Origin of the sequence: Roseicella aerolata, from assembly GCF_020523605.1 — a bacterium.
Taxonomy (GTDB): Bacteria; Pseudomonadota; Alphaproteobacteria; order Acetobacterales; family Acetobacteraceae; genus Paracraurococcus; species Paracraurococcus aerolatus.
The window spans coordinates 1-111,590 of the sequence record NZ_JAJAQI010000007.1 but is presented as its reverse complement, the minus strand read 5'-3'; the positions used below and the strand labels follow the sequence as shown (position 1 = coordinate 111,590).

The 111,590-nt window shown below is 72.7% G+C and carries 99 protein-coding genes (1 of these 99 running past the window's edge); 67 read left to right on the top strand and 32 right to left on the bottom strand.

Going from position 1 to position 111,590, the window contains the following annotated elements; translation table 11 throughout:
* The 8 genes from LHA35_RS06610 to lepA form a co-directional block, all read left to right on the top strand.
* Positions 1-335: the 3' end of a M16 family metallopeptidase gene (locus LHA35_RS06610; protein ID WP_226606052.1), read on the top strand. Its footprint begins 1,093 nt before the window's first position; only the last 335 of its 1,428 coding nucleotides appear in the window; its start codon lies off the left edge, out of view; it ends in the stop codon at positions 333-335.
* Positions 332-1,591 carry a M16 family metallopeptidase gene (locus LHA35_RS06600; protein WP_338050845.1) on the top strand — a complete coding sequence of 420 codons (1,260 nt, stop codon included), beginning with the start codon at positions 332-334 and terminating at the stop codon, positions 1,589-1,591. Before LHA35_RS06610 ends, LHA35_RS06600 begins: the two co-directional genes overlap by 4 nt.
* Positions 1,592-1,708: 117 nt before the next feature.
* A complete protein-coding gene (gene pgi / locus LHA35_RS06595; RefSeq protein WP_226606050.1) occupies positions 1,709-3,388 on the top strand; it encodes a glucose-6-phosphate isomerase in 1,680 nt (559 codons plus the stop codon).
* A gap of 40 nt (positions 3,389-3,428) precedes the next feature.
* A complete protein-coding gene (gene mutL, locus LHA35_RS06590; protein ID WP_226606048.1) occupies positions 3,429-5,279 on the top strand; it encodes a DNA mismatch repair endonuclease MutL in 1,851 nt (616 codons plus the stop codon).
* A 309-nt stretch (positions 5,280-5,588) separates the two neighbouring features.
* The gene (locus LHA35_RS06585) at positions 5,589-6,287 is read left to right on the top strand and encodes a biliverdin-producing heme oxygenase (protein ID WP_226606046.1); all 699 of its coding nucleotides are present in this window, start codon (positions 5,589-5,591) and stop codon (positions 6,285-6,287) included.
* 11 nt (positions 6,288-6,298) lie between these two features.
* The gene (locus LHA35_RS06580; protein WP_226606045.1) at positions 6,299-7,624 is read left to right on the top strand and encodes a peptidylprolyl isomerase; all 1,326 of its coding nucleotides are present in this window, start codon (positions 6,299-6,301) and stop codon (positions 7,622-7,624) included.
* Positions 7,621-8,463 (top strand): 16S rRNA (adenine(1518)-N(6)/adenine(1519)-N(6))-dimethyltransferase RsmA, encoded by an 843-nt coding sequence (gene rsmA / locus LHA35_RS06575; RefSeq protein WP_226606163.1) that lies wholly within the window; start codon positions 7,621-7,623, stop codon positions 8,461-8,463. The genes LHA35_RS06580 and rsmA overlap by 4 nt, the downstream gene beginning before the upstream one ends.
* 196 nt (positions 8,464-8,659) lie before the next feature.
* Positions 8,660-10,465: a translation elongation factor 4 gene (gene lepA, locus LHA35_RS06570; RefSeq protein WP_226606043.1), complete on the top strand. Its 1,806-nt coding sequence runs from the start codon at positions 8,660-8,662 to the stop codon at positions 10,463-10,465.
* Between the two features lie 227 nt (positions 10,466-10,692).
* Here the strand turns inward: lepA and LHA35_RS06565 are convergent, their stop codons facing one another.
* The gene (locus LHA35_RS06565) at positions 10,693-11,676 is read right to left on the bottom strand and encodes a Bug family tripartite tricarboxylate transporter substrate binding protein (protein ID WP_226606041.1); all 984 of its coding nucleotides are present in this window, start codon (positions 11,674-11,676) and stop codon (positions 10,693-10,695) included.
* Between the two features lie 186 nt (positions 11,677-11,862).
* Here LHA35_RS06565 and LHA35_RS06560 point away from each other — a divergent pair, with 186 nt between their 5' ends.
* Genes LHA35_RS06560 through LHA35_RS06545 form a run of 4 tightly spaced genes read left to right on the top strand, consistent with a single transcriptional unit; the run spans position 11,863 to position 14,851 of the window.
* On the top strand, positions 11,863-13,047 hold the full coding sequence (locus LHA35_RS06560; RefSeq protein WP_226606039.1) for a thiolase C-terminal domain-containing protein: 1,185 nt from the start codon (positions 11,863-11,865) through the stop codon (positions 13,045-13,047).
* Positions 13,044-13,493 carry a Zn-ribbon domain-containing OB-fold protein gene (locus LHA35_RS06555; protein WP_226606036.1) on the top strand — a complete coding sequence of 150 codons (450 nt, stop codon included), beginning with the start codon at positions 13,044-13,046 and terminating at the stop codon, positions 13,491-13,493. Before LHA35_RS06560 ends, LHA35_RS06555 begins: the two co-directional genes overlap by 4 nt.
* A gap of 12 nt (positions 13,494-13,505) precedes the next feature.
* Positions 13,506-13,961, top strand: a complete 456-nt coding sequence (locus LHA35_RS06550) for a MaoC family dehydratase (protein WP_226606033.1) — start codon at positions 13,506-13,508, stop codon at positions 13,959-13,961.
* A complete protein-coding gene (locus tag LHA35_RS06545; RefSeq protein ID WP_226606031.1) occupies positions 13,958-14,851 on the top strand; it encodes an HpcH/HpaI aldolase/citrate lyase family protein in 894 nt (297 codons plus the stop codon). The genes LHA35_RS06550 and LHA35_RS06545 overlap by 4 nt, the downstream gene beginning before the upstream one ends.
* Positions 14,852-15,053: 202 nt before the next feature.
* Here the strand turns inward: LHA35_RS06545 and LHA35_RS06540 are convergent, their stop codons facing one another.
* Positions 15,054-16,715 carry a thiamine pyrophosphate-binding protein gene (locus LHA35_RS06540; RefSeq protein WP_226606028.1) on the bottom strand — a complete coding sequence of 554 codons (1,662 nt, stop codon included), beginning with the start codon at positions 16,713-16,715 and terminating at the stop codon, positions 15,054-15,056.
* Between the two features lie 2 nt (positions 16,716-16,717).
* Complete coding sequence (locus tag LHA35_RS06535) at positions 16,718-17,353, bottom strand: SRPBCC family protein (RefSeq protein WP_226606027.1); 636 nt, start codon at positions 17,351-17,353, stop codon at positions 16,718-16,720.
* Positions 17,354-17,525: 172 nt separating this feature from the next.
* On the opposite strand from LHA35_RS06535, the gene LHA35_RS06530 reads away from it, so the two are divergent.
* The 5 genes from LHA35_RS06530 (at position 17,526) to LHA35_RS06510 (ending at position 22,521) form a co-directional block, all read left to right on the top strand.
* The gene (locus tag LHA35_RS06530; RefSeq protein WP_226606025.1) at positions 17,526-18,317 is read left to right on the top strand and encodes an SDR family NAD(P)-dependent oxidoreductase; all 792 of its coding nucleotides are present in this window, start codon (positions 17,526-17,528) and stop codon (positions 18,315-18,317) included.
* 60 nt (positions 18,318-18,377) lie between these two features.
* Complete coding sequence (locus LHA35_RS06525; RefSeq protein ID WP_226606023.1) at positions 18,378-19,577, top strand: CaiB/BaiF CoA transferase family protein; 1,200 nt, start codon at positions 18,378-18,380, stop codon at positions 19,575-19,577.
* 157 nt (positions 19,578-19,734) lie between these two features.
* On the top strand, positions 19,735-20,370 hold the full coding sequence (locus LHA35_RS06520; protein ID WP_226606022.1) for a glutathione S-transferase C-terminal domain-containing protein: 636 nt from the start codon (positions 19,735-19,737) through the stop codon (positions 20,368-20,370).
* 164 nt (positions 20,371-20,534) lie between these two features.
* Positions 20,535-21,692 (top strand): DegT/DnrJ/EryC1/StrS family aminotransferase, encoded by a 1,158-nt coding sequence (locus LHA35_RS06515; RefSeq protein ID WP_226606020.1) that lies wholly within the window; start codon positions 20,535-20,537, stop codon positions 21,690-21,692.
* A gap of 88 nt (positions 21,693-21,780) precedes the next feature.
* Positions 21,781-22,521 carry a DUF1194 domain-containing protein gene (locus LHA35_RS06510; RefSeq protein ID WP_226606019.1) on the top strand — a complete coding sequence of 247 codons (741 nt, stop codon included), beginning with the start codon at positions 21,781-21,783 and terminating at the stop codon, positions 22,519-22,521.
* A gap of 53 nt (positions 22,522-22,574) precedes the next feature.
* Here the strand turns inward: LHA35_RS06510 and LHA35_RS06505 are convergent, their stop codons facing one another.
* Positions 22,575-23,000: a DUF3775 domain-containing protein gene (locus LHA35_RS06505; protein ID WP_226606017.1), complete on the bottom strand. Its 426-nt coding sequence runs from the start codon at positions 22,998-23,000 to the stop codon at positions 22,575-22,577.
* 169 nt (positions 23,001-23,169) lie between these two features.
* Here LHA35_RS06505 and LHA35_RS06500 point away from each other — a divergent pair, with 169 nt between their 5' ends.
* Complete coding sequence (locus LHA35_RS06500) at positions 23,170-23,535, top strand: hypothetical protein (RefSeq protein WP_226606013.1); 366 nt, start codon at positions 23,170-23,172, stop codon at positions 23,533-23,535.
* 232 nt (positions 23,536-23,767) lie between these two features.
* On the opposite strand, the gene LHA35_RS06495 is transcribed toward LHA35_RS06500, so the two are convergent.
* The 3 genes from LHA35_RS06495 to LHA35_RS06485 all read right to left on the bottom strand — a co-directional run bounded on the left by LHA35_RS06495 (position 23,768) and on the right by LHA35_RS06485 (position 27,540).
* The gene (locus LHA35_RS06495) at positions 23,768-24,802 is read right to left on the bottom strand and encodes a WD40 repeat domain-containing protein (protein ID WP_226606010.1); all 1,035 of its coding nucleotides are present in this window, start codon (positions 24,800-24,802) and stop codon (positions 23,768-23,770) included.
* The gene (locus LHA35_RS06490) at positions 24,799-25,773 is read right to left on the bottom strand and encodes a CobW family GTP-binding protein (protein WP_226606009.1); all 975 of its coding nucleotides are present in this window, start codon (positions 25,771-25,773) and stop codon (positions 24,799-24,801) included. The genes LHA35_RS06495 and LHA35_RS06490 overlap by 4 nt, the downstream gene beginning before the upstream one ends.
* Before the next feature lie 435 nt (positions 25,774-26,208).
* On the bottom strand, positions 26,209-27,540 hold the full coding sequence (locus tag LHA35_RS06485) for an aminotransferase class III-fold pyridoxal phosphate-dependent enzyme (RefSeq protein ID WP_456316072.1): 1,332 nt from the start codon (positions 27,538-27,540) through the stop codon (positions 26,209-26,211).
* Positions 27,541-27,621: 81 nt separating this feature from the next.
* Here LHA35_RS06485 and LHA35_RS06480 point away from each other — a divergent pair, with 81 nt between their 5' ends.
* The 3 genes from LHA35_RS06480 to LHA35_RS06470 are packed head-to-tail and all read left to right on the top strand — an operon-like array spanning position 27,622 to position 29,579.
* The gene (locus LHA35_RS06480) at positions 27,622-28,146 is read left to right on the top strand and encodes a DUF29 domain-containing protein (protein WP_226606007.1); all 525 of its coding nucleotides are present in this window, start codon (positions 27,622-27,624) and stop codon (positions 28,144-28,146) included.
* Positions 28,139-28,810, top strand: a complete 672-nt coding sequence (locus tag LHA35_RS06475) for a glutathione S-transferase family protein (protein ID WP_226606005.1) — start codon at positions 28,139-28,141, stop codon at positions 28,808-28,810. The genes LHA35_RS06480 and LHA35_RS06475 overlap by 8 nt, the downstream gene beginning before the upstream one ends.
* Positions 28,811-28,820: 10 nt before the next feature.
* Positions 28,821-29,579, top strand: coding sequence for an FkbM family methyltransferase (locus LHA35_RS06470; protein WP_226606004.1), 759 nt, complete (start codon positions 28,821-28,823; stop codon positions 29,577-29,579).
* On the opposite strand, the gene LHA35_RS06465 is transcribed toward LHA35_RS06470, so the two are convergent.
* From LHA35_RS06465 to LHA35_RS06455, 3 genes are all read right to left on the bottom strand, one after another.
* Entirely contained in the window at positions 29,567-30,292 is a 726-nt protein-coding gene (locus LHA35_RS06465; RefSeq protein ID WP_226606002.1) for an aspartate/glutamate racemase family protein, read from the bottom strand. The two genes, LHA35_RS06470 and LHA35_RS06465, sit on opposite strands and share 13 nt — an antisense overlap.
* Before the next feature lie 97 nt (positions 30,293-30,389).
* Entirely contained in the window at positions 30,390-31,568 is a 1,179-nt protein-coding gene (locus LHA35_RS06460) for an enolase C-terminal domain-like protein (protein WP_226606000.1), read from the bottom strand.
* Positions 31,569-31,634: 66 nt separating this feature from the next.
* The gene (locus LHA35_RS06455; protein WP_226605998.1) at positions 31,635-32,807 is read right to left on the bottom strand and encodes a CaiB/BaiF CoA transferase family protein; all 1,173 of its coding nucleotides are present in this window, start codon (positions 32,805-32,807) and stop codon (positions 31,635-31,637) included.
* A gap of 137 nt (positions 32,808-32,944) precedes the next feature.
* Between LHA35_RS06455 and LHA35_RS06450 the strand changes: the two genes are divergently transcribed.
* From LHA35_RS06450 to LHA35_RS06440, 3 genes are all read left to right on the top strand, one after another.
* A complete protein-coding gene (locus LHA35_RS06450) occupies positions 32,945-33,721 on the top strand; it encodes an enoyl-CoA hydratase (RefSeq protein WP_226605995.1) in 777 nt (258 codons plus the stop codon).
* Positions 33,718-33,951, top strand: a complete 234-nt coding sequence (locus LHA35_RS06445) for a zinc ribbon domain-containing protein (protein WP_226605992.1) — start codon at positions 33,718-33,720, stop codon at positions 33,949-33,951. Before LHA35_RS06450 ends, LHA35_RS06445 begins: the two co-directional genes overlap by 4 nt.
* A gap of 79 nt (positions 33,952-34,030) precedes the next feature.
* Positions 34,031-35,017 (top strand): Bug family tripartite tricarboxylate transporter substrate binding protein, encoded by a 987-nt coding sequence (locus tag LHA35_RS06440; protein WP_226605990.1) that lies wholly within the window; start codon positions 34,031-34,033, stop codon positions 35,015-35,017.
* Between the two features lie 391 nt (positions 35,018-35,408).
* On the opposite strand, the gene LHA35_RS06430 is transcribed toward LHA35_RS06440, so the two are convergent.
* On the bottom strand, positions 35,409-37,451 hold the full coding sequence (locus LHA35_RS06430; RefSeq protein WP_226605987.1) for an alkyl/aryl-sulfatase: 2,043 nt from the start codon (positions 37,449-37,451) through the stop codon (positions 35,409-35,411).
* A 267-nt stretch (positions 37,452-37,718) separates the two neighbouring features.
* Here LHA35_RS06430 and LHA35_RS06425 point away from each other — a divergent pair, with 267 nt between their 5' ends.
* Entirely contained in the window at positions 37,719-38,459 is a 741-nt protein-coding gene (locus tag LHA35_RS06425; protein WP_226605985.1) for a transposase, read from the top strand.
* A gap of 74 nt (positions 38,460-38,533) precedes the next feature.
* On the opposite strand, the gene LHA35_RS06420 is transcribed toward LHA35_RS06425, so the two are convergent.
* Entirely contained in the window at positions 38,534-38,956 is a 423-nt protein-coding gene (locus LHA35_RS06420) for a helix-turn-helix domain-containing protein (RefSeq protein WP_226605983.1), read from the bottom strand.
* A 387-nt stretch (positions 38,957-39,343) separates the two neighbouring features.
* Here LHA35_RS06420 and LHA35_RS06415 point away from each other — a divergent pair, with 387 nt between their 5' ends.
* A complete protein-coding gene (locus LHA35_RS06415) occupies positions 39,344-40,183 on the top strand; it encodes a phosphatase PAP2 family protein (protein ID WP_226605982.1) in 840 nt (279 codons plus the stop codon).
* A 157-nt stretch (positions 40,184-40,340) separates the two neighbouring features.
* Here LHA35_RS06415 and LHA35_RS06410 read toward each other — a convergent pair whose 3' ends face one another.
* The 3 genes from LHA35_RS06410 to LHA35_RS06400 all read right to left on the bottom strand — a co-directional run bounded on the left by LHA35_RS06410 (position 40,341) and on the right by LHA35_RS06400 (position 44,026).
* Entirely contained in the window at positions 40,341-41,618 is a 1,278-nt protein-coding gene (locus tag LHA35_RS06410; RefSeq protein WP_226605980.1) for a solute carrier family 23 protein, read from the bottom strand.
* Between the two features lie 303 nt (positions 41,619-41,921).
* Entirely contained in the window at positions 41,922-43,310 is a 1,389-nt protein-coding gene (locus tag LHA35_RS06405) for an ATP-binding protein (RefSeq protein WP_226605978.1), read from the bottom strand.
* Positions 43,307-44,026 (bottom strand): response regulator, encoded by a 720-nt coding sequence (locus tag LHA35_RS06400; RefSeq protein WP_226605976.1) that lies wholly within the window; start codon positions 44,024-44,026, stop codon positions 43,307-43,309. The genes LHA35_RS06405 and LHA35_RS06400 overlap by 4 nt, the downstream gene beginning before the upstream one ends.
* 325 nt (positions 44,027-44,351) lie before the next feature.
* Here LHA35_RS06400 and LHA35_RS06395 point away from each other — a divergent pair, with 325 nt between their 5' ends.
* Positions 44,352-44,924: a DNA-3-methyladenine glycosylase family protein gene (locus tag LHA35_RS06395; protein WP_226605973.1), complete on the top strand. Its 573-nt coding sequence runs from the start codon at positions 44,352-44,354 to the stop codon at positions 44,922-44,924.
* A 243-nt stretch (positions 44,925-45,167) separates the two neighbouring features.
* Here LHA35_RS06395 and LHA35_RS06390 read toward each other — a convergent pair whose 3' ends face one another.
* Positions 45,168-48,179 carry a hybrid sensor histidine kinase/response regulator gene (locus tag LHA35_RS06390; protein ID WP_226605971.1) on the bottom strand — a complete coding sequence of 1,004 codons (3,012 nt, stop codon included), beginning with the start codon at positions 48,177-48,179 and terminating at the stop codon, positions 45,168-45,170.
* 211 nt (positions 48,180-48,390) lie between these two features.
* Positions 48,391-49,245 (bottom strand): response regulator, encoded by an 855-nt coding sequence (locus LHA35_RS06385; protein ID WP_226605969.1) that lies wholly within the window; start codon positions 49,243-49,245, stop codon positions 48,391-48,393.
* Between the two features lie 106 nt (positions 49,246-49,351).
* On the opposite strand from LHA35_RS06385, the gene LHA35_RS06380 reads away from it, so the two are divergent.
* The 6 genes from LHA35_RS06380 to LHA35_RS06355 all read left to right on the top strand — a co-directional run bounded on the left by LHA35_RS06380 (position 49,352) and on the right by LHA35_RS06355 (position 57,439).
* Positions 49,352-50,041 carry a sugar transferase gene (locus LHA35_RS06380; protein ID WP_226605967.1) on the top strand — a complete coding sequence of 230 codons (690 nt, stop codon included), beginning with the start codon at positions 49,352-49,354 and terminating at the stop codon, positions 50,039-50,041.
* Between the two features lie 162 nt (positions 50,042-50,203).
* Positions 50,204-52,393 (top strand): GumC family protein, encoded by a 2,190-nt coding sequence (locus LHA35_RS06375; protein ID WP_226605966.1) that lies wholly within the window; start codon positions 50,204-50,206, stop codon positions 52,391-52,393.
* Between the two features lie 62 nt (positions 52,394-52,455).
* The gene (locus LHA35_RS06370) at positions 52,456-54,006 is read left to right on the top strand and encodes a hypothetical protein (RefSeq protein ID WP_226605965.1); all 1,551 of its coding nucleotides are present in this window, start codon (positions 52,456-52,458) and stop codon (positions 54,004-54,006) included.
* The gene (locus LHA35_RS06365; RefSeq protein WP_226605964.1) at positions 54,003-54,734 is read left to right on the top strand and encodes a glycosyltransferase; all 732 of its coding nucleotides are present in this window, start codon (positions 54,003-54,005) and stop codon (positions 54,732-54,734) included. Before LHA35_RS06370 ends, LHA35_RS06365 begins: the two co-directional genes overlap by 4 nt.
* Positions 54,731-56,239: an oligosaccharide flippase family protein gene (locus tag LHA35_RS06360; RefSeq protein WP_226605963.1), complete on the top strand. Its 1,509-nt coding sequence runs from the start codon at positions 54,731-54,733 to the stop codon at positions 56,237-56,239. Before LHA35_RS06365 ends, LHA35_RS06360 begins: the two co-directional genes overlap by 4 nt.
* Positions 56,240-56,374: 135 nt before the next feature.
* Positions 56,375-57,439 (top strand): acyltransferase family protein, encoded by a 1,065-nt coding sequence (locus LHA35_RS06355; protein ID WP_226605961.1) that lies wholly within the window; start codon positions 56,375-56,377, stop codon positions 57,437-57,439.
* Positions 57,440-57,544: 105 nt separating this feature from the next.
* Here LHA35_RS06355 and LHA35_RS06350 read toward each other — a convergent pair whose 3' ends face one another.
* Positions 57,545-59,647: a WecB/TagA/CpsF family glycosyltransferase gene (locus tag LHA35_RS06350; RefSeq protein ID WP_226605960.1), complete on the bottom strand. Its 2,103-nt coding sequence runs from the start codon at positions 59,645-59,647 to the stop codon at positions 57,545-57,547.
* A gap of 723 nt (positions 59,648-60,370) precedes the next feature.
* Between LHA35_RS06350 and LHA35_RS06345 the strand changes: the two genes are divergently transcribed.
* The 4 genes from LHA35_RS06345 to LHA35_RS06325 all read left to right on the top strand — a co-directional run bounded on the left by LHA35_RS06345 (position 60,371) and on the right by LHA35_RS06325 (position 64,721).
* The gene (locus LHA35_RS06345; protein WP_226605959.1) at positions 60,371-61,255 is read left to right on the top strand and encodes a sulfurtransferase; all 885 of its coding nucleotides are present in this window, start codon (positions 60,371-60,373) and stop codon (positions 61,253-61,255) included.
* Positions 61,256-61,651: 396 nt separating this feature from the next.
* Positions 61,652-62,248, top strand: a complete 597-nt coding sequence (locus LHA35_RS28595) for an OsmC family protein (RefSeq protein WP_264185396.1) — start codon at positions 61,652-61,654, stop codon at positions 62,246-62,248.
* 47 nt (positions 62,249-62,295) lie between these two features.
* Complete coding sequence (locus LHA35_RS06330; RefSeq protein ID WP_226605958.1) at positions 62,296-63,534, top strand: NAD(P)-binding domain-containing protein; 1,239 nt, start codon at positions 62,296-62,298, stop codon at positions 63,532-63,534.
* A gap of 17 nt (positions 63,535-63,551) precedes the next feature.
* Positions 63,552-64,721 carry an NAD(P)/FAD-dependent oxidoreductase gene (locus LHA35_RS06325; RefSeq protein WP_226605957.1) on the top strand — a complete coding sequence of 390 codons (1,170 nt, stop codon included), beginning with the start codon at positions 63,552-63,554 and terminating at the stop codon, positions 64,719-64,721.
* A gap of 153 nt (positions 64,722-64,874) precedes the next feature.
* On the opposite strand, the gene LHA35_RS28880 is transcribed toward LHA35_RS06325, so the two are convergent.
* From LHA35_RS28880 to LHA35_RS06310, 3 genes are all read right to left on the bottom strand, one after another.
* Entirely contained in the window at positions 64,875-67,277 is a 2,403-nt protein-coding gene (locus tag LHA35_RS28880; protein WP_274707756.1) for a response regulator, read from the bottom strand.
* Positions 67,278-67,754: 477 nt separating this feature from the next.
* On the bottom strand, positions 67,755-69,764 hold the full coding sequence (locus tag LHA35_RS06315) for a hybrid sensor histidine kinase/response regulator (protein WP_226605956.1): 2,010 nt from the start codon (positions 69,762-69,764) through the stop codon (positions 67,755-67,757).
* Between the two features lie 123 nt (positions 69,765-69,887).
* Complete coding sequence (locus tag LHA35_RS06310; protein ID WP_226605955.1) at positions 69,888-71,528, bottom strand: flavin-containing monooxygenase; 1,641 nt, start codon at positions 71,526-71,528, stop codon at positions 69,888-69,890.
* Positions 71,529-71,745: 217 nt separating this feature from the next.
* On the opposite strand from LHA35_RS06310, the gene LHA35_RS06305 reads away from it, so the two are divergent.
* From LHA35_RS06305 to LHA35_RS06280, 6 genes are all read left to right on the top strand, one after another.
* Positions 71,746-72,939: an LLM class flavin-dependent oxidoreductase gene (locus tag LHA35_RS06305; protein ID WP_226605952.1), complete on the top strand. Its 1,194-nt coding sequence runs from the start codon at positions 71,746-71,748 to the stop codon at positions 72,937-72,939.
* Positions 72,936-74,132: a serine hydrolase domain-containing protein gene (locus LHA35_RS06300; RefSeq protein WP_226605949.1), complete on the top strand. Its 1,197-nt coding sequence runs from the start codon at positions 72,936-72,938 to the stop codon at positions 74,130-74,132. Before LHA35_RS06305 ends, LHA35_RS06300 begins: the two co-directional genes overlap by 4 nt.
* Positions 74,133-74,210: 78 nt before the next feature.
* A complete protein-coding gene (locus LHA35_RS06295) occupies positions 74,211-75,074 on the top strand; it encodes an MBL fold metallo-hydrolase (protein ID WP_226605947.1) in 864 nt (287 codons plus the stop codon).
* A gap of 20 nt (positions 75,075-75,094) precedes the next feature.
* Positions 75,095-76,252 carry a thiolase C-terminal domain-containing protein gene (locus LHA35_RS06290; RefSeq protein ID WP_226605945.1) on the top strand — a complete coding sequence of 386 codons (1,158 nt, stop codon included), beginning with the start codon at positions 75,095-75,097 and terminating at the stop codon, positions 76,250-76,252.
* Positions 76,253-76,268: 16 nt separating this feature from the next.
* Complete coding sequence (locus tag LHA35_RS06285) at positions 76,269-76,673, top strand: Zn-ribbon domain-containing OB-fold protein (RefSeq protein WP_226605941.1); 405 nt, start codon at positions 76,269-76,271, stop codon at positions 76,671-76,673.
* Positions 76,674-76,880: 207 nt separating this feature from the next.
* Positions 76,881-77,174, top strand: coding sequence for a GYD domain-containing protein (locus LHA35_RS06280; protein WP_226605938.1), 294 nt, complete (start codon positions 76,881-76,883; stop codon positions 77,172-77,174).
* A 227-nt stretch (positions 77,175-77,401) separates the two neighbouring features.
* Here LHA35_RS06280 and LHA35_RS06275 read toward each other — a convergent pair whose 3' ends face one another.
* From LHA35_RS06275 to LHA35_RS06265, 3 genes are all read right to left on the bottom strand, one after another.
* Positions 77,402-78,574 carry a serine hydrolase domain-containing protein gene (locus tag LHA35_RS06275; protein ID WP_226605934.1) on the bottom strand — a complete coding sequence of 391 codons (1,173 nt, stop codon included), beginning with the start codon at positions 78,572-78,574 and terminating at the stop codon, positions 77,402-77,404.
* A 238-nt stretch (positions 78,575-78,812) separates the two neighbouring features.
* Positions 78,813-79,304 (bottom strand): YdcF family protein, encoded by a 492-nt coding sequence (locus LHA35_RS06270; protein WP_226605932.1) that lies wholly within the window; start codon positions 79,302-79,304, stop codon positions 78,813-78,815.
* Positions 79,305-79,440: 136 nt separating this feature from the next.
* Positions 79,441-80,685, bottom strand: coding sequence for a class I SAM-dependent methyltransferase (locus LHA35_RS06265; RefSeq protein ID WP_226605929.1), 1,245 nt, complete (start codon positions 80,683-80,685; stop codon positions 79,441-79,443).
* A gap of 78 nt (positions 80,686-80,763) precedes the next feature.
* Here LHA35_RS06265 and LHA35_RS06260 point away from each other — a divergent pair, with 78 nt between their 5' ends.
* Complete coding sequence (locus LHA35_RS06260; protein WP_226605927.1) at positions 80,764-81,276, top strand: invasion associated locus B family protein; 513 nt, start codon at positions 80,764-80,766, stop codon at positions 81,274-81,276.
* Positions 81,273-82,460 (top strand): 23S rRNA (adenine(2503)-C(2))-methyltransferase RlmN, encoded by a 1,188-nt coding sequence (gene rlmN, locus LHA35_RS06255; RefSeq protein WP_226605925.1) that lies wholly within the window; start codon positions 81,273-81,275, stop codon positions 82,458-82,460. The genes LHA35_RS06260 and rlmN overlap by 4 nt, the downstream gene beginning before the upstream one ends.
* Before the next feature lie 197 nt (positions 82,461-82,657).
* On the opposite strand, the gene LHA35_RS06250 is transcribed toward rlmN, so the two are convergent.
* Both LHA35_RS06250 and LHA35_RS06245 read right to left on the bottom strand, forming a co-directional pair.
* Positions 82,658-83,617 (bottom strand): Bug family tripartite tricarboxylate transporter substrate binding protein, encoded by a 960-nt coding sequence (locus tag LHA35_RS06250; RefSeq protein ID WP_226605923.1) that lies wholly within the window; start codon positions 83,615-83,617, stop codon positions 82,658-82,660.
* A complete protein-coding gene (locus LHA35_RS06245) occupies positions 83,614-84,072 on the bottom strand; it encodes a MaoC family dehydratase (protein WP_226605922.1) in 459 nt (152 codons plus the stop codon). The genes LHA35_RS06250 and LHA35_RS06245 overlap by 4 nt, the downstream gene beginning before the upstream one ends.
* A gap of 203 nt (positions 84,073-84,275) precedes the next feature.
* On the opposite strand from LHA35_RS06245, the gene LHA35_RS06240 reads away from it, so the two are divergent.
* From LHA35_RS06240 to LHA35_RS06230, 3 genes are all read left to right on the top strand, one after another.
* The gene (locus tag LHA35_RS06240; protein ID WP_226605920.1) at positions 84,276-84,575 is read left to right on the top strand and encodes a SemiSWEET family sugar transporter; all 300 of its coding nucleotides are present in this window, start codon (positions 84,276-84,278) and stop codon (positions 84,573-84,575) included.
* A gap of 354 nt (positions 84,576-84,929) precedes the next feature.
* Positions 84,930-86,090: an MFS transporter gene (locus LHA35_RS06235; protein ID WP_226605918.1), complete on the top strand. Its 1,161-nt coding sequence runs from the start codon at positions 84,930-84,932 to the stop codon at positions 86,088-86,090.
* A 130-nt stretch (positions 86,091-86,220) separates the two neighbouring features.
* Positions 86,221-86,667 (top strand): MaoC family dehydratase, encoded by a 447-nt coding sequence (locus LHA35_RS06230; protein ID WP_226605916.1) that lies wholly within the window; start codon positions 86,221-86,223, stop codon positions 86,665-86,667.
* 733 nt (positions 86,668-87,400) lie between these two features.
* On the opposite strand, the gene LHA35_RS06225 is transcribed toward LHA35_RS06230, so the two are convergent.
* Positions 87,401-87,958, bottom strand: coding sequence for a hypothetical protein (locus LHA35_RS06225; protein WP_226605913.1), 558 nt, complete (start codon positions 87,956-87,958; stop codon positions 87,401-87,403).
* Positions 87,959-88,266: 308 nt separating this feature from the next.
* On the bottom strand, positions 88,267-88,830 hold the full coding sequence (locus LHA35_RS06220; RefSeq protein WP_226605909.1) for a TlpA family protein disulfide reductase: 564 nt from the start codon (positions 88,828-88,830) through the stop codon (positions 88,267-88,269).
* A 25-nt stretch (positions 88,831-88,855) separates the two neighbouring features.
* Here LHA35_RS06220 and argH point away from each other — a divergent pair, with 25 nt between their 5' ends.
* The gene (gene argH, locus LHA35_RS06215; RefSeq protein WP_226605906.1) at positions 88,856-90,250 is read left to right on the top strand and encodes an argininosuccinate lyase; all 1,395 of its coding nucleotides are present in this window, start codon (positions 88,856-88,858) and stop codon (positions 90,248-90,250) included.
* Positions 90,247-90,417, top strand: coding sequence for a hypothetical protein (locus LHA35_RS06210; protein ID WP_226605903.1), 171 nt, complete (start codon positions 90,247-90,249; stop codon positions 90,415-90,417). The genes argH and LHA35_RS06210 overlap by 4 nt, the downstream gene beginning before the upstream one ends.
* Before the next feature lie 12 nt (positions 90,418-90,429).
* Here LHA35_RS06210 and LHA35_RS06205 read toward each other — a convergent pair whose 3' ends face one another.
* Together LHA35_RS06205 and LHA35_RS06200 are read right to left on the bottom strand one after the other, a co-directional pair.
* Positions 90,430-91,878, bottom strand: coding sequence for a sigma-54-dependent transcriptional regulator (locus LHA35_RS06205; protein WP_226605901.1), 1,449 nt, complete (start codon positions 91,876-91,878; stop codon positions 90,430-90,432).
* Complete coding sequence (locus LHA35_RS06200) at positions 91,875-93,344, bottom strand: sensor histidine kinase (protein ID WP_226605900.1); 1,470 nt, start codon at positions 93,342-93,344, stop codon at positions 91,875-91,877. The genes LHA35_RS06205 and LHA35_RS06200 overlap by 4 nt, the downstream gene beginning before the upstream one ends.
* Before the next feature lie 283 nt (positions 93,345-93,627).
* Between LHA35_RS06200 and LHA35_RS06195 the strand changes: the two genes are divergently transcribed.
* The 14 genes from LHA35_RS06195 to LHA35_RS06130 all read left to right on the top strand — a co-directional run bounded on the left by LHA35_RS06195 (position 93,628) and on the right by LHA35_RS06130 (position 106,672).
* Entirely contained in the window at positions 93,628-94,593 is a 966-nt protein-coding gene (locus LHA35_RS06195; RefSeq protein WP_226605898.1) for a PRC-barrel domain-containing protein, read from the top strand.
* A 31-nt stretch (positions 94,594-94,624) separates the two neighbouring features.
* Entirely contained in the window at positions 94,625-95,080 is a 456-nt protein-coding gene (locus LHA35_RS06190) for a tripartite tricarboxylate transporter TctB family protein (protein WP_226605896.1), read from the top strand.
* On the top strand, positions 95,080-96,603 hold the full coding sequence (locus LHA35_RS06185) for a tripartite tricarboxylate transporter permease (RefSeq protein WP_226605893.1): 1,524 nt from the start codon (positions 95,080-95,082) through the stop codon (positions 96,601-96,603). Before LHA35_RS06190 ends, LHA35_RS06185 begins: the two co-directional genes overlap by 1 nt.
* A 308-nt stretch (positions 96,604-96,911) precedes the next feature.
* Positions 96,912-97,268: a hypothetical protein gene (locus LHA35_RS06180; protein WP_226605890.1), complete on the top strand. Its 357-nt coding sequence runs from the start codon at positions 96,912-96,914 to the stop codon at positions 97,266-97,268.
* 139 nt (positions 97,269-97,407) lie between these two features.
* The gene (locus LHA35_RS06175; protein ID WP_226605888.1) at positions 97,408-98,553 is read left to right on the top strand and encodes an AI-2E family transporter; all 1,146 of its coding nucleotides are present in this window, start codon (positions 97,408-97,410) and stop codon (positions 98,551-98,553) included.
* A gap of 307 nt (positions 98,554-98,860) precedes the next feature.
* On the top strand, positions 98,861-99,430 hold the full coding sequence (locus LHA35_RS06170) for an exopolysaccharide biosynthesis protein (RefSeq protein ID WP_226605885.1): 570 nt from the start codon (positions 98,861-98,863) through the stop codon (positions 99,428-99,430).
* A 149-nt stretch (positions 99,431-99,579) separates the two neighbouring features.
* A complete protein-coding gene (locus tag LHA35_RS06165) occupies positions 99,580-100,146 on the top strand; it encodes a Na+/H+ antiporter subunit E (protein WP_226605882.1) in 567 nt (188 codons plus the stop codon).
* The gene (locus tag LHA35_RS06160) at positions 100,146-100,427 is read left to right on the top strand and encodes a monovalent cation/H+ antiporter complex subunit F (protein ID WP_226605878.1); all 282 of its coding nucleotides are present in this window, start codon (positions 100,146-100,148) and stop codon (positions 100,425-100,427) included. Before LHA35_RS06165 ends, LHA35_RS06160 begins: the two co-directional genes overlap by 1 nt.
* Positions 100,424-100,717 carry a monovalent cation/H(+) antiporter subunit G gene (locus tag LHA35_RS06155; RefSeq protein ID WP_226605876.1) on the top strand — a complete coding sequence of 98 codons (294 nt, stop codon included), beginning with the start codon at positions 100,424-100,426 and terminating at the stop codon, positions 100,715-100,717. Before LHA35_RS06160 ends, LHA35_RS06155 begins: the two co-directional genes overlap by 4 nt.
* Positions 100,714-101,667 carry a hydrogenase subunit MbhD domain-containing protein gene (locus LHA35_RS06150; RefSeq protein ID WP_226605873.1) on the top strand — a complete coding sequence of 318 codons (954 nt, stop codon included), beginning with the start codon at positions 100,714-100,716 and terminating at the stop codon, positions 101,665-101,667. Before LHA35_RS06155 ends, LHA35_RS06150 begins: the two co-directional genes overlap by 4 nt.
* Positions 101,664-101,993: an NADH-quinone oxidoreductase subunit K gene (locus LHA35_RS06145; RefSeq protein WP_226605870.1), complete on the top strand. Its 330-nt coding sequence runs from the start codon at positions 101,664-101,666 to the stop codon at positions 101,991-101,993. Before LHA35_RS06150 ends, LHA35_RS06145 begins: the two co-directional genes overlap by 4 nt.
* Positions 101,986-103,488, top strand: a complete 1,503-nt coding sequence (locus LHA35_RS06140; protein WP_226605867.1) for a complex I subunit 5 family protein — start codon at positions 101,986-101,988, stop codon at positions 103,486-103,488. The genes LHA35_RS06145 and LHA35_RS06140 overlap by 8 nt, the downstream gene beginning before the upstream one ends.
* On the top strand, positions 103,485-104,969 hold the full coding sequence (locus LHA35_RS06135; RefSeq protein ID WP_226605864.1) for a complex I subunit 5 family protein: 1,485 nt from the start codon (positions 103,485-103,487) through the stop codon (positions 104,967-104,969). The genes LHA35_RS06140 and LHA35_RS06135 overlap by 4 nt, the downstream gene beginning before the upstream one ends.
* The gene (locus LHA35_RS06130; RefSeq protein WP_226605862.1) at positions 104,966-106,672 is read left to right on the top strand and encodes a proton-conducting transporter transmembrane domain-containing protein; all 1,707 of its coding nucleotides are present in this window, start codon (positions 104,966-104,968) and stop codon (positions 106,670-106,672) included. The genes LHA35_RS06135 and LHA35_RS06130 overlap by 4 nt, the downstream gene beginning before the upstream one ends.
* 223 nt (positions 106,673-106,895) lie before the next feature.
* Here LHA35_RS06130 and mtgA read toward each other — a convergent pair whose 3' ends face one another.
* Positions 106,896-107,600: a monofunctional biosynthetic peptidoglycan transglycosylase gene (mtgA, locus tag LHA35_RS06125; protein WP_338050844.1), complete on the bottom strand. Its 705-nt coding sequence runs from the start codon at positions 107,598-107,600 to the stop codon at positions 106,896-106,898.
* A 565-nt stretch (positions 107,601-108,165) separates the two neighbouring features.
* Between mtgA and LHA35_RS06120 the strand changes: the two genes are divergently transcribed.
* Positions 108,166-108,606 carry a hypothetical protein gene (locus tag LHA35_RS06120; protein WP_226605859.1) on the top strand — a complete coding sequence of 147 codons (441 nt, stop codon included), beginning with the start codon at positions 108,166-108,168 and terminating at the stop codon, positions 108,604-108,606.
* A 14-nt stretch (positions 108,607-108,620) separates the two neighbouring features.
* Here the strand turns inward: LHA35_RS06120 and LHA35_RS06115 are convergent, their stop codons facing one another.
* Positions 108,621-109,052 carry an Lrp/AsnC family transcriptional regulator gene (locus LHA35_RS06115; RefSeq protein ID WP_226605856.1) on the bottom strand — a complete coding sequence of 144 codons (432 nt, stop codon included), beginning with the start codon at positions 109,050-109,052 and terminating at the stop codon, positions 108,621-108,623.
* A gap of 151 nt (positions 109,053-109,203) precedes the next feature.
* On the opposite strand from LHA35_RS06115, the gene LHA35_RS06110 reads away from it, so the two are divergent.
* On the top strand, positions 109,204-110,091 hold the full coding sequence (locus LHA35_RS06110; RefSeq protein ID WP_226605854.1) for a dimethylarginine dimethylaminohydrolase family protein: 888 nt from the start codon (positions 109,204-109,206) through the stop codon (positions 110,089-110,091).
* Between the two features lie 19 nt (positions 110,092-110,110).
* On the top strand, positions 110,111-111,352 hold the full coding sequence (gene rocD / locus LHA35_RS06105) for an ornithine--oxo-acid transaminase (RefSeq protein WP_226605851.1): 1,242 nt from the start codon (positions 110,111-110,113) through the stop codon (positions 111,350-111,352).
* Positions 111,353-111,590: the final 238 nt, after the last annotated feature.

Genomic DNA, 111,590 nt, shown 5'->3' with positions numbered 1-111,590 from the left:
GCGTCGAGCCGGCGAGGCTGGAGGCGGCGGTGGACGAGGTGGTGGCCCGGCTGCTGCAGGATGGGCCGAGCGAGGCCGAGCTGGCCCGCTCCACCCGCCAGATCACCGCCGGCGCGGTGCTGGCGCTGGACGGCATCGGCGCGGCGCCGCGCATGCTGGGCTCGGCGCTCGCCTCGGGCCTGCCGCTCGAGCTGGTGGAGTTCTGGCCGCGGCACCTCCGCGCCGTGACCCTGCCGCAGGTGACGGAGGCGGCGCGCGCCGTGCTGGCCGAGGCGCCTGCCACCACCGGCTGGCTGCTGCCCGAAGGCACCCCGGCGCCGGAGCGCCGGACGTGAGCGGCTCCCAGGGTTTCTCCCTCCCGATCCAGGTCGTGGAGGCGCATGGCATCACCGCCTGGCTGGTCGAGGACCATGCCGTCCCGGTCGTCTCCCTCTCCTGGTCCTGGCGCGGCGGCGCCGCGCTCGACCCGCAGGGGGAGGAGGGGGCGGCCGCCATGGCCGCCGCCCTGCTGACCGAGGGCGCCGGGCCGCTGCGCGCGCCCGAATTCGCCGATGCGCTGCGCAACGAGGCGATCAGCCTCTCCTTCGGGGCGGATCGCGACAATTTCGAGGGCGGCTTCCGGGCCCTGGCCGATGCCCTGCCGGAGGCGCTGCGCCTCGCCCGCCTCGCCATGGTGGAGCCGCGGCTCGACCCGGAGGCGGTGGAGCGGGTGCGGGCACGCGCCGTCGCCACCGCGCGGCGGGCGCTGGAGACCCCGCGCGGCCAGGCCGGCCGCGCCTTCTGGGCCCAGGCTTTCCCCGACCACCCGGCCGGCCGCCCCTCGACCGGCACGGCGGAGAGCCTGTCGGCGCTGCCGCCGGCGGCGATCCGCGCCGCGATCGAGCGGCAGATCCGGCGGGAGGGGCTGCTGGTCGCCGCCGCCGGCGCCATCACGCCCGAGGCGCTGCGCACCCTGCTGGGCGAGGTCTTCACCGGGCTCCCGGCCGGCGCGCCGCCCAAGGCCCCGCCGCTGCCGCCCTTCCGCGCCTTCGGCCAGCAGGTGGTCCCCTTCGCCTCCCCGCAATCCGCGGTGGTCTTCGGGCAGGAGGGGCTTTCGGCCGAGGACCCGGACTGGGAGGCGACGCAGGTGGTGCTGCGCATCCTGGCCGGCGGCGGCTTCGCCTCCCGCCTCATGCAGTCGGTGCGGGAGCAGCGCGGCCTGGCCTATGGCATCGGCGCCGGGCTGGATGTGATGTTCCGCCGGGGGATCGTGGTGGGATCGGTGGCGACCGAGAATGCCCGTGTCGCCGAGACCCTCTCGGTCACCCGCGAGGAGTGGCGGCGCATGGCGGCCGAGGGGCCGACCGAGGCGGAGCGCGAGGATGCCGTTGCCTTCCTCACCGGCTCCCTGCCCCTGCAATTCACCGATAGCCGGCGGGTCGCGGATTCCCTGCTGACGCTGCGGCAGAACGACCGGCCGGTGGACTGGCTGGCCGGCCGGGCGGCGCGGCTCCGCGCGATCCCGACCGAGCGGCTGGCGCGGGTCGCGGCGCGGGTGCTGGCGCCGGAGGCGCTCTCGGTGGTGGTGGCGGGCCAGCCAGTCGGGCTGTAGCCGGCCCGCCCGGGCTGCCACGCCTGTGATCCCGGCGGGCGATGCCGGTCCGCGCGCCCGGTTTCCGCCCCCCGCCGATCCGGTCTATTCCTGGCGCAGGCAGGCGGAGACAGGGCGATGGCAGAGGCATCGGGGCGCGACCTCGCAGCCGCCTGGGCGGCAGTGGAACGGCTGGCGCGGTCGCCGCGCGCCGACGGCAGCGCGCCGGCCTCCATCCGCCCGCTCTTCGCCGCCGATCCCGACCGCTTCGCCCGCTTCTCCTGGTCGGCCGACGGGCTGCTGCTCGACCTCTCGAAGACCGCGCTGGACGCGGAGGCGCTGGCCGCCCTGCTGGCGCTCGCCCGGGCGGCCGACCTCGCCGGCCGGCGCGACGCCATGGCGCGCGGCGAGGCGATCAACGCGACCGAGCGCCGCGCCGTGCTGCACCTGGCGCTGCGCGCCCCGCCTGAGGCCGGCTTCCGGGCCGGGGCGGAGGATGCCGCCGCCGAGGTCGCGGAGGTGCTGGCCCGCATGCGGGAATTCTGCGCCGGGGTGCATGGCGGCGCGATCCGGGGCGCGACCGGCGAGCGCTTCACCGATGTGGTGAATATCGGCATCGGCGGCTCCGATCTCGGCCCGGCCATGGTGACGCGGGCGCTCTGGACGCCGGGCTGCCCGCTCCGCGCCCATTACCTCGGCAATGTCGATGCGCATGCCTGGGAGGCGCTGCGGCCGAAGCTCGACCCCGCGCGGACCCTGGTGCTGGTGGCATCCAAGACCTTCACCACCCAGGAGACCATGACCAATGCCGCCCTGGTCCGCGGCTGGCTGCGGGAGGCGCTGGGCCAAGGGGGGGAGGAGGGGGCGGGGCGGCACCTCGCCGCGCTCTCGACCAACCTCAAGGCCACGGCGGAATTCGGCATCGCGCCGGAGCGGGTCTTCCCCTTCCGCGACTGGGTGGGCGGGCGATTCTCGCTCTGGTCGGCGATCGGCCTTTCCATCGCCCTCGCCCTGGGCTGGGAGGCCTTCACCCGGCTGCTGGCCGGGGCGCGGGCCATGGACGAGCATTTCCTCGCCATGCCGCTCGAGCGCAACCTGCCGGTGCTGCTGGCGCTGGCGGAGGTGTGGCACGTGAACGGCCTCGGCTATCCCGCCCGCGCCGTGCTGCCCTATGACCAGCGTCTGGCGCGGCTGCCGGCGCATCTCCAGCAGGTGGAGATGGAGAGCCTCGGCAAGCGGGTGACGCTGGACGGGGCGCCGGTCGGCCGGGCGACCGGGCCGGTGGTTTTCGGCGAGCCGGGGACGGATGCGCAGCACAGCTTCATGCAGCTGATCCACCAGGGCACCACCCCGGTGCCCTGCGACATCATCCTGGTGGCCCGGCCGGACCACGGCCATGCCGACAGCCATCGCAAGCTGCTGGCCAATGGCCTCGCCCAGGCCGAGGCGCTGATGCGCGGCAAGGATGCCGCGGCGGTCGAGGCGGAGATGCAGGCCGCCGGCACCGACCCGGCCGGGATCGCCCGCCTGCTGCCGCACCGCGTCTTCCCCGGCGACCGGCCGAGCGCGGCGATCCTGCTGCCGCATCTGGACCCCTTCACCCTCGGCCAGCTCGTCGCCCTGTATGAGCACAAGGTGTTCAGCCTCGGCGCGCTCTGGGGCATCAATGCCTTCGACCAGTGGGGGGTGGAACTCGGCAAGCAGCTCGCCGGGCCGATCCTGCGGGCGCTGGAGGCAGGGGCGCCGAAGCAGGGCACGCATGACGGCTCGACCGAAGGGCTGCTGCGCGCCATATGCAGGGCATGGAGCGCCGCCTGAGCCTGCCGCCGCCTGCCCGGTCCTGTCCGGGGGCCTGAGCATGCCCATCCGCCTCCTCTCCGAGACCACCGCCAACCGCATCGCCGCCGGCGAGGTGGTGGAGCGGCCGGCTGCCGTGGTGAAGGAGCTGGTCGAGAATGCCCTCGATGCCGGCGCCACCCGCATCGCCGTCACGCTCGAGGGCGGCGGGATCGAGCGGGTGGTGGTGGAGGATGACGGCGCCGGCATGGGGCCGGCGGATCTCGAACTGGCGGTCGAGCGCCACGCCACCTCCAAGCTGCCCGAGGAGGCGATGCTCTTCCGCATCGCGACCCTCGGCTTCCGCGGCGAGGCGCTGCCCTCGATCGGCGCCGTCGCGCGCCTGACCCTCACCACCCGGCCGCGGGAGGGCGACGCCCATGCGCTGACCGTCGAGGGCGGCCGCAAGGGGCCGGTTGCGCCGGCCGCCGGCGCGCCCGGCACGCGGGTCGAGATGCGCGACCTCTTCTATGCCGTGCCGGCCCGCCGCAAATTCCTCAAGAGCCCGCGCGCCGAGGCCGATGCGGCGGTGGAGGCGGTGCGCCGCCTGGCGCTCGCCTGGCCGGAAGTGGGGTTCCGCGTCACCGTCGAGGGGCGGGAGGTGCTGGCCCTGCCGCCGCAGGAGCGGGAGGCGCGGCTGCAGGCCCTGCTCGGCCCGGATTTCGCCGCCGCCGCCCTGCCGGTCGGGGCCGAGGCGGGCGGGCTCTCGCTCGCGGGCCTTGCCGCCCAGCCGGCCTATACCCGCGCCACGGGGACCGAGCAGCATCTGGTGGTGAACCGCCGCCCCGTCCGCGACCCGATCCTGCGCACCGCGCTCCGCGTCGCCTATCGCGACCTGATCGCCGCCGGGCGGCACCCGGTGGCGGCGCTGTTCCTGGACCTGCCGCCCGAGGCGGTGGACGTGAATGTCCATCCGATGAAGACGGAGCTGCGCTTCCGCGAGGAGGCATCGGTGCGCGGCCTGCTGATCAGCGCGCTGCGCCGTGCCCTCTCGGCCGGGGCGGGGGAGGCGGTGCCGGCACCCGCCCTGACGCAGTACCGCCCGAGTCCCGGCGGCTGGTCCGGCTGGCGGCCGCGCGCGCCGGCACCGCTGCCGCCGGGGGCCGCCGCCCTCGGCCTGGCCGATGCCCAGCTCGCCCTGGCCCCCACCGCCCCGCCGCAGGCCGCGCCGGCGGCGCTGCCGCTCGGCTTCGCCCCGCCGAGACCCCTGGTGGCGCCCGCGCCGCCGGGCGGATCGGGCGAGGCAATCCCCGCTTCCCCGCCAGGGCCGGGCGGCGGACCCGATGCGGACTACCCGCTGGGTCGCGCCCTTGCGCAGCTGCTCGACACCTACATCCTGGCCGAGGCGCCGGATGGCGCGCTGATCCTGGTGGACCAGCATGCCGCGCATGAACGCCTGACGCATGAGGCGCTGCGCGCCCAGCTGGTCGAGGGCGGGGTGCGGGCGCAGCCGCTGCTGCTGCCGGCGGTGGTGGACCTCTCCCCCGCCGATGCCGCCCGGCTGCTCGGCTTCGCCGCGCCGCTCGCCCGGCTCGGGCTGGAGATCGAGGGATTCGGCCCGGGCGCGGTGCTGGTGCGGGCCCTGCCGGCGCTGCTCGGCCCGGCCGACCCGGCGCCGCTGCTGCGCGACCTCGCGGAGGAACTGGCCGAATGCGACGAGGCCCTGGCGCTGGAGCGGCGGCTGGACGCGGCGGTGGCGCGGCTGGCCTGCCATGGCTCGGTGCGGGCGGGGCGGCGGCTCACGCCGCCCGAGATGGATGCGCTGCTGCGGCAGATGGAGGCCACGCCGCGCGCCGCGACCTGCAGCCATGGCCGGCCGACCTTCCTCCGGCTCGACGCGGCGGCGCTGGAACGGCTTTTCGGCCGGCGCTGAGCGAGACCTGCGGCCCGGCCTGTCCGCCAGGCCTGGCAGGGGCGGCTGAGTGGCACGGAGGGCCGAAGCCGCGCCGCCATCGGGCTGGCCGGGGCCATCCCCCCTCGGGCAGTCGGACGGCTGGGCCAGCGGGCGCGCCCGCCGCCAGCCTCTCCGCCCTGGCCAGCTTCCACCCGGCCGGGCATGCGGGCAGGCTGTGGCCATGATACCAGGCCGCATAATCGCTGACCTGCAGCCGCCGCAGGCGGCGCCGGCGACTGAGGCCGCAGAAATGCGTCAGCATTTCTGCGGGTCGGTATGACTGGTGCCATGATCGCCCGCCCGGACGCCGCCCGCACCGAAGGACCGAGGGGGCCGGTCCGCCATGGCGCGCAGGGGGGCGGCGCCGAGGCCCTCTCCACCCGGGACGCGCTGCGGCAGGCGACGGAGGCGATCCATGCCCGGCTGCATGCCCTGCCGGCCTTGCAGGCCCTGGCCGAGGGGTGGATCAGCCGGGAGGGCTATGTCGACCTGCTGCGGCGCAAGCTCGGCTTCCACCTTGCGGTGGAGGCGGCGCTGGCGGCCGCCCCCTCCCTCGCACCCTGGGGCATCGCGCTGGCGGAGCGCCGGCGCGCCCCGCTGATCGAGGCCGATCTCGCGGCGCTGGGTGCCGCGCCGGTGCCGCTCGCCGCGGCGCCGCTGCCGGTGCTCGACACGGCCGCCCGGGCGCTCGGCTGCCTCTATGTGACCGAGGGCTCGACGCTCGGCGGCCGGCAGCTCGCCCGGGCGCTGGATGGGCTTCTGCCGCCCGGGGAGGCAGGCAGGCGCTTCCTGCTGGGCCATGGGCCGCGGCATGGCGCGATGTGGCGCGACTGCTGCGCGGCGCTGGAGCGCTGCGGGGCGGAGCCGGCGCGGCGGGCGGAGATGCTGGCGGCGGCGGCGGCGACCTTCTGCGCCTTCGAAGCTTCGTTCTCGCGGCCAGGCGCGGACCGGACGGCAGGGGTGGCCCTTCCGCCCGCCGGCGGGTAGAGAGCGAGGCCATGCCGCGCTTCCCGCTCCGCGCCCGCCTCCTCGTCCTGCCGCTGTCCACGCTGCTGGCCGGCCCGCTCCTCGCACCGCCCGCCGCGGCGCAGCGGGCGCCGCAATCCCAGGCGGCCGCCCAGGGGGCGACGCAGACCAACCGCATCGTCGCCGTGGTGAACGGGGAGGTGGTGAGCCGCGCCGATGTGGTCGGCCGCGCCCGGCTCTTCGCCCTCAATGCCGGCATCGCCGTGGCGCCGGAGGCGCTGGACCGCCTGGCGCCCCAGGTCACCCGCCTGCTGGTGGATGAGCGGCTGCGGATGCAGGAGGTGCAGCGGCGGCGCATCCCGGTGACCGATGCCGATATCGCCGAGGCCATCGCCGAGCTGGAGAAGCGCAACAACCTGCCTGCCGGCGCGCTCCGGGCGCAGCTTGCGCAGACCGGCGTCGCGCCGCGGGTGCTCTATGACCAGATCCGCACCCAGCTTGGCTGGGGCCGGCTGCTGCGCCAGCAGCTCGGCCCGAATGCCGAACCGTCGGAGGCGGAGGTGCAGGAGGTGCTGCGCAGCCACCAGGCGCGGACCGGCCAGCCGGAATACCTGGTCTCCGAGATCTTCGTCCCGGTGGACGACCCGGTGGCCGAGCCGGAGGTGCGCCGCTTCGTCGAGGATGTGATCGGCCAGCTCCGGCGCGGGACGCCCTTCCCGATCGCCGCCACCCAGTTCAGCCAGGCGCAATCGGCGCTGCAGGGCGGCGACATGGGCTGGGTGCGGAAGGATGAGATGGACCCCGAGGTCGCCTCGGTGGTCGAGCGCATGCCGCCCGGCGCCATCAGCAACCCGATCCGGGTGCCCGGCGGCTTCCAGATCGTGGCGCTGCGGCAGAAGCGGGAGAGCGGGCGCGACATCGCCACCCTCCTCACCCTGCGGCAGGTCTTCTTTCCCTTTGCCGGCGCGCTCGACCCCAATGCCCCGACCCAGCAGCAGCGCGACCAGGTGGACAAGGCGCAGCGCCTCTCGACCACGGCGCGGAGCTGCCAGGCGATGGAGGCGGCAGGGCGGGGCGGCGACCGGGTGAGCGATCCGGGCCAGATCCGGCTGGAGACGGTGAACCCGCCGGAATTGCGGAGCCTGCTGGCCAGCCTCTCGCCCGGCCGGGCCTCCCAGCCCATCCTGACGCCCGACGGCGTGCTGGTGATGATGGTCTGCTCGCGCGAGCAGCAGAACCTGGCGGAGCTGACGCCGGACCAGGCGCGGCAGCAGATCCTGCGCGACCGGGTGGAGAACCTCTCCCGCCAGCTTCAGCGCGACCTGCGCCGGCGCGCCCAGATCGAGATGCGCAGCTGAGCGAGCCGGCCCTTCCCAGCCTGCGGGAGACCATCGCCCGGCACGGGCTGGATGCGCGCAAGTCGCTCGGCCAGCATTTCCTGCTGGACGAGGTGCTGTGCCGGCGCATCGCGGCCCTGGCCGGCGACCTCGCGGGGCGGCAGGTGCTGGAGGTGGGGCCGGGCCCGGGCGGCCTGACCCGCGCGCTGCTGGCCTCGCCCGCCGCCGCGGTGACGGCGGTGGAGCTCGACCGGCGGGCGGTCGCCGCGCTGGCGGAGCTGGAGGCAGCCTTCCCCGGGCGGCTCCGGGTGATCGAGGCCGACGCGCTGACCATCGACCCGGCAAGCCTGCTGCCCGCGCCGCGGAAAATCATCGCCAACCTGCCCTACAACGTGGCGACCCCCCTGCTGGTCGGCTGGCTGCGCCGCGCCGCGGCGCTGGAGGGCATGGCGCTCATGTTCCAGCAGGAGGTGGCCGAGCGGATCTGCGCCGCGCCGGATACCGAGGCCTATGGGCGGCTCGCGGTGCTGTCCCAGTGGCGCTGCCGCTGCACCCTGCTGCTGCGCCTGCCGCCCGGCGCCTTCAGCCCGCCCCCCAAGGTCTGGTCCGCCGTGGTCGGCTTCGTGCCGCACCCCGAGGACCCGGGCGAGGCGCTGTTCCGGGCGATGGAACGCCTGACGGCCGCGGCCTTCGGCCAGCGGCGGAAGATGCTGCGCGGAGCGCTGAAATCGCTCGGCGATGCCGAGGGGCTGCTGGCGGCGGCCGGGATCGAGGGGCAGCGCCGGGCGGAGACGCTGACGGTGGCGGAGTTCGACCGGATGGCCCGGGTGCTGCTGGGGCGGGGCGGCGGCGGGGGATAACGCGGGGCCGCACCCGCCAGGCCGTCAGGCCGGCGGAGGCGGGCATCCGCCGTGTCGCGCAATCCGGCCGGGTTCGGGGGCGCCGGCGCGGCCCTTGTCCCAAGCAACGCTTTGACTTGGCCGCCCGCTGCCTTATCTCCCCCTCAGCGAAAGGCCGGGCGCCCCCCAGGCCCCCCAATACGGCCCCGGAATCCCCATGCCCGACACTCCGCTCGACCGCATCCGCAACTTCTCCATCATCGCCCATATCGACCACGGGAAATCCACCCTGGCCGACCGGCTCATCCAGAACACCGGCACCGTCGCGGCGCGGGAGATGAAGGAGCAGCTGCTCGACAACATGGAGATCGAGCGGGAGCGCGGCATCACCATCAAGGCCCAGACCGTGCGCCTGGCCTACAAGGCCAAGGATGGGGAGACCTACATCCTCAACCTGATGGACACGCCCGGCCATGTGGATTTTGCCTATGAGGTGAGCCGGAGCCTGGCAGCCTGCGAGGGCAGCCTGCTGGTGGTGGACGCCTCCCAGGGGGTCGAGGCGCAGACCCTGGCGAATGTCTACCAGGCGCTGGACGCCAACCACGAGATCGTCCCGGTCCTCAACAAGATCGACCTGCCGGCCGCCGAGCCGGAGCGGGTGAAGCAGCAGATCGAGGACGTGATCGGCCTCGACGCCTCCGACGCGGTCGAGATCAGCGCCAAGACCGGGCTGAACATCGAGGGCGTGCTGGAGGCGATCGTGACCCGCCTGCCGCCGCCGAAGGGCAATGCCTCCGCCACCACCAAGGCGCTGCTGGTCGATAGCTGGTACGACGCCTATCTCGGCGTGGTCGTGCTGGTGCGCGTCAAGGACGGCCATCTGCGGAAGGGCCAGAAGATCCGCATGATGTCGAACGGCGCCGTCCACACCATCGAGCAGGTGGGCGTCTTCACCCCGAAGATGGTGGCGGTCGAGAGCCTCGGGCCGGGCGAGATGGGCTATGTCACCGCCGCCATCAAGACGGTGGCGGACACCAATGTCGGCGACACCATCACCGACGACCGCAACCCCGCGGCCGAGCCGCTGCCGGGCTTCAAGCCCAGCATCCCCGTGGTCTGGTGCGGCCTCTATCCCGTCGATGCCGATGATTTCGAGAAGCTGCGCGAGTCGCTCGGCAAGCTTCGCCTGAACGACAGCAGCTTCCACTACGAGGCGGAGACCTCCGCCGCGCTCGGCTTCGGCTATCGCTGCGGCTTCCTCGGCCTGCTGCACCTCGAGATCGTGCAGGAGCGCCTCTCCCGCGAGTTCGACCTCGACCTGATCGCGACCGCGCCCTCCGTCGTCTACAAGATCACCAAGACGAACGGCGAGACGATGGACCTGCACAACCCGGCCGACATGCCGGATGGCAGCATCATCGAGGAGATCCAGGAGCCCTGGATCAAGGCCACCATCATGGTGCCGGACGACTATCTCGGCGCCGTGCTGACGCTGTGCAACGAGCGCCGCGGCCAGCAGGTGGAGCTGACCTATGTCGGCAGCCGCGCCATGGCCGTGTATCGCCTGCCGCTGAATGAGGTGGTCTTCGACTTCTACGACCGGCTCAAGTCCGTCTCCCGCGGCTATGCCAGCTTCGACTACCAGATGGATGGCTACGAGCCGGGCGACCTGGTGAAGATCGGCATCCTGGTGAATGCCGAGCCGGTGGATGCGCTGAGCTTCATGGCCCATCGCAGCCAGGCGGAGCGGCGCGGCCGCTCCATCTGCGAGAAGCTGAAGGAGCTGATCCCCCGCCAGCTCTTCAAGATCCCGATCCAGGCGGCGATCGGCGGCCGGGTCATCGCGCGCGAGACCATCAGCGCCCTGTCCAAGGACGTCACCGCCAAATGCTATGGCGGCGACATCACGCGCAAAAGGAAGCTTCTGGAGAAGCAGAAGGAGGGCAAGAAGCGCATGCGGCAGTTCGGCAAGGTCGAGATCCCGCAGAGCGCCTTCATCGCCGCCCTCAAGATGGACGCCTGAGGGCCACCAGCCGTGGCGCGGCCCGGTGCAGCGGGCCGCCTCCCGCGCGGCAGGTTGTTCCTCGCAGAGCCGATCCACGCGTCGGGGTGTTCACGCCCCGGCGCGATCTGCTCCAGACCCGGATTGCCCGGGCTGTTGTCCGGGCAATCCGGACCTGGTTTTCCTGAGCCAGCGATTCACGCCCTGGCGTGCCCGCCTGCGGCGTGCACACTCAGGGCGATCGCGGGCTATTCCTTCGCCATCCCCGCTTCCGTCGCGATGCGCGCCCAGCGCGCCAATTCCTGCCGGTTGAACGCCCCGAGCGCCTCCGGCGTGCTGGTGGTGGAACTGATGCCCATGGCGGCCATGAAGCGCTTCGCCTCGGCCGACCCGCCGATCGCCACGATCTCCCGGTTCAGCCGCGCGATGGCCGGCGCCGGGCTGCGCGCCGGCATCCAGACCGCGTTCCAGGAGGCGAAGTCGAAGCCTGCAAGGCCCTGCTCCTGCATCGTCGGCACCTCCGGCAGCAGCTCGATGCGTCGGGCGGTGGTGACGGCCAGCGCGCGCAGCGTGCCGGCGCGCAGATGCTCCACCGCCGGGCCCAGATCGACCACCATGAACTGGATGCGCCCGCCGAGCAGGTCCGTGATGGCCGCCGGCGTGCCGCGATAGGCGACCTGCTCCGCCCGGATGCCGGTGGCGGCGGAGAGCAGATGCGCCCCGGCGATGCCGCCGGCATTGCCGACGCCGTGGTTGAGCTGCCCCGGCCGCGCCCGGGCATGGGCGACGAATTCCTGCAGGTCGCGCGCCGGGAAATCCGCCCGCACCAGCAGGGCCAGGGCGTTGATCGAGATCAGCGAGACCGGTGCGAAATCCTCGATCGGGTCGTAGCCCGGCTCCCGCAGCAGGTTCGGGTTGGCGGCATGGGTTGAGACGGTGCCGAAGAACATCGTGGTGCCGTCCGGCGCCGCGCGGGCGGCGGCACGGGCGGCGATGGCGCCGTTGGCGCCGCCCAGATTCTCGATGGTCACGGGCTGGCCGAGCGCGCGGCCGAGCCGATCGCCATAGAAGCGCGCCAGCGTGTCCGTGCCGCTGCCGGCGGGGAAGGCGACGATGGCGCGCAGCGGCCGGCCGGGCCAGGCATCCTCCTGCGCGGCGACGCGGCGCGGCAGGGCAGGGGCGGCGAGCAGCGCGGCGCCCAGCGGCGCGAGGCCGCGGCGGGACAGGGGCATGGCAGGCGTTCCTCCCGGTTTTTTCTTTCCCGGGGCCGATCCTGGCAGCGCCCTGGCCGGCCGGCCAAGGCCCCCTTGCCTCCGCTTCCTTCGCAAGCTTACCGTATGCAGGCTCATAATAAGCGTGGGAGGAAGGCCGATGCGCGACCGGCGGAGGTCCGTCCGCAGGGCAGGGGGCGCAGGCGCATGACGGAGCGTACCCTGCGCGGCAAGGTGGCGATCGCCGGCATCGGCGAGACCACCTACTACAGGCACGGCCAGTCCCCCGATGCCGAGTTCAAGCTGGCGCTGATCGCCATCCTGGAAGCCTGCCGCGACGCCGGGATCGACCCGCGCGAGGTGGACGGCTTCGCCTCCTACGGCAATGACCGGTCGGACGCGCCGCGGCTGGCGGCGGCGCTGGGCATCCGGGATCTGCGCTTCTCCAACATGCACTGGGGCGGCGGCGGGGGCGGCGTGGCGGCTGCGGTCGCCAATGCCGCGGCGGCGGTGCAGTCCGGCATGGCGAATTGCGTCATCGCCTTCCGGTCGCTCGCCCAGGGGCAGTTCGCCCGCTACGGCCGCGGCGCCCAGGCCGCGGCGGCGGCGGGGGACGACGCCTTCCTCGCGCCCTATGGGCTGATGTCGCCGGCGCAGCGCTTCGCCATGAAGATCACCCGCTTCATGACGGATCACGGCATAAGGCACGAGGCGCTGCGGGCCATCGCCATGGCCTCCTACCACCACGCCCAGACCAACCCGCGCGCGGTGATGCATGGCCGGCCGCTGACCGCGGAGAAGTACGACGCCTCCCGCTGGATCATCGAGCCCTTCCACCGGCTGTTCGATTGCTGCCAGGAGAATGACGGCGCCGGCGCGGTGCTGGTGGTGCCGGCGGAGCGCGCGAAGGACCTGCCGCACAGGCCGACCTATCTGCTGGGCGCGGCGCAGGGCGGGCACCACCGCAGCGCCGCGCCGGTCCACAACGCGCCCGACTACGCCTCGGCCCATTTCAAGACCGTGGCGCGCAACATGTGGGCCATGGCGAAGCTCGGCCCGCAGGATTGCGACGTGGTCCAGGCCTATGAGAATTTCACCGGTGGCGTGCTGCTGAGCCTCGTCGAGCACGGCTTCGTGGACCCGGGGCGGGCGAACGAGCAACTCGTGCTGGAGAACCTGCTGGCGCCGTCGGGGAAGATGCCGATGAACACCAGCGGCGGGAACCTGGCCGAATGCTACATGCACGGCCTGGAGATGGTGAACGAGGCGGTGCGCCAGCTCCGCGGCACCGCCTGCAACCAGGTGCCGGAGGCGAATGTCGTGGCCGTCCTCGGCGGCCCGATGGTGACGCCCGTCAGCAGCCTGGTCCTCGGCACGGAGGCAACCCTGTGAGCATCAGCACCACTCCCCGCGCGCTCCCGGCCGGCCTGCCTGCCCCGGCCGTCGAGCCGCTGACCATGCCCTATTGGGACGGCACCCGCGCCGGGAAGCTGGTGATCCAGCGCTGCCGTGGCTGCGGCAAGTTCCAATGGGGGCCGGAATGGGTCTGCCACCGCTGCCATTCCTTCGAACTGGGCTGGGAGGAGGTGGCACCGCGCGGCCGCATCTGGTCCTGGCAGCGCCCGCATCACCCGGTGCATCCCGCGCTGGGCGGCTTCGGCCCCTACACCATCGTGCTGGTCGAACTGCCGCATGCGGACGATGTCCGCATGGTCGGCAACCTGCTCTGCCCACCCGATGCGCCGGTGACGATCGGCGCCGAGGTCGAGGCGGTCTTCGAACCGCATGACGAGGTCCACCCGCCCTACACGCTGGTGCAGTGGCGCGTCGTCACCTGAAGGAGCCGCAGCATGCCCGGTCTCTGGTTCGAGGAGTTCGAGGTCGGCCAGGTCTTCCGCCACGGCATCCGGCGGACGATCACCGAGGCCGACAATGTCTGGTTCTCCGCCCTCACGCACAATCCGGCGGCGCTGCATCTGGATGAGGAATACTGCCGCACCCAGACGGAATTCGGCCAGCGCATCGTCAACAGCGCCTTCACGCTCGGCCTCATGGTCGGCATCTCGGTCGGCGACACCACGCTCGGCACCACGGTCGCCAATCTCGGCTGGGACGAGGTGCGCTTCCCGAAGCCGCTCTTCCACGGCGATACCATCCGGGTGGAGTCGGAAGTGATCGCCAGGCGCGAGAGCCGATCGCGCCCCGGCCAGGGGATCGTGGAGTTCATCCACCGCGCCTACAACCAGAAGGAGGAGCTGGTGGCACATTGCCGCCGTTCCGCCCTGATGAAGGGGAGGCCGGCGTGAGAGCGCCGCCGCGCTCCTGGCTCTTCGTCCCCGGCGACAGCGAGCGGAAGCTCGCCAAGGCCGGGGAGAGCGGCGCCGATGCGCTGATCCTCGACCTCGAGGACTCGGTCGCCGCCGGGCGGCGCCTGCTGGCGCGCGGGATGATCGCCGAATACCTCGCCGCGCAGGCGGGCGCGGCGCGGCGCCCGCGCCTCTGGGTCCGCATCAACCCGCTGGAGGGCGAGGGGCTCACGGACACCGCCGCGGTGGTGCGCGCCGCGCCGGAGGGGCTGGTGGTGCCGAAGGTCGCGGGACCGGCCGAGCTGCTGCGCCTCTCCCACTGGCTCGACGCGCTGGAGGCCCGCGACGGCCTGCCGGCCGGCAGCATCCGGCTGCTGGCCGTGGCGACGGAGACGCCGGCGGCGGTGCTGCAGCTCGGCGACTATGCGCGCCTGCCGGTGCCGCGCCTCGCCGGCCTGACCTGGGGGGCGGAGGACCTGCCTGCCGCGCTGGGCGCCACCGGCAACCGCGACGCGGCGGGCGCCATGGCGCTGACCTACCGGCTGGCCCGATCGCACTGCCTGCTGGCCGCCGTCGCCGCCGGCGTGCAGCCGATCGACACGCTGGAGCCGGATTTCCGCGACGAGGCCGCGCTGCGCGCCGCCTGCGCCGCGGCACGGCGGGAGGGCTTCACGGGCAAGATCGCCATCCACCCGGCGCAGGTCGGGCCGATCAACGAGGGCTTCCGCCCGACGCCGGAGGAGGTGGCCTTCGCCCGGCGCGTGGTGGAGGTCTTCGCCGCCCATCCCGGCCTCGGCACGGTCGGGCTGGACGGGAAGATGCTCGACATGCCGCATCTGCGCCAGGCCGAGCGCGTGCTGGCGGCGGATGCCGCCTTCGGCGGGCGCTGATCCTCGGCGCAGGACGTCCCGACCCGCGGCCCGCGGAGCGGGCCGGGCGCGCGCATGCGCGCCGTGGCCGTAGCCGCGAAGCCGGCGCCCCGCAGGGCCGCCGGCTTCCGAGGCAGGACATGCGCCAGCCATGAGGCATCCGGCCGGTGGAGGGCCCTGCCCGAAGCCGTGGCCCGGCCGCCAGGACACGGGGCGGCGAGGCTCACGCCTCGCCGTAATGCACCCGGCGATAGGGGCGGGAGACCACGGCATCGTCCGTGTGGATGTCCCACAGGCTGGCGCCGTTGGCTGACTGGTGCGCCTGGAACAGGCCGCCCATGGCGCCGAGGCCGGTGACGGTGCTGCCGCGGATGCCGAAGCCGGTCGCGATGCCGGCCAGGTCGCCCCGGCCATGGATGACCAGCGCAGGGTCCAGGCCGGTTGCGCGGAATTTGTGGATCTCCGCGCCATAGCCGCCGTCATTGATGATGGCCATGACCATGCGATGGCCTTCCCGGCGCACCGTCTCCAGCTCCTGGATATGCATCAGCAGGCTGCCGTCGCCCTCGATCAGCAGCACCTTGCCGTCCTTGCGCGCGGCGGCCACGCCGATGGCGGCTGGCAGCCCGTTGCCGATGGCGCCGAAATCGCTGACCACGTGGTAGCGCTCCGGCGCGCGGCCACGCAGATGGGTCATGGCAATGCCGAAGTAGTGCCCGCCGCCGATCACCACGTCCCAGTCCTTCGGGATGAGGGCGTCAAGCTCAAGGATCGCCTTGCGCGGATCAACCAGGCCGGGCGCCACCGCGAATTCCTTGCGGTCCGGCGCGTCGCCGGCGATCTGCCGCGCGAGTTCGGCGCTGCGGAAGCCCGGCTTCGAGACACCGCGCTGGCGTAGCGCGGCGGTGACCGCCTCCGCCCCGCCCGCGGCATCGGCATGGATGTGCAGGTCGGCGGTGCGCAGCCCCTGCCACAACCCGCGCGGGTTGATGTCGATCTGCACCGTGCGGGCGTTGGGGTAGAGATAGCCGCTCTCGGTGGTATAGGCGCCGAGGCCCACGCCGATGCCGATGACCAGGTCGGCCTCCGCGAAGCATTCCCGCGCGAAGTCGGAGGCGAAGGCACCGGCGATGTCGAGCGCATAGGGGTTGCCGTCGAACATGCCCTTGGCCTGCAGCGAGGTCGCCAGCAGCGCGCCGGATTGCTCGGCCAGCGCCTCGATGGCGCTCCGCGCCTTCGCCAGCTTGGCGCCACGGCCGGCGATGATGATCGGCCTCTCGGCTTCGGCGATCATCGCCACCAGCCGGTCCGTCATGGCCGGATCGGGCATCGGGCGCTGCGGCAGGGGCAGGGTGTCGGCGGAGGGGATGTAATCCGCCATGAAGGGATAGGGCTGCTTCTGCAGGTCCATCGGCACGCTGAGCACGACGGGGCGGCGCTCCAGCGCGGCGATGTGGAAGGCTTCCCGCACATTGTCCAGCGCCCGGTCCATGGACCGGACCGGGATGTAATGGGCGCCGGTCGCCTGGGCCAGCGGCGCCATGTCGATCTGCTGGATGTAGTAGGAGGCGAGCATGGGTGAATCGCCGGCGAAGACCACCAGCGGCACGTTGGCCCGCGCGGCGATGGCGAGCGCGGTCATGATCTGGGTGAAGCCCGGGCCGCAGGTGGTGGAGGCGACGCCGACCTTGCCGGTGGCCCGTGCATAGCCGTCCGCCATCGCCACCGCGCAGTGCTCGTGCCGGGCATTCACCACGGTCATGCCCGGCTGGCGCGACATCGCCTCGGACCAGTACATGTTGGCGTCACCCATCAGGGTGAACAGCACCTCGCAGCCTTCGGCCGCGAAGGCCTGGGCGAGGACATCCTGCAGTTTGGCGGCCATTCCTATGCTTTCCCTTGGACGAAGAGGCTGCGCAGCCAGGAGAGGAAGGCGCGCCAGAGGAGCCGCGCGCCGCTGAGTTCCGCCGCGGGCGCGGGCGGCGGTGGCGCGGCTGCCGGCGCCGGCCTCGCTGCCGGCGTGGCTGCCTCCGCCGCGGGCTCCGGCGCCGCGGGCTCCGGCGCCGCGGCGGGGGCGCGCTCCGCCACCAGCTTCGCCATGTTGGCGGAGAACTCGGCCAGCAGGGCGCGCGCCACATGCACGCCGCCGGCATTGGCGAAGGTCTCCAGCGGGCCGGTGACGGTGAAGCTGCCCTGCACCTCCAGCAGTGTTGCCTCGCCCTCCGCGCTCGCCTGCACGGTGCCGGAGGCGAGGGCGCGGGAGGCGCCGCGCTGGTCGATCCCGCGCCCCTCGATGCTGCAGCGATGCGCGGCATGGTCGAAATCCAGCTTCGCCTCGCCGCGGAAGGTGGCGGTGGTCGGGCCGAAGCGCACCTTCACCGCCCCGCGCCAGAGGCCGTCGCCCTGGTCCGGCGCCAGCGTCGCGCCCGGGATGCAGCCGGCCACCAGGGCGGGATCGCTCAGCAGGGGCCAGACCGCGGCAAGCGGCGCCGCGATGCGGGTCTGTTCGGCAAGTTCGGGCATGGACGTTTCCGGTGCCGGGTCTTGTTCTGCCCGCAGCCTGCGGAAGCCCGCGCGAATGCGCAAGCCGTGGTGCCGCCCGGGTCGCCTCGTCCATCTGCGATATTGAGTCCCCGGGCGCGGGGGGCCAGCATGGCCGGGCATCGGACGCTGATGCGATCGGGAGGAACCAAGAATGGATTTCAACGGCAAGGTGGCCGTCGTCACCGGCGGCGCGCATGGCATCGGCCGGGCGGTGTCGCTCGGCTTCGCGCGGCACGGCGCCAGGGTGGTGGTGGTGGACCGCGATGCGGAAGCCGGCGAGGCCGTCGCCGCCGAGATCGGCAAGTCCGCCATCTTCCGCCAGGCCGATGTGACGCGCGCCGCCGATGTCGAGGCCTTCGTGCAGGCCGCGCTCGACAATTTCGGTGCCATCGACTGCTTCCACAACAATGCCGGCATCGAGGGCAAGGTCGCCCCGACCGCGGAGTATGAGGAGGCGGTCTTCGACGCGGTGATGGGCGTCAACGTGAAGGGCGTCTTCCTCGGCCTGCGCCATGTGCTGCCGGTGATGATCCGGCAGGGGCGCGGCGCGGTGGTGAACACCGCCTCCATCGCCGGCTTGGTCGGCACTGTGGGCATGCCGGCCTATGTCGCCTCCAAGCACGCGGTCATCGGCCTGACCAAGGTGGCGGCGGGCGAGGTGGGACCGCAGGGCATCCGCGTGAATGCCATCTGCCCGGGCCCGATCGCGACCCGCATGGTGCAGGACATCGCGAAGCAGGTCTCGCCCAACAACCCGGAAGGCGTGGAGGAACGCTATGCCGCCTCCCTCCCGCTCCGCCGCTACGGCACGCCGGAGGAGGTGGCGAACCTGGTGCTCTTCCTCTGCAGCGACCTCGCGGGCAACATCACCGGCGCGCAATATGTCGTGGATGGCGGCCGCACCGCGGTGCCGGCGGGCATCTCGCAGAGCAGCGTGCGGTAGGGCTTGCCGCGACGCTTCCCTCCGCCGCAGCATGGTGGGAAACCAGGGGAGACGTCGCGGATGGCCGGGATCTTCGCCGGGCTGCGCGTGATCGATGCCGCCAGCTATGTCGCCGGGCCTTCGGCGGCCACCATCCTCGGCGATTTCGGTGCCGAGGTGATCAAGCTCGAACCGCCCGGCGGGGATGCCTATCGCGCCCTCGCCGGCGCCCCGGGCCAGCCGCGCGGCGATACCGACTACCCCTGGGTGCTGGACAATCGCGGCAAGCGCGGCCTGGTGCTGGACCTGAAGCGGCCGGAGGGGCAGGCGGTGCTGCACCGGCTGATCGCGACCACCGATGTCTTCGTCACCAATGCCGTGCCGCGGCTGCGCGCGGGCCTCGGCATCGCGCCGGAGGTGCTGGCGGCGCTGAACCCGCGGCTGATCTATGCCGCGCTGACCGCCTATGGCGAGACCGGGCCGGAGGCCGACAAGACTGGCTTCGACGCGACGGCCTATTGGGCGCGCAGCGGGCTGATGGATCTGGTGCGCGCGCATGCCGGCGCCGCGCCGGGCCGTTCGGTGGCGGGCCTGGGGGACCACCCGACCGGCCTCGCGCTCTATGGTGCCATCGTCACCGCGCTCTACCGGCGGGAGAGGACGGGGCAGGGGGGCCTCGTGCATGTCTCGCTGCTGGAGGCCGGGCTCTGGGCCAATGGCTTCATGGTGCAGGCGGCGCTGGACGGCGCGCGCTTCATCCCCCGGCCGCCGCGGGAGCAGGCGCCGAACGCGCTCGGCAATCTCTACCAGGCCGGCTGCGGCCGCTGGTTCCTGCTGGCCCTGCTGAACGAGGCGCGGCAATGGCCGGCGCTGCTGCAGGTGCTCGGCCAGCCCGCCTGGGGCGAGGACCCGCGCTTCGCCAGCCAGGTGCTGCGGCGGGAGAATGCGGCGGCGCTCATCCCGCTGCTGGATGCCGCCTTCGCCGCGCGCAGCCTTGCCGAATGGCGGCCGCTGCTGGATGCGGCGGGGCTGACCTTCGATGCGGTGGCGACCACGCAGGAGGCGGCGGAGGCCGCCCAGCCGCGCGCGACGGGCGCGATCCGCGAAACCACCACGGGCGGCCGGACGGTGGACAGCCCGCTGCACATCGCGGGGGAGACCAAGGTGCCGCCCGGGCCGCCCCCCGCGCTCGGCGCCGAGAGCGAGGCGATCCTGGCCGAACACGGCTACACCCCGGCCGAGATCCGCGCCTTGCGGGCGATGGGGGCGCTGGGCGGCTGAGCCCCTTGCAGGACGGCGTGGCGCGGCGGCGGCCCGCTGCCTTGACGCGCCTGGCATGAGACATGCTTTCGCGCCACGCCCTTTCACGGGCGGGCAGGACCCGCAGGAGAGGTTGATGGGCGCCGCGCCGCCGCGCCCGGATCAGGAGGAAACGCCCATGCTCAGGCTCATCAGCGCCACGCCGAGCCCCTATGCCCGCAAGGTGCGCATCGCGCTCGCCGAGAAGAGCATTCCTTTCGAACTGGTGACGGAGGTGCCCTGGAACAGCACCACCCAGACGCCGAAACACAACCCGCTGGAGAAGCTGCCGGTCCTGATCTTCGAGGACGGGACCAGCGCCTATGAGAGCCGCTACATCCTGGAGGTGATCGAGGCGAAATGGCCCGAGCCCGCCCTGGTGCCGACCGATACCTGGGAAAGGCTGGCGGCGCGCAAGGTGGAGGTCATCGCCGACGGCGTCTGCGACGCCTGCGTGCTGCTGTTCTGGGAACGCCACCGCAGCCCGGAGCAGCAGAGCCAGGAATGGATCGCCCGGCAGCGCCGCAAGGTGGATGGCGGGTTGCGGGCGCTGGCCGAGATCGCCGGCGACCGCGAATGGGTGGTGGGCGACCGCTTCGGCCTGGCCGATATCGCGACCGGGACGGTGCTGCGCTATCTCGATGTCCGCTTCCCCGAGCATCCCTGGCGCAGCCAGTACCCGAATCTCGTCGCGCTCTCGGCGCGGCTGGAGGCACGGCCCTCCTTCGCCGGCTCGGTTCCCGTGCCGCAGGTCATCAGCGACAAGGTGGTCTGATACCGCCCGGCCGGTTCCCGCCGCGCCGGATGCATGGCCCGGGTGGCGGCGCCACGCGCCGGGGGGCTCGGTCCGGACATGTTGCATTGCGATACCGGCAGTGACTTTGCCTCCGGCCGCCCCGGCGCTAAGCCCTCATCGCTGGTAACAGGCCCAGGACGCGCATGACCACCTCCACCCGCCCCATCGCCTTCTTCGACATGAAGGCCCAGCAGGCCCTGATCCGTGCCGAGATCGATGCCGGCATCGCCCGCATCCTCGACCATGGCCGCTTCATCCAGGGGCCGGAGGTGGATGCGATCGAGGCGAAGCTGGCCGAATTCACCGGCGCGGCGCATGCCGTCGGCGTTTCCTCCGGCACCGATGCGCTGCAGATCGCCATGATGGCGGAGGGTATCGGGCCGGGCGATGCGGTCTTCCTGCCCGCCTTCACCTATACCGCGACGGCCGAGGTGCCGCTGGTGCTTGGCGCCACGCCGGTCTTCGTGGATGTGGACCCGGCCAGCTTCAACATCGACCTGGAGGACCTCGCCCGCCGCGTCGCGCTGGTGGAGAAGGAGGGGCGGCTGCGCCCGCGCGCCGTCATCGGCGTCGATCTCTACGGCCAGCCCGCCAATTGGCCGGCGATCGAGGGGCTGTGCGAGAAGCATGGCATGTTCGCCCTCGACGATGCCGCGCAGGCCTTCGGCGGCGCGCTGCATGGCCGGCGGCTCGGCACCTGGGCCCATGCCACGGCCTGCAGCTTCTACCCGACCAAGACGCTAGGCTGCTACGGCGATGGCGGCGCCATCCTGACCGATGATCCGGAGAGGGCGGAGCTCTACCGTTCGCTCCGCACCCATGGCGAGGGCAAGAGCCGCTACGAGGTGCTGCGGACGGGCATGAACGGCCGGCTGGACAGCATCCAGGCGGCCATCCTGCTGGCCAAGATGCCGCTGCTGGAGGGCGAGCTGGTCGCCCGCCGCCAGGCCGCCGCCTGGTACGAGGCCGCGCTCGGCGGCCGGGTGGCGACACCGCAGGTGACGGCGGGCGCCGAGAGCGCCTGGGGCATCTACACCATCCTGCTGCCGGATGCGGCGGTGCGGGCCCGGGTGCAGGCGGCGATGCAGGCGGCCGGGGTGCCCTCCGCCATCTACTACCCCAAGCCGCTGCACCATCAGCCCGCCTATGCGGCGGCGCATGCCGCCGGCATCACGGCCGGCGCGCCGCCCCTGCCGGTCAGCGAGGATCTCTGCAACCGCTGCCTTTCCCTGCCCATGCACCCCTATCTGGCGGAGGGCGATATCGCGCGGGTGGCGGAGGCTGTCCTCTCATCTCTGTAATCCGCGACAATTCTGCGGAACCGGTTGAACCGGGGGCGGCTGCCGGGTTTCCATGCTGCAAAGGCATCATGGAACGGAGGCTGCGGAGATGCACCGGCGCTCCCTGCTGGCGGCCGGTGCGGCCGCGCTCTCGGCCAGCGCCCCGCTCGCCCTTGCACCGCGCCGGGCCCGGGCGGTGGGCGAGCCGGTGGATGTGCTGCTGGTCCTCGCGGTCGATGTCTCCCGCTCGATCGACGACGACGAAGCCCGGTTGCAGCGCGAAGGCTACCGCGCCGCCGTCTCCGACCCGCAGGTGGTGGAGGCGATCCGCGGCGGCATGATCGGCGCCATCGGCGTCGCCTATGTCGAATGGGCGGGCGCCGAGTACCAGCGCCTGGTGCTGCCCTGGATGCGCATCTCCGGCCCGGCGGAGGCGCAGCTCTGGTCCGAGCGCCTGGCGGAGGCGCCGCGGGCCTCGCTCTCCTGGACCTCGATCTCGGGTGGGCTCGACTTCTCCCGCACCGTGCTGGCGCAGGCGCCCTTCGACGCGACGCGGCGGGTCATCGACGTCTCGGGCGATGGCGTGAACAACAGCGGCGGCCCGGTGGAAATGGCCCGTGACCGGCTGGTGGCGGAGGGCGTCACCATCAACGGCCTGCCGATCGTGAACGACCGTCCAACCTTCGGCCGCATGCCGCCCGTCCCGCTCGACGAGTACTACCGGGAGAGCGTGATCGGCGGGCCCGGTGCCTTCGTCATCGTCGCCGAGGATTTCCAGAGCTTCGGGAATGCGGTGAAGCGCAAGCTGATCCGCGAGATCGCGGCGCTGCCGGGGCCGGTAGCCGGCTGATCAGCCGGGGGGGGCAGGCGGCGGGCATTCCGGTATCCGCCGCCTGCCGGAACTCAGCGCTCGATTTCCTCGATCGACAGCCCGAAAGCCGCGACACCCTCGGCCAGCAGGTCGCCCACCATGTCCATGCCGAGCAGGTAGCTGCCGGCATCGCCGTTCTCATTGCGCTCGGCGGCGAGGCGCAGGGCCTCCTCCCACTCCTCCGGGCCGTAATCGCCACGCCCGACCCAGGCGAGGGCGATGAGCGCCGCCTGCTCGTCCTCGTTCAGCTCGTCGATGAACTCGCGCAGCGAGCCCTCGGTCAGGTCGTCCGGGTTTTCCTGCAGCAGCGCCGCCTCGCTGTTCTCGTCCTCCGAGAGCTGGGCGGGGTCGGTCTCCTCGGTCGCCTGGATGGCGCGGACGTGGTCCACCACGGTCGCGACCGTCTCCAGGCTGATGCCGAGATCCACGTCATCATCATCGTCGGCCGGTCGTGCCATCGGTCCTCATCCCCCAGGGAATGCCGGGTAAGGCCGCAAAGGCCGCGCCGGTTGCATGGCGGTTCCCGCACGGTCCAAGAATCTTTGCAGGGAACAGCTGGCCGCAACCCCGCGTTGGCAGGGTAGCCGAACCGCGTTCAGACGAACGCATAGAACAGGCACGTAACCCATGGAAAAGCTTTGCGCAAGCGCGGCGCCTTGGTGGCGCCTCGCCGCCATCGGGCTTGTGACCGCGGGGCTCTCCCTGCCCACCACGGCGCGTGCCGCATCGCCGGAAGATGCGGCACCGGGCCCCGGGCTAGGCTGCGTGACGCCGGAGGGCGCCTCCACCGCGATACGGCCCCACCAGGCACGGGCGGATCGCGCGAAGCGGGCCGCACCGCCCGGCCAGGGGCAGGAACCGGCGGGGCAACAGGCCGTGGCGGAGCCGCCTGCCGTGCTGCTGCGCGCCTTCTACACCTGCGTGATGCCCGTCCGGGTGCCTGTGCCGCAGCGGGGCGGCTGGCTGTCGGTCGGGCCGGTGCGGCGGGCCTGAAGGCTTCGCGCCATGCCGGGCGGCGTGGCTGCAAGGCGGTCCTGCCAACCGGGGGCACGGGCCCGCGCCGAGACCGCGCCTGCGGCCCCGCCAGCGCGGCGCCCCTGCCCGGATGCGGTCAGGCATCCCGGCCGTTGGCAGAAGGGGGCGCGGAGGGTCCGCAGGATGGGCCGGTGTCCGGCCATCGCCGTGTGCAGCCTTTCCCTTGCAGGCAGGCTGATCGTGGCCGCTGCTACCGGCGGGAGAGGTCCACCAGCCCGGCGAAACCGGTTTCCGTCCCGAAGGCCAGATGCGTCCCGCTGGCATTCCAGCCGAGCGCCGAGACCGAGCCATGCCCGGGTGCCGCGACCGGCACGACCTTGCCCGAGGCGATCTCCGCCAGCAGCACCAGCCCGTCGGCGAAGCCGGCCGCCACGATCTCGTGCTGCGGATGGCAGGCGACCGCGCTGCACAGCACGCCATCGCCGCCCGCAAGCTCGGTCGGTGCCTTGCCCATCGGGCCGCCGCCGAAGAAGGGCCAGACCACCACCGCATCGGCGCCGCTGGTCGCCAGCCACTTGCCGCGCGCGGTGAAGGACAGGAAATGGGTCTTGGACGGGTAGCCGGACATGCGCATGTGCTGGCCATCGGCCAGCCGCCAGCCATGCAGGGCGTTCTCCTGCATCGCGGTCACCACATGCGTGCCGTCCGGGCTGATGGCGATGGCCGCATGGCTGCCCTTCCATTCCAGCACGCGCGGCTTGTCCTCCTTCGAGGCGACGAACCAGAGCGAGGCGCCGTTGTAGTGGCTGGCCGCCACGCGCTTGCCCTTGGCATCGAAGGCGATGCCGCCGACGGAGGAAGGATGCGTCAGCGTCTTGAGCTTCGCGCCCTTGCCGTCGAACAGATGAAGCTGCTTGCCGACCGAGGCGGCGCGGAGGCCGGACTCGTGCGCGGCGACATGCTCGACCCATTTCATGGCGCCGAGCCGGGCGACCTCCCCGACCGTGCCGTCGGGCGCGATGTGCACCAGGCGGCCGTCGTCGCCGCCGGAGAGGAAGCCGGCCTTCGCATCGGCGCAGAGATCGAGCACGGCGCCGTCATGCGCCGTGACGGTCTGCCATTCGGCCTGCAGGTCGCGCGGCTGCGCGATGCGCAGGGTGCCGTCCCCGAGGCCGAGGCCGAGGCTGCCGTCCCGCCCGAAGGCGAGGCCGACCACCCAGGCGCCGAGGTCTCGGCTGGTCCCGCGCGCCTCCAGCAGGAAATCCGCGCCGCTCGCCTCGCTCATGCGTCCACCTGGCAGCTCTCGAAGCCGCGGCGGAGCTGCGGCCGGTTCAGGTCGCGGCCGATGAAGACGATCTTCGAGCGCCGCGGGTCGCCTTCCCGCACCGGGCCGATGAAGTCGCCATCGGCGATCATGTGCACGGCCTGGAAGGCGAAGCGCCGGTCGTCATTGGCGTAGTAGAGGATGCCCTTGGTGCGCAGCAGGTCCTGGCCCTTGCTGGCGAGCAGCTGCGTCATCCAGGCATTGAAGCGCTCCGGGTCGATCGGCTTCGAGACCTCGAAGGAGACGCTCATCACCTCCGAATCGTGCTCGTGCTCATCCTCGCCCGAGAGGAATTCCGGCTCGCGCTCCAGGATGCGCTTCAGGTCGAAGGCCTCGCGGCCGATCACGGCATCGATCGGCACGTCGGACTTGGTGCTGCGGCGGATCTCGGCCCAGGGATTGATGGTGCGGATCTTCCGCTCGACCTCGGCCGCCTCGGCCTCCGTCACCAGGTCCATCTTGTTCAGCACGATGATGTCGGCGAAGGCGATCTGCTCCTCCGCCTCCTTGCTGTCCTTGAGGCGGGCGGGCAGGTTCTTGGCGTCCACGACCGTGACGATGGCGTCCAGCCGCGTGGCGCGCTTGACGTCCTCATCGGCGAAGAAGGTCTGGGCGACCGGGGCAGGGTCGGCGAGGCCGGTGGTCTCGACGATGATGCCGTCGAACCTGCCGCGGCGCTTCATCAGGCCGCCGATGATGCGGATCAGGTCGCCGCGCACGGTGCAGCAGATGCAGCCGTTGTTCATCTCGAAGACCTCTTCGTCGGCATCGACGACGAGGTCGTTGTCCACGCCGAGCTCGCCGAACTCGTTGATCACCACGGCGAATTTCTTGCCGTGATTCTCGCTGAGGATGCGGTTCAGCAGCGTGGTCTTGCCGGCGCCGAGATAGCCGGTGAGGACGGTGACGGGGACGGGAGAGGTTTCGCTCATGGGGGCTCCGCGAGGGGCGAGGGGGCTGTTGCCGGGGAATATGGGGCGAGGCGGGCCGGTGGGCAAAGGGCCGGCCTCCGTCTGCGGTCCGGGCGGCCTTGCCATCGGCGAGGGCCGCCTGCGCTACCGGCAGGCAGAAAGTCCGGTTTGCAGCCGCCATCGGCGGCCGGGGCCGCGATGCGGTCCCTGGCCTATCCGCCTAGCCAGGGCGAAGGCGGCGTCAGCGCCCGAGGCCGCATCAATGTGTCTGCCTTGATCGGCCCCCCTGCAACCCCTCTTGCGCCTCCACCAGCCGTGGCCCCTTGCTCACCTTCCGGCAGCGTTGCCGGCGGCCAGGCGCCCGAGCAAGGCGGCCCGGTCGTCGGCAATGACGAGTTTGGGCGCAGGCAGCAGGGGGCACCTCCGGGGTGCCCCATGCCGATCAGGGCGTCCGGCTCAGGCCGCCTCGGCCCTGATCGCCTCCGCCAGCGTGCCGATCAGCCGGTCGACATGCGGCTTCTCCACGATCAGCGGCGGGGAGAGGGCGACGATATCCCCGGTGACGCGGATCAGCACCCCCTCGTCGAAGCAGCGGCGGAAGATGTCGAGCGCGCGCTGGGTCGGCTTGCCCGGGCGCGGCGCCAGCTCGATGCCCGCGATCAGGCCGCAGTCGCGGATGTCGATGACGTTGGGCAAGGACCGCAGGCTGTGCGCCGCCTCCTGCCAATAGGGCTCGATGGCGCGCGCCCGGCCCGGCAGGTCCTCCGCCCGGTGCAGCTCCATGGTGGCGATCGCCGCCGCCGCGGCCAGCGGGTGGCCGGAATAGGTGTAGCCATGGAAGAGCTCGATGCCCGAGGGCGCCGCATCCACCACCGCGTCATAGACCGAGTTCTTCACCGCGACGGCGCCCATCGGCACGGCGGCGTTGGTCAGCCCCTTCGCCATGGTCATGATGTCGGGTGTGACGCCCAGCCGCTCGGCGCCGAAATTCGTACCGATTCGCCCGAAGCCGGTGATGACCTCGTCGAAGATCAGCAGGATGCCATACTTGTCGCAGATGGCCCGCAGCCGCTCCAGATAGCCCTTGGGCGGCACCAGCACGCCGGTGGAGCCCGCGACCGGCTCGACCATCACCGCCGCGATGGTCTCGGCGCCGTGCAGCGCGACCAGGTTCTCCAGCGCATCGGCCAGGTGCGCCCCATGCTCCGGCTGGCCACGAGCAAAAACGTTCTCCGGGAGGCCATGGGTGTGCGGCAGGTGGTCCACATAGGGGAGCAGGGCGCCGAACTGCTTGCGGTTGCCGCCGATGCCGCCCACCGACATGCCGCCGAAGCCGACGCCATGATAGCCCCGCTCCCGCCCGATCAGCCGGACCCGGGAGCTCTCGCCACGGGCCTTGTGGTAGGCGAGGGCGATCTTGAGGGCGGTGTCGGCGCTCTCGGAGCCGCTGTTGGTGAAAAAGACCTTGTCCATTCCCTCCGGCGTCATCTCGGCGATGCGCGCCGCGGCCTCGAAGGCGATGGGATGGCCGAGCTGGAAGGTCGGCGCGTAGTCCAGGATGGCGGCCTGCTTCTGGATCGCCTCCTTGATCTCCACGCGGCCATGGCCGGCATTGCAGCACCAGAGGCCGGCGGTGCCGTCCAGGATCTCCTTACCCTCGGGGGTGTAGTAGTGCATGCCCTCCGCCCGGGCGAGCATCCGCGGGTTGGACTTGAAGTACTTGTTGTCCGAATAGGGCATCCAGTAGGCGTCCAGGTTGTTCGGACGCGACACGCTCATCTCGTTCATGCGAGGGGCTCCGGCAGTCGGCGCCAGGGAACACCCGCGCGGGCGGGGTGGCAAGCCGGCGCTGCCAGGATGGGCCCTGCCATGCTAGGAACGATGCCGGAGGAGCCCGCCGCCATGGATGGCAGCCTGCACGACCGCGACTTCTATGCCTGGACCCGGGAACAGGCCGCCGCCCTGCGCCGGCTGGCGGAGACGCGGCCGAACCTGGCCGAAGGACTCGATCTGCCCAACCTGATCGAGGAGGTGGAGGATTTGGGCAGCGAGCAACGCTTCCGGGTGGAGAGCAATTTGCGGCGGCTGCTCGAACACCTCATCTACCTGGCCGTCGAACCCGGTGCCCCGTCCGTCCGGCACTGGCAGCGGGAGGTCATCGTCTTCCGCGACAACGCCGTGCGGCGGTACCTTCCCTCCATGCGGCGGGAGGTCGAGCCGCGCCTCGGCCGCGTCTGGCGGACCGCCGGCAAGGCCGCCGCGGCGAAGCTCGGCCGCGACCTGCGCCACCTGCCCGAACCCTGCCCCTTCACCCTGGACGAGCTGCTGGACGAGGACGCCCCCCTCGACGCCCTGCTCGCCCGCCTGACCCCGGATGCCAAAGACCATGCCTGACGGCCGCCTCCTCATCGGCAACAAGCGCTACTCCTCCTGGTCCATGCGCGGCTGGCTGGCCGTGCATCTGGCGGGGCTCGACGTGGAGGAGGAGCTGATCCCCTTCGTCCGCTCCGAGGGCGGCGGCAGCACCCCGGCCATCGCCGCCCGGACGCCGGCGGGCCTTGTCCCCTTTCTGGAGCACAAGGGGGCGAAGGTCTGGGAGAGCCTGGCCATCTGCGAATACTGCGCCGAAGCCGCGCCCGGCCTCTGGCCGCAGGACCGGGCGGCCCGCGCCTCCGCGCGCTCCATTGCCGCCGAGATGCATGCCGGCTTCCGCGGCCTGCGCCAGGCCATGTGGTTCAATGCCGGCCGGGATTTCTCCGGCTTGGGCCGCACGCCGGCCGCCTTGGCCGACATCGCGCGGATTGAGGCGATCTGGGCGGAATGCCTGGCCGCGCATGGCGGGCCCTTCCTCTTCGGCCCGCGCTTCGGCTTGGCGGATGCCATGTACGCGCCCGTGGTCGGCCGCTTCCTCACCTGGCAGCCGGAGCTCTCGGCCACCACCCGCCGCTACATGGAAGCCGTGCGCGCCCAGCCGCTGGTCGACCGCTGGTACCGGGAGGCGCTGGCCGAGCCCGAGTCCTGGCTGCTGGCCAGCTACGAAACCCCGCCGGCCGCGTGAGCCATCGGGCGTGACGACGGCGCGCGCCATCGGGCGCAGCCTCCGCCTCTACTACCCGCCCGGCCGGGCGGAGCGGCTGGACGCCTTCCACCGCCGCTTCCTTGGCCCCGGGGAACTCGCCTTCGATATCGGCGCGCATGTCGGCGACCGGACGGCGAGCTTCCGCCGGATCGGCGCCCGCGTCGTCGCGGTGGAGCCGCAGCCGCGCCTCGCCCGGCTGCTGCGGCTGCTCTTCGGGCGCGATCCGGGCGTCGCACGGGTCGCGGCGCTGGTCGGCGCCGAGGCGGGGGAGGCGGTGCTGCGCCTCAACACCGCCAACCCGACGGTCGCCACCGCCAGCCCCGACTTCATTGCCGCCGCCGATGGCGCGCCGGGTTGGGAAGGCCAGCGCTGGGATGCCGAGATCGCGCTGTCCGTCACCACGCTGGACGCGCTGGCGGCGGCGCATGGCCGGCCGGACTTCGTGAAGATCGATGTCGAAGGCTATGAGGCGGCGGCGCTCGCCGGGCTTTCCTTCGCGCCGCGCACGCTCTCCTTTGAATTCACCACCATCCAGCGCGGCGTGGCGCGCGAATGCCTGGAGCGCCTCGCCGCGCTCGGCCCCCTTGCCTTCAATGCCTGCCTCGGCGAGAGCATGGAATTCGCCCATGCCGCGCCGCTGGATGCGGCCGGCATGGCCAGCTGGATCGCCGCCCTGCCGGCCGAGGCCAATAGCGGCGATGTCTATGCCAGCCTGGAGCCGGCGCGCATCACGCCTCAGCCGGCATAGAGCGCCGTCACCGCCGGCCCGTAGCCCGTCAGCACCCGCGGCGCCCGCGCCCGCACCGGCCGTGGCAGCCCGGCCAGCGCCGAGGCCAGCCGCACCGCCGCCGCCGTGCCGTCCACCAGCGGCACCGGCACAAGCGGCTGCAGCACCGGCGCGAGGCCCGCCAGCGGCCCGCCGGCCAGGATCACCGCCTCCGCCCCGTCCTGCTCGATGGAGGCGCGGACCAGGGCAAGGAGCCGCTCCTGCTCCGCCGCCCCCAGCACCGCGGGATAGGAGGCATCGGGCGGGCCCATGCGGAAGCCGGCGCAGCGGGCGCGGAGGCCATGGTGGTCGAGGCAGTCCTCGAACATCGGCCTGAGCGCCGCGGTGAAGGAGACGATGCCGAAGCGCCGCCCGAGCATGGAGGCCGCATGGAAGGCGGCCTCCGAGATGCCGAGGACCGGCACGTCCAGCAATTGCTTCGCCGCCTCCAGCGCCGGGTCGCCGAAGACGGCGATGACCGCGGCGTCATAGGTGCCGCGCCGCTCGGCCAGCGCTGCCAGGATGGGCGGGCCGGAGAGCAGCCAGTCGGAGCGGGTGACGATCAGCGGCAGGCCATAGGGGGCGGTCACCGCCTCGATCTCCGTGCCTTCGGGCGCCGCGGCGCGGGAGGCCTCGGCGATGCGGCCGGTGATCGCCTCCGTGGTGTTGCCGTTGACGACGAGGATGCGGGCCATGGGGGCGACTCCGGCGCGGGGTGGGCCGGCAGTTTGCCCGGCCCGGCGCCGAGGGGAAGGCGGGGCGGCGCCCGCCCCGGCGCGCGGCGGCTCGGCCCTACAGGTCCTTCAGCACCGCCCAGAGGCTGGACTTCGCCTCGAAGCCGATGCCCGGCACGTCCGGCATGCGGATCCGGCTGTCCTCGACCGGCGTGGCATCGGCGAAGCCGCCGAAGGGCGCGAAGACCTCCGGATAGCTCTCATTGCCGCCGAGGCCGAGCCCGACCGCGATGTTCAGCGCGAATTGGTGCCCGCCATGCGGCACGCAGCGCCGCGGCGACCAGCCATGCTCCTGCAGCATGTTCAGCGTGCGGATGTATTCGACCAGTCCGTAGGAGAGGGCGGGGTCGAATTGCAGGATGTCCCGGTCCGGCCTGAGTCCGCCATGGCGGATCAGGTTGCGGCAGTCCTGCATGGAGAACAGGTTCTCGCCGGTGGCGATCGGCGCGCTGTAATGCTCGGCCAGCGTCGCATGGGTCGCGTAGTCCAGCGGGTCCAGCGGCTCCTCGTACCAGCGCAGCCTGTAGGGAGCGAGGGCGGCGCCATAGGCGAGCGCCGCATGCAGGCCGAAGCGGCCGTTGACGTCCACGCAGAGGCGCGAGCCGTCCCCGCCGAGCAGCTTGAGGACGGCCTCGATCCGCGCGATGTCGAGCTTGAGGGCATCCTTGATCGGCGTGCCTGGCGCGCCGCCGATCTTCATCTTCACCACGCTGTAGCCGAGATCAAGGTAGCGCTGCATCTCGGCCACCAGCTCATCGAGGCCCTTGCCCGGGTAGTAGTAGCCGCCCGCCGCGTAGATCCAGGCCGTCTCGTCGGCCTCGCCCCCACGGTACCGGTTGGCCAGCAGCTTCCAGAGCGGCAACCCCGACAACTTCGCGGCCGCATCCCACAGCGCCATGTCGAGCACGCCGACCGCGACGCTGCGGTCGCCATGGCCGCCCGGCTTCTCGTTGCGCATCATGCTGGCCCAGGCGCCGGCCGGCTCCAGCCCGCCATCCTCATGCGCCAGGGACGCCTCCGGCGTCTCCAGCAGGCGGGGGATGAAGCGTTCGCGCAGCAGGCCGGGCTGGGCGTAGCGGCCGTTGCTGTTGAAGCCGTAGCCGGTGGCGCTGCGGCCCTGGCCGTCCTCGACCGTCACCGCGACGACCGATGCGGTCATCTTGGAGAAATCGATATAGGCATTGGCGATGGCGGAGGCGATCGGCACGACGCCGTCGCGGACCGAGGCGATGCGCATGGGCGTCGCGTCCCTCCCGAGTGGAGGCGCCCTGCTGACGCAGCCGGGCGCCCCGGTCAAGGACCGTCAGACGGCACCTTTCGCCTTCAGCGCCGCCACTTCCTCGGCCGGGACGCCGAACTCCGCCAGCACCTCGGCGGTGTGCTCGCCCCGCTCCGGCGTCGGCCGGCGCGGCGGCTCCACCCCTTCCAGGTTCATCGGCGCCCGCACCAGCTTCACCGTGCCGAGCGCCGGATGCTCCACCGGCCATTCGATGCCGAGATGCTGCACCTGGGGGTCGGCGAAGACCTGGTCCATGGAATAGACCGGGCCGGAGGGCACGCCGGCCTTGTTCAGCCTGGCGATCCAGTTCTCGGAGGTATCGGTCTCCAGCACCGATTGCAGCAGGGCATTGGTCTTCTCCCGGTTCTCGGCGCGGGACTTGTCGGTGGCGAAGGCCGGGTTCTTGGCCTGCTCCTCGATCCCGAGGGTCGCGACGATCCGGTTCCACATCTCCTGCCCGCCGCCGGCCAGGTTCATCAGCCCGTCCTTGGTGCGGAACAGGCCGGTCGGCACGGTGGTCGGGTGGTCGTTGCCGGCCTGCTTCGGCACCTCTCCCTTCATCGTCCAGCGGGTGGCCTGGAAGTCCATCATCGCCACCATGGCCTCCAGCAGGCTGGTATGGACCCAGCGGCCCTTGCCGGTCTGCTCCCGCTCCAGCAGCGCGACCAGGATGCCGATGGCTGTGTAGAGCCCGGCCGTCAGGTCGGCGACCGGTATGCCGACCCGCACCGGGCCCTGGCCGGGCAGGCCGGTCACGCTCATCAGCCCGCCCATCCCCTGAGCGATCTGGTCGAAGCCCGGCCGCTTCGCGTAAGGCCCGGTCTGGCCGAAGCCGCTGATGGAGCCGAGCACGATGCGCGGGTTGATGGCCGACAGCGACTCGAAATTGATCCCGAGCCGGTCCTTCACGTCGGGGCGGTAGTTCTCCACCACCACATCGGCCTTCTCGACCATCTTCCGGAACAGCGCGAGGCCGTCCGGGTGCTTCAGGTTCAGCGTGATGCCGCGCTTGTTGCGGTGCACATGCTGGAAGTCCGGCCCGTGCCGCTCGCCCCCCATGCCGCTGCCGGTGTCGATCTCCTCCGGCGCCTCGATCTTGATGACATTGGCGCCCCAGTCGGCGAGCTGCCGGACGCAGGTGGGGCCGGAACGGACCCGGGTGAGGTCGAGCACGGTGAAGCGGGACAGCGGCAGCATTCGTCGTTCCTCCTGGCGTCCTGACCCTGCCTTCTGCGGACGAAGGCGGGGACCAGCAGGCCGCCCCATTTGCGGTCCATGGCTTGATAACCGGCCCGGGCCCCGGCACCAATGGGTCCAACCCCGGGAGGAACCCCATGGACGAGCTGCTCTACGAAACGCGCGACGGCATCGGCTTCATCACGCTGAACCGTCCCCAGGCGCGCAACGCGATGACCTTCCCGATGTATGAGAAGCTGCGGGAGATCGCCCTTGCGGCCGGGGAGGACCGGTCGCTCCGCGCCCTGGTCATCACCGGCGCCGGCGAGAAGGCCTTCGCCGCCGGCACCGACATCTCGCAATTCACCGAATTCCGCACGCCCGAGGATGCCTTGCAGTACGAGGAGCGGATCGACCGCGTCCTCTCCGCGCTCGAGGCCTGCCCGAAGCCGACCATCGCCGCCATCGCCGGCGCCTGCACCGGCGGCGGCGCCGGCATCGCCGCGGTCTGCGACATGCGCATCGCCGCAGCCAATGCCCGCATCGGCTTCCCGATCGCGAAGACGCTCGGCAACTGCCTTTCCATGGCGAATTACGCGCGCCTCGCCGCGCTGATCGGCCCGGCGCGGGTCATCGACCTGGTCTACACCGCGCGGCTGATCGAGGCGGAGGAGGCCAGGGCGATCGGCCTGGTCTCGGAAGTGCTGCCCGACCACGCCGCGCTGCAGGCCCGGGCCGAGGCGCTGGCGCGCACCATCGCCGGCCATGCGCCGCTGACGCTGCGCGCAACCAAGGAGGCGATGCGGCGCCTCCGCCTCGCCGCCCGCCAGGTGGAGGGCGACGACCTGGTGACCATGTGCTTCACCAGCAACGACTTCCGCGAGGGCGTGGCGAATTTCCTCGCCAAGAAGCCGGCGAGCTGGACCGGGACGTGAGCCCGGCGCCGGGCCGCTGCCCCGCCTGCCGGGCCGATCTGGACGGCGGCCCGGTCCCCGCCGATCTGCGCCATCTGTTCGAGCCGCCCTGGCGCTGGTCGCGGGCGCTCGGCATCGCGGAGGGCGGCAGCACGGTGGCCTGGGAATGCCCGGATTGCGGCCATCGCTGGGACCGGCGGGCGACGCTGCGCGGCATCCGCCGCGTCCGGCGGGACGAGACGACGCATTGAGGCCGCCGCGCCTGCGTGGCGGCACGCGCGGGCGCCCACCAGGCCCGTGCTGACAGGACACAAGGGAGGATTAGGAAGAATGACCACACGTCGCCGGCTGCTGGGCACGGCCCTGGCCGCGCCCGTCCTGGCCCCGCTGGCCGCCCCCGCCCTCGCCCAGGCGCGCTGGGAGCCGACGCGGCCCGTCACCATCCTGGTCGGCTTCGCCCCCGGCGGCGGCACCGACATCATCACCCGCTTCCTCGCCCCCATCCTGCAGGCGGAGCTCGGCCAGCCGGTGGCGGTCGAGAACCGCCCCGGCGCCAGCGGCACCGTCGCCGCGCTGGCCGGCAGCCGGGCCGCGCCGGACGGGCACACCATGTTCATGACAACGGTCAGCGCCTCGGCCGTGGTGCCGCCGCAGATGAGCCCGCCGCCCTTCGACATCCACAAGGACCAGACGCCGGTGGTGCTGGCGGCGACCGTGCCGCTGGTGGTCGTGGTGCCGCTCTCCTCCCCGGCGCGCGACCTGGCCGGGCTGATCGCGCATGCCAGGGCCAATCCGGGGGCGCTCAACTACTCCTCCTCCGGCGTCGTCACGCAGCAGCACCTGGCGGCGGAACTGCTGGCCGCGGCGGCGGGCGTGAAGATGACCCATGTGCCCTTCCGCGGCACCGGCCAGGCGGTGAACGAGATCCTGGCCGGGCGCATCGACCTGGCGATCGACACCTTCCCCACCTACCTGCCGCATATCCGCGGCGAGCGGGTGCGGGCGCTGGCCACCACCATGCCGGACCGGATCGAATGGCTGCCCGACCTGCCGACGGTGGCGGAAAGCGGCTTCCCCGGCTTCGACGCCAATGTCTGGTACATGCTGATGGGCCCGGCCAACCTGCCGGAGCCGATCCGCGAGCGCTGGGCGGCGGCGGTGAACAAGGCGCTGCAGGACCCCGCGCTGCGCCCCCGCATCCGGGAGGCCGGCTTCATTCCCGGCGGCGGGACCAGCGCCGAGGCCGCGGCGCTGCTGCGCCAGGATGCCGAGCGCTACGCGGCGTTGATCAAGAGCGCGGGCATCAGGATCGAGTAGCCCGGCCGGGCTGATGATCGACAGCCAGGCCCTGCTGGCGCCGCGGGCGAAGGACGGGACAGTGCGGATGCTGGCGGTGGCCACCGCCCGCCGGTCCCGCCTGCTGCCGGAACTGCCGACGCTGCAGGAGGCGGGGGTGGCGGGCTATGCCGCGTCTTCCTGGCAGTCGCTGCAGGCGCGCCATGCGGAGGCGGGGATCGAGCCGCTGGCGGGCGGCCCGGCCGCGGCGGCGCGGTTCATCCGGGCGGAGGCGGAGCGGTGGGAGCCGATCCTGGGCGAGCGGCGCGCGGGCGGGGTAGGGCGCGGGCGGACAGCGCCAGGTTCGACCCGGAGCAGACTCTGGCTCGCCAAAGTCGCGCCGGGGCCGGCCCATCCGCTCGGAGCTCGCCCGTCACGGCGTGACGATGTTGAACCAGAACGGGAAGGTGTCGAACAGGCCGATGAATTCCGTCAGCGCTTCCCTGCGGCCGTCGATCTCGAGATCGCCGGACGCGATGGCCTGGTCCATCGACAACTCGCCTGTCTGCACCTGATCGAAGGTCGCCTTGGTGAGCGTCAGCTTGGCATCCGTCGTGGTCGGCTTCTTCGAGTAGTTGAGCACGCTGTTCTCGATAAGCAGCGCATAGGCCTGGTTCAGGTCGCTGAACTCCACCGTCAACGACAGCTTCTTGCCCATCGCCTTCTCGGCGTTGAGCTTCACCGCGAGATAGTCGAACGTCATCTCCGGCGGCATCGCCCGGATCGTATCCGGACCGGACGTGTTGAGTTCGCCGGCACTCGGCACCCCGTGCCGCAGTTCCAGCGCGCCCTGCAGATAGATCGAGCGCCAGGGCCCGGACTCGGCCTGATAGCCCATCTGCTCATAGGCATCCGCGAGCAGTTCCTTCGCCTCCCGGTTGTTCGCATCTGCGAAGACGATGTGCTTCAGCGCCTCCGCCACCCAGCGGTACTCGCCCTTGTCGAAATCGGCTTTCGCCTTCTGCAGGACCGCCGTCGCACCGCCCATGTACTCCGCGTATTTCCTGGCGGCCTCCTCCGGCGGCAACTGATCGAGCGTTGATGGATTGCCGTCGTAGAATCCCATGTAGCGCTGATAGACCGCGCGCGAGTTGTGCTTCAGGGAGCCATAGTATCCGCGGTTGAACCACGCCTTGTCGAGCTCCGGCGGCAGCCTGATCATGTTGGAGATCTCGACCCCGGTGTAGCCCTTGTTCATCAGGTTCACCGATTGGTCGTGGATGTATTTGTAGAGATCTCGCTGCTTCTTCCAGTAGTCGATGATCTTGGCATTGCCCCACATCGGCCAATGGTGCGCCTGGAACTTCACCTCCGTGTTGTCGCCGTAGAGCTCGATCGTCTCGTTGATGAACTTCGCCCATGCCAGCCCGTCACGGACCTGCGCCCCGCGCAGGGTGAGAAGGTTATGCATGGTGTTGGTCGTGTTCTCCGCCATCCACATGGCGCGGAACTGCGGGAGATGGGTGTTCATCTCCGCCGGGGCCTCGGTGCCCGGCGTCATCTGGAACACCATGCGGACGCCGTCGATGGTAACGTCCTCGCCGGTCTGCCTGATCTCGCGCGTCGGCAGCAGCAGGCCGCTGTTGCCATGACCAACCGTCTGGCCAAGGCCGGCATTGACGCCGCCCTGCGGATTGCGCGACAGGAGAGGCCCGTACATGTAGATGCCGCGCCGTGCCATGGCGTTACCTGCGATCACGAACTCGCTGATCGCGTGTTCGGTGAAACCCGCCGGCGCAATGATCTGCACCTTGCCGGCGCGCACATCCGCCTCATCAACCAGGCCCCGGACGCCGCCGAAGTGGTCACCATGGCTGTGGCTGTAGACGACGGCGAGGACGGGCCGCTGGCCGAGGTGCTGGCTGACCAGTTCGTAGGCCGCCTTCCCGGTTTCGAGGTTGCTGCCAGTGTCGAGAATGATCCAGCCGGTGTCGCCCTGGACGAAGGTGACGTTGGCGAGGTCGTAGCCCCGCACCTGGACGATGCGGTCGTGCACCCGGAACAGGCCGTACTGCATGTTGAGCTGGGCATTGCGCCACAGGCTCGGATTCACCGTGTCCGGCGCAGGCTTATCGACATCGATGAACGACTTGTACGCCTCCAGGTCCCAGACGATGCCACCTTTCGCGTCTCGGATCGTCAGCGTGTCGGGCCGCGCGATCAGGCCACGCGTGGCGTTCTCGAAGTCATCGCGGTCGTTGAAGTTCAAGTAACTCCGGACCGCCTCGTTTGCCGCGCGGGTTGCCGCGGTGGCCGGCTTGGATTGCGTGCCGCTCGCTACAGACTGCGCCTGGGCGGTTCCGACAAGGCGCGAGGGCAGACCGAGAAGAGCAAGTGCCGGGCCCGCCGTCATGATGTCGCGTCGGTTGAGGTCGGTGCGCGGAGAAGCGCCGAGAGCGGGGTGACTTTTGGTCATACGTCCTCCCTACCGCTGATCATGCGGCTCCAAGCGGATTGCCCGGGCATTCCCGGAAATACGGGGCAGGGTCCATCGATCGAAATGTGCATCTCAAGCCAATTCAGGAGCGGGCGCCGCGGAAAGTTCGGATTCCGCCCTTTCCGGCTGTTTGGCGACTGCGCCGCCCGGCCTGCAATCGCGCGCCCCTCCGGCGGTCCTCCTTGACTATTTTCCTATTTTCTGCTTTCGTTCCAGGTCCTGGTGCCGCCGCCGAGGACCCCGCCCATGCCCCGCCGCCCCCGCCACCCCGATCCCCCCATGCCTCCCGGCCTCATCCCGGCGGACTTCATGCGGCGCCACGACCTCTGGCGGCGGCTCTACCTCGACCCCTTCACCTGCCTCACGCCGCGCCACGCCTGGGCGCCGCTCACCGATGCGGAATGGGCCGCCCTCGTCCCGCTGCTGGAGGAAACCGGCTGCGGCCTCGCCTGCCCCGGCCGGCCGGGGGAACGCATGGCCGATGTCCGCGGCAGGCTGGATGCCATCTTCCGCGCCGTCATGCTGAAGCGCCCGGCGCGGGAGGGCGGCGGGCGGGCGGCCTGGTCGGCCCTGCCGCCCGAATTCGGCAAGGCCGACACGGTCGCGCGCACCTACCGGCGCTGGGCGCATCGCGGGCTCTGGCTGCGGCTACTGGCCGCCGTCGCCACGCCGGGGGCGGCGCCGGCGCTGCGGGCGCTCGCCTACCGGGCCTGCTGCGCGGTGCGGCGCGGCATCCGGATCATGGGGCTGAAGGCCATCATGCTGGCGCGCAAGCTCCGGCTGTTCAGCGCCCTGCCGGCGCCTTCCCCCTGGCTGCCCGATCCCGAACTGTCCGAGATCTACATGCCCGTCTGCCTTCGCATCGCGCAGCATGCCTTCGACCATCCCGGCTGGTGGCCGCCGCGCCCGCTGCTGCGGCTGATGCACTCCCTGCACGCCATCGCCGGCGGCCGCACCCGCATCCGGCGGGACTGGGAGCCGGCGTGACCGCCCGCCGCGCCGCACCCCCGGCAGGCCGCGGCGGGTCCCGCGCCGCCTCGCGCGGCGCCCTCCGCCCCGGCTCAGGCCGGGCGCCGCGCCACCCGCTTCGCCGGCACCGCATCCGGCTCCGGCTCCGGCCCCGCCATGCTCCGCACCACCAGCACCACCGCCGCCTTCTGCGGCATCTCCAGCCGGCGATAGGCGCGCAGCAGCGCCTCCTCATCGCCCGCCAGCAGGCCGAGCGAGCCCTGCTCCTCCTCCAGCACCTCCGGCGGCGGCGGCGTATCGGGGTCGAGCCCGACCAGGTAGGAGACGCTGGTCGCCAGCACCTCCGCCAGCTTGACCAGCTTCTGGCCGCGGGGCGGCGGCACCCGGCCGGCCGCCAGGCGCTCCAGGAAATCGGCCGGCAGCCCGGCCTGCCGGCTCGCCTCCTCGGGCGAGAGGCCGAGCCGGTCCAGCCTTCCCTCGATCAGCGCGGCCATGGGCGGGGCTTCATCCGGCATCACCGCTTCCACGCGCCGGCTGCGTGCCGGTTCCGCGCGGAGCGCGCCGGGCAGGGAGGAACCGTGCCCGGCCGCGGCATGGAGGCGCTGGCCCGCGATGCGCTGCCCGGCTCCACCGGCCTGCCGCGGCCGATTCCGGCGCGGTGGCGGGGCCCGGCCGGCCAGGTGGCGGCGGCACCGGGTGGTGCGGAGCGGCCGGTCCCGCCCCGCCGCCATCGGGGCCTGTCGCGGCGGATGCGGCGGCCGGCGGGATCCCCGGCGTGCAGGCGGCGCAGCCACTTTCCGTGGGCCGGCCTGCATGCCGGGTGGCCTGCCTTGCGCTGCTCGGGAACGGCTTCTTGTAGTGCCAGTCATCCCGGGGGGTGTCATCGATCTGTCATGTCATGGTTGGACCCGATCGACCGACTCGGCTTTGATGCGGCGGTCACGCTGCAGGGCGATGGCCCTGGAGCACAGCTCTTCATGCGGATCGCCGACCAGTTCGTTGGCAACCACATGGTCAAGATGGCCCCGCTTGTCCTGCTGTTGCTCTATGTCTGGCTGCGAAGCCCGGGAAAGACGCAGCAGGGCGGCGTTCTCGCCTCGGCGGAGCTGGTGGTGCGCGGCACGCTCGCCATCGGCGCGGCGCTCGCCTTCGGCCGCATGCTGCAACTGCTCCTGCCGATGCGCCAGCGGCCGCGCTTCGCCTTTCCGGAGATTCCCTTCCCGCCGACCGACTACTTCGCGAACCTGGATGACTGGAGCTCGATGCCCTCCGACCACGCCATGCTGGTCGCGGCCATCGCTGCCGTGATCTGGGCCAGGTCGCGTCCGCTCGCCATGCTCGCGGTTGCCTGGGGCCTCCTCTTTGTCAGCTTCGCCAGGGTCTATGTCGGCCTGCACTACGCATCCGATGTCCTGATCGGCTATGTCCTCGGCCTCGCGCTTGCCACCGCCCTCCTACGCATTCCGCTGCCCGCCATCGCCTGGCAGTGGCTGGAATGGCTGGAGGCGCGGAGGCCGGCGCTGGTGTTCCTCGGCCTGTTCATCCTCGGCTGGGCGATCGGCGAGAATTTCACCTCCATCCGCGGCATGCTGTCCATCCTGCGCCAGGCCCTCATGGCCGGCGGGACGACCGCGATCCTGGTGGTTGCCGGCTCCTGCCTCCTGCTGGCGATGATTCTGGCCGGCGGGCTCTTCCGCCGCCGGGGGCAGGCGGTCAGGCTGCAATCCCCTCAGGCCGAATGAGAGACCGGGCGGCCGGTCGTGCTGGCCTGAGCGGATCGCCGGCCCGGAGGCCACGAGGCATGGGGCGCCCGGCACACGGTCCCCGGAGATGCGCGCGCCGCCGCAGGCCGCACGGGGGCGGGAGCGGCGCGCTTGCTCCGGGCGGCTCCCCCGCGGCTCAGCCCCGCCGGTACCCGCCCAGCAGCGCGTGCAGCAGGATCGCGCCGAAGGTCGCGGTGCCGATGCCGCCCAGCGCGAAGTCGCCGAAGCGCAGCGTGAACTCGCCGGTGCCGAGGATGAGGGTGACGCCGGCCACGATCAGGTTGCGCGGCTCGGCGAAGTCCACCCGGTTCTCCACCCAGATGCGCGCGCCCGCGACCGCGATCAGGCCGAAGACCACGATGGAGACGCCGCCCATGACCGCCAGCGGGATGGCCTGGATCAGCGCGCCGAATTTCGGCGAGAAGCCGAGCACGATCGCGGCCAGCGCCGCCACCACGAAAAGCGCGGTGGAATACACGCGCGTCGCCGCCATGACGCCGATATTCTCGGCATAGGTGGTGACGCCCGTGCCGCCGACCCCGCCCGCCACCATGGTGGCGACGCCGTCGCCAAGGAAGGCGCGGCCCATATAGGGGTCGAGGTTGCGCCCCGTCATCGCCGTCACCGCCTTGATATGCCCGAGATTCTCGGCGACCAGCACGATGGCGACCGGGGCGATCAGCAGCATCGCGCCGGCCTCGAAGCGCGGGGCGGCGAAGCCCGGCAGGCCGAACCAGGGCGCGGCGGCAACCGCCGAGAGGTCGATCGGCTTGCCGAAGCCCATGCCGTTGGTCAGCAGGGCATAGAGCAGGCTCGCCAGCAGCAGGCCGGCCAGGATCAACAGCCGCTGCACCATGCCGCGGGTGAAGACCGCGACGCCAGCGACGCAGAGGATGGTCAGCGCCTGCATCCAGGCATCGAAGCCCGTGGGCGCCATGTTCTTGATCGGCACGGCCGCGAGGTTGAGGCCGATGACCGCGACCACCGCGCCGGTGACGACGGGCGGCATCAGCCGCTCGATCCAGCCCGTGCCGGTGGCCATGACCAGCAGCCCGATCACGGCATAGAGCGCGCCGCAGGCGATGATGCCGCCGAGGGCGAGGCCGAGATTCGGGTTGGGCCCGCCGCCCGCATGGCCGGTCGCGGCCAGCACCACGGCGATGAAGGCGAAGGAGGAGCCGAGATAGCTCGGGACCTTGCCGCCGACAGCGACATAGAAGATCAGGGTGCCGACGCCGCTCATCAGGATGGCGACATTGGGGTCGAAGCCCATCAGCAGCGGCGCCAGCACCGTTGCCCCGAACATCGCCACCACATGCTGCAGGCCGAGCAGGATGGTCTGCGGCCAGGGCAGCCGCTCATCCGGCGCGATGACGATCCCGTCCTGCGGCGGCTTTTCGCGCCAGTCGAACATGCCCACTTTTCCCCTGTGTCATGGTGGCGGCACCATGATGGGGCGTGAACCCGGCGGCAAGCCGGCCTGCCGGCCCCGCCGGTGGAGCGGGAGGCGCCACGGCAGCCGCCCTCTCCCTCGGCATCCACCTCGGTGTGCCGCTTGCAGGGACCGGGCGGCGGCGGGGCCTTGCCACGCGCGGCGGCCGCCCCGGCCGACCGGTGCGCGAGGCCGGGCGCCAGCGGCCGGGCATGCCGTCCGGCGCATCGGCGTCCACCGCACCGGCAGGCGGCCCGGGGGCGCGGCCCCGCCCGGCCGCTTGCCTCAGCCCGGCAGGGTCGCCAGCGCCGCCAGGCCGCCTTCGGGCCGGTTGCGCAGCACCACGTCGCCGCCATGCGCGCGGAAGATGTTGCGCGCGATCGGCAGGCCGAGGCCGGTGCCGCCCGTCTCCCGGTTCCGGCTGCCCTCCAGCCGGCGGAAGGGCTGGAACACCGATTCCAGCTCCTCGGGCGGGATGCCGGGGCCGTCATCCTCGATGGTCAGGCGCAGCGGTCGCCCCGGCGCCTCCGGCGGTGCCAGGGTGAGGCGCGCCGCCCCGCCATAGGCCAGGGCATTGCCGACCAGGTTGGCGATGGCCCGCTTCAGCGCGACGGGCCGCACCGGCGCGGTCAGCCGCTCCGGCCCCTGATAGGCGATGGCCTCCGCGAGGTCCGGATGCGCGTCCGCCGCCTCGTCCAGCACGGTGCGGCAGAGCGCGGCGATATCGACCGCTGTGGTCGGCTCCGCCGCCGCATCGTCCCGCGCGAAGGCCAGCGTCGCGGCCACCATCGCCTCCATCTCGTCGAGGTCGGCGAGCATCTTCCGGCGCTGCTCGTCATCCTCCATGAACTCGGCGCGCAGGCGCAGGCGGGTGATGGGCGTGCGCAGGTCATGGCCGATGGCGGCCAGCATCTGGGTGCGGTCGCCGACGAAGCGGCGGATGCGCTCGGCCATGGTGTTGAAGGCATGCGCGGCGGTGGCGACCTCGCTCGGCCCCACCTCCGGCAGGGGGGGCGCGTTCACGTCGCGGCCCAGCCGCTCGGCCGCCGCCGCCAGCGCCCGCACCGGCCGGGTCAGCCGCCGCACCGCCCAGAGGATGAGCAGGCCGGCCGCCAGCGTCATGGCCAGGAAGGCGATCAGGAAGGTCTCGGAATGCCAGGGCCGGGGCGGCGGCAGGTGGATGCGCAGGTTCAGCCACTCGCCGCTCGGCAGCCGGAGGCTGGCGATGAAGATGGGGCCGTTGGGCACCCAGGCGGTCAGGATCTCCCGCGGGCGGAAGCGCGGCGGGCCGCCGCCGAAGAGATCGAGCCGCAGCAGCCGCGCGACCGGCAGGGGCATGGGCGGGTGGTGCGGCTGCGCCAGCGGCAGCTCGTCCAGCGTGGCGGAGAGGCCGCTCGGCAGTTCCAGCTCCGCCAGCATCTGCGCCCGCCGGTCCGGCGGGGCGAGCATGACGGTGCGCCAGGCGCTGATGGCGCGCTGGGAGATTTCCCGTGCCTGGGCGAAGCGCTGCAGGTCCACGCGGTCGAGCGCATGGATGGTGAGACCGGCCGCCTGCACCGCGGCCAGCGCCAGCAGCAGGACCAGGGCGGTGCGGCCGGCGAGGCTCTGCGGCCAGAACCGCCAGGGGCGGCGCGCCGGCGCCTCGGCCGGCGGGGGAGGGGAGAGCTGGTTCACCCCTTCTCCACCGTCGCGGCCAGGACATAGCCGCCGCCGCGGACGGTCTTGATCAGGTTCGGGTTGCGCCCGTCATCCTCCAGCTTGCGCCGCAGCCGGGAGACGGCGACGTCGATCGCCCGGTCGAAGGGCCCGGCCTGGCGGCCGCGCAGCAGGTCCATCAGCATGTCGCGGGTCAGCACGCGGTTCGGCCGCTCGACCAGCACCTGCAGCAGCTCGTACTCCCCGCCGGTCAGCGGCACTTCGGCGCCGTCCGGGTTCAGCAGGCGGCGGCGGGCGGGCTCCAGCGTCCAGCCGGCGAAGCGGATGGCCTTGGCCGGCGGCTCCTTGGCCGCGCCCGGCTCGCCATTCGCCCGGCGCAGCACGGCGCGGATGCGCGCCAGCAGCTCCCGCGGGTTGAAGGGCTTCCCGAGATAGTCATCGGCCCCCAGTTCCAGGCCGACGATCCGGTCGGTCTCCTCGCTCATCGCCGTCAGCATGACGATCGGCACCTCTCCCTGGGTCCGCAGCCATTTGGCGAAGTCGAGCCCGCTCTCGCCCGGCAGCATCAGGTCCAGCACCACCAGGTGGTAGCGGCCGAGCGGCCAGAGCTTCCGGGCCTCCTTCGCGTCCCGGGCGGCGGAGACGCGCATGCCCTGGCGCTCGAGGAATTTCGAGAGAAGGTCGCGGATCTCGCGGTCGTCATCGACGACCAGGATGTGGGGTTGCGGCTCCATGGTGGCTGTTACATAGCGCGCCTGCGGGGTGATTGCGCGGGCGGCTGTTGCGCCATGTTGCTGAAGCCACGCCGGTTGCAGGCTGTTGCAATTCGGCACCCGCCGGGGCTTCGCGCAGCAACATCGCGGGCGCAGTTTCCACGGTGCGGTCGGCGCCGCTCTCCATCCCCCTCCCGGCGCCGATCTGCTAACGGCGGCGGGGATGGTCCCCTCCTTCCCCGCCACCCCGCCGCCGTCCCCCCCTTGCCCCGAGGCGCCCGGAACCACGCCCCCCTGGGCCCGCGCCGGCATCACGGCGCTGGTCGCGGCGGACCCGCGGCTGGCAGTGATCGAGCGAACGGCCGGGCCGCTGGCCTGGCGGGTGCGGCAGAGGGGCTTCCCCGGGCTGCTGCGGGCGATCTGCGGCCAGCAGATCAGCAACCAGGCGGCGGCGGCGATCTGGAAGCGGCTTTCCGCCCTGCCCGGTGCGCTGGACCCCGCCGGACTGCTGGCGATGGATGACGCGACGCTCTGCGGCGTCGCCGGCCTGTCGCGCCCCAAGGCGGCGCATGCGCGATCCCTGGCCGCGGCCTGCCTGGAGGGACGCCTGGATCTCGCGGCGCTGCCGGCGATGGGTGACGAGGAGGCCGTCGCGCATATCGCCGCGGTGAAGGGGCTGGGGCCCTGGACGGCGGAGGTCCACTTGCTGTTCGCCGAAGCGCGGCCGGATGTGTTCCCCCGGGGCGACCTGGCGCTGGCGGCAAGCGCGGCGCATCTGCTGCGCCTTCCGGCGCGGCCGGCGCCGAAGGCGCTGGCGGAGATCGCGCGTGGTTGGGCGCCCTGGCGGTCGCTGGCGGCGCGTCTCCTCTGGCACCACTGGCGCTTCGTGACCGGGCGGCCGGTGGTGGAGGATGGCTAGAGCAGATCGCGGACGGGCGTGAACGACCGAAGGCGTGACTCTGCTCGGAAAACAAGGAGCACAAGCGGATGAGCGTTCAGTTCTGAACGCAATCCGCTGGTGGGGCCAGGCAGGCCACCGCAGCGGCCGCTTCGGAGGTCGGGTGACGCAGCCAAACCGGTGGGCCGCGCATGGCACATCCCTGGCCGGGAAGGTGCCGCCGCCAGAGCCCGTCATAGCCCGGATGAACCATCCGGCAGGTTCTCAGCCGGAGGCGGCATGACGTTGGGGCGCGTCCCTGCGTGCCCGCATGGCCCCGATGGTATTCTGGCCGACCGCCAGCAACACCGCCGCGGCGCGCTCGGCCTCGCCCGGCCTCATGGGGCCGTTCTCGGCCGCCTCGCCGCAGGCCTCTTCGGCGCGCCGCGCCGCCTGCTCGAGCCGCAGGGCCCCGAACACGCCGGCCGAGCCCACCAGGCCATGTGCAAGGCGGCCGAGCCTCGCCCAGTCCCGGGCCTCCACGAGGCCGATTGCCTGGCCCAGCGCCTTCTCGGTGCCGGAAAGCCAGGAGGAGAGGAGATCGGGGAAGTCCTGCGGCAGGAGGGTGGCCCGCAGGGCATCGAGCCGCCTCTCCTCGACGAGCGGCGGCTCCGCCGCCCCAGGCCCATCCGGGCCTTCTGCCGGCGTCGCGCCGGAATCGCCGCCCCCAGGACCGGCGAGCAGCCGCTCGACAGTGGCAAGAAAGACCTCCGGATCGATCGGCTTGGAGACGTAGTCATCCATGCCTGCGGCGATACACCTGTCCCGGTCACCCTGCATCGCGTGCGCCGTCATCGCCATGATGGGAACACGGCCGGCCGCGCCGGGAAGGGCACGGATGCTCCTCGTCGCCTCCAGGCCATCCAGGACCGGCATCTGCACATCCATCAGCACCAGCCCGTACCGGCCGCGCGCCGCGGCCCTCACCGCCTCCTCGCCGTTCTCCGCGACCTCGACCTCGATCCCGCCCTTGCGCAGGAGCGAGACAACAAGCGTCTGGTTCACCTTGTTGTCCTCCGCGAGAAGGACACGGCGCGTCCCCACCCCGGGCGCCTGCCGCAAGGGTGGGGGCGGCAGCATTGGCGTGGCCACCGGGCCGCGCTGCGTCGCCCGGTCGAAGAGGCGCGCCAGCGCCTCCATGAGCGTCTGGGGCCGCGTCGGCTTGGTAAGCATGGCGTCGAAGCCCGCCCGGCCGGCCCTGTCGTCCCGCGACGGCGCGCCGAGCGAGGACAGGAGCACGAGCCGCGTCTCGCCCAGGCGCTCATCCCGGCGGATCCGCTCGGCGAGGGCCTCGCCAGGCATGCCGGGCATCATCTGATCCAGGATGGCGAGGTCGAAGGGCTCGCCGCGGTGCCAGGCTCGCTCCAGGGCCGCGAAGCCGGCGAAGGCATCCTCCGCCTCGGTGACGGCGACGCCCGCGCGTTCCAACTGCCGGCGGAGGAGCCGCCGGTTCATCTCGGCATCGTCCACGACGAGGACCCGCAGGCCCTTCAGCGCCGCGCGCACCCCTTCGGAGGACATCGCTTCGGTCGTGGCGGGTTGGAGCGCGACGGTGAACCAGAAGGTGCAGCCCTTCCCGGCTTCGCCCTCGGCCCCGATCTGGCCGCCCATCAGCGTCACCAGCCCGCGGGCGATCGCAAGCCCGAGCCCGGTGCCGCCGAAGCGGCGGGTGATGGAACTGTCCGCCTGGGTGAACTTCTCGAACAACCGCTCCCGGTCCCCGGCACGCAGGCCGATGCCGGTGTCCCTCACCTCGAACGGCAGGCCGATCCGGTCCGGGGGGGCGGGTCCGGTGGAGACCGTCACCTCGACGGAGCCGCGCTCGGTGAACTTCACCGCATTGCCGACGAGGTTCATCAGCACCTGGCGCAGCCGCATGGCGTCGCCGCAGAGCCGGGCCGGGAGCCCGGGGTGGATGAAGGCACCGATCTCGATGCTCTTCTCCGCCGCACGCGGCGCGAGGATCTCGAGCACCCCGTGCACGAGTTCCTCCAGGTCGAAATCCGCCTGCACCAGCTCGATCTTCCCGGCTTCCAGCCTGGCCTCGTCGAGGATGTCGTTGATCACGGCCAGCAGGATTTCGGCGCTGTCGCGCATCGCCGTCGCGTAGTGCCGCTGCTCCTCGCTCAGTGACGTGTCGAGCAACAGCGCGTTCATGCCGATGATGCCGTTCATCGGCGTCCTGATCTCGTGGCTCATATTGGCGAGGAACTCGCTCTTGGTCTGGTTCGCCGCCACCGCCTCCTCCCTGGCGGCCACCAGCTCCCGCTCGCGCTCCCGCGCCTCGGTGACGTCGATCAGCACCATGGCCGCGCTTCCGTCGCCAAGCGGCCGGCCCCGGCTCTCCAGCCGGCGGCCGTCGGCCAGGACGGTCTCGATATGCAGCGCCTGTTTCTGCCGGATGGGATCGAGATAGGCCGCGATCGTCGCCTCGACGTCATCGGGGCCGGAGGCGCTTCGCTCGGCCAGGAGGCGCAGGAAGGACTCGAGTGGTGCCCCGGAGGCGAGGCGGGCGGGCGGCAGGCCGAGGAGCCGCCCGAGGCAGGCTGCGTTCGAGGCGGCGACGGTGAGGTCGGGATTGGTCAGGACGACGCCGACCGGCAGGTGCTCGATGAGTTCCTGCAGCCGGTACCGCGCCCGCTCGGCCTCGGCGCTGGCAGCTGCGAGTTCGGCCGCCTGCCGCTCGAGCCGCCCGCGCTTCTCCCTGAGGCGCACACGTGCCTTCCGCAATTCGAACTCGTCCATCACCAGTGCGGCGAGGCGCTCGAGGATGGCGCGCCCGACCTCGCCGAAATCGTCGCGTGGCCTGGTATCGATGATGCAAAGCGTGCCGATCCTGTGGCCTTCGGCGGTCCTGAGCGGCGCGCCAGCGTAGAAGCGGATCCTCGGCCCCTGCCCGACGAACGGGTTCGCGCGGAAGCGTTCGTCGTGCAGTGCATCGGGCACGAGGCAAACGCCGTCGGTCAGGATGGCATGCGCGCAGAAGGCGACGTCGCGGGCCGTCTCCTCGATGTCCCAGCCGCGCTTCGCCTTGAACCATTGCCGACCGGAGTCGACGAGCGAGATCAGGGCGACCGGCACGTGGAAGATGTCCACGGCGAGATCGACGATGCGGTCGAAGGCGCTCTCCGGCGGCGTATCCAGGATGTCGAGTTCGTGCAGGGCGGCGAGCCGCTCGGCCTCGCCTCCGGGGATCGGCGCGGGGCCAGGGTGCCGGGGCGGGTCTGAGAGTGGCACGATGTCACCAGGTGCAGGTTCGGAGCGGGAGATGGTCAACGCCCGACTGCGTCACCGGATTGCACGCTGCGCCAGGGAAGGCCGGGGGCGGATGCCCGGGGACGGCAGGCTGGCAAGACCCGGCGCGTTTCCCCGGCGGATGAGGGGAGGGGCTGGCCGGGATGCCTGACCAGCCAGGGCCGGAGCGGGGCCGTCCGCCTCGCCTGGCCTGCTAGGCGTCCCGCCCCGGCGCGACGCCCGGCCCTGCCGCGGCGATCAGGTACCCGGTGCCGCGCCGTGTCTCGATCCTCGCGGTCACGCCTGCCGCAGCCAGCCGCTTCCGCAGGTGGTGGATGTGCACCTCGACGGCGTTCGAGGCCACTTCCTCCCCGAAGGCGTAGAGTCTCTCTTCCAGTATGGGCTTGCTGACGGGGCGCCCGGCATTGCGCATCAGGATCTCCAGGACCGATGCTTCCCGACGTGGCAGCGGGATGGAATTTCCGCCGACCCGCATGGTGTGCTCGGCAGGGATGTAAGTCAGGTTGGCACAGGTCAGCTCGGCGCCGATGAGGGTTCTTGGCCGTCGTGCGAGCGCACGCAGCCGGGCCGCGAGCTCTGGCACCTCGAATGGCTTCGGCAGGTAATCGTCCGCCCCCGCATCAAGGCCGGCGACCCGCTGGGTCATCCTGTTCCGCGCTGACAGGATCAACACCGGCGTGGTGTTTCGTCGCGCCCGGAGCTGCCTGAGGACGGTCAGCCCATCGGCATCCGGCAGGGTGAGGTCCAGCACCACCGCGTCATAGGCGATGCTGTCGAGTGCCGACAATCCTTCCTCGGCCGTCGCCGCGTGATCGACTGCAAGCCCGGTGCGCCTGAGGCCGAGTTGCACGAGGCGGGCCAGGACATCGTCGTCTTCGATATAGAGCACACGCATGCGGCGCGACGGTCCATCCCGGCATATGATGACAACGAGCACCGACGAAGGCACCGAAACGGCGCCCTGCGCCGTTGGTTCCGTTCTGCCCGCATCGCCGCAACGGAAGGCCAGGCATGGCCGACAACCTGTCCTGATGTTCCGCAGCGGCAAGCAGCGCGTCAGGCTGACCTAAGGTTGGCGCCCTAGACCCGCTTCCATCGAAGCCGATGCGGAGCCGCTGCTCTCCCTCGGCCATGGCGAGCCGAGGGCGATTTCAATGGCATCCGATACCACTTCCCTTGCAATGGACGGCGCTGGCAATTTCGGCCCCGCCGGTGACGGCCGGCGTTCCGCCTGGAACGGCCTCTTTTTCACCCCGAAGGATGTGTTCGACTTCCTTCTGGGGCTGGTTCTGCTCGTCCTGCTTTCGCCCGTTCTGCTGGCCGTGGCTGCCGCCGTGAAGCTCTCGAGCGCTGGTCCCGTTCTCTTCGTGCAGGACCGTTGGGGTCAGAACGGCTCGGTGATCCGCGTCTTCAAGTTTCGTACGATGCGAGTGGAGTGCGAGGACCGTCTCGCGGCGCGGCAGACCGAACGGAACGACCCCCGCGTGACGCCGGTCGGGCATGTCCTGCGCAGGACCAGCCTGGATGAACTACCGCAGTTGCTGAACGTCGTGCGCGGCGAGATGTCCCTGGTCGGGCCACGGCCGCATGCGCTCGGCATGACCGTCGAGGGACGCCCGAATGCGGAGGCGGTGCCCGCCTATTTCCAGCGCTACCGCGCCAAGCCCGGCATCACCGGCCTTGCGCAGATCAAGGGATACCGCGGCCCGGCCGACACGATCGAGCATCTCGCCCAGCGGGTCCGCTACGACATCGAGTACATCGCCTCCAGCTCCTTGCTTCTCGACCTGTGCATCCTGGCGAAGACCGGCTTCAAGATGCTGCACGACCCGAGCGCGCGCTGAGTCCGGACCGCATCGCGCCTGTCCCCGGGAAGCCGCTTCCGCGTAATGCGCGTTAAGCGCCCGCGTTAGCTCCACCGACAGAACCGGCGCGCCTGCCCACTCTCCCCTTCACGCATGTCGCCCCGGCCGCGGGGGCAAAGAAACCGGAGCGTCACATACGCCATGAATACCGAGCCGCTGATCAGCACCCGCCAGTCACCGGAATGGGTGACCGACATGTCGTCCACGAATGGTGAGCGCAACATCCTGCGTGACCTGTCCTCCGCCATGTGGCGGCGGAAGTGGCTGATCGGCGCCACCACGGCGCTGTGCTTCGGCCTTTCCGCGGCCGTCGTCACGGCGTTGCCGCCGGTCTACCGCACCTCGAGCACCGTCCTGATCGAGGCAAGGCGGCTGCCCGCCGCCACCGCGGAAGGTGCAACCGAGGTGCCGGTCAACAGCGAGACGGCGACGAACGAGTTGCAGGTCCTGCAGTCGCGCGAGCTGCTCGGGCAGGTGGTGCGCCATCTTGGGCTGGAGCGTGACCCGACCTTCAACCGGGAGCTCCGTCCCTCCCTGCTTGGAACGCTGACGGGGGAGGCCGCGCCGGAACTGCCGGCGGCCGGCGACGAGCAGGCGATCGATGCCGCGGTGAGCGGCCTGCTGCGCCATCTCCGGGTCAGCCTGATCGGCCGGTCGCGCGCCATCGAGATCAGCCTGCGCGCGCCCGACCCAATGCAGGCGGCGCGGATCGCCAACACCATGGCCGAGCTCTACGTCGCCGGCCAGATTGCCCGCCGCGCCGCGGAGACGCGGGAGTTCAATACCTGGATCAACGAGCGCCTGGACGAGCTGCGCGTCCGGGCGCGGGCCTCGGCACGGGCCGTCGAGGAGTTCCGCGCGGCGCAGGGCCTCGTCCGTGGCGTCGCGCGTGGCGACCGGGAGGCCGACCTCCTCAGGCAGGAGATCGCCGAGGTCAACCAGCAGCTCACCGCGGCGCGTGCCCGTCAGGGCGAGGCAACGGCCCGCCTTGCAGAGGCCGAACGGGCTCTCGCCGCGCGCAACATGGAAGGCCTGGCCGCCGTCCTCGGATCCCAGACGATCCAGCAGCTGCGCGCCCAGGAGTCGCAGATCGCCGCCCGCCAGGCCGAGCAGACGGCGCTGTTCGGGTCCCGGCACCCGACCCTCGCTGCCACCAGCGCCGAACTGGCCGATGTCCGGGCGCGGATCCAGGCGGAGGCGCAGCGCATCCTCGCCAGCTTCCGCAGCGACCTGCGGCTTGCCCGCGAGGCCGAGGCGGGCCTGACCCAGCGCGTCGACGACCTGCGTGCCCAGGTCGCCCGGCTCGGCACCGTCGAGGTCCAGATGCAGGACCTCCAGCGCGAGGCGGAGGCCGACCGGGCGCTCGTCGAGAGCTTCCTCGCCCGCGCCCGCGGGACGAGCCCGGAGGCCAGCGGCTTCCAGGCGGCCAATGCCCGGCTGGTCTCGCGCGCCGTGGCGCCGCGCGAACCCTACGCGCCGAACAGGAAGATCCTGCTGCCGCTCGCCCTCATCGTCTCGCTCGGCTTCGGCGGCCTGGCCGGCCTGCTCGCCGAGGCACGCAGCCGCGGCTTCCGCAGCATGGACGACATCCGGCGCATCCTCGGGCTGAACCCGCTCGGCATCCTGCCGCTGGTGCGGGGGCGGCGCGACCGCGCCGTCGCGGAGGATGCGGCCGCCGATCTCTGCGCCCGGGTGCTGCTGCCCGCCGAAGGCCGGCCGCCGCGGAGCGTGCTGCTGACCTCGGCGATGCCGGGCGAGGGCAAGACGACGACGGCGCAGGCGCTGGCCCGCGCCGCCGCCGGGCGGGGCCTGCGCGTCCTCCTGATGGATGCCGACCTCCGGGGCTCGCCGAATGCGGCAAGCGGGGGCGAGGCGTCCGGCCTGGCCGAGGTGCTGCGCGGTGCCACGAAGGCCGAGGATGCGGTCCGCCACGACCCGGAGGCAGGGCTGTGGCTTCTGCCGGCGGGCGCGTCGCGGGGCAGCGAGGTTTCGCGCCTGCTCACCTCCGAGCGGCTGGAGAAGGTGCTGGAGCAGCTGGAGCGCGGCTACGACCTCGTGGTGATCGATGCCGCCCCGGCGCTGGTCGGGGCCGATATCTGGCGCCTAGCGCGGCATGCCGACCAGACGCTGTTCCTCACGCGCTGGATGCACACGCCCCGGTCCACGGTCGCCACCGCGCTGCGGCAGGTGCTGGCCGCCGGCGGACGGGTTCCGGGCGTGGTCCTGACCATGGTCGATACGCGCAAGAACGCCCGCTACGGCCATGGCGACGCGGTGATGTTCTCCCCGGCGATGCAGCGCTACTACGCCGACGGGCGGAGGTCGCGGTGAACGGCGGTGCCCCGGCGCATCTCTCCCGCGCCGCATCCTTCCCGCCATCGCGGCACGCCGTGATGCCGGCCGCCCCCGTCGAGGAGCTGCCGGTGCGCGACACCGTCCTGCACGCCATGGGCTGGCAGGTGGTGGCCTTCCTTGGTCTCGCCTGCCATGTCCTGCTGGTGCGGGAGGGCAGCGTCGCGCTGGCGGGCCTCGGCGTGGCCTTCCTCGGGGTGCTCTATGCGTGGCGGCCGCTCGCCGGGCTCGCCGTGTTCCTCTCCGTCCTGCTCTACCAGAACTGGTTCATCGCCTTCTTCTCGGCGGGCATGGACAACACCACCTTCCGGAGCCTGCAGGGCACCACGTTCCTCCTGTCCGTGGTGCTCGCGGCGATCGCGGCCGCGCGCATCCTGTGGCTGGAGCCTGCGCGGACGGACCGGCGGGTGACCGTGCTGGCGCGCCTGGTCTGCCTCGCTCTTCTCGTCACCCTGGCCTATGCGGCGCTCGGCGCGGCTCGCAGCTCCGCGATGTCGGCGGCGGTGTATTTCCGGGTCACGGTGTCGATGCTGCTCGCGTTGCTGGTCGGCCTCGATGTCGGGCGGGTCTTCGGCTACCGCACCGTCGCCACCGGCTTCCTCGTCGCCCTCGTCTGCGGGCTGCTGCTGACGCTCGTCGAGGTCATGGCGCCGCATGTCTACTACAGTTCCACCGGCGCGGTGTCCTACATGAACCTGAAATACGGCCCCGCCAATGCGGATTGGCCCTTGCTCTCCCCCGATGACCTGGTGCGGGCGCGGACGCAGGTTCTCTTCAACATCACCGGCAGCGCCTCGACCGCGACCTCCTTCCGCTTCGCCGGGCCGAACCAGCATGCGATCAGCTACGCCTATGTGCTCGCCGTCGCGGGCATCGTCGCGGTGGCGCTGCGGCAGTCCTGGCTGCTGCTCATCGTGCTGCCCCTGCTGGTCCTGGCCGGCGTGAAGGGGGCGCTGATCCTGCTGGTGGCAAGCCTTGCTCTGTATGTGCCGTGGCGCCTGGCCGGAAACCGGCGGCTCCTGCTCACGGCCGGCGCAACCTTGACCGTGGCCTATGTCGGCCTGGGCCTGACGCATGGCCTCCAGCAGGGCGACTTCCACGTGATCGGCTTCCTCGGCGGCCTCCGGGGCTTCCTCAGGAATCCGCTCGGGCACGGGATCGGCGCCGGCGGCAACCTCTCCACCGAGCTGAAGGGAGAGGCGCTCGACTGGCAGGAATTGCAGCGGCTGGGTGTCGACTTTGCGCTGGAGAGCGCGGTCGGGGTCCTGCTGTACCAGCTGGGCATCGGCGCCCTGGCGCTGTTCTGCGTCTTCTTCGCGGTGCTGCGCGCGGCCCGCCCGGCCGGTGGAGCGGCCTGGCGCCTCCCCGCCGGGCCGCGGCCGACGGATATCGCCTTCATCGCGCTGGCGATGGTCGTGGTGAATGGCATCTTCCAGGAGGAAGCCTACTCGCCCTATGCCCTGGGGCTGCTGATGCTGTTCTGCGGTGTCCTCATCGGGAATGGCGACCGTCCCCGTATCCTCCATGGCACGCTGCCGCTGCTGCAACCGGGCGCGCGGCCACTCGCCGGCACGCAGGGAGACATCCCATGATTCCGAAGACGCTGCACTACGTCTGGGTCGGCGGCCCGGTGCCGCCGCAGGTCGAGCGTTTCATCGACAGCTGGCGCCGGCTCAACCCGGACTACGCGATCGTCCATTGGGGAGAGCACAATATCGATCCCTCCCTCGGTGGCGGTTTCGTCGGGCGTGCTCTGCGCGAGCGGAAATGGGCCAAGGTGGCGGATGCCGTCCGGCTCTGGGCGGTGCGGGAGCATGGGGGCATCTATCTCGACACGGATGTCGAGGTGGTGAAGCCGCTGGACCCGCTGCTGCACCACCGGTGCTTCTTCGGCTTCCAGGTGGAGCAGGACAACGCGGACTGGGTCTGCAACGCCGCTTTCGGTGCGGAGCCCGGGCATTGGTTCATCGGCAAGGCGCTGGACCGCGTCCTGCGCAGCGAGGGTGGCCCCTTCGGCCTGGAGCGACCGACGCAATTCGGCCCGAAGCTCATCACCAGGCTCCTGCGTGAGGAGGGGCTGGACCACTATGCCGATGCGGGCGTGATGGTGAAGGACGTTGCCGTCCTGCCGACGGATGTCTTCTACCCCTTCAGCTGGGAGGAGGAGTTCTCGCCGGACTGCATCACCCCGCGCACGCTGGCGGTGCATTTCTGGGAGAAGAACTGGAAGTCCAGCGTCTCGCCGCTCGCCCGCGCCGCCAGCGCGACCTGGACGGCCTGCCGCAGGGGGCTCCGTGCCGCCGGGCTCGGGCGGCGGTGAGCGGGACGGCGGAAGCCGCGGCCACCGGGCGGCAATGGGCCGACCGGGCCAAGTGGTCCGTGCTGTTCGGGCTGGGAACGCAGCTTCCCGTCCTCGTCTCCTTCGTCCTCGTCGCGCGCTGGGTCACGCCCGAGGATTTCGGCACCATGGCCATCGCCTGGATCATTGCCGGCCTCGGGCAGATCTTCCTGCTGGAGACGCTGGGCGATGCGATCGTCCGGCGATCCGAACTCGGCGATGCGGAGCGCGACGCGACCTTCTGGACCGGCCTCGCCCTCGGCCTCGGCTTCGCGCTGCTCACCGCCGCCACGGCCGGCCTTGCGGCCGCCTTCTTCGGGAATCCGGCGCTCAGCGCAGTCCTGCCGGTGCTTGCCTTGCGGCTCGTCTTCGACGGGCTGGCGATCGTGCCGGATGCGCTGCTCCGGCGTGCCTATGCGCTCCGCAAGCTGGCGTTGCGCACCACCATGGCCAACGGGCTGGCCGCCGTCGCGGCCGTGCTGCTCGCACGCCAGGGCCATGGCGTCTGGGCGCTGGTCATGCAGCAGGTCGTGCTCGGGGCCGTCACGGCCGCGGTAGCCTGGGGTGCCGCGCCCTTCCGGCCGCGCCTCAGCCGCCTGCCGCCGCGCGACGTGCTGACCTATTTCCGCAGCGCCAGCCTGTTCCGCTCCGTCGATTTCAGCTCGGCCAATCTCGATCGCTTCCTGCTCGGCCGGTTCCGCGGCCCGGCGGAACTCGGGCTCTACAGCGTGGCCGGGCGGGTCCAGGCCCTGACCCTCGAACTCATTGTCGGCACCGGGCTACGGCTCCTCGCCCTGCCGCTCCTCGCCCGCGCGGGCTCGGACCGGGCTGCGCTCCGGCGGGCCTATCTGGCCGCGCTGCGCTTCCTCTCGCTTGCGGCCTTCCCCTGCCTGGCCGGCCTGGGGCTGGTGGCAGGCCTCCTGGTGCCCGCGCTGTTCGGGGAGAACTGGCGTCCCGCGGTGCCCCTCGTGCAGATCCTGATGGCCGAGGCCCTGGTCGGGACCCTTGCCATGCTGAACGGCACGCTGCTGCGGGCGATCGGCAAGCCGCAGCGCTGGCTGCTGGTCCAGAGCGTCGCCTTCATCCTCGGGACCGTGCTGGTGCTGGCGGCGGTCCGGCACGGGGTCGCCCTGGTGGCGCTGGCGATCCTCGCCAAGGCGATCCTGCTCTTCCCGCTGCATTTCGCCCTGGTGCGCCGCGCCTGCGGCTTCGCACCGCGGGACTACGTGCTGGCGCTGCTGCCGGCAGCGATGGGCACGCTGGCCATGGCGGCGGTGGTGCTCGGCATCCGGGCCTGGCTCGAGCCGCAGGCCGGAGCCGCGACGCTTTTCGGTGCCATGGTCCTGGCAGGTGGTGCCGCCTATGCCGCGGCGGTCATTCCCTGGTTCCGGCATGAGATCCGGCGGGCCCTGGCGCGGAGGATGGCAGGAGGGGCGCGCGGCGCCATCCCCGGCGAGGTCGCTTCCGGTTCTCGCGGCGGACCCTAAGGCTGGCCTAAGCGGCGGCCGCTAGACCCATCGCTGCCTGGACAGGGGAGGGGCGGCCCGCCGCCTTCCTCCGACCACATCCGGGCTTCAGCCGGGACCATCCGTCCGGGCGCATAGCAGTCCGTGTCGGGAGGGATGTCGAGGATGAAGGCCGGCGAGAGGGTGAACTGGATCGATGCGACAAGGGGCGCGGCGGTGATCGCCGTGGTCGCCTACCATGTCGATACCGGGATGCGGGGCTCGGGCGTGGCGCTGCCGGACTATCTGGCGACCTGGCTGGCCGCGGCGGACCTGGTCCGCATGCCGCTCCTGGTCTTCCTGGCGGGATTCGCCATCCGCCTCTCCTCAAGCCCGGCCCGGGGCGAGTTCGTCCTGCGCCGGATGTCGCGGATTGCCTGGCCCTTCGTGATCTGGGCCTTTGCCTACAACCTGCTCTGGCACCTGTTCCCCACGGCGCGCAACGACCGCGACCTTGCCGAGCTCCTGCTGTCGCCGCTCTTCCCGCAATCGCACCTGTGGTTCCTGCAGGCGCTGATCCTCTACACGGCGACCATTCCGGTCCTCCTGCGTTGCCGGGCGTCGCTGGTTCTGCCTGTCGCCATCGCTCTCGCACTCTCGGTCGGCGTCTCAGGGGCGCAGCTTCAGGACGAGGTCTTCGTGCGGACCCTGGTGCCACATCGGGCGCTCTATGTCTGGTTCGTGCTCGGCTTCCTGCTGGCGGGCTGGTTGCCGGGCGCCATCGCCGGAAGCCACCTTCCCGTCCGGGCCGGGCTGGGCCTCGCGGCCATGCTGGTCTTCGGCCTGGTCGCACCGGCCCTTGCCGATACCCGCTACCTGCCGCAATCCATGCCGGTCTCGGCGCTCGGCATCGCGGGGGTCATCCTGCTCGCCTCCTGCCTGAACCCGTCCCGGCTGCTCCATAAAGGCATGGCCGGCTTCGGCACCGTCTCGCTGGAGATCTACGTCCTGCATATCCTGGTCATCGCGGCCCTGCGCCCCGTCCTGATCCGGTCCGGCCTGGCGGAGGGGGCGGGTCTCTACCTGGCCTGTGTTGTCCTGGCCGTGGCGTTGAGCTTTGGCGCCGCGGTGCTGGTGCGGCGCTCCCCCGCGAGACTGCTCTTCACGCCGCCCCGCTTGTCCGGGCTCGCCGGCCCGCGTCGGGGGCAGGGGCCGGGCCTGGCAGGCCTGCGGGCGTCCTGAGACGGCGCAACCGGGCTGCTTCATACCCGCCCGCATAGGTCCTGGCCGGCAGCCGCCATCGGCGGCTGAGGCCGCAGGCATGCGGCAGTCCTGTGCGGGTCAGTGTCAGAGCCCGAGCGCCGTAAGCATGCCGGCATCGGCATCCCTGGCCGCGCGCCCCCGGAGGGGCGCGCGGGTGACGCCGAAACCGCCGCTGAAATCCCACAGGGTCCAGGCTTGTGCCTGCCCCTGAAGGGCCGCCCGCACATCGGCCAGGTAACGCTGCCGTTCCGCGGGGACAGCGCCGCCATCGCGGAACACGCCGAATTCGGTGCACACCACCGGCCGCCCATGGCGGCGCGACCAGTCGCCCGCCCGGCTGATCGCGGCCGCGATCGTGGCGCGGTTCCAGTCCCGTCCCCCGGCCGCCTCGCGCGCGATCAGCCGCCGCTCCGGCTCCGACCTCGCCGCCTCTCCCAGGCGGCGCATCTCCGTCATCGTCAGCGGGTAGGGAACGCCGCGCAGCCGGGCGAAGCCGGGCCCGAGCCAGGCGGCGCCCTGGTGGGTGAACAGCATGGGCGAGTAGAAGTGGAAGTTGTAGGCGACATTCCCGTCGGGATAGGGCGGGATCGCTCCCAGGTCGCCGATGGTCGAGGCTCGTGCGCCCGTGGCGAGGATGGTGTGCCGCGGTGCGGCGGCGCGGATCGCCTCGACCATCCGCCCCTGCAGCGCCAGCCAGTCGGCTATGGTGGCGAAGGCATCGCCCGGCTCGTTGAGCGTCTCGAGGAGCACGCGTTCGGGATCCAGCACGGAGAGGCGGGCCGCCAGTCGCGACCAGAGCGCCACAAGACGCTCCGCCACGGCCGGGTCGCGGGCTGCCCGCGCCTTGACCGCATCCGAAGGGTGCAGGTCCACGATCACCGCAACGCCATGCGCCAGGATCCGGCCGATATCGGCGGTGACGCGCTCCATGGCCTGCGCTGCCTCGCCCGCAGGTCCATCCCAGCCTTTCAGCAACTGGTCCGGGTCCACCGGCAGGCGGACATGGCGGAAGCCGAGTGCCGCCACCTCGGCGAGGTGTTCCTCGTCGCCCGGCGGCCTGCCTTCGCCGGACTGGCGCCAGCGGCTGAGATTGACGCCCGGCCCGAGCCGCGCCGTCCGCCGCCAGGCCGGCTCCGCCTGCGACGCGGCAGGACCCGGGCGCAGGCCGGCCCAGGCGGCAAGCCCGGCGCCCGCCGCCGCGCCATGCAGGAGGCGGCGGCGCGCAGGGGTGTTCGGTGCCGTCACGGGCCGGAGGCTGCCGCCGCGGGCAGCGTCCCATCCGGGCATCGGAGGGTGTGCCGGTCGTGCCCTTCGACCGGGAGAGAGGCCGGGTGGCTCTCCCCATGCAGGGTCGGGCCGGTCGTGCGGATGACCCGCCCGCAAGGCAAGCCGCTGCGCCAGCGATGCCTGGAGGAGGAGCAGCAGGAAGCTCTGGTAGTCGATGAGGTAGCGTCGCCAGAGGCGGCGCGGCTCCCGGACCAGCCGATAGGCCCAGCGGAGGTTCGAACGGTCCACCCATGCCGGATAATACTGCATCCCCGCCCCGAGTTGGTCGAGATACCCGCCGCAGGTGAAGCCGCAGCCACGCCAGCCGGACCCGGCCAGCGTGAGCAGGAAGTCCTCCTGCGCTGCCGCGCCCATGCCGCACACGACGATATCCGGCTGAAGCGCCTGGATCCGTTCGACCATCGACGCGCGGTCGCCATAGCCATCGAGGGCAGCGATGATGCCCAGCTTCGGGAAACTCTCCCGGATATGCGCCGCGGCCCGCTCGGCGACGCCGGGTGCGCCGCCCACCAGCACGACACTGCGCCCGCTCCGCTCCGCGAGCGCGAAGACCGGCAGGGCAAGGGAGGTGCTGTCGAAGCTGATGCGGGCGATGGCATGGCCGTGCAGCCGGGCAACGGCCTGCACGACCCCGATACCGTCGGGCAGCACCATGTCGAAGCGCGCGAGCGCCTTGGCGTAGCCGGTGTTGCGACGGGCCAGGGCGACCGCCGAAGGATTGATGAAGGTCGTCAGGAAGGTCTCGCCGGCGTCCAGCCTGGCTTCGACCGCGGCCAGGACGTCATCGACGCGCCTGCAGAGATTGAGGGGCAGGCCGAAGATCCTGGCCCGCTCGATCGGCGCGCCATCCGCCGTGCCGGGGCTGGCGGGTCCCGCCGCGCCATCGAGAGCCTGGTTCATCCTGCCGTTCCTTCACTCCGCCGCGGCACGGGGCGGGATCGCTCCGCCGGTCTCGGCTGGGGCGGGTGTAGGGGGGCTGGCTTAGATTAAACTTATCGTGTGTATCCTTTTCTTGAAGCGCGCCCTGGTCCTGCGCGAAGGGGTGGCCCCATCCCGCCTGCCAGGACGCATTGGGCCATGCGACCTCGTCGGAGGTCTTGCCTGCCGCCGGGATGCGATCTCGCCGGCGGCTGGCAGGGCTTCGTGCCTGACGAGCCCGGTCCCGGCTGGAACCGGCACGGCATCGCGGCCGGCATGGTGAAGCGCCTCACAGGCCGGGGCGGCAGCGAGGTGCCGGGCAGTGCCGTCTGCCCGCGCAGCCAATCCGGGCAACCGCCACGCGGCGGCACCCCGGCCTGCGACCGCCGCCGCCGGCGCGTCCCCGGCGGCAGGGCACCACCACCCGCTCGTCGCTGAGCGTGCCTCGAAGCCCGCCGCAGACGCCCCGGCCCGAAGCCGCAGGGCGGGGCGGGACGCGGCGGCATCGCCAAGGTAGGCCGCATCGCTGACGCCGCCAGGCCGGATCTCGCTACGCGACAGATCAGGCGGCAGCGCGCTGGTCCCGTCCTGCGGGCGCTTCCGTCAGTCACCGCGGCCCGCGCTTGCGGGGTCCGGCGGCTTCGGGGCACCTTCGACGCAGGCTCGACCACGCGGCCCAAGACACCGATCCCGGGGAGGACCTCCATGCCAGCGGCACCGCGCTATGCCCATCCCGAGGCCATCGTCGATACGGCATGGCTCGCGGCGAACCTCTCCGACCCGTCCCTGCGCCTCTTCGATTGCACGACCTACCTGCTCTATGAGACGGGCACCGGCAGGCCGTACCGGGTGGAGAGCGGCCGCGCCGACTACGACAAGGGCCATATTCCCGGCTCGGCCTTCCTCGATCTCCAGGGGGAGCTTTCCGACAATTCGAGCAGGTTCAACTTCACCATGCCGGCCGCCGACGACCTCGCCGCCCGCTTCGCGGCCAAGGGAATAGGCAGCGGCACGCGCGTGGTCCTCTATGCGCGCAAGAGCATGCAATGGGCGACGCGCGTCTGGTGGATGCTGCGGGCGATCGGCTTCGACGATGCCGCGATCCTGGATGGCGGCTTCGACAAATGGATGGCCGAAGGGCGGCCGACCGAGACGACCGAGACGCGCTATCCGCCGGCCTCTCTGGTTGCCAGGCCGCGGCCCGGGCTCTTCATCGGCAAGGAGGAGGTCAGGGCGGCGATCGGCGATGCGGGCGCCTGCACGATCAACGCGCTCGCGCCCGACCTGCACAAGGGGGAGAACCCGCGCTATGGCCGCCCCGGCCGCATCCCGGGCAGCGTCAACGTGCCGGCCCTGGCCCTGGTCGATCCGGCCTCCCTCACCCTGAAGCCGCCCGCGGAGGTCGGCGGCATCTTCGCCGAGGTCGGCGCGGATCCGTCCAGGCGCATCCTGCTCTATTGCGGGGGCGGCATCGCGGCGACGCTCGATGCCTTCCTCCTGCACCAGCTCGGCTACCGGGACATCGCGGTCTACGATGCCTCGATGAGCGAATGGGCAAAGGACGAGGCCCTGCCGATCGAGCAGGGGTGACGCCCGGCGCGCTGGCCTGGGCGGTTCCTGCTCCAAAGGTGGAGGCTTCCGGCGCGATGGCGGGCCGCCGCACCAGGGTCAGGCGCCGCGGACCGGAACCGGAGGCAGCCGGCGGAGGCGCCTGACGCGTCCCCGCGTCAGGTCGGCCATCCCGCAAGGCGGCACGTCGCCGCGTGATGGTGCCTCCCTCCGGCGGCGGTTATCCCAAAGTGCGGGCAGGTGGCCCGGCCGGGCGACGGTCTGCGGCGCCCGCGGCAGCCGCTGCCCCGCCTGATCCCACGCCTGCCGCCGGCATTTCCACGCTGGCTCCCACGCTGCCGCCCACGGCGCCCCGCTACCCCTCGGGCATCGCCCGGCGGGCAGGCCGCCCGCCATGCCAGGCCGAGGAGAGCCGCCATGGACACCCCCGCCCCCGCCCCCGGGATGCCCACCCCGAAGCGGCTGCCGGTGCCGCGCAACGGTGTCGACACGCCGCGGCTCTTCGCCACCATCGCCGCCGTCGCCGACCAGCCCTCGCTCGCCCGCTTCCAGTTCCGCGCCCAGGGCACATGGCTGGGCGGCATGCAGTGCCGCAGCGCCATCGCCGGCTTCCACGGCGCCGGCGCCGAGATGCGGCACACCACCTCCTTCACCACCGAGAGCGACCACCCGAAGGTGCTCTGCGGCCAGGACCGGGGGCCGACGCCGCTTGAGCACCTGCTGCATGCGCTGGCCGGCTGCCTCACCGCCGGCATCGCCAGCATCGCGGCGGCCCGCGGCGTCACGCTGCAATCGGTGCAGTGCCTGGCCGAGGGCGATGTCGACCTGCGCGGCGTGCTCGGCCTGGCGGAGGAGGTCCGGGCCGGCTTCCAGGCGATCCGCGTGACCTGCCGGATAGAGGGCGACGCGCCGCCCGGGCTGCTGCAGGCGATCCTCGACCAGGCCTGCGCCCGCTCCGCCGTGCTCGACATCCTGACCTGGGGCGCGCCCGTCACCATCGCCCTGGGGCGCTGACCACCGCGCCGGCCCGCCGCCCGCCCGACCATGCCCCGGAGAGAGCCATGCAGCGCAGTCCCGTCGTCATCATCGGCGCCGGCCAGGCCGGCCTCGCGATGAGCCATTGCCTCGCCGCCCGCGGCGTCGCGCATGTCGTGCTGGAGCGTGGCCGCATCGGCGAGCGCTGGCGCAGCGAGCGCTGGGACAGCCTGCGCCTGCTGACGCCGAACTGGATGGCCCGGCTGCCCGGCTGGTCCTATCGCGGCGCCGAGCCGGATGGCTTCATGGCCGCCGGGGAATTCGCCCGCCACCTGGAAGCCTATGCCGCGGCCATGCGGGCGCCGGTGGAGCCCGGCGTGACGGTGCAGGCGGTCCGGCGCGGCCCGCATGGCTACCGCGTGGCCACCAGCCGCGGGCTCTGGGAGGCGGAGGCGGTGGTCATCGCCACCGGCCATTGCGACCGGCCGGCCATTCCCGCCTGGGCGCGGGCGCTGCCCGCCGGGATCCGGCAGGTCACCACGGCGGACTACCGCAACCCGTCGCAGCTGCCCGAGGGCGGGGTGCTGGTGGTGGGCGCCTCTGCCAGCGGCGTGCAGCTCGCGGAGGAGATCCAGCGCTCCGGCCGGCAGGTGCATCTCTCGGTCGGCCGGCATACCCGCCTGCCGCGCCACTATCGCGGGCGCGACATCTGGCACTGGCTGGACCGCAGCGGGCTGCTGGACGAGCGGGTGACGCAGGTCTGCGACCTCCTCCAGGCCCGGCGGCAGCCCTCTTTCCAGCTGGTCGGCCGGCCGGAGGGCGGGACCATCGATCTCGGCACGCTGCAGGCGGAGGGCGTGCGGCTGCTGGGCCGCGCCTCCGGCGCCGTGGGTGGCGTGCTGCAACTGGAGGACGGCCTGCGCGAGACGGTCGCGGCGGCGCAGCAGGTGCTGCTGCGCCTGCTCGCGCGCATCGACGGCATCGCGGATGCGGAGGGCGCGCCGCGCGAGCCCTGTGCGGCGCCGCGCATCGCCGCCGGCGCCGCGCCGGGCAGCCTGGACCTGGCGGCGGAGGGCATCGGCAGCGTGGTCTGGGCCGGCGGCTTCCGCCGGGACTATCGCTGGCTGCAGGTCCCCGTCCTGGATGCCGGCGGGGAGATCATCCATCGGGGCGGCGTCACGCCCGAAGCCGGCCTCTTCGTCCTCGGCCTCCGCTTCATGCGGCGGCGGCGGTCGAACCTCATCGATGGCGTCGGCCAGGACGCCGCGGAACTGGCCGAGGCGATCCTCGGCCATCTGGTGCAACCCTGCCGCGCCGCGGCCTGAACCGGGAAGGGCGTGCCATGTTCGCACGGAGGAGCTACGACGTGCTGGTGGTCGGCGCACGCTGCGCCGGTGCCGCGACCGCGATGCTGCTGGCGCGGCGCGGCCTCCGGGTCCTCTGCATCGATCGCGGCCATTATGGCGCGGATACCGTCTCCACCCATGCGCTGGCGCAGGGCGGGGTGCTGCAGCTCCGGCGCTGGGGCCTGCTGCCGCGCATCGCGGCGGAGACGCCGGCGATCCGTCGCGCCGCCATCCACTACGGCGATGACCGCGTCGAGGTCGCCCAGCCCGGCCCCGGCAGCGATGCGCTCTTCGCGCCGCGGCGGAGCCTGCTGGACCGCGTGCTGGTGGATGCGGCGCGGGAGGCCGGGGCGGAGGTGCGGCACGGCTGCTGCCTGGTGGAACTGCTGCGCCGCGCCGATGGGCGCGTCACCGGCGCGGTGATCCTGGACGGGGCGGGCCGGCGTGCCGGCATCGCCGCCGGGCTGGTCGTCGGCGCCGATGGGCTGGGCTCGGCCGTTGTCCGGCTGACCGGGGCACCGGTGCTGCGCCAGGGGCTGCATGCCAGCGCCATCCTCTACGATCACTGGGCCGGCCTGCGCGCCGAGGGCCTTGGCCGGTACTGGCGGGAGGGCGTGAGCGCCGGCGCGATCCCGACCAGTGACGGGCGGCACTGTGTCTTCGCCGCGCTGCCGGCGGCACGGCTGCGCGCCGGGGCCGGGGAGGGCTCCGCCGCGCTGTACCGCCGGGTGCTGGCGGCCTGCGCGCCGGCCCTGGCCAAGGCGCTGGCAGGGGCGCGGCCGGAGGGGCGCCTCACCGTCTTCGGCGGCCGGCGCGGCACGCTGCGCCAGGCGCATGGCCCGGGCTGGGCGCTGGTCGGCGATGCCGCCGGCTTCACCGACCCGCTGGCCCTGCATGGCATGACCGGCGCGCTGCGGGATGCGGAACTGCTGGCCCGCGCGGCGGCGCGGGGCAGCGCGGCGGCCTTCGCCGGCTATGCCGCGGCACGGGATGCGCTGTCCCTGCCGCTGCTCGCGGCCGGCGATGCCATCGCCTCCTTCGCCTGGAGCCTGGAGACGCTGCCGGCCCAGCATCGGGCCCTGGACCGGGCGATGCGGGTGGAGGCGGAGCACCTCCTGGCGCTCGACCCCACCCCCGCCGCCTGGCGGCAGGAGAGGGCGGCGTGAGGGCAGGCATGCTCCGCCACCGGGCCGCCCCCGGCGCTGCCCGAGCCATCGGCCGGGGGCCGCACGCGGTCGGGTGCTGGCTGAGCGGCACCGGATCCCGGCCGGAGCAGCATGGCATGCGCGGCGGCAGGCGGCGCGCCTGACCCTTGCCTGTCAGCCCGCCGGCACCCCGGCGCGGCGCAGCCCTTCCATCAGGATCTGGTGCAAGGGATGCGCCGCGTGCCGCGCCCGCAGCCTGCCATAGGAGGCGAGGCTGAAATCCGGCGCCAGAGTCAGCATCCGCGCCACCGCCCCCACGGCCGGGCGGCCAGCCAGGCCGAGCGCCGCGACCAGCGCGCGATGCGCCGTCATGCAGTCCGGGCTCGCCGCCACCGCCCGCTCCCCGCAGGCGATCGCCGCCTCCACCTGTCCGGCCAGCAGCTCCGCCATGGCGATGCCCGCCAGCGGCTCGCCGACCGAGGGGTCGAGCGGGTCGAGCCGCACCGCCTCCGCGAACTGCGCCTTCGCCGGTTCCGGTTGCATGGCATAGATGTGCACCCAGCCGGCGACCGCACGGGCCAGGGCGGAGTTCGGATGCAGCGTCACCGCCTGCTCGGTGAAGCCGATCGCCGCCTGCAGCCGGTGGCCGAGCCAGGCGAAGACCATGCTGCAATGCGCGAGCACGGTCGGGTCGTCAGGCGCCGCGGCGAGCGCCGCCTCCGCCAGGCGGATCATCTCCGCCTCCTCCTCCCGCGTCAGCTCCCCCGTCAGGTCCTGCGCGGCGCGCCACATCCGGCACCAGGCGCCGGCGGCGAGCGCCAGGCCGAAGCCCGGATCATCCCGCAGCGCCTGGTCCAGCAGCGCAATGGCGGCGGCGCAATTCGTCCCGGTCATCGGGTGCAGGCTGGCGGTCGCACGCAGATAGGCGTCATAGGCGCGGGGCGCCGCGGTGGGCGGCTGGCGGCGCAGCCGGGCGAGCTCGGCGCGGCGCAGGTTCGGCTCCAGCGCCGTGACGATGCGGGCGACCACCTGGTCCTGCAGGCTGAACACATCCGCCACGCTGCCGTCGAACCGGTCGGCCCAGACCGGCGTGCCCGTCGCGGTCTCGACCAGCTGGACGGTGATGCGCACGCGGTCGCCGGCCCGCCGCACCGCGCCCTCCACCGCATACTGCACGCCCAGTTCCCGGCCCACTTCCGGCGCCGGCACCATCCGGCCCTTGTAGGCGAAGCTGGAATTGCGGGCGATGACGAAGAACCAGCGCAGGTGCGACAGGGCGGCGATCAGGTCCTCCACCACGCCATCGGCCAGCAGCTCCTGCTCGGCATCCTCGCCCAGGCTGCGGAAGGGCAGCACGGCGAGGGAGGGGCGGCTGTCCTTCGCTGCAGCCTTCGGCTCCGGCGTCGGGTCCGGCGCGGGCGCCTGGGCCTCCGGCCGGTCGCGCAGGATGGCGCGGATGCGCGCGCGCAGCTCCCGCAGGTCGAAGGGCTTGGTCAGGTAGTCGGCGGCGCCGAGTTCCAGCCCGGCGACGCGGTCCGCGACATCGGCGGCGGCCGTCAGGAACAGGATGCGCGGCCCGCCCGGCCGCGCACGCAGCCGCCGCGCGATGGCGAAGCCGTCCTCCCCCGGCATGGCGACATCGAGGATGACCAGCTCGGCCGGCGCCTCCGCCAGCAGCGCATCCAGCGCCGCGCCGCCGGTCGCGCTGCGCACGGCGAAGCCATGGCCGCCGAGATACTCCGCGATCATCTGGCCGAGCTCCGGCTCGTCATCCACGACGATGAGCCGCTGCGCCGCGCCCTCGGCCCGGTGCGGCGCCGCCGGCGCGGGCGGCGGGCCGGCCTGCCGGGCGGCGGCCGGGCCGTGCAGCGCGCGCGCCGCGGCGGCCAGCGGGCCGGGCGGCAGCCCTGCCTCCCGCAGCAGGCGCAGCCCGGTCTCGCAATGCCGCTCCGCCTCCTCCCGCCGGCCGAGCCGCGCGAGCAGGGCGACGAGATCGGCGCGGGGCTGCGCCGCGAAGCCGTCCAGCTCCACCAGCCTTCGGGCATGCGGCAGCGCCGCCTCCGGTGCCGCGGGCGCGAGGCGCGCGACGAGGGCCGCGAGCAGCGCCGCATGCTGGCGGCGCGCATCCTCGCGCTCGGCCAGGCACCAGGCCTGGAAATCCGGCTGGGCGGGGAGGTCCAGCCCGGCGAGGAATTCGCCCTCGATCCCCTCGGCCACGGCCCGCAGCCTGTCGGTCGGCACGCCCTCCAGCGGCCGGGCGGCGATCTCGCGCAGCAGGCGAAGGTCGCATTGCGCGCCTTCCGGGACGTAGCCCACCGTCTCGCGGTCGGCGAGGATGCGGGCCGGCCCGTCCGGCTCGTCCACCAGCGTGCGGAGCTTGCTCAGGCTCCAGCGCAGCGCGCCCCGCGGGTCGTCCGGCACCTCCCACAGCATGGTGCAGAGCCTCTCCCGCCGCTGCGGCCGGCCGGTCGCGACGAGGTAGCCGAGCAGCGCCCGGGTCTTCTTCGAGGGCGGCAGGGCCAGCGCCGCGCCGTCGCGCAGCACCGCCATCTCCCCCAGCAGCCGGATGGTCAGCATCGCCGCTCCCGTCCGTGTCGCCGGCGGCCGTTGCGCGGCATGCCATGCGCGCCACGGCCTGGATGACGGAAGCATCGGCCCATTCGCCGGGCCGCGGCAAGCATGGCGCGGCCGCCGCCGCCTACCAGACGGCCCCGAGGCGTGACCGCATCCGGGCAGGAGCGCCGCACCGGCGGCGGGCCGCGGAAGCGGGCTGGCCCCCGCGCTGCCGAGGCGGCGGCATCCGTTGGCCACCGGCAGGACCGACCCGCCGGGCATGCAGACCAGGCGCGGCCTTCGACCCGGGGGCGCCGTTTCCCGTTCAGCCCGCGATCGCCCTGAGTGTGCGCGCCGCAGGCGGGCACGCCAGGGCGTGAATCGCTGGCTCAGAAAGCCAGACCCGGATCGCCCGGACACAGTCCGGGCCATCCGGGTCTAGAGCAGATCGCGGGCGGGCGTGAACGCCCGGGCGCGTGAATCTGCTCTGCAATCAATGATCTACAGCGGATTGGCGTTCAGTTCCGAACGCAATCCGCTGTAGACGGGCAGCGAGAGAACCACCCGGCGCACCGCCTCGGGCAGGAAGGGCTTTTCCAGCACCGGCCGGCCCGCCCGGGCGAGGAGGTTGCCGGCGGCTTGGCCCAGCGTATCCCCGGTGACGAAGACGGTGCGGGCGCAGAGCGGCGGCCTCGCCCGCTCCAGCCAGGCATAGAGCGCGCCGCCATCGAGATCGGGCATGCGGAGGTCGCAGAGGAGGAGGTCGTAGTCCCGCTGCGCGATCAGGCGCTGCGCCTCCGCCCCCGTCGCCGCCAGGTCGCAGCGGAAGCCGAGCGGGCGGAGCATCTCCGCCAGCAGGCCTGCCAGGTCGGGTTCGTCATCCACCACCAGCGCGCGCCGCGCGGGCTGCGCCGCGCCGGCCTCGGACCGCCGGGACCTGTCCTCCGCGCTGCCGGCCGGCTCCGCCGGGGCGCGCGGCAGCCGCAGCACGAAGCAGGCGCCGCCCGCCGGGCTCTCCCCGAGGCAGAGGGAGCCGCCATGCGCCTCCGCGATGCCGCGCGAGACGGCGAGCCCGATGCCGGTGCCGACGCCGACCGGCTTGGTGGTGAAGAAGGGATCGAAGATCCGGGCGCGCACCTCCTCCGGGATGCCGGGGCCGTTATCGGCGACCGTGATCGCGATGGCATCCGCCTCCGCCCGCGCGGCGAGGCGGATCCGCCGCGGCGCCGGGCGGTGCTCCAGCGCCTGGCGCGCATTGGTCAGCAGGTTTGCCATCACCTGCTGCAACTGGTCGGCATCGCCGAGCAGCCGCGGCAGCCCGGGCGGGATGTCCCGCTCCACCGCGATGCCGCTGCTGCGGAGCTGGTAGGCGAGGAGCTGCAGCGCATCCTCGACCACCCGCGCCGCCTCCAGCGGCCGGCGCTCGGCCGCCTGCTGCCGCGCCATGGCGAGGAAGCTGCGAACGATGCGGGCGCAGCGATCGGCGGCGACGCGGATGCGCTCCGCCCGCTCGGCCAGGGCCGGGTGCTCCCCCTCCACCTGCTCCTGCAGGATCAGCGCGCTGCCCAGCACGATGGAGAGCGGGTTGTTCAGCTCATGCGCCACGCCCGCGAGGAGGGAGCCGAAGGCGGCGAGCCTCTCGCTCTGCTGCAGGGCCTCCCGCTGGCGCTGGATCTCGGCCGCGGCGGCGCGGGTCCCGGTCAGGTCGCGCAGATAGGCGGTGAAGAGCCGGCGCCCGGGCAGGCGCACCTCGGTGAAGGCGACCTCGACCGGGAAGCGGCTGCCATCGGCGTGCCTGGCCTCCAGCTCCACCCGGCGGCCGAGCATCCGGCTCTCCTCGCTGGCCAGCCAGCACCCGAGCCCCGCCGCCTGGTGCGCGCCAAGCGCCGGGAGGAGGATGAGGTCGGTGACCGGCCGGCCGAGGACCTCGGCCCGCGCATGGCCGAAGCTGCGCTCCGCGGCGGGGTTGAACTCGACCACCAGCCCCGCCTCGTCGATGACGACGACGCCGTCGAGCGCGGAGGCGGTGATGGCAGCGTTCAGCGCCTCGCTCCGCCGCAGCGCTTCCAGCTGCGCGGCGAGTTGCTGCTCGCTCCGCTTCAGCGCCGTCAGGTCGCGTGTGAAGACGAAATAGCCATCGACGCTGCCGGAGGGGCCGCGATAGGGCACGTAGTAGCGCTGCACGTAGCAGGGCTGGTCCCGCACCGTGTCGTGCATCCAGCCTTCCCAGCGCGCCGGTTCGCCGGCCAGGGCCTTTTCGCCGCAGGGCCGGATCTCGCGATAGATATGCGCGAGCCGCGCATAGGTCTCCGGCCCGAACATCTCGGGCACGGTGAGGCCGATCACCTCCTCCGGCCGGCGGGCGACGAAGGCGGCGTATTCGCGGTTGACGTAACAATGCCGCCGGTTGCGGTCGAGCAGGGCGACGCGCGCCGGGATGGCATCGAGGATGGCGCGGAACTGCGCTTCGCCGACCTCCAGCCGGGGCGCGTCGTGGAGCGGGGCGTTCATCGCCGCGGCACCGTCCTTCTGCGGGCTTCCGGCATAGGCCGCCCGGCGCGGCGCCGGCGATCACGCTGACGCGAGAGCGATGCGGGATCGGACCGGAGAGGGCGGCCGCCCCCGCGCACGGCCTCAGGCGAAGGCGAATTCGCGGTAGCCCGCGGCCGCCACCGCCTCGGCCTTCCGGCGGTATTCGACCGCGCCGCCGTAATAGCCGAGGGTGCGGCGGACATCGCGGCCCTCGACATTTCGGTTGACGCCGGTCTGCCAGGAATTGACCTGGCTGAAGAGCAGGCCCGCGGCGGCTTCCTCGACATGCGCGGTCCAGGCCTCGACCGCCTCCGCGCGGGGCTCCACCCGCGTCAGGCCGTGCGCGCGCATGTGCCGCACCAGCCCGGTCAGCCAGTCCACAATCTCCTCGATGTTGCGCGGAATGTTGCCGCGCGCGGTGTGCGGGCCGAGGATCATCAGCATGTTGGGGAAGCCCTCCGCCAGCACGCCGAGGAAGGTGCGCGGCGTGCCCTGCCAGTCATCCCTGAGGCGGCGCCCGCCCGGGCCGCGGATGTCGATCCGGTCATAGGGGCCGGTGACGCCGTCGAAGCCGGTGGCGTAGATCAGGATGTCGAATGCGTGCTCCCCGGCGGCGGTCAGGATGCCCTTCGGCGTGATGCGCTCGATCGGCGTCTCGGTGATGTCCACCAGCCGGACATTGTCCCGGTTGTAGACCTCGTAATAGCCGCTCTCGAGCGGCAGGCGGCGCGTGCCGAAGCCGTGGTTCTTCGGGATCAGCCTCTCCGCGACCGCCGGATCCTTCACCCGCTCGCGGATCTTGCGGGCGGCCCATTCGGTCATCAGCGCATTCGCCTCGGGGTCGGTCAGCACGTCCCGGAAATTGCCGACCCAGATGCCGAAGCCGGGTTCCGAGTACAGCTTCTCCCAGAAGGCTTCCCGCTCCTCCGGCGTCACGTCGAAGACGCTGCGCGGGTCGGTCTGATGGATGAAGCAGGTGGCGGTTTCGCGGCAGCGCGCGAAGATCTCGTGGTAGCTGGCCTTGATGCGCTGCTGCTCCTCCGGCGTGATCGGGCGGTTGTGCAGCGGCGCCGCCCAATTGGGCGTGCGCTGGAAGACGGTGAGGTGCCCGACATCCTTCGCGATCGTCTGGATGGTCTGGATGGCGGTGGCGCCGGTGCCGATGATGCCGACGCGCTTGCCCCTGAGGTCGATGCCCTCGCGCGGCCAGCGCGCGGTGTGGAAGGCCGGCCCCGCGAAACTGTCCCGGCCGGGAATGCTGGGCAGGGTATGGGCCGAGAGCGGGCCGAGCGCGGTGACCAGCAGCGGGGCGCTGGCCTGCTCGCCGCTCTCCAGCGTGACGGTCCAGAGGTTGGCGGCATCGTCGAATTGCGCGGCGGCGACGCGGCTGTTGAACCGCATGTCGCGCCGCAGGTCGAATTTGTCGGCGACGAGGTTCAGGTAGCGCAGCGTGTCCGGCTGCGCCGCGAAATGCTCCGGCCACTCCCATTCCTGCAGCAATTCCTCGGAGAAGGAGTAGCCGTAGCTCCAGCTTTCGGAATCGAAGCGGGCGCCGGGGTAGCGGTTCCAGTACCAGGTGCCGCCGACATCCGAGCCGGCCTCGAAGACCCGCACCCGCATGCCGAGCTCACGGAAGCGGTAGAGCTGGAACATCCCGGCGATGCCGGCGCCGATGATGATCGCGTCCCACTCGGCGGCCCTGTCGGTCCCGGCCCGTTCCGCAACCGGCTGTGCGGCGACCATGCGTTCTCTCCCTTGGCGTGCCAGGTGACGGCATCGCATGGCGATGCGCGTCCTGATCGTCGGGCCAGTATCCCCCGGCCCCCGCGGCCGGGAAAGGGCCGGTGCCTTGCCGGATTGCTTGACGCTGGGGCCCGTGCGGGGGAGCCTGAGCGGCGAAGGTCCGGCAGGGACCGGGCGCAACCGCCCCGCAGGGCGGATCGCGGGGAAGGAAACGCGCATGAAATTCGGCGTCTTCTACGAGCTGCAATTGCCCAAGCCCTGGGGCCCGCGCAGCGAGCGGGACCTCTACCACGACGCGCTCTCGCAGCTCGAGCTCGCGGACCGCCTCGGCTACGATTATGCCTGGGAGGTGGAGCACCATTTCCTTGAGGAATATTCCCACTCCCCCGCGCCGGAGGTGTTCCTGGCCGCCGCCAGCCAGCGGACCCGCAACATCCGCCTCGGCCATGGCATCATCCAGCTCACCACCAACCATCCCGCGCGCGTGGCGGAGCGCGTCGCCTGCCTGGACCTGCTGAGCGACGGGCGCGTGGAGTTCGGGATCGGCGAGGGGGCGAGCATCACCGAACTCGGCCCCTTCGACCGGAGCATGGAGGAGAAGCGGGCGGTGTGGGAGGATGCGGTGCGCTGCGTCCTGCCGATGTTCACGCAGGAGGGCTGGGAATATGACGGCCCCTACTTTAATTTCCCGCTGCGCAACGTGCTGCCCAAGCCGCTGCAGCGGCCGCATCCGCCGCTCTGGGTCGCCTGCTCGCAGCTCGAGACCATCGAGATGGCGGGAAGGCGCGGCATGGGCGCGCTGGGCTTCCAGTTCCTCTCGGCCGATGCCGCGCATGCCTGGGTGCATGCCTACTACAACAGCTTCGTGAAGCGGCAGGAGAAGCTGGCGGAGTACGAGACCAACCCGAACATCGCCATCGTCAGCTACTTCATGTGCGCCGGGACCGATGAGGAGGCGCGCCGCCGCGCCGACGGCGTCACCTTCTTCCAGTTCGCGCTGCGCTACTACAACGCGGCGAAGGGGCGGGAGCGGGCGAAGCCCGGCACGGTCAGCCTGTGGGACGAATACAATGCCTGGAAGCGCGCGAATCCGGACGCCGTGGCGCGCGCCCTTGCGGGCGGGCTGATCGGCTCGCCGGAGACGCTCCGGCGCAAGCTGCGGAAATTCGAGGGCTCCAACATCGACCAGGTCATCCTGCTCAACCAGGCCGGCAACAACACGCATGAGCATATCTGCGAGAGCCTGGAGCTCTTCGCCAGGGAGGTCATGCCGGAATTCCACGCGCGGGAGCCGCAGCACCAGGACTGGAAGCGCAAGGTCCTGGCGCGCGAGATCGAATTGGAGGAGATCGACACGCAGCCCTTCCGCGAACGCTTCGGGCCGAATGCCGTGAAGGTGGCGGCGGAATGAGCGCGCTGCCGGCATCCCCGCCCTCTGGCCTGCCCTCCGGCCGGCCGGAGGAGGTCGGGCTTTCCACCCCGCGGCTGGAGGCGATGGGGCGCGTGCTGGAGGCGCGCATCGCCGCCGGGCACCTGCCGGGCGCCGTCGTGCTGGTGATGCGCCGCGGCCGCCTCGCCTGGCACCAGGCTTACGGCCGCCGCGACCCGGCGGCGGCCGAGCCGATGCGGACGGACAGCATCTTCCGCATCTATTCCATGACCAAGCCCATGGTCTCGGTCGGCATCATGATGCTGGTCGAGGAGGGACGGCTGCTGCTGGCTGACCCCATCGGCCAGTACCTGCCGGAACTCGCCAGCCCGCAGGTGGCGGTCGCGGGCGGCGGCACGGTGCCGGCCGCGGCGCCGATCACGGTGCAGGACCTGCTGCGGCACACATCCGGCCTCACCTACGAGTTCCTCGGCAACGGGCCGGTGCACAAGGCCTATCTGGACGCGAAGATCGCCCGGCGCGGCCAGGGCAATGCCGACCAGGTGGCAACCCTCGGCCGCCTGCCGCTGCTGCACCAGCCCGGCACGCGCTGGGAATACAGCCGCAGCACCGATGTGCTGGGACGGCTGATCGAGGTGATCTCCGGCCAGACGCTCGGCGCCTTCCTGGAACAGCGCATCTGCCGCCCGCTCGGCATGGCGGATACTGCCTTCCACGTGCCGCCAGCCCAGCAGCACCGCCTGGCCGAGGGCTTCCCGAAGGACCCCGACACCGGCGCCGAAATGCCCCTGCTGGAGGTGCGGGAGCCGCCGCAATTCGAATCCGGCGGCGGCGGCATGGTCTCGACCGCCGCGGACTACGCGCAACTCGTCCATATGCTGCTGGATGGCGGGCGCCTGCGCTCGGTGCGGCTGCTGTCGCGCAAGACGGTGGAGCTGATGACCGCCGACCATCTCGGCGACCGGCCGGCCGATCCCGTGCTGCTGGGGGAGGGCTGGGGCTTCGGCCTGGGCTTCGCCGTGCGGCGCGGCCGCGGCCTCGTCCCCACGCCCGGCTCGGCCGGGATGTATCACTGGAGCGGCATGGCCGGCACGACCTTCTGGATCGACCCGGCGGAGCAGCTCGCGGTGGTCTACATGATGCAGGGCATCGGCCAGCGGAACTTCTACCGCGCGCTGATGCGCGACATGGTCTACGCGGCCATCGCGGACTGACGCGGTCCGATGACCGTAGCGCCGGCGGGGTGCCCCGACAGGCGCGAAGGTCTGAATCGGACCGCCAAGGAGCATTCCATGCGGTGGAGCATCGGGAAAGTCACCGTCACGAAGGTGGTGGAGCTGGAGATGACCGGCGGCAGCCGCTTCCTGCTGCCGCAGGCGACGCCCGAGGCGGTGCGGGAGATCGGCTGGCTCTTCCCGCACTTTGCCGATGAGGCGGGGAAGCTCCGCCTCTCCGTGCATGCCCTGATCATCGGGACGCCGGGTGGGCGGCGGATCCTGGTGGATACCTGCCTCGGCAATGACAAGCAGGACCGGAAGATCCCGCACTGGAATGCCCGGCAGGGGACATTCCTGCAGGACATGGCGGCGGCGGGCTTCCCGCCGGAGAGCATCGACACCGTGCTCTGCACCCATCTGCATGTGGACCATGTCGGCTGGAACACGCGGCTGCTGGACGGGCGCTGGGTGCCGAGCTTCCCGCGGGCGCGCTACCTCTTCGGCCGGCGGGAATTCGAGCACTGGTCGCGGCCGGAGGCGGGCGATGACAGCCAGCGCGCGGTCTTCGCCGACAGCGTGCAGCCCATCCTCGATGCCGGCCTCGCCGAGCTGGTGGAGGCCGACCACCAACTCTGCGAGGAGGTGCGGCTGGTGCCGAGCTTCGGCCACACGCCCGGCCATGTCAGCGTGCTGATCCGGTCCGAGGGCGAGGAGGCGCTGATCACCGGCGACATCGCCCACCACCCCTGCCAGCTTGCCCGGCCGCACTGGAGCAGCACGGCCGACAGCGACCCGCGCCAGGCGGAGGCGACGCGGCACGCCATCTTCGGCGGGATGGCGGGTCGGCCGGTGCTGGTCATCGGCACGCATTTCGCGGGGCCGACCGCCGGCCGCGTGGCGCGCGACGGCGAGGGCTACCGCCTGATGGTCTGCTGGTAGCGCGAGGGGGAGGAGACGCCATGACGCTCTCGGGCAAGGGCGCCGTCACCGGCATCGGGGAGACGGCCTATCGCGGCGGCGGCGATCCGCGCAGCGCGCTGGTCCTGCAGCTGGAGGCCTCGCTGGCGGCGATCGCCGATGCCGGGCTGGCGCCGCGGGACATCGACGGCATCGTGGTGCCGATGGGCACCGGCGGGGTGGTGGCCGAGGATTTCGTCACCAATCTCGGCATCCCCGACCTGCGCTTCTCGACCGTCACGCCGCTCGGCGGCGCCGGCTCGGTCGCCGCGCTGCAATGCGCGGTCGCCGCCGTCGCCGGCGGGATCTGCGCCCATGTGCTGATCCCCCTCGGGCGCACCGGCCGCACGGGCCAGCGCATCGGCACGCGCATCCAGCAGATGCCGCAATTCCGCACGGTCGGGGAGTTCGAGGCGCCGCACGGCGCCATCGCCCCGGCGCAGTACTACGCGCCGATGGCGCGGCGGCACATGGAGCTGTTCGGCACCACCAGCCGGCAGCTCGCCGAGATCGCGGTGACGACGCGGGCGCATGCCATCCTGAACGGCAACGCCACCATGACCCAGCCCATCACCATCGAGGACCACCAGGCCTCCCGCATGATCGCCGACCCGCTGCGGCTGCTGGATTGCAGCCTGGAGAGCGATGGCGGCGCGGCGGTGGTGGTCAGCGCCGCCGAGCGGGCGCGGGACCTGCGCCAGCCCCGCGTGCTGGTCACCGGCATGGCGGAGGGCCATCCGGACAGCCCCAGCGCCATCACCCAGCGGCCGGACATGACACGGCTCGGCCTGGCCAAGGCGGCGCCGCGCGCCTTCGCCATGGCCGGCGTCACGCCGGCCGATATCGACGTGGCGGAGATCTATGACTGCTTCACCTATATCGTTCTCTGCCAGCTGGAGGATCTCGGCTTCTGCGCGAAGGGGGAGGGCGGCGCCTTCGTCGAGGGCGGCGCGCTTGGCCTGGGCGGGCGCCTGCCGGTGAACACGCATGGCGGGCTGCTTTCCCAGGCCCATATGGCCGGAATGAACCATGTGGTGGAGCTGGTGCGGCAGTTGCGCGGCCAGGCCGGGGCGGCGCAGGTGCCCGATGCCGAGCTTGGCCTGGTCACCGGCTATGGCGATCTCGGCGACGGCACCATCGCCATCATGGCGCGGGGGTAGGGCGATGACGGACAGCATGCCGCGCAAGCCGGTCCCCGAGCCCTCCGCCGACAGCCGCCCCCATTGGGAGGGGCTGGCGGCCGGCCGCCTGCTGCTGCAGCGCTGCGGCGCCTGCGGGCGGGTGCGGCATTATCCGCGCCCGCTCTGCGATTCCTGCCACTCCTTCGCCGTGGACTGGGTGGAGGCCAGCGGCGAGGCGGCGGTGCATAGCTGGACCGTGGCGCACCACCCCTTCCATCCCGCCTTCCGGCCGGACCTGCCCTACACCCTGGTCACGGCCGACCTGCCGGAGGGCGTGCGGCTGCTGGCGCAGCTCCGCGGCGCCGGGCCGGAGGCGCTGCGCATCGGCCTGCCGCTCCGGATCGGGTTCGAGGAGAATGGCGAGGGCCTGACCCTGCCGGTGTTCCGGCTGCGCGACTGATCGCTCCCTGGCCCGGTGCCACGTCGCCGGGTCTTCTGACGCACGACCCCGGGAGCGTGAATCCGCTCCATGGACCATGAGCTGCAGAGGATCGGCGTTCAGACAGGAACGCAATCCGCCGTAGGGCTGCCCAACATCCGTGCCCGGGCCGCGTTGCTGCATCGTCGCCCGGATCGGTGGCGGCCCGCAGGATGGGGAGGACGGCAGATGGCAGCCTATATCGCATTCGGGAATTGGACGGATCAGGGCGCGCGGTCGATCGCCGATTCGCCGCGCCGCCTCGATGAGGCCAAGCGCCAGCTGGAGGAGATGGGCGGCCGGTTCATCGCCTTCTGGATGACCATGGGCGAGCACGACATGGTGCTGGTCTACGAGACCTCGGACGACGCCGTGGCGGCGCGCTTCTCGCTGATCCTCAACAGCCTCGGCGCGGTGCGGACCAAGACGCTGAAGGCCTTCCCCGAAGCCGCCTACCGCCAGATCGTCGCCACGCTGGGTTAGGGCAGATCGCAGGGAAGTGGACCACCGGGCGCGTGAAGCCGCCCGCGAAACAGGAAGCCGCAGCGGATCGAGCTCGGTCCCGGGCGCGATCCGCCATGGCCTGAGGCCGCCGTGCCTGCAGCGGGCTACAGCGGATTGCGTTCCTATCTGAACGCCCATCCGCTGTAGCTCTTTGTTTTTCGAGCAGATTCACGCTCCCGGGCGTTCACGCCCGTCCGCGATCTGCTCTATGCCGCCCGCCCGGCATAGACCGCGGCCTCGAAGCGCCCCAGCACCTCCAGCACCGCCGGATCGGCGAAGGGCAGGATCTGCGTCAGCAGCACGCCCGCCACGCCGCGGCGCGGGTCGATCCAGAACCAGGTATTCCCCAGCCCCGCCCAGGCCAGGCTGCCGGCCGCGCGCCGCCCCGGGACATCCTCCCCGTTGATCAGGAAGCCGAGGCCCCATTTGCGGGACATGCCCGGGAAGGGGTCGAAATCGTTGGACAGTGCCGGCAGCGCGCTCCGCATCGGCCGGAATTCCAGCGCGCCGATCTGGTTGCGGCCCATCTCCGCCACCGTCTCCGGCCGCAGCAGCCGCACCCCGTCCAGCGCGCCGCCCTGCAGCAGCATGCGCAGGAAGCGCAGATAGTCCGGCCCGGTCGAGAGCAGCCCGCCGCCGCCGCCGAAGAATTCCGGCGCCTCGGGCAGCTGGAAATCGATCGGCGTCAGCCCGCCCGCCGCATCGCGCTGGTGCACCCGCGCCCGGCGGGCGCGCTGCGAGGCACCGGGGACGAAGCCGCTATCCGCCATGCCGAGCGGGCCGAGGATCCGCTCCTGCAGGATCACCTCGAGCCGCTGGCCCGTGGCGGCCTCCACGGCACGGCCCACCCAGTCGGTGGCGATGCTGTATTCCCAGCGTTCGCCCGGCTCGAAGACCAGCGGCGCGCGGAGCGAGGCCAGCTTGCCGCTGCGCGGCGCCGGCAGGCCCGTCCGCTCCATGTAGCGCGCCATTGCGGCGTTCCAGGTGTTGTAGGTGAAGCCGGCGGTATGCGTCAGGAGATGCCGCAGGGTGATCGGCCGCCGCGCCGGCCGCAGCCGGGGCGTGCCGTCCGCCGCGAAGCCCTCCAGCACCTGCGGTGCCGCCAGATCAGGCAGCAGCCCGCCGAGCGGCGCGTCGAGCGGGAGCCGCCCCTCTTCCACAAGCTGCATCGCCGCGACCGAGGTGATCGCCTTGGTCATGGAGGCGATCCAGAACACCGTATCGGGCGTCATCGGCGCCGGCGCATCCAGGTCGCGCCGGCCGAAGGCGCCCTCGTAGATCGGGCCGTCGCGGTCGGCGGCCAGCGCGACGAGCCCCGGCACGGCGCCGGACTCCACGGCGCTGCGCAGGACAGTGTCGATGGCGGCGGTGTCGGTCATGGCGTTCTCTCCCTGGCGCGGCAGCATCGGGTGGGGGCCGCGCGCCGGCAAGGGCGGGGCGCCCGGCGGTTCCGCCCTTCCCCGGCTGGGCCGGTGACCGCGCCCGAGCCGGTCCCGGCACCCGAGCCCCGGCCGGGGCGGCGCGTGATGCGGCCGGGCTGGTTACGGGCGGTGGTGGGCCGCCGCGCCGGGCCGGGCGCGGGGCCGGCCGCCGGGCCGGGCGCGGGGCCGGCCGGGCTCAGCCCCGGCGGTGCCAGAGCATCAGCGCGGCGTCATAGGGGATCGCCGGCACCTCCCGCAGCCGCCAGTACCAGCGCAGCGTCCAGCGATCGGCCCTGGATGGCCCGATCGGCACCGGCCGCGCCGCCAGGCCGGCGATCCGCAGCAGCAGCAGGCAGCGCGGCAGGTGGTAGCGGCTGGTCGCCGCGAAGACCGGGCCCTGATGCCCCAGGTCGCGCAGCAGGGCCCGGCAGGCCCGCACGGAGGAGAGCGTGTCGGTCCCCGTCGGCTCCTCCCGGATCCGGTCGGGCGCGGCGCCGAGTTCCCGCAGCAGCGCCGCCATGACCGTGCTCTCGGCCTCGCCATGGCGGCCCTTGCCGCCGGTCGGCAGATAGAGGGCGTCCGGCAGCCCGGCGCCGAAGCGCGCCGCGGCCTCCACCCGGCGGCGGAGCGCCGGGCTGGGGCTGTTGTCCGGCCGCACCGCGGCGCCGAAGATGATGATGGGCGTCATGCGCCGCACCGCCGCGATGCGGGATCGGACGGGCGCAGCAGGCCGGCCTCGCAGCGTCCGGCGCTTCGGCCGCCGGCACGCCCAAGGGCAAGCCCCACGGCACACCCCATGGCGCGTGCCGCGGGGCATGCCACCTTCACGCCGGCGCCGCGATCAGCAGCCGGTTCATCGCCTCCATGCTGCGGCGCAGCGCCGGCAGGTCGCGCCAGAACTGCTCGCGCGAGATGCCGTTGGCGGCCAGCTCGTCGGCGATGGCGCCGAAGCTGCGCCGGCCGTCCACCCGCTGCAGGATGGCGGGGGCGAGGCGCGGGAGCGGCAGGTTCACCCGCAGCCCGTCGAAGGTGACGGGCAGGGTGCCGTCCTTGGGGAGGCCCTTCGCCAGGCTTGGCCCGTCCATTTCCCGCAGCACCGGCACGGCCGCCGGGTCCTCCCAGGGCGGCTCCACCGCCGGCGCATCGGCGCGGAGGCAGTAGACGATATGGATGCCCATATTGCCGGTGATCGCCTCGGCCAGCGCCGCCCGCTGCACGGGGTCCAGCGCCGCGGTGCGGGCGCGCAGCTTCGGATCGGGCAGATAGGCATCCGGGTCGTAGCGCACCGGCTCCACCCAGCAGGCGATGCGCAGCCCCGCCGCGCGCACCAGCGCATCCAGCGCCGGCACGGTGAAGGCGGCATCGCGCGGGTTCAGCAGCAGGTCGTAGAGCCCGGCATCGCCGCCCGAGAGATGGTCCGTCAGCCAGGGGTTGCGCTTCAGCCAGGCGGTTTCCGGTACCTGCTTCCAGAGCCTCCGGGCGGTCTCCACCCGCGCCGCCGGCGGCTCCTCGGCGGGGGCCAGCAGGCGCAGCGCGTCCTGCAGCATGTAGACGCCGGTGCGGCCATGCGGCGCATAGACCATCAGCCCGAGCCCGCCGCCAGGCGCCAGGACCGAGGCCAGCGCTTTCAGCCCCGCCAGCGGGTCCGGCAGGTGGTGCAGCACGCCGCAGCAATCGATGTAGTCGAAGGGGCCGAGGCCGGAGCCGGGCAGGTCCAGCAGCGAGCCTTCCTCGAACCGGATGTTGTCCAGCTTCCGCGCCGCCGCCCGGGCTTCCGCGACCTTCCGCGCCGCGCCGCTGCGGTCCAGCCAGGTGACGCTGCCCGGCCGCCCCGCCCAGGCCATCTGCTGCGCCAGCATGATGGTGCCGTCCCCGGTGCCGCCGCCGGCGACCAGGGCTCGCAGCGGCCGGGAGGCAGGCCGCCGGGCGCCGAAGATCCAGTGGTCGATCTCGCGCAGGTGGCTCGGGCTGCCGACGATCAGCCTCCGGGCTTCCTCCCGCGGGTCGCGGGCGGGGTAGGGATAGGCCTCGTACTGGGCGGCAAGCTGGCGGTCGGCGGGGTCGGTCATGGCTGGGCTGCATAGGACGGGAGCGGCGCAGGGGCCATACTGGTTGCTGATGGCCCCCCGCGCCCGTATCTAACGGTTATGCGTATGCAATCCCGCCTCACCCTGCTCGCCGCCCTGCTGCTCGCGCCCGCGCTGGCGGCGGCGCAGCAGCCGCGCCCGCAGAAGCTGGGCGAGTACCAGTCCTGGACCGCGGCCAGCTTCACCGAGGGCGGGCAGAAGACCTGCTATGCCTTCGCCCGCCCGAGCAAGTCGGACGGCAACCGCCAGGGCGTCCTGCTGACCGTCACGCACCGGCCATCGGCCCGCGACACGGTGACGATCTCGGCCGGCTACGCCTTCCCGCGGGGCGCCGAGCCCGCCGTGAACGTGGGCGGCACCGACCTGCCCTTCTACACCTCCGGCTCCATCGCCGCGGCGCGGGACGGGGCGGCGGCGGTGCGCGCCTTCCGGGGCGGGCGGGAGGCGGTGATGAAGGCCCCTGGCGCCAATGGCCGCGGCACGGTCAGCGACACCTTCCCGCTGGCGGGCTTCAGCGCGGCCTATGACGCAATTTCCAAGGAATGCCCGACGGGCGGCGGAGGCCGGCGATGAACGCCATCACCCCGGGCGCGGCCGAGCTCACGGCCACCGAGCGCGACCGCATCCTGGCCAAGACCGCCCTGTTCAACCCGCCGCCGATCACCCTGCCGGACGGGCGGCGGGAGCTGGTCGGCCTCTCGCGCGAGGAGCTGACGGCCGAGATGGCGGCGATGGGCGAGAAGCCCTTCCGCGCCAAGCAGCTCTGGCACTGGATCTACCACCAGGGCGAGACCGACTTCGCCAAGATGACCAGCATCGCCGGCCCGATGCGGCAGAAGCTGGCGGAGCGTTTCGTGGTCAGCCGGCCGGAGCCGGCGACGGTGCAGACCAGCCGGGACGAGACCCGCAAGTTCCTGTTCCGCTTCCGCGACGGCCAGCAGGTGGAGACGGTGTACATCCCCGATCCGGAGGAGGACCGCGGCGCCGTCTGCATCTCCACCCAGGTCGGCTGCACCCTCTCCTGCCGCTTCTGCCATACCGGCACGCAGAAGCTGGTGCGCAACCTGGGCGCCGCCGAGATCGTCGGGCAGTTCATGGCGGCGCGCGATTCCTATGGCGAGTGGCCGAGCCCGAAGGATGACAAGCCGCGCCTGCTCTCCACCATCGTCGTGATGGGGATGGGCGAGCCGCTCTACAACTACGAGAACACCGCCAAGGCGCTGAAGATCATCATGGACCATGAGGGCATCGGGCTCTCGCGCCGGCGGATCACGCTGAGCACGAGCGGCGTGGTGCCGATGATGGACCGCTGCGGGGAGGAGCTGGGGGTGAACCTCGCGGTCTCGCTCCATGCGGTGACGGATGAGCTGCGCAACGAGATCGTGCCGCTGAACCGGAAATACCCGATCGCCGAGCTGATGGCGGCCTGCAGGCGCTACCCCGGCGCCAGCAATGCCCGGCGCATCACCTTCGAATACGTCATGCTGCGCGGCGTGAATGATTCGGAAGCCGAGGCGCGGGAGCTGGTGCGGCTGCTGCAGGGCCTGCCCGCGAAGGTGAACCTGATCCCCTTCAATCCCTGGCCCGGCAGCCCCTACCAGACCAGCACCTATGAGCAGACGGCGAGGTTCGCCGCCATCCTGAACGAGGCCGGCTATTCCAGCCCGATCCGCCGGCCGCGCGGGCGGGACATCCTGGCGGCCTGCGGGCAGCTGAAGACGGAGAGCGAGCGGGAGCGGAAGCCGGCGACGGCCTGACGACAGCGGATGGCATACGTGCCCGGAGGTAATCCGTCGCATGCCATCGAGTGACGAGCGGAGGCGCTCCGGGCAACGGGGTCCCAGCGCCGCGTGCTCCGCAGGGTGTCCCGTGCATGCCGGCCAGCATGAATGCTGACCGGCATGGCTTCCTGTCCGGCGAGCAGCCGCCACACCAACCCTGCGCGCGATCCACGCTACTCCGCCGTCGCCCCGCTCTCCCGCACCACCCGCGCCCAGAGCTCGATCTCGCTCGCCAGGGTGCGCCCGTACGCCTCGGCGCTGCCGCCCGTCGGGCGGGCGCCCATGGCCGCGAGCCGCGCCTTCACCTCCTCATCCGCCAGCGCCGCATTCACCGCCGCGTTCAGCCGCGCGATGGTGGCCGGCGGGGTCCGCGCCGGCGCCATGATGCCCTGCCAGATGCCGGTATCGCTGCCGGGCGGCATCAGCCCGCCCTCCGCCATGGTCGGCACCTCGGGCAGCAGCGGCGCCCGTTCGAGGGAGGAGACGGCGATCGGCCGCACCAGCCCGTCCCGCGCCAGCGGCAGGGCGGTGTTGAAGGCATCCGACATGAACTGGACGGTCCCCGCCGCCACATCGGTCAGCGCCGCCGCGGTGCCGCGATAGGGCACATGCGTCGCCTCCGCGCCGATATGCCGCAGCAGCATGAAGACCTGCAGGTGGGAGATGTTGCCGACCCCGCCCGAGCCGTAGCTGATCCGCCCGCTGTTCGCCCGCGCCCAGGCGATGAACTCGGCCGGTGTCCGCACGGGCAGTTGGGGATTCACCACCAGCAGGGAGGGGGCGGAGGCCGTCAGCGCCACCGGCGCCAGGTCCCGCAGCAGGTCGTAGCCCAGCCGCCGGTAGAGGGCCCGGCTGATGGCGATGGAGGAGGTGTTGTAGAGCAGCACCGTCCCGTCCGGCTCCGACCGCGCCACCGCCTCGGCCGCGATGTTGCCGTTCGCCCCACCGCGGTTCTCGATCACCACGATCCGGCCCAGGGCGCGGCCCATCCGCTCCCCGACCAGCCGGCCGATGACATCGGTGGGGCCGCCGGCCGGGAAGGCGATGACCAGGCGGATCGGCTGCGCCTCCTGCGCCCGCGCGACCATCGGGGCGGCCAGCGCCGCGCCCAGCAGCACCCGGCGCGCGATCATGCCCGCCCCGCCATCAGGCGGACCACCGTGTAGTCCATCACCGTCTCTCCCCCTTGGTTCGTGATCGTTATGGCGCTGGTGACCACGGCGCGGTTGCCGGCCGAGGTCGGGCGGACCTCCGTCACCGTCACCTCCGCCCCGATCGTGTCGCCGACCCGGACCGGCGCCCGGGCGCGGATGGTGGTCTCCAGCAGCGCCAGGCCGGTGCCATGCGCCATGCCGTGCAGCACGATGCCCTCGATCAGCGCATGGGTCAGGGCGGCCGGCACCGGCCGCGGGCCGAGCGCGCCCTCGAGCGTCGCATCGACGAAGAGCGGCTCCTGCATCCCCGTCACGGCGACGAAGCCGACCAGGTCGGCCTCCGTTACCGTGCGGCGGAAGGTGCGGAAGCGCTGGCCCGGCCGCAGGTCCTGCCAATGGAAACCCTGGCCGAGCAGGGCGGGCGTGTCGGTCATGATGGCCCTTGGGCGTCTCCTCCGCCGCAGGCTCTCCCGGCTGCCGTTGCGCTGTCAACGCAGCCAGGAACCCTGGGCCAGCGCCCGGGTTGAGGGCCGGCGCGCCCGGTGCCGCCGGGGGCGCAGCCGCCTTCCCAACGCAGCATGGGGATTGCCACCGGGCCGCCCCGCCCGCCAGCGCCTGTGCCACCGGAGACCGCCGCATGGATGCCGCCACGATCGTCGGCGGGCTTGCCACCCTTTGCTCCACCACCAGCTTCGTGCCGCAGGCCTGGAAGGTGATCCGCACCCGCGACACCACCTCCATCTCCACGCGGATGTATGTGGTCACGGTGGTGGGCTTCTCGCTCTGGCTCACCTACGGGCTGCTGCTGTGGCAGTGGCCGCTCATCCTGACCAATGGCATCTGCCTGCTGCTCTCGGCCTTCATCCTGCTGATGAAGCTGCTGCCCCGCCGGCAGAAGGAGAAGGTGGCGGAAGCGCTGGACCCCGCGGCGGGATAGGCGCGGACCGCGCCGGCCGCCCGAAGCGCGCAAGGGGGAGGGCTGGAACGGTCGCGCCCTCCGCACCGTCGCCTGCGCCGGGCGCTCCGGCCCGGCTGGACCGGCGATGTGAGCGCCCGGCCCATGACCGGGGCGTCCTCGCATCCGCCCCGGGGCCGCCATGCAGGACGACAGCGGATTGCCCTCCTCTCCGCATGCCAATCCGCGGCAGGCCACTGGCTGAAGGGCGGATTCACGCTCCCGGGCGTTCACGCCCGCCCGGCATCTGCTCCCAGGGCGGCAGCCGCCCGGCACGGGGCATCGCCCCGGCCCCGACTTGACGCGGCGCGGCGGCGGCCGCCCTATCGGCCGGGCATGCCGCCCGCCATCCCCATTGCCCTCTTCGCCCTCGCCGGCTTCACCACCGGTGCCGGGATGCGGATGCTGGATCCGCTGCTGCCGCTGATCGCGGCGGAATTCGGGGTGCGCGTCGCCGAGGCGGCCGTGCTCGTCGCCGGCTTCGTGCTGCCCTATGGCCTGGTGCAGCTTGTGGCCGGGCCGCTCGGCGACCGGCTGGGCAAGGTGCGGATCGCCTGCTTCGCCGTGCTGCTCTTCGGCGCCGGGCTGGTGATGAGCGCCTTCGTCACCGGCCTCTCCGGCCTCATCGCCCTGCGCGCCTGGTGCGGCTGCTTCGCCGGTGCCGTCATCCCGCTGCTGATGGCGCATGTGGCGGACAGCGTCCCCTATGCCGAGCGGCAGGTGACCATCAGCCGCTTCCTGACAGGCATGGTCATGGCGCAGCTGCTGGCCGGGCCGGTTTCCGGCGTGCTGGCGGAGGCCGCGGGCTGGCGGGTGCCCTTCGTCGTGCTGGGCGTGCTGGCGCTCGGCGTCGGCACGGTGCTGGGGGCGCGGCTCGGCCCCGCGCTCTGGCGCAGCCCGGCCGGCGGGGGCGGCGGGCGGGGCATGGCGGCCTATCTCGACCTGCTGCAGAAGCCGTCCGGCCGCTGGCTGATGGCCGTCGCCTTCCTCGACGGCTTCCTGCTCTTCGGCGGGGCCTTCCCCTTCACCGGCTCCTTCCTCATCGAGGTCTTCGGCCGCAACGCGGCGGAGGCGGGGCTAATCGTCGCCGGCTTCGGCCTCGGCGCCTTCGCCTATACCCGCTTCGCGCGGCCGCTGCTGAAGCGCTTCGGGGAGAAGGGGCTGCTGACCATCGGCGGCTGCGGGCTCGGCGTGCTGCTCGCGGCGCTGGCGCTGGCGCCCGCCTGGCCGGTGGTGGCGGGGGTGCAGGTGGCGCTCGGCCTTGCCTTCTACATGTTCCACGGGGTGCTGCAGACGCTGGCGACCGAGGCGTTGCCGGAGGCGCGGGGCACGGCCGTCGGCGGCTTCGCCCTGGCGCTGTTCCTGGGGCAGAGCGCCGGGTCGCTCGCCTTCGGGCTCGGGCTGACAGCGCTGGGCTATCGCGGCGCCTTCCTGGTGGCGGCGCTGGGCGTACTGGTCCTGGCGCTTTGGACCCGGCGCGGGGCGCGGGTAGCCTGATGCCCCCGGCCGCGACCGCCCGAGGCGGGACGCCGAGGGCGTGAATCGCCGCCGGAACTGGCCGCGATCGCCCGAGGCGGACTGCCAAGGGCGTGAATCGCCGCCACAGCATCACGGGGAGGGCAGGGCCATGGAGCGCATGTATCTGGAGGATTTCGCGGCGGGGCAGGTCTTCCGCTCCGGCCCCTATGCGGTGACCGAGGCGGAGATCCTCGACTACGCCCGGCGCTGGGACCCGCAGCCCTTCCACCTGGATGACGCGGCGGCCAAGGCGACGCCCTTCGGCGGCCTGGCCGCGAGCGGCTGGCACACCGCCGCGATGACCATGCGGCTGATCGTGGAGAGCTTCCCCCCGGCCTGGGGCGTGATCGGGGGCCGGATGGAGATGCTGGAATGGCCCCGCCCGGTGCGGCCGGGCGACGTGCTGCGCGTCGAGACCGAGGTGCTGGAGGTGAAGCCGAGCCGCAGCAAGCCGGGGCAGGGCATGCTGCGGGTGCGCTGCACGACGCTGAACCAGAAGGATGAGCCGGTGCAGGTGATCGTGCCGAACATCATCGTGCCGCGGCGGGCGGGATAAGCCATGGCGGGCTGTTGCTACCGCCTACGTACCCGGCTTGAGCACTCGACCGAGTTGGCTTTGCAGAAGGAAAGTGCAAACCGTCTTCTCTTCCCGCTAAGGAGTCATCTGCCAAGATGGCGAACCCCGTTCACCAACAACCGGCCGGCAATTCGCTATGCTTTGGTAGCACGCATCCCATTGGGCTATGAAGAGGCTGAGCGGGCGTCGTGCAGGCGACACCCGCCCTTCAGTCATTCAGAAGCCAAGATCACCTTGAGGACTGCCCTTGAGACGCCTGCCTTGGCGGAGAAGTCGACTGACAGTGTTTGGGTTTAGGTCGACTATCTGTGCCACACGCGCCTGGGTGAATCCCCTTTTCCAAAGAAAGCGGACAAATTCCGCGTCTTCTGCCGTGGCGGTCGCCCGCCGCTCGCCCCGGCTAGCCCTTTGAGGAATATCGACTGTGACAGTCGCGCGATAGCTCAGGGAGACACCTTCTCGGCGGCTATTTCCGGCATATATTTTCAACTTGAGCTTTCTTTCGCGATCGAGAGGTTCGAGAGATCGGCTTGCGGACCGCTATGAAGCGTGCGACTCTCGATCGGTCTCGAGAGAGGCTACCGTCCGTAAGCTGATTGGGGTTTGCTGACTGACGTGTGCTGGGCTGGGCCCTACGGATTGCGGCCGAAGGATTATCCCGGTCCAGCGACGCGCTGCGCGCGTATTGTGACCCCTCAAGGCCACATCAGGATCATTCGGTACCTCTTCGTTGCTGCGCGAAAGTCTTTGCTGCGCCGTCCGTGTCGTCTTCGACCGGGGCTCCAGATTGCGGAAGCTGGTTGCCTAAAGTGTGCTGGTAAGCTTCATGTCGAGCCAGCAGGTCGATGCCTTTTCCGGTGAGCCGATAAATATCGGCTTCTTGGATGACTATGCGGGCCGCAATGTCAGTTGCAAGCTGCTCCCGAATTCGTCGGCGCTCGTAAGTTGTTGCTTCTGCTAGTTCTTCCAAAGTTAGCCCCTTCGGGCCGGCGTGTCGCAATGCTGTTAAGAGTTGATATCTCTTGTCGCCAATGCGTGCCTTTGGTTTTACGCTGCGATCTGCAAAGTGGAGAGCTTCCAAAAGCAGAATGATGCGTGCCTTGATATCCGCGCGCTTGGCTTTGAAGGCATCCCGCTCGTTAGCAGCAGTCATAGCCTCACAGTTTGCAATGTCCGCTACTTCGGTTTGGAGCTTAATCAGTTCAGCCTCGAACCGCTCCTTGGGGGAGGCGATTGCCCTCGATGCAATGCGGTATCGGCGAGCGATCATTAAGGAATGATGCACCGTTTAGGTCTGCGGCACAAGCAGATTGCCGCTCTTGTCGCAGGCTGCGGCCGCGCAGATTTTGTATCTAATACGCAACTGTGGATTAATCTGTGCATAACTCGTGTATAACGCCTGTGTTTCTCATTCCATGAGATTTGTGCGATCTGCTCTTCATTCTCCAAGGGCGGCGCTGCCTCGGAATGGCGGTCCAGAATCGTTCCTATCAGCTTTACGACTCGATTCGGGCCAAAGGCGCGCTCCCAATCGCTTGGCAAAAGATGCCCTATGGAAAGATGGGCTTGCTGCTGTGGTCAGGTCCGCGACTGCACCCCCTCCACCCCTGTCGCCGGCCCCACCAGCCGCCGCACCGCCTCCAGCATCGGTGGCGTGTCCCAGGCGGCCTCGCCTTCCAGCCGCGCCCGCTCCCGCCCCTGCCGGTCCACGATGATCGTGGTCGGCAGGCCGCGCACCCCCATGACCCGCCCCGCCGCGCCGCGCGGGTCGAGCCAGAGGCCGAGGCGCCGGATTCCCCTCTCCCTGTAGAAGGGCTCCACCTGCGCCCGGCCGCCGCGGTCGGAGGAGAGGGCGAGCACCAGGATGCCGTCGCCCTCCAGCGCCGCCTGCGCCCTGTCCAGCGCCGGCATCTCCGCGACGCAGGGCGCGCACCAGGTGGCCCAGAGATTGATCACCAGCCCCTTGCCCGGGAAGTCGGCCACGCGGTGCGCCTTCCCCTCGGCATCGGTGAAGGTGAAATCCGGCAGCGGCTTCGGCTCGCCCTCGACCAGCCGGCCATAGGGGCCCGCCGCCCGGGCTTTGCGCGCGAAGGGCGCGGCGGCTAGGGTCCCGGCCGCCAGAAGCAGCCCCCGGCGGGGCACCCAAAGACCGGAAAGCGCAGCCATCGTGACAACCAACTCCCCTGGCAACTCCCAATGGGGCGGGCGCTTCGCCGCCGGGCCCTCCGCCATCATGCAGGCGATCAATGCCTCGATCGGCTTCGATCGCAAGATGTGGCGGCAGGACATCGCCGGCAGCCTCGCCCATGCCGCCATGCTGGCGCATGTGGGGATCATCGGCGCCGAGGACGAGGCCGCCATCCGCGAGGGGCTGGGGCGGATCGCCGCCAGGATCGAGGCCGGGGACTTCCCCTGGGATGAGGGCCTCGAGGACATCCACATGAACATCGAGGCCCGCCTGACCCAGGCGATCGGGGAGGCGGGCAAGCGGCTGCATACCGGGCGCAGCCGCAACGACCAGGTGGCGCTCGATGTCCGGCTCTGGGTGCGGGATGCGATCGACGGCCTCTCCGGCCAGGTCGAGGATGTGATGCGCGCCCTCGTCGCGCGGGCGGAGGAACATGCCGGCACGGTGATGCCGGGCTTCACCCATCTCCAGCCGGCGCAGCCCGTGACCTTCGGCCACCACCTGCTGGCCTATGTCGAGATGCTCTCGCGCGACCTCTCGCGCCTCCGCGACTGCCGCCGCCGGATGAACGAGAGCCCGCTCGGCGCCGCGGCGCTGGCCGGCACCGGCTTCCCGATCGACCGGCACATGACGGCGAAGGCGCTCGGCTTCGATGGCCCGACGCGCAACAGCCTGGACAGCGTCGCCTCGCGCGACTTCGCCGCCGAATTCCTCTTCGCCTGCGCCATGTGCGCGACGCACCTGTCGCGCTTCGCCGAGGAGGTGGTGATCTGGACGAACCCCTATTTCGGCTTCGTCAGGCTGTCGGACGCCTTCACCACCGGCAGCTCGATCATGCCGCAGAAGCGCAACCCGGATGCGGCGGAGCTGGTGCGCGGCAAGACCGGGCGCATCACCGGCGCGCTGGTCGGGCTGCTGACCGTGCTGAAGGGCCTGGCGCTGACCTATTTCAAGGACATGCAGGAGGACAAGGAAGGCATCTTCGACGCCGCCGAGAACCTCACCCTCTGCCTCGCCGCGGTCGCCGGCATGATGCGGGACATGCAGCCGGATGCGGCGCGGCTGGAGGCGGCGGCGGGCGCCGGCTTCTCCACCGCGACCGACCTGGCGGACTGGCTGGTGCGGGAGTTGAGGATGCCCTTCCGCGACGCGCATCATGTCACCGGCCGGCTGGTGGCGAAGGCCGAGGCCAGGGGCTGCGACCTCGCGGGCCTCAGCCTCGCCGAGATGCAGGCGGAGGAGGCGCGCATCCATGAGGGGATCTATGGCGTGCTGACCGTGCAGGCCTCGGTCGCCTCGCGCACCTCCTATGGCGGCACGGCGCCGGAGAATGTCCGCCGCATGGCCGCGGAGTGGCGGGAGCGGCTGGCATGAGGCGGCTGGTCCTCGCCCTGCTGGCGCTGGCGACGGTCGCCCCGCTCGCGGCCTGCGGCCGGGCCGGCCCGCCGCGCGTGCCGGGGCCGCCGGAGCAGGTGATCCACCCGCGCTCCTATCCAGTTTACGAGCCCCTGCCGCAGCCTCCCGCCGCCCCGCGGCCCTGAGGCGACGCCTCTTCAGCGCGCCGGGACGCCCAGGCGCCGCATCCGCTCCCACAGGGTGGTGCGGGAGATGCCGAGCGCCCGCGCCGCCTCGGTGACGCGCCCGCCGCAGCGCAGCAGCACGCGCCGGATGTGCTCGCGCTCCGCCGAATCGCGCGCCTCCGCCAGGGAGCGCGGCGCCCGGCCCGGCGTGGTCTCCTCCAGCCGCGGCTCCTCCTCCGCGGCGGGCGGTTCCGCCCGCGCCTCCTCCGCCCCGCGTTCCGGGAAGAGGTCCACGGGCCCGAGCCGTGGCGTCCCGGCGAGCAGCGCTACCCGTTCGACCCGGTTGCGCAGCTCCCGCACATTGCCGGGCCAGGCATGGGCGCGCAGCGCCGCCAGCGCCTCCGGGGTGAATTCCGTCCCGCCCGGCGCGAAGCGGCGCAGGAAATGGCCGGCGAGGGGGACCACATCCTCCGCGCGGTGGCGCAGCGGCGGCACGGTGAGCTGCACCACCGCCAGGCGGTACCAGAGATCCGCGCGGAAGCTGCCGGCCGCGACCCGTGCCGCGAGATCGGCATTGGTCGCGGCCAGGATGCGGGCCCGCAGCGGCAGCGCCTCGCCCTGGCCGTCCGGGCGCAGGAACTGGCGTTCCTCCAGCAGCCGCAGCAGCCGGAGCTGGAGCGGCGGCCCCAGCTCCGCCACCTCGTCGAGGAAGAGCGTGCCGGCGCCGGCCCGCTCCACCAGCCCGGGCGTGCCGGCCTCGCCCGCCCCGCGGCCGAAGAGCAGCGCCTCCGCCGCCTCGGTCGCGGCCGGCAGGGCCGGGCAGTCCACCACCACGAAAGGCTGGGCGCCCCGTCCCGCGGCATCCATGGCATGCAGCCGCCGTGCCGCCACGCCCTTGCCCGCGCCGCTCTCGCCGCCCAGCAGCACCGTCGCATCGCTGGGGGCGACCCGCGCCAGCGCCGCCTGCAGCGCGCGCATCGGCGGCGATTGCCAGCCGAGCGCGGGGTCGCCCGGCGCCTCCGGCACGGCCGCCGGCGCGCCGCGGGCATAGGCGGCGAGCTTGTCGAGCAGCCGCTGCACCGGGAAGGGCTTGGTCAGGTAGTCGTCCAGGCCGAGCCGCATCAGCCGCACCGCCTGCTCGACCCCACCATAGGCGGTCACCGCCACCACCGGCACGCCGCCCAGCTCCGGCATCAGCCGGGCGAGCAGTGCCTCCCCGCTGCCATCGGGCAGGCGGATGTCGCAGACGACGAGGGTCGGGCGGTGGCGGCGCAGCAGCGCCTCGCCCTCGGCGGCGTTGCGTGCCCAGTGGGCCGCCACGCCTTCCAGCCGCAGCCGCTGCATCAGGGACTGGCCGAGCACCGGGTCGTCCTCGATCAGCACGACCGAGGTGCCCGCGGCCCGCGCCGGCGCGGCCGTGGCGAGCCCGCGGCCGATGGCATAGCCGGGGCCCGACCCGGCCCGCGGGGCGCCGCCGCTCATGCCGGCACCTCTGCCGGCGTGCCGCGGCCCGGCCCGGCCGGCGCCGTCTCCGCCGGCAGGCCGTCGCGCGGCGGCAGGCGCAGGGCGATCCGCGTCCCGAGGCTCTCCGGGCCGGCCGAGACGGCAAGCTGCGCGCCGAGGCGCCGGCCGAGCTCGCGCACGACCTCCAGCCCGAGGCCCGCGCCGGCCGGCGCCGTATCCTCCGCCGGGCCGGGGTCGAGACCGAGCTGCACCCGCGCCTCGCCGGGCAGCCCGGCGCCGGCATCGGTCACCGCGACCTCCAGCCAGCCCTCCGCCGCCACACCCGCCTCCAGCACCACCGCGGCGCCGGCCGGCGTGACCGAGACGGCGTTCAGCAGCAGGTTCAGCACCGCCTGCCGCACCCGCGGCGCATCCGCCGGGAAGGGGCGGGGCAGCGCCACCCGCCAGTCCAGCACCACGCCGCGCCGCCGCGCCTCCGGCGCGACCAGCAATTGCAGGTCCTCGAGATCCGCCGGCGAGAGCGGGCGGGGCGGGCCCTCATCCCGATGCAGCGCGAGCGTCGAGGTGACGACGCGGTCGATCTGCTGCAGGCCGCGCTCCAGCACCTCCAGCGCCTCCCGCCGCTCGGCCGGGTCGTCGCCGAAGTCGCGCGCCGTCTCCACCGCGGTGAGCATGCCGGCGAGCGGGTTGCGCACCTCATGCGCCAGGGTGGCGGCGAGCCGGCCGAGCAGCGCCGCCCGCTCGCGCTCGGCCAGGCGCTCGGCCAGCCTTTCGCGCTCGGCCAGGCGGGCGACCATGCCGTCGAAGGCGGCGGCGAGCCGCGCGGCCTCCGTCCCGGGCGCCGGGCGGGCCTCGGCCGGGATGGGCCGGAGCTCGCCCGCGCCAGCGCGTCCCAGCGCCTCGGCGACGGAGAGGACGGGCCGGATCGCCCGCCGCGCCGTCAGCACCGCGAGCGCGGCGCCGAGGCCCGCGAGACCGGCGGCGATGCCGAACAGCCCGAGCTCCAGCCGCTTCCGGTGCCGCGCCAGGGGCGAGAGGTCGAGCTTGGCCGCGACCAGCGCGACGACCTCGCCCGCATCGTCCGGCAGTGGCCGCTGCGCCCAGACTGCGTCGCCATCCTCCGAGTACTCCCAGGCGGTGCCGAGGACGCCGCGGTTGAAGGGGGCGGGCCAGCCGGGTTCCGGCCCGATGCCGGCGGCGGCGAGCGGCGTGCCGGCCGGGGTGGCGACCACCAGCCGGCGCTCCGCGATCCCCTCCTGGAAGCCCAGGGCGCGGTCCAGCGCCGCCTGCAGCGCCGCCCCGTCCCCGGCGCGCAGCGCCGGCAGCACGGCGGCGGAGAGCCCGTCGAGATAGACCCGCCCGACCCGCTCCGCCTCCCGGTCCAATTGCCGCCCCATCCCCCAGAGGACGAGTTGGCCGGTGGCCAGGGCAACGACGAAGACCACGAGCCCGGCAAGCAGGGGCACGCGGACCGCGCAGGGCATGGTGGGTGGGCGGAGCGGCATGGCGGCGGCGATCTGGAGGCAGGTTCGTCCCGTCAACGCCCCGCGGCGCCGGCGGTCGCCCGGGCGGCGGCCGCGTCCGCGCCGGCGGACGGCGGGCCGCCGCATGGTCCGCCGGGACGGACACGGACGTCCGGGTTTCCTGACCGGCCGCGTTTTCCCGTGGAGGTGAAGAACCGGACCCCCGCGCGCCCGTTGGCCGGCATCGCCCCGCCAGGACAGGCGCTCTGCCGGCCGGGGGAGCGATGAATTCGTGGAGGAAGAGATGGGCGCAACGACTCGGTGGCGGGCCGATGCCTCCGCCCTGGCGGTCCTGCTGGCCATCGCCGGGCCGGCCGCCGCGCAGGCGCCACCCCCGGCCGGCGATCCGGCGCGGCCGGGCGCGGAGCCCGCCGGTACCGCCTGCCAGGAGGCGCTCGCCGCGCTGGACCGGCGCATGGATGCGGAGGGCTTCTGGGTCAGCGGCTACCGCGCGAGCTTCGGCTGGAGCGGCGTGTCGGCGCCGCCGGGCACGGAGCCGAATCTCGGGGCCCGGGCACCCGGCCTGGTCGCGGCGGGCGGTGCCCCGGTGGCCGGGGTGGCGCCGGCCCGGCCGGCCGGCCGGGAGGCCGAGGCCACCGCCAACCCCTTCGCCGGCGCGGACTGGCGCGCGGCGCCGGCCCAGGCCGTGCGCACGCTCTTCGCCGCCGCGCAGATCCTGGCGCAGAACGGCAAGGAGGAGGCCTGCCAGGCGGTGCTCGCCGAGGCGCAGGACTCCTACGACGCCTTCGTCGCGCAGCTCCGCGAGGCCGGGGTGGACCCGGCAGGCATCACGAGCTGGCGGCAGAAGCAGCTCGCCCTCGCGGTGCCGGTCATGCGGCAGGCGGGCGGTCTGCCGCTGGACTCGATCACGGGCGCCGAGCTGCGCAGCCCGCAGGACGAGCGGCTGGGCCGGATCGCCGATCTGGTGGCCGACCCGCGCGGCGGCGCGCCCGCCTATGTCGTGGTCGGGCGCGGCGGCTTCCTCGGCCTCGGCCGGGACCATGTGGCGGTGCCCTGGCACCGGCTGCGCGTGACGCCCGGCCTCGACACCTTCGTGCTGGACATGAGCCGGCGCGAGCTGGACGCCGCGCCGCGAGTGGACCGCGCCGCCTTCGCCACGGCGGAGGGCCATGCGGCGCGCGCCGAGGAACTCCGCCGCTTCTGGGGCGACCCGCCCCCAGCGGGCGCGGAGCGGGAGCGCGGCGGATGACCCGGCCGGCAGCGGCGGCGGAGGCGCGCTGATGCGGCTCTCGCGCGACTATGTGGACGTGGTCGGCGGCGTCGGCCTCGTCCTGTTCGGCGGCTGGGTCTACGCCCATGCCGCGGCGGAATACGATTTCGGCACGCTGCGGCGGATGGGGCCGGGCTTCTTCCCCGCCGCGCTCGCCGTGCTGCTGATGGTCTTCGGGGCGCTGCTGGCAGTGCCGGCGCTGTTCCGCAGCGGCGAGGGGCCGCGGATCTCGGTCCGGTCCTTCCTGTCGATCCTCGCCGGCATCCTGGCCTTCGCCTGGCTGATCGAGCCCTTCGGCCTGGTGCCGGCGACCATCGCCCTGGTCGGGCTCGCTGCCCTCGCCGAGCCGGGCTTCCGGCCAATCCGCACCGCGCTGCTCGCCGTCGCGCTCTCGGCGCTCGGCGTTCTCATCTTCTCCCAGGGGCTCGGCATCCCGATCCCCGCCTTCCGGTGGAGCCCCGCCTGATGGAGATGATCGCCAATCTCGGCCTGGGCTTCGCCACGGCCTTCTCGCCGACCAACCTGTTCTACTGCTTCATCGGCGTCTTCCTCGGCACCTTCATCGGGGTGCTGCCGGGCATCGGCGCGCTCGCCACCATCTCGATGCTGCTGCCGCTGACCTTCCACGTGCCGGGGACGACGGCGATCATCATGCTCGCCGGCATCTATTACGGCGCGCAGTATGGCGGCTCCACCGCCTCCATCCTGCTGAACCTGCCGGGCACGCCCTCGGCCGCCGTCGCCTGCCTGGACGGCTACCCGATGTCGAAGCAGGGCCGCGCCGGCGTCGCGCTGTTCATGACCACCATCGCCTCCTTCGTCGGCGCCAGCCTCGGCATCATCATCCTCACGGCCTTCTCGCCCAAGCTGGCGGAGGTCGGGCTGATGTTCGGGCCGGCGGACTACTTCGCCATGATGCTGCTCGGCCTGATCGCCGCGGCGACGCTGGCGCAGGGCTCGCCGGTGAAGGGCATCGCCATGGTCATCTTCGGCCTGGCGCTGGGCATGGTCGGGACCGATGTGCAGACGGGGCAGCAGCGCTTCACCTTCGACATCCCCTACCTCTCGGACGGCATCAGCCTGGTGGCGCTGGCCATGGGCCTGTTCGGCGTGTCGGAGGTGATCGCCAGCATCGGCCGCATCGACAGCGGCCGGCTGAAGGCGCAGAAGATCACCTTCCGCTCCATGGTGCCGACGCGCGACGACATGGGCCGGTCCTGGGCGCCGATGCTGCGCGGCACCGGGGTCGGCGCCTTCTTCGGCGCGCTGCCCGGCGCCGGTTCGACCATCGCCTCCTTCATGTCCTATGCGGTGGAGAAGCGGGTGGCCAAGGACCCCTCGCGCTTCGGCAAGGGCGCGGTGGAGGGCGTGACCGCGCCCGAGAGCGCGAACAACGCCGCGGCGCAGACCGCCTTCATCCCGACGCTGACCCTCGGCATCCCCGGCGATGCGGTGATGGCGCTGATGCTCGGCGCGCTGATCATCCAGGGCATCCAGCCCGGGCCGCGGCTGGTCACCGAGCATCCGGAGCTGTTCTGGGGGCTGATCGCCAGCTTCTGGATCGGCAACGTGATGCTGGTGATCCTGAACCTGCCGCTGATCGGCATCTGGGTGCGGATGCTGAAGATCCCCTACAGCATCCTCTACCCGGCGATCCTGCTGTTCATCTGCATCGGCGTGTTCAGCGTGAACAACAGCTATTTCGACGTGCTGATGGTCATGCTGTTCGGCCTGCTGGGCTATGTCATGCTGCTGCTGCGCTTCGAGCCGGCGCCGCTGGTGCTCGGCTTCATTTTGGGACCGCTTATGGAGGAGCACCTGCGGCGGGCCATGCTGCTCAGCCGCGGCGACCCGGCAGTGTTCATCGAGCGGCCGATCAGCGCGACCCTGCTGGCCTGCACGGCGGGGCTGCTCGGCTGGGCGCTGTGGTCGTCCATGCGCGGCCGGCAGCCGGCGGAGGCCATGGCGGGCGCCACGGCGGGGCGGTAGCGGCCCCGCGACACCCCTGATGCCGGGACACCGGGCCGGCCTGGCGGGCTGCCAGGCCGGTCTGCGTGATCAGGTCCTGATGCGTGGAGGCATCCGGCGATCCGGGCCGGATGCCATGAAATGTTTTCCGGGCTCATGACATGAAAGACGAGAATCTAAGTATTATTCCTGATATCTCCCGTCGAACGGGTCCCGTCTTGCCGCGTTCTGTTGGGCGCGGCGCAGGAAGGCCGCGCGGACATTGCCGGAAAGGCGGCGGGCCCTGGGCCCGGCGTCACCGGTACCATAACAAGACCGGGAGACTTCAGATGACCCATCGATTCACCCTTCTGGCTGCGGCCGCCTTCTTCGCCCTTGGCACCGCCGGCGCCGCCCTGGCGCAGGGCACGGGCGACGCCAGGGGGGGCGTGATGGCCCAGCAGGGCCAGACCGGCATGCAGCAGGGCCAGACCGGCATGCAGCAGGGGCAGCCGGGCATGCAGCACCAGGCCGGCCAGGCCGGCGCCCAGGACAAGGCCGAGCGCAAGGCGGGCGACAAGGCGCGGCAGGCCAGCGGGCAGCAGGATCCCGCCACCACCGGTGCCGGCGCGACGGCCGAGCCCCAGGGTGCCGCGGGCGGCGGCGCGGCCCCGCAGGGCGGCCAGACCGACCAGCAGCGCCGCTGAGGCACGCCGCCGGGCACGGCCGGCATTATTGGGCGGGGGGACCGGAGCGGTCCCCCCGTTTCCATGTCCGGAGGATGCCGGCCGGCATGCCTCCCCGCGCCGTGCCGGAACCGGCGGAGCGGCAACCCCTTCTCCCATGATGTCGCGCGCCGCCACCTCCCTGCTGGTCCTGTTCGGGCTGCCGCTCGGCCTGCTGCTGGTCGCGCCGCGGGCGGTGCTGCTCGCCTTCGCGGGCATCCTGCTCGGGGTCGCCCTGCGCGGCGGGGCGGAGGCGCTGGCGCGCCCTTTCGGCCTGCCCGGCTGGGCGGGGCTGCCGGTCGTCATCCTCGGCCTGCTCGGCCTGCTCGGCCTCGGCGCCTGGTTCGCCGCGCCCACCCTGGCCGTGCAGGCCGATGACCTCGTGCAGCAATTGCCGCCGGCCTGGACCAGGCTGCGCGACATTGCCGAGGGTACCGGCTGGGGCCGCGCCCTGCTGAGCGAGTTCGAGGCGGGTGACCTTGTCTCCCAGGTCGGGCCCGGCGCGGCCGGTGTCGCCACGGCGGCCGTCGCCGGCACCGCGGCGCGGATGACCGACGGGATCTTCCTGGTCTTCCTTGGCATCTTCCTGGCCGCGACGCCCGCCTGGTACCTCGCCGGCCTGCGGCGCCTCGTCGCGCCGGCGCTGCGCCCGGGCTTCGATCCGGTGATGCGGGCGCTCGGCCGCGCGCTCGGCGCCTGGGTCGGGGCGCAACTGCTCGCCATGGCGATCGTCGGCGGGCTGACCTTCCTCGGCCTCACCCTGATCGGCATGCCGCTCGCCGGCATCCTGGCCGTCCTGGCCGCCCTGCTCGGCTTCATCCCGATCCTCGGCCCGATCATCGCCTGGGTGCCGGCGGTGCTGCTCGCGGCCGGCGAGGGCTGGACCGTGGTGCTCTGGGTCAGCGGCCTCTATCTCCTCATCCAGGTGGTCGAGGGCGACCTCGTCACGCCGCTGGTGCAGAGCCGCGCCATCCGGCTGCCACCCGGCCTCATCCTCGCGGCGCAGCTCGTCATGCTGACGCTGTTCGGGCTGCTCGGCCTGGCGCTGGCCGCGCCGGTCGCCGCGGTGCTGCTGGTGCTGGCCCAGCAGCTCTATGTCGAAGCCTATCTGGAGCAGGCGCCGGCTTGGCAGGCGGCATCGGCCCCGGACCCTGCCGGTTCCCGCGGCGGCGGCCACCTGTCCGCCGGGCCGCGCCAGGCCAGCCGGTCGGGCGCGGGGCCGGACGACCCTTCCCGGCGCGGGCAACTCGCGAATGATGGGCGTTGACGCCCAGGGCCATGACGTCCGGGAACCTGCGGTCCAGCGCCGCCCGGCGCCGGGCTGTGCAGCAGAACCGGCGCCGGCGCAGGCGGTTGCTGCGGCGAGCCCGGCCGCCAGCGCGAGGGCCGCGGAGACCACCACCCATGACCCTGTCCCACACCGGCGCCATGCCCTTCCGCCCGCTCGCCGGCATCCGCCATCCGCGGCTTCCCCGGGGCCCCGCGGGGCCGCGCCGCTGATCCCCGGCCGCCACGCCGCGGCGCCCGCGGGCCGGGTCCCGCCATCCGCCGATCCTGCCCGCGGGGTCACTGCCATGCCGGCTCGGCCGGTCCCGGCCGAGATCGCCCTCGGCGTCCTCCTCGACCGCTTCCGCCGGGCCGGCCATGGCGTGGTCCTCCTCGCCCTGGCGCTGCCCGCCGTCATCCCGGTGCCATTGGCCGGGCTCCCGGCCGGCCTCGGCCTGCTGGTCGCCGGCATGCGGCTGCTGCTCGGCAGCGAGCGCCCCTGGCTTCCCGGCGCGCTGCGCCGGGTGCGGCTGCCGCGCCCGATGGTCGGCGCGGCGCTCGGGCGCTTCGTGCGCCTGCTGCGGCGGGCCGGTCTCCGGCCACGCCGCCGGCTGGAAGCCCTCGGCGGGCCCTGGGGCCGGCAACTGGCGGGGCTTGCCGTCCTCATCAACGCCGGCGTCATCCTGCTGCCGCTCCCCCTCGGCAACCAGCTTCCGGCCCTGGCGGTCGCGTCCTTCGGGCTCGGCCTGCTGCGGCGTGACGGGGCCCTCCTGCTGGCCGGGCATGCGCTGACCGCCGCCGGCCTGGCCTGGGCGGCGACGCTGCTGCTGGTCGGCCATCGCCTGGCCTCCTGGGCGACGCTGCTGCTCTGGAACTGATGGCCGCGCGTCCGGCCTTCCGGACGCCGGCCCTGCTGCCATCCGGTCTCCCGGACGAAGTTGCCCAGAGGCAGGCGGGCTGGCAAACCTGGCCCAGGCGGCGCGTTGGCCGATGCGTTCCGCGAACGCCGCCAGGGGGAGCCGCCACCATGCCGGACCAGCCAGCCGCCGCACCCGCGCCGATGCCGCGCGCCGGCGGCGGGGCGATCCGGCGCCGGGGCGGCCCGGTGCCCTGGCGCACCGCGGCCTGGCGCACGGTGCTGTTCGCCAGCCTCTGGCTCATCCTGACCGAGGGCGATGCCGGTGCCTGGCTGCCCGGCCTGCTCGCCGCCGCGGCGGCGGCCTGGGCCAGCCTGCGGCTGCTGCCGCCGCAGCAGGCGGGACGGGTCCGGCTGCCCGCCCTGGCCGGCCTTGTGCTGCGCTTCCTGCGCCGCTCGGTCCTGGCCGGCCTGGACGTCGCCTGGCGGGCGCTCAGCCCGCGCATGCCGCTCGATCCCGGCTTCGTCGCCTGCCCGCTCCGCCTGCCGCCCGGGCCGGCCTGCAACGCCTTCACAGCCGAGCTCAGCCTGCTGCCCGGCACCCTGGCGGCGGGCATGGCGGGCGGGCGGCTGACCATCCACTGCCTCGACCGCCGCCAGGACGTGGCGGCGGAGGCCGAGGCGGAGCAGGCGCGCCTTGCCGCCGCGCTGGGCAGGGCGGAGGGCGAAGGGCCGTGATGCCTGACCTCCTCGCCGGTTTCGCCGCCCTGGTGCTGCTGAGCGTCGCGGCGGGCCTCGCGCGCGTGCTGCGCGGGCCGACCGCGGCGGACCGCATGATGGCGGCGCAGCTCCTCGGCACGGGCGGCATCGCCACGGTGCTGCTGCTCGCCGCCGCCCTGGACATGCCGGCCGCGGTGGATGTGGCGCTGGTGCTCGCCCTGCTGGCCGCCTTCGCCGCGGTCGCCTTCGTCAAGGGCGCGAGCCCCGAGGGCACCGGCGACCCGGAGGAGGAGGCATGAGCGCCTGGGACCTCTTCACCCTGGCAGCCGTTGCCGCCGGTGCCTTCTTCTTCCTGGCCGGCACGGTCGGGCTGCTGCGCTTCCCCGACGTGTTCACCCGCCTGCACGCGCTGACCAAGGCGGACAATCTGGGCCTTGGCCTCATCGTCCTCGGCCTGCTGCCGCGTGCGGAGGGGGTGTTCGGCGCGCTCAAGCTCGTCGCGGTGTGGCTGCTCGCGCTGCTCGCGGCCGCGACCGTGGCCCAGCTCGTCGCCCGCCTCGCCCGGCGGGAGGGGGATGCCGGGGCATGACGGCGCTGTACCTGCTCGACCTGGTGCTGGTGCCGGCGATCCTGCTCGCCGCCTGCACCGCGGTCGGCACCCGGGACCGCTTCGCCGCGGTGGTGTCCTTCATCGTCTATGGCCTGCTGCTGGCCATCGCCTGGGTCCGGCTCGGCGCGGTGGATGTCGCGCTGGCGGAGGCGGCGATCGGCGCCGGGCTGACCGGCGTGCTGCTGCTCGGCGCGCTGGCCCGGATGGGGCGCCGGGCGGACGAGGCTGCGGCGGCCGGGCCGCCCGGCCGCACGCTCCGCCTGGGCGCGGCGGCGCTGGGGGCGGCCGTGGCGGCGGGGATCGCGGCCGCGGTGCTGGCGCTGCCGGAGCCCGCGCCGCAGCTCTCCGGTGCCGTGGCGGAGGCGCTGCCGGCGCTCGGCCTCGGCAATCCCGTCACCGGCGTGCTGCTGGCCTTCCGCGGCTATGACACGCTGCTCGAGGCGGTGGTGCTGCTGCTGGCGCTGCTCGGCATCTGGTCCCTCGCGCCCGACCCGGCCTGGGGCGGGCTGCCGGGGCTGCGCCACCGCGCGCGGCCGGAAGGCGTGCTGGCCTGGCTCGGCCGGCTGCTGCCGCCGGTCGGCATCGTGGTGGGCCTCTATGTCTTCTGGGTGGGGGCGGACCGGCCGGGCGGCGCTTTCCAGGCCGGCACCATCCTGGCCGCGGTCTGGATCCTCGCGGTGATGTCGGCGCTGGTGGAGCCGCCCGCGGTGCGCAGCTTGGCGCTCCGCCTCGCCCTTGTCGCCGGGCCGGCGCTGTTCCTCGCCGTCGGGTTCGCGGGCCTCGGGCTGGCGGGCGCCTTCCTCGGCTACCCCGCCGCGGCGGGCTGGGCCAAGCCGCTGATCCTGCTGGTCGAGGCCGGCCTCACCCTCTCCATCGCCGCGACCCTGGCCCTGCTGGTGGCGGGCACGCCGGAGCGCGCCGCGGGGTGACGAGCGCGGCGACGCTCTACGGCCTCGCCGGCGCCGCGCTGGTGGGGATCGGCCTCTACGGCCTGGCGGTGCAGGCGCATGTCCTGCGCAAGATCCTGGCCTTCAACCTGATCGGCAGCGGCGTCTTCCTGGTCTTCGGCGCGGTCGCCGGGCGGGGCGGCGGCGCGGGCGGCGGGGACCCGGTGCCGCAGGCCATGGTCATCACCGGGATCGTCGTCGCGCTCTCGGCCACCGCCCTCGCCGTCGCCCTGGCGCTGCGGCTGTTCCGCGAGACCGGCCGCGTCACCCTGCCGCCGGACCCGCCGGCCGGGGCGCGCGATGGCTGACGGCCTGGCTGACGGCCCCTGGGCGGAGCTGCTGGTGGCGCTGCCGCTCGCCGGCATGCTGCTCGCGCTGCCGCTCGGCGGAAGGCAGGCGCACCGCCTCGCCCTGCTGGTGCTGGCGGCCGGGCCGGTCCTCGCGTTGCTGCTGGCCGCGCAGCTCTGGCAAGGCGGCGTGGTCGGCGTCGCGCTCGGCGGCTTCGCGGCGCCGCTCGGCATCGCGCTGCGCGCCGACGGGCTCTCCGTGCTGATGCTGCTGACGACGGCGGTGGTGCTCTGCGCCACCGGCCTCGCCGCCCGCGCCGGTTTCGCGCCGCGCCCCGGGCAGGGCGAGACGCGCGCCGGCCTGCTGTTCTGGCCGCTGCTGCTGGCGCTCTGGGGCGCGCTGAACGCCGTGTTCCTCGGGAACGACCTGTTCAACCTCTATGTCGCGCTGGAACTGCTGACGCTGGCCGCCGTGCCGCTGGTCTGCATCGAGGGCAAGCCCGAGGCGGTCGCCGCGGCGCTGCGCTACCTGCTCTTCGCCCTGCTCGGCTCCGTGCTCTACCTGCTCGGCGCCGCGCTGCTCTATGGCGCGCATGGCACGCTCGACATCACGCTGCTGGCCGCGCGGCTGCAGCCCGGGCCGGCCACATGGATGGCGGGCGCGCTGATGACGGCCGGGCTGCTGGCCAAGACCGCGCTCTACCCGCTGCATCTCTGGCTGCCGCCCGCGCATGCCGCGGCGCCGGCGGCGGCGAGCGCGGTGCTCTCCGCCCTGGTGGTGAAGGCCTCCTTCTTCATCCTGCTCCGGCTCTGGTTCGACGTGATGCCGGCGCTCGCCGGCCTTGGCGGCGCCACGCTGCTCGGGGGGCTCGGCACCGCGGCGATCCTCGCGGGCAGCCTGCTGGCGCTGCGGCAGGAGCGGCTGAAGCTCGCCATCGCCTATTCGACCATGGCGCAGCTCGGCTACCTCTTCCTGATGTTCCCGCTGGCCGGCGGCGGGACGGAGGCGCAGCCCTGGAGCGCGGGGGCCTGGACCGGCGGCGTGCTGCATGCCGTCTCGCACGCCCTGGCCAAGGCGGCGATGTTCCTGGTCGCCGGGCTGGTGCTGCAGGCCGCGGGGCATGACCGCATCAGGGCATTGCAGGGGCTCGGGCGGGCGATGCCGGTGGCGGTCTTCGCCTTCGGCCTGGCCGGCCTCTCCCTCATGGGCCTGCCGCCGAGCGGCGGCTTCGTCGCCAAATGGCTGCTGCTGACCGCGGCGCTGGCGAGCGGCCAGTGGTGGTGGGCGGTGCCGATGCTGGCCGGCGGGCTGCTCGCCGCCGGCTATGTCTTCCGCCTGCTGAACCCGGCGCTCTCGGCCGGGGAGGGGCAGGGCTGGCGGCCGGTGCGGCGGCGCTGGCAGGCCATTCCGCTGGCACTCGCGCTGCTCTCGGTGGCGCTCGGCCTGGCGCCGCTCCTGCCCTATCTGCTGCTCGGCCTCGGCCGTTCCCCGGCGGCGGAGGAGGGGCTCGGATGACCGACGCCCTGCTGCCGGCGCTGGTGCTGGCGACCTCGCTCCTGCCCGCGCTCGTCATCTTCCTGCTGCCGGAGCCGGCCTGGCGGCTGCGGACCGCCGTGAACCTCGCCGGTGCCGCGGCGAAGCTCGCGCTGGTGGTGGTGATGCTGGCCGGCGTCGCCGGCGGGGCGACCTACGAGCTGCGCCTGCCCCTCGTCCCCGGCCTCGACCTGCTGCTGCGGGTAGATGCGCTGGCGCTGCTCTTCGTCACGCTCTCGGCCTTCCTCTGGCTGCTGACCACCATCTACGCCATCGCCTATCTCGGCGACGGGCCGGACCAGTCGCGCTTCTTCGGCTTCTTCAGCCTCTGCGTGGCGGCGACCACGGGCATCGCGCTCTCGGGCTCGCTGATCACCTTCTTCGTCTTCTACGAGCTGCTGACGCTCTCGACCTGGCCGCTGGTGGTGCACCGGGGCGATGCCGGCTCGCTCGCCGCGGGGCGGCGCTATCTCGGCTACACGCTGGGCGGCAGCGCCGCGCTGCTGCTCGGCATCCTCTGGCTCGAGAGCGCCTCCGGCCCGGTCGAGTTCACCGCGCATGGCAGGCTCGTCGGGCTGGATGCGGGCCTGCTGCGCGGCTGCTTCCTGCTGATGGTGGGCGGGCTCGGGGTGAAGGCGGCGCTGGTGCCGCTGCATGCCTGGCTGCCGGCCGCGATGGTCGCGCCCGCGCCGGTCAGCGCGCTGCTGCATGCCGTCGCGGTGGTGAAGGCCGGCGCCTTTGGCATCACCCGCGTCGTGCTGGACGTCTTCGGGCCCGGCCTGGTGCAGGAGCTCGGGCTCGGTCTGCCGCTCGCCGTCGCGGCCTCCTTCACCATCCTCTACGGCTCGCTGCGCGCCCTGGCGCAGAGCGACATCAAGCGCCGCCTCGCCTTCTCCACCGTCAGCCAGGTCTCCTACATCGCCCTCGGCCTCGCCCTGGCGGGGCCGGTCGCGGCGGTGGGCGGCCTCGTGCATCTGGTGCATCAGGGGCTGATGAAGATCACCCTGTTCTTCTGCGCCGGCGCCCTGGCCGAGACGCTGCACGCCCATCGGGTGGAGGAGCTGGACGGGGCGGGGCGGCGCATGCCGCTGACCATGCTGGCCTTCAGCATCGCCGCGCTCGGCATGATCGGCGTGCCGCCCATGGCGGGCTTCGTCAGCAAGTGGTGGCTGGGCATGGGCGCGCTGCAGGCGGGACAGCCCTGGGTGCTGGCGGTGCTGGCCGGGAGCAGCCTGCTGAACGCCGCCTATTTCCTGCCGCTGCTCCACCGCGCCTGGTTCCTGCCGCCCCGCGACGCGGAGGCGCCGGCGGTGCCGATGTTCCGGCGCGAGGGCGACTGGGGGCTGGTGCTGCCGCCGGTCATCACCGCGGCGGCGGCGCTCGCCGCGGGGCTCTTCGCCGCCTTCGCCTTCAGCCCGCTCGGCTGGGCGCGGCTGATCATCGCGCGGGATTACGGGCTGTGACGGCGGCGCTGCTCTGGGCGAGCCTCGGCCTGCCCGCCGCCCTGCTGCTCGGCTGCCTTTCCGGCCGGCTGCGGCGGCATGTGCCGCGGCTGCTGGCGATCGCGCCGCTGCCGGCGCTGGCCGCCGCGCTGTTCGCCACCCATGACGCGCAGACCGAGGGCGGCTCCCTGCTCTTCGGCCTGGTGCTCGCGCTCGATCCGCCGGGGGCCGTGCTGCTCGGCGTCTCCGCCCTGCTCTGGAGCGCGGCGGGCGCCTATGCCGGGGCTTATCTCGGCGGCAAGCCCGGGGCCGCGCGCTTCGCCGCCTTCTGGCTGCTGACGCTGACCGGCAGCCTCGGCGTCTTCCTCGCCGCCGACCTCGCGGGGTTCTACCTGGCCTTCGCGCTGGCGAGCCTCGCCGCGACGGGCCTCGTGCTGCATGACGGGACGGGGCGGGCACGGCGCGCGGCGGGCGTCTACCTGATCCTGGCCGTGCTGGGGGAGGTCTGCCTGCTGTTCGGCCTGATGCTGGCGGGCGCGGCGACGCCCGGGGGCAGCCTGCTGGTCCGCGACGCCGCGGCGGCGCTGCCCGGCTCGCCCTGGCGGGATGCCACCCTCGTCCTGCTGGTGCTGGGCCTCGGGCTGAAGGCCGGGCTGGTGCCGCTGCATGTCTGGCTGCCGCTGGCGCATCCGGCGGCACCGACGCCGGCCTCGGCGGTGCTGAGCGGGGCGATCGTCAAGGCGGGCATCATCGGGCTGCTGCGCTTCCTGCCGGCCGAGGCGGCGCTGCCGGACTGGGGCATGGCACTGGCCGTGCTGGGCTTCCTGACCGCCTTCTGGGGCGTGCTGGTCGGGGTGACGCAGGACAATCCGAAGACCGTGCTGGCCTATTCCACCCTCAGCCAGATGGGGCTGCTGACGGCGGTGCTCGGCACGGCGCTGGCGGCGGGCGGGATGGCCGAGGCGGCGCCGCCGGCGGCGCTCTACGCGGCGCATCACGCGCTGGCGAAGGGCGCGCTGTTCCTGGCCGTCGGCCTGGTCGCGGCGGGCGGGATGCGGCGGCCCTGGCCGGTGCTGCTGCCCACCGCGGTGCTGGCGCTGGGGCTGGGCGGCCTGCCGCTGACCGGCGGCGCGCTGGCGAAGCTGGCGGTGAAGGCGCCGCTCGGGGAGGGCCTCCCATACCTCCTCGCCACCGCCTCGGCGGCGGCGACCACGCTGCTGATGCTGCACTTCCTGCGCAGGCTCGCCACGGCGGGGCGGGAGGCCGGGGCGGAGGCCGAACCGCCCGCCGCGGGCCTCGTGCTCCCCTGGGCGGTGGCGGCGCTGGCGGCGGTGGTGGTGCCCTGGGCGCTGCACCTGGGTCCCGGCGATGGCGACCTCGCCGCTGTCCTCCAGCCCGCCGCCTTGTGGGAGGCGCTGGCCCCCGTGCTGGCGGGCGGGATCCTGGCATTGTTCCTCCGCCGCCTCGGGCCCGGGCACATCCCGGCGGTGCCGGGGGGCGATCTGGTGGTCCTCGGGGAGCGGGTGGCGAGGGCGCTGGCGGGCGCGCCCCGCCCGGCCTGGCCGGAGGGGCCGCCGCGCCTTCTGCGCGCCTGGCATGGCCGGGCCGGCGCGCTTCCCGCGGCATGGCTGGCCTGGGCCGAGGCGCCCCTGCGGGCCTGGCCCGCCGCCGTGCTGGCGCTGCTGGGCCTGGCGCTGGCGGCGGCCTTCCTGGCCGGGGCATGATCGCGGGCCGTGCCCGGGCGGAGGCGGGGAGGCCGGGTGCTTCTCCGGCCTGACCGGGCCAGAGCAGATGGCGAGAGACCGTGCCCGGCCGAAGAACAAAGGTCTGCAGCGGGCCGCCGTTCGGTGCGGAACGCAATCCGCTGCGGCGTCCCGGTTGGCACAAACCCGGCCGCTGCGTGATGGCCGCGGTTCATATCCGTGAGCGGCCGCGGCGACCGGCGGATCATCTGGCGCAGGCGAGGAGCGGCTGGATCTGGGTCACGCGCCGTTCGATCACGCCCGTGCGGTGCCGGACATAGGGGCCCGGTGCCCCGGCCGACCATTCGAGGGGATTCGGCAGCACGGCGGCAAGCTGCGCCGCCTCGCGCCGGGACAGGGCCGAGGCGGGCTTGCCGAAGAAGGCCCGCGCCGCCGCTTCGGCGCCATAGATGCCGGGGCCGAACTCGACGATGTTCAGATAGACCTCGAGCACCCGGCGCTTCGGCCAGAGCAGGGCGATCTGCGGCGTCAGCCAGGCCTCCAGCAGCTTGCGGGCCGGGTCGCGGCCGGGCCAGAGCAGCAGGTTCTTCGCCGTCTGCATGGTGATCGTGCTGGCCCCGCGCGGGCGCTCGCCTTGTTGCCAGGCCTCGATCTGGCCACGGATCGCCTTGAGGTCGAAGCCGAGCCATTGCTGGCAGAACAGGTTGTCCTCCGCCGCGATGACCGCATCGGCCAGGGCGGGCGAGATGGCCTCATAGGCGACCCAGTCCTGCCGCAGCGACTGGCCCTCGGCGAGCCGGATCAGCATCAGCGGCGTCACCGGCGGGGGCAGGACGCGGAAGAGCAGCAGGAGGCAGAACGGCCCCACGGCCAGGATCAGGGCGGCCCGGCCAACCAGACGCCGGACCGTCTTCCGTCGTGGTCGGGGAGGCTCGTCGCGTTCGGCCACCGGCACGGGCCGTGCGTCAGCCCGCCAGGGACAGGCCGCGGGTCTGCGTCAGGCCGGAACGGCCAGGCGGCGGTGGATTCGGAATCGGGGCGCGGCAGCCATGCGGCGGAGGAGGGATGGGCATGACCAACTCCTGTCGGCAGAGGGCCGGAGCCGTCAAGCCTGGCTGTCCATCCCTCCGCCGATCCGGTCAGGCCGGCCGGCACGGGACCTGACCCGGGGCCGCCGGGATGCGTCGGCCTTGGGGCGGGACGGTACCAGACCTCGCCCGCTGCGATGCTGCGCCCCCGGGTCCCTGCCATCGCCATCGCCATCGGCAGAGCCGGACGGTGCCGGATCGCAGGCCCTGGTCCGGCCCCGTGTGTCCTGGCGGCCACGGTGCGGCCGATCCTCGCGCTTGGGAGAACGAAAGGAGAAGCCTCCCGCAAACCCCGGGGAGCGCTAGGCGGGGCACACGGTATCCGCCGGATATCCACGGGGATTCCCACAGGTCTGGGGAAAACTGACGGCTTGACCGGGAGTGCCCGGGCGGTCGCATAGGCGCGCCCGCTGCCAGAAAGCCGCCATGTCCCGCAGACCCGCACCCGCGCCGCCCACCCTGGCCGCTCCCCAGGCCATGCCGACGAAGGCCCCGGCGCAACTCCCGCTCGATGGGGCGCGCGGCGTCCGGGTGACGCTGGAGGGCAGTGACCTGGCCGCCGTCGAAGCCGCCGCCGCGGAGCTGAAGGCACGCTTCGGGACGCGCTTCGCGGTGACCGGCCGGCGCCTGACCGCGGGGCGCGAGGCGCTGCGCATCTCTGCCGGCCTCATCGCCAACATGGATACCGTGCTCGACGCCGAGGGCATCCGCCAGTGGGTCCTGCCGGACGCCTGGCGCAGGCGCGCCGTTCCCGGGCGTCCTTCCGAGGCAACCGATCGTGGCGTGACGGCAAGCGGGGAGGGGATGCAGGCGGCAGCGGATCGCCCCGGGGGCGACCGGAAGGCCGCGGAAGGGGATCAGCCGTAGCGGCACCCCGCGCATCACCCCTTCTGGGTCGAGAGCAGGATGCTCGTCTCGGTGTTGGTGACGCCTTCCAGCATGCGGATCCGGTTCAGCGCCTGGTCCAGGCTCTCCAGGCTCTCGGCGCCAAGTTCCGCGATGACATCCCAGCGGCCATTGGTCATGTGCAGCGTGCGGACCTCCGGGAAGCCTCTCAGCGCGCGCAGCACGCCGGCGGTGGAGCGGCCGCGGATCTCGATGGCGGTGATGGCCCGGATGCCGCCGGCGCTCTCCGCCTCCGGCCCGAGGCGAAGGGTGAAGCCCTGGATCACCCCGCCGCGGAGCAGCCGCGCGATCCGGTTCTGCACCGTCCCGCGCGAGACGCCGAGCGCCGCGGCGAGGCTGGAGGCGGGGCGCCGCGCATCGGCGCGGAGCAGGGCGATCAGCCGGCGGTCGGTGTCATCGAGGTCCATGGCCGCTCCTGCCGATCTGCCGGCCCTGCCTGGCATTCTGCCCGGTCCGAGGGGACGAATTGGCAATTTTCCAGCGGATTGCTGGCGCTGACCTTGGCCAGGATGCGCCCCTGACGGGCCCGCAACAGTCAGCCGGGCCAGGGAAGAGCCGATGCCGCCGCAGATCCTCATGACCGATCCCGCGCATTTCGAGGTCGATTACGTCATCAATCCCTGGATGCGCCCGGCGGCCTGGCATGGCGACCCGGAGGGCAACCGCGCCGCGGCCCGCGCCGCCTGGGACGCGCTCGCCGGCGCGCTGCGGCAGGCCGGCGCCGCGCTGGAGGTCCTGCCCGGCGCCCCGGGCCTGCCGGACATGGTCTTTCCGGCCAATGCCGCCACCGTGCTCGATGGCCGGGCGCTGCTCTCGCGCTTCGCCTGCCCGGAGCGGCGGCCGGAGGAGGCACGCTTCCGCGCCGCCTTCCGCGGCCTGCAGGCGCGCGGGCTGCTCGAGAAGGTTGGCGAGCTGCCGGAGGGCGTCTTCCAGGAGGGCGCCGGGGACTGCATCTGGGATGCGCAGCGCGGGCATTTCTGGGCCGGCCATGGCCAGCGCTCGCTGCGCGCCGCCATCCCGGAGGTCGCGGCCTTCTTCGGGCGGGAGGCGGTGCCGCTCGAACTCGTCTCGCCGCGCTTCTACCACCTCGATGTCTGCTTCTGCCCGCTGCCGGGCGGCGAGGTGCTGTACCACCCCGGCGCCTTCTCGCCCGCCTCGCTGGGCGCGATCCGGGACCGCGTGCCGGCCGGGCTGCGCATCGAGGCGACGGCGGAGGAGGCCGGGCTGTTCTGCCTGAACGCGGTCGCCATCGACCGCAACCTGGTGATGGCCCGCGCCTCGGCGCGGCTCCGCGCCATCCTCGCCGGACGCGGCTACCGCGTCGTCGAACTCGACCTCGCGCCCTTCATCCTCGCGGGCGGCGCCGCCTTCTGCATGACGCTCCGGCTCGACCGGCGCTCGGCCGAGGCGCTGCGGCCCGCCGCGCTCGCCACCGCAGGAGACTGACACAGGGAGGAGCCCCGCCATGCCCGACACGATGATCCCGCCCGCCCGCTACGACCACATCGCCGTCGAGGAGCGGCTCGGCGCGCACAACTACCAGCCGCTCGACGTCGTGCTCACCCGCGGCGAGGGCGTCTGGGTCTGGGACGTGGATGGCAACCGCTATCTTGATTGCCTCGCCGGCTATTCGGCGGTGAACCAGGGCCATTGCCACCCGCGCATCCGCGCCGCGCTCATCGAGCAGTCGGGGCGGCTGACGCTCACCTCCCGTGCCTTCCGCAACGACCAGCTCGCGCCCTATCTGGAAGAGCTTTGCGCGCTGACGCGGTCGCATATGGTGCTGCCGATGAACACCGGCGCGGAGGCGGTGGAGACCGCCATCAAGGCGGTGCGCAAATGGGGCCATGAGGTGAAGGGCGTGCCGGAGGGCGCGGCGGAGATCATCGTCTGTGCCGAGAATTTCCACGGCCGCACCATCGCCGTCATCGGCTTCAGCACCGATCCCGAGACGCGCGGCGGCTTCGGCCCCTTCGCCCCGGGCTTCCGGATCGTGCCCTTCGGCGATGCCGCGGCGCTGGAGGCGGCGATGACGCGCAACACCGTCGGCGTGCTGCTCGAGCCGATCCAGGGCGAGGCCGGCGTCGTCATCCCGCCGCCCGGCTATCTCCGCCGGGTGCGCGACCTCTGCACCCGCCACGACGTGACCCTGATCCTCGACGAGATCCAGACCGGGCTCGGCCGCACCGGCCGCCTGCTGGCCGAGGAGCATGAGGGGATCGAGGCCGATGTGACCCTCGTCGGCAAGGCGCTCTCGGGCGGCTTCTACCCGGTCTCCGCCGTGCTCTCGAACACCGCGGTGCTCGGCGTGCTGCGGCCGGGGCAGCATGGCAGCACCTTCGGCGGCAACCCGCTGGCCTGTGCGGTGGCGCGCGCGGCGCTGCGGGTGCTGGTGGAGGAGGGGATGATCGCCAATGCGGCGCAGCTCGGCGCGTATCTCCTGGCCGGGCTGCGCGGGATCGCCGGCGGCCGGGTGCGGGAGGCACGCGGCCGCGGGCTGATGCTGGCGGTCGAGCTGCACCCCGAGGCGGGCGGGGCGCGCCGCTGGTGCGAGGCGCTGCGCCGGGCCGGCCTGCTCTGCAAGGACACCCATGGCCACACCATCCGCATCTCACCGCCGCTGGTGCTGACGCGGGCGGAGGCGGACTGGGCGCTGGACCGCATCGCCGCGGTGCTGACAGGACCGACGCCCGCAGCCGTCGCCTGACACCTGGCTCCCGATGTCCCGACCTTGCGGTGCGCGGAGCGGGCCGGGCGCGCGAAGGCGCGCCGCGGCCAGTGCCGCGCAGCCAAGGCCCGGAGGGCCGCCGGCGTTTGAGGCATGATGAGAGCTGTGCGCGGATGTGCTTGGACGCGTGCCGAGGAGGATGATTCGTTGATTGTGCGGCGGACGGAGGTCGGCATGGCACGGCGACGGATTGGACAGGAAGATCTCATTGCACGGT

Excerpts from the sequence above, each read along its gene's own strand:
- pgi (WP_226606050.1), top strand. The coding sequence starts at position 1,709 with ATGGCAGAGGCATCGGGGCGCGACCTCGCAGCCGCCTGGGCGGCAGTG.
- mutL (WP_226606048.1), top strand. The coding sequence starts at position 3,429 with ATGCCCATCCGCCTCCTCTCCGAGACCACCGCCAACCGCATCGCCGCC.
- LHA35_RS06585 (WP_226606046.1), top strand. The coding sequence starts at position 5,589 with ATGATCGCCCGCCCGGACGCCGCCCGCACCGAAGGACCGAGGGGGCCG.
- LHA35_RS06580 (WP_226606045.1), top strand. The coding sequence starts at position 6,299 with ATGCCGCGCTTCCCGCTCCGCGCCCGCCTCCTCGTCCTGCCGCTGTCC.
- lepA (WP_226606043.1), top strand. The coding sequence starts at position 8,660 with ATGCCCGACACTCCGCTCGACCGCATCCGCAACTTCTCCATCATCGCC.
- LHA35_RS06565 (WP_226606041.1), bottom strand. The coding sequence starts at position 11,676 with ATGCCCCTGTCCCGCCGCGGCCTCGCGCCGCTGGGCGCCGCGCTGCTC.
- LHA35_RS06560 (WP_226606039.1), top strand. The coding sequence starts at position 11,863 with ATGACGGAGCGTACCCTGCGCGGCAAGGTGGCGATCGCCGGCATCGGC.
- LHA35_RS06550 (WP_226606033.1), top strand. The coding sequence starts at position 13,506 with ATGCCCGGTCTCTGGTTCGAGGAGTTCGAGGTCGGCCAGGTCTTCCGC.
- LHA35_RS06540 (WP_226606028.1), bottom strand. The coding sequence starts at position 16,715 with ATGGCCGCCAAACTGCAGGATGTCCTCGCCCAGGCCTTCGCGGCCGAA.
- LHA35_RS06535 (WP_226606027.1), bottom strand. The coding sequence starts at position 17,353 with ATGCCCGAACTTGCCGAACAGACCCGCATCGCGGCGCCGCTTGCCGCG.
- LHA35_RS06530 (WP_226606025.1), top strand. The coding sequence starts at position 17,526 with ATGGATTTCAACGGCAAGGTGGCCGTCGTCACCGGCGGCGCGCATGGC.
- LHA35_RS06525 (WP_226606023.1), top strand. The coding sequence starts at position 18,378 with ATGGCCGGGATCTTCGCCGGGCTGCGCGTGATCGATGCCGCCAGCTAT.
- LHA35_RS06520 (WP_226606022.1), top strand. The coding sequence starts at position 19,735 with ATGCTCAGGCTCATCAGCGCCACGCCGAGCCCCTATGCCCGCAAGGTG.
- LHA35_RS06515 (WP_226606020.1), top strand. The coding sequence starts at position 20,535 with ATGACCACCTCCACCCGCCCCATCGCCTTCTTCGACATGAAGGCCCAG.
- LHA35_RS06510 (WP_226606019.1), top strand. The coding sequence starts at position 21,781 with ATGCACCGGCGCTCCCTGCTGGCGGCCGGTGCGGCCGCGCTCTCGGCC.
- LHA35_RS06505 (WP_226606017.1), bottom strand. The coding sequence starts at position 23,000 with ATGGCACGACCGGCCGACGATGATGATGACGTGGATCTCGGCATCAGC.
- LHA35_RS06500 (WP_226606013.1), top strand. The coding sequence starts at position 23,170 with ATGGAAAAGCTTTGCGCAAGCGCGGCGCCTTGGTGGCGCCTCGCCGCC.
- LHA35_RS06495 (WP_226606010.1), bottom strand. The coding sequence starts at position 24,802 with ATGAGCGAGGCGAGCGGCGCGGATTTCCTGCTGGAGGCGCGCGGGACC.
- LHA35_RS06490 (WP_226606009.1), bottom strand. The coding sequence starts at position 25,773 with ATGAGCGAAACCTCTCCCGTCCCCGTCACCGTCCTCACCGGCTATCTC.
- LHA35_RS06485 (WP_456316072.1), bottom strand. The coding sequence starts at position 27,540 with ATGAACGAGATGAGCGTGTCGCGTCCGAACAACCTGGACGCCTACTGG.
- LHA35_RS06480 (WP_226606007.1), top strand. The coding sequence starts at position 27,622 with ATGCTAGGAACGATGCCGGAGGAGCCCGCCGCCATGGATGGCAGCCTG.
- LHA35_RS06475 (WP_226606005.1), top strand. The coding sequence starts at position 28,139 with ATGCCTGACGGCCGCCTCCTCATCGGCAACAAGCGCTACTCCTCCTGG.
- LHA35_RS06465 (WP_226606002.1), bottom strand. The coding sequence starts at position 30,292 with ATGGCCCGCATCCTCGTCGTCAACGGCAACACCACGGAGGCGATCACC.
- LHA35_RS06460 (WP_226606000.1), bottom strand. The coding sequence starts at position 31,568 with ATGCGCATCGCCTCGGTCCGCGACGGCGTCGTGCCGATCGCCTCCGCC.
- LHA35_RS06455 (WP_226605998.1), bottom strand. The coding sequence starts at position 32,807 with ATGCTGCCGCTGTCCCGCTTCACCGTGCTCGACCTCACCCGGGTCCGT.
- LHA35_RS06450 (WP_226605995.1), top strand. The coding sequence starts at position 32,945 with ATGGACGAGCTGCTCTACGAAACGCGCGACGGCATCGGCTTCATCACG.
- LHA35_RS06440 (WP_226605990.1), top strand. The coding sequence starts at position 34,031 with ATGACCACACGTCGCCGGCTGCTGGGCACGGCCCTGGCCGCGCCCGTC.
- LHA35_RS06430 (WP_226605987.1), bottom strand. The coding sequence starts at position 37,451 with ATGACCAAAAGTCACCCCGCTCTCGGCGCTTCTCCGCGCACCGACCTC.
- LHA35_RS06425 (WP_226605985.1), top strand. The coding sequence starts at position 37,719 with ATGCCCCGCCGCCCCCGCCACCCCGATCCCCCCATGCCTCCCGGCCTC.
- LHA35_RS06420 (WP_226605983.1), bottom strand. The coding sequence starts at position 38,956 with ATGCCGGATGAAGCCCCGCCCATGGCCGCGCTGATCGAGGGAAGGCTG.
- LHA35_RS06410 (WP_226605980.1), bottom strand. The coding sequence starts at position 41,618 with ATGTTCGACTGGCGCGAAAAGCCGCCGCAGGACGGGATCGTCATCGCG.
- LHA35_RS06400 (WP_226605976.1), bottom strand. The coding sequence starts at position 44,026 with ATGGAGCCGCAACCCCACATCCTGGTCGTCGATGACGACCGCGAGATC.
- LHA35_RS06380 (WP_226605967.1), top strand. The coding sequence starts at position 49,352 with ATGGCATCCGATACCACTTCCCTTGCAATGGACGGCGCTGGCAATTTC.
- LHA35_RS06375 (WP_226605966.1), top strand. The coding sequence starts at position 50,204 with ATGAATACCGAGCCGCTGATCAGCACCCGCCAGTCACCGGAATGGGTG.
- LHA35_RS06370 (WP_226605965.1), top strand. The coding sequence starts at position 52,456 with ATGCCGGCCGCCCCCGTCGAGGAGCTGCCGGTGCGCGACACCGTCCTG.
- LHA35_RS06365 (WP_226605964.1), top strand. The coding sequence starts at position 54,003 with ATGATTCCGAAGACGCTGCACTACGTCTGGGTCGGCGGCCCGGTGCCG.
- LHA35_RS06355 (WP_226605961.1), top strand. The coding sequence starts at position 56,375 with ATGTCGAGGATGAAGGCCGGCGAGAGGGTGAACTGGATCGATGCGACA.
- LHA35_RS06350 (WP_226605960.1), bottom strand. The coding sequence starts at position 59,647 with ATGAACCAGGCTCTCGATGGCGCGGCGGGACCCGCCAGCCCCGGCACG.
- LHA35_RS06345 (WP_226605959.1), top strand. The coding sequence starts at position 60,371 with ATGCCAGCGGCACCGCGCTATGCCCATCCCGAGGCCATCGTCGATACG.
- LHA35_RS28595 (WP_264185396.1), top strand. The coding sequence starts at position 61,652 with ATGGACACCCCCGCCCCCGCCCCCGGGATGCCCACCCCGAAGCGGCTG.
- LHA35_RS06330 (WP_226605958.1), top strand. The coding sequence starts at position 62,296 with ATGCAGCGCAGTCCCGTCGTCATCATCGGCGCCGGCCAGGCCGGCCTC.
- LHA35_RS06325 (WP_226605957.1), top strand. The coding sequence starts at position 63,552 with ATGTTCGCACGGAGGAGCTACGACGTGCTGGTGGTCGGCGCACGCTGC.
- LHA35_RS28880 (WP_274707756.1), bottom strand. The coding sequence starts at position 67,277 with ATGCTGACCATCCGGCTGCTGGGGGAGATGGCGGTGCTGCGCGACGGC.
- LHA35_RS06315 (WP_226605956.1), bottom strand. The coding sequence starts at position 69,764 with ATGAACGCCCCGCTCCACGACGCGCCCCGGCTGGAGGTCGGCGAAGCG.
- LHA35_RS06310 (WP_226605955.1), bottom strand. The coding sequence starts at position 71,528 with ATGGTCGCCGCACAGCCGGTTGCGGAACGGGCCGGGACCGACAGGGCC.
- LHA35_RS06305 (WP_226605952.1), top strand. The coding sequence starts at position 71,746 with ATGAAATTCGGCGTCTTCTACGAGCTGCAATTGCCCAAGCCCTGGGGC.
- LHA35_RS06300 (WP_226605949.1), top strand. The coding sequence starts at position 72,936 with ATGAGCGCGCTGCCGGCATCCCCGCCCTCTGGCCTGCCCTCCGGCCGG.
- LHA35_RS06295 (WP_226605947.1), top strand. The coding sequence starts at position 74,211 with ATGCGGTGGAGCATCGGGAAAGTCACCGTCACGAAGGTGGTGGAGCTG.
- LHA35_RS06290 (WP_226605945.1), top strand. The coding sequence starts at position 75,095 with ATGACGCTCTCGGGCAAGGGCGCCGTCACCGGCATCGGGGAGACGGCC.
- LHA35_RS06285 (WP_226605941.1), top strand. The coding sequence starts at position 76,269 with ATGCCGCGCAAGCCGGTCCCCGAGCCCTCCGCCGACAGCCGCCCCCAT.
- LHA35_RS06280 (WP_226605938.1), top strand. The coding sequence starts at position 76,881 with ATGGCAGCCTATATCGCATTCGGGAATTGGACGGATCAGGGCGCGCGG.
- LHA35_RS06275 (WP_226605934.1), bottom strand. The coding sequence starts at position 78,574 with ATGACCGACACCGCCGCCATCGACACTGTCCTGCGCAGCGCCGTGGAG.
- LHA35_RS06270 (WP_226605932.1), bottom strand. The coding sequence starts at position 79,304 with ATGACGCCCATCATCATCTTCGGCGCCGCGGTGCGGCCGGACAACAGC.
- LHA35_RS06265 (WP_226605929.1), bottom strand. The coding sequence starts at position 80,685 with ATGACCGACCCCGCCGACCGCCAGCTTGCCGCCCAGTACGAGGCCTAT.
- LHA35_RS06260 (WP_226605927.1), top strand. The coding sequence starts at position 80,764 with ATGCGTATGCAATCCCGCCTCACCCTGCTCGCCGCCCTGCTGCTCGCG.
- rlmN (WP_226605925.1), top strand. The coding sequence starts at position 81,273 with ATGAACGCCATCACCCCGGGCGCGGCCGAGCTCACGGCCACCGAGCGC.
- LHA35_RS06250 (WP_226605923.1), bottom strand. The coding sequence starts at position 83,617 with ATGATCGCGCGCCGGGTGCTGCTGGGCGCGGCGCTGGCCGCCCCGATG.
- LHA35_RS06245 (WP_226605922.1), bottom strand. The coding sequence starts at position 84,072 with ATGACCGACACGCCCGCCCTGCTCGGCCAGGGTTTCCATTGGCAGGAC.
- LHA35_RS06240 (WP_226605920.1), top strand. The coding sequence starts at position 84,276 with ATGGATGCCGCCACGATCGTCGGCGGGCTTGCCACCCTTTGCTCCACC.
- LHA35_RS06235 (WP_226605918.1), top strand. The coding sequence starts at position 84,930 with ATGCCGCCCGCCATCCCCATTGCCCTCTTCGCCCTCGCCGGCTTCACC.
- LHA35_RS06230 (WP_226605916.1), top strand. The coding sequence starts at position 86,221 with ATGGAGCGCATGTATCTGGAGGATTTCGCGGCGGGGCAGGTCTTCCGC.
- LHA35_RS06225 (WP_226605913.1), bottom strand. The coding sequence starts at position 87,958 with ATGATCGCTCGCCGATACCGCATTGCATCGAGGGCAATCGCCTCCCCC.
- LHA35_RS06210 (WP_226605903.1), top strand. The coding sequence starts at position 90,247 with ATGAGGCGGCTGGTCCTCGCCCTGCTGGCGCTGGCGACGGTCGCCCCG.
- LHA35_RS06205 (WP_226605901.1), bottom strand. The coding sequence starts at position 91,878 with ATGAGCGGCGGCGCCCCGCGGGCCGGGTCGGGCCCCGGCTATGCCATC.
- LHA35_RS06200 (WP_226605900.1), bottom strand. The coding sequence starts at position 93,344 with ATGCCCTGCGCGGTCCGCGTGCCCCTGCTTGCCGGGCTCGTGGTCTTC.
- LHA35_RS06195 (WP_226605898.1), top strand. The coding sequence starts at position 93,628 with ATGGGCGCAACGACTCGGTGGCGGGCCGATGCCTCCGCCCTGGCGGTC.
- LHA35_RS06190 (WP_226605896.1), top strand. The coding sequence starts at position 94,625 with ATGCGGCTCTCGCGCGACTATGTGGACGTGGTCGGCGGCGTCGGCCTC.
- LHA35_RS06185 (WP_226605893.1), top strand. The coding sequence starts at position 95,080 with ATGGAGATGATCGCCAATCTCGGCCTGGGCTTCGCCACGGCCTTCTCG.
- LHA35_RS06180 (WP_226605890.1), top strand. The coding sequence starts at position 96,912 with ATGACCCATCGATTCACCCTTCTGGCTGCGGCCGCCTTCTTCGCCCTT.
- LHA35_RS06175 (WP_226605888.1), top strand. The coding sequence starts at position 97,408 with ATGTCGCGCGCCGCCACCTCCCTGCTGGTCCTGTTCGGGCTGCCGCTC.
- LHA35_RS06170 (WP_226605885.1), top strand. The coding sequence starts at position 98,861 with ATGCCGGCTCGGCCGGTCCCGGCCGAGATCGCCCTCGGCGTCCTCCTC.
- LHA35_RS06165 (WP_226605882.1), top strand. The coding sequence starts at position 99,580 with ATGCCGGACCAGCCAGCCGCCGCACCCGCGCCGATGCCGCGCGCCGGC.
- LHA35_RS06160 (WP_226605878.1), top strand. The coding sequence starts at position 100,146 with ATGCCTGACCTCCTCGCCGGTTTCGCCGCCCTGGTGCTGCTGAGCGTC.
- LHA35_RS06155 (WP_226605876.1), top strand. The coding sequence starts at position 100,424 with ATGAGCGCCTGGGACCTCTTCACCCTGGCAGCCGTTGCCGCCGGTGCC.
- LHA35_RS06150 (WP_226605873.1), top strand. The coding sequence starts at position 100,714 with ATGACGGCGCTGTACCTGCTCGACCTGGTGCTGGTGCCGGCGATCCTG.
- LHA35_RS06140 (WP_226605867.1), top strand. The coding sequence starts at position 101,986 with ATGGCTGACGGCCTGGCTGACGGCCCCTGGGCGGAGCTGCTGGTGGCG.
- LHA35_RS06135 (WP_226605864.1), top strand. The coding sequence starts at position 103,485 with ATGACCGACGCCCTGCTGCCGGCGCTGGTGCTGGCGACCTCGCTCCTG.
- LHA35_RS06120 (WP_226605859.1), top strand. The coding sequence starts at position 108,166 with ATGTCCCGCAGACCCGCACCCGCGCCGCCCACCCTGGCCGCTCCCCAG.
- LHA35_RS06115 (WP_226605856.1), bottom strand. The coding sequence starts at position 109,052 with ATGGACCTCGATGACACCGACCGCCGGCTGATCGCCCTGCTCCGCGCC.
- LHA35_RS06110 (WP_226605854.1), top strand. The coding sequence starts at position 109,204 with ATGCCGCCGCAGATCCTCATGACCGATCCCGCGCATTTCGAGGTCGAT.
- rocD (WP_226605851.1), top strand. The coding sequence starts at position 110,111 with ATGCCCGACACGATGATCCCGCCCGCCCGCTACGACCACATCGCCGTC.